101 protein-coding genes (2 of these 101 only partly in view) are annotated in these 115343 nt (G+C 36.3%); 86 read left to right on the top strand and 15 right to left on the bottom strand.

The features are described 5' to 3' along the window. The 6 genes from glpX to prmC form a co-directional block, all read left to right on the top strand. Positions 1–624: the 3' portion of a class II fructose-bisphosphatase gene (gene glpX / locus SLH52_RS00735; RefSeq protein WP_320207394.1), read on the top strand. The gene continues 339 nt to the left of window position 1, outside the view; only the last 624 of its 963 coding nucleotides appear in the window; its start codon lies beyond the left edge, outside the window; its stop codon occupies positions 622–624. Between the two features lie 842 nt (positions 625–1466). Continuing rightward, entirely contained in the window at positions 1467–2750 is a 1284-nt protein-coding gene (gene rho / locus SLH52_RS00740; RefSeq protein WP_214480888.1) for a transcription termination factor Rho, read from the top strand. Positions 2751–2974: 224 nt separating this feature from the next. Then, positions 2975–3175 (top strand): 50S ribosomal protein L31, encoded by a 201-nt coding sequence (rpmE, locus tag SLH52_RS00745; RefSeq protein WP_214480887.1) that lies wholly within the window; start codon positions 2975–2977, stop codon positions 3173–3175. Positions 3176–3290: 115 nt separating this feature from the next. Next, positions 3291–3911 carry a thymidine kinase gene (locus SLH52_RS00750; RefSeq protein WP_320207395.1) on the top strand — a complete coding sequence of 207 codons (621 nt, stop codon included), beginning with the start codon at positions 3291–3293 and terminating at the stop codon, positions 3909–3911. A gap of 397 nt (positions 3912–4308) precedes the next feature. After that, complete coding sequence (gene prfA, locus SLH52_RS00755) at positions 4309–5391, top strand: peptide chain release factor 1 (RefSeq protein WP_320207396.1); 1083 nt, start codon at positions 4309–4311, stop codon at positions 5389–5391. Then, on the top strand, positions 5384–6253 hold the full coding sequence (gene prmC, locus SLH52_RS00760; RefSeq protein WP_320207397.1) for a peptide chain release factor N(5)-glutamine methyltransferase: 870 nt from the start codon (positions 5384–5386) through the stop codon (positions 6251–6253). Before prfA ends, prmC begins: the two co-directional genes overlap by 8 nt. 29 nt (positions 6254–6282) lie before the next feature. Here the strand turns inward: prmC and SLH52_RS00765 are convergent, their stop codons facing one another. Then, entirely contained in the window at positions 6283–6528 is a 246-nt protein-coding gene (locus SLH52_RS00765; protein WP_320207398.1) for a hypothetical protein, read from the bottom strand. A gap of 239 nt (positions 6529–6767) precedes the next feature. Beyond that, on the bottom strand, positions 6768–6902 hold the full coding sequence (locus tag SLH52_RS00770) for a hypothetical protein (RefSeq protein WP_320207399.1): 135 nt from the start codon (positions 6900–6902) through the stop codon (positions 6768–6770). 291 nt (positions 6903–7193) lie between these two features. On the opposite strand from SLH52_RS00770, the gene spoIIR reads away from it, so the two are divergent. The 5 genes from spoIIR (at position 7194) to SLH52_RS00795 (ending at position 12298) form a co-directional block, all read left to right on the top strand. Then, a complete protein-coding gene (gene spoIIR, locus SLH52_RS00775) occupies positions 7194–7811 on the top strand; it encodes a stage II sporulation protein R (protein ID WP_320207400.1) in 618 nt (205 codons plus the stop codon). 432 nt (positions 7812–8243) lie between these two features. Next, on the top strand, positions 8244–9287 hold the full coding sequence (locus tag SLH52_RS00780; protein ID WP_320207401.1) for an L-threonylcarbamoyladenylate synthase: 1044 nt from the start codon (positions 8244–8246) through the stop codon (positions 9285–9287). Positions 9288–9521: 234 nt separating this feature from the next. Beyond that, the gene (locus tag SLH52_RS00785; RefSeq protein ID WP_320207402.1) at positions 9522–10073 is read left to right on the top strand and encodes a manganese efflux pump MntP family protein; all 552 of its coding nucleotides are present in this window, start codon (positions 9522–9524) and stop codon (positions 10071–10073) included. Positions 10074–10350: 277 nt separating this feature from the next. Further along, the gene (locus SLH52_RS00790; RefSeq protein WP_320207403.1) at positions 10351–10785 is read left to right on the top strand and encodes a low molecular weight protein arginine phosphatase; all 435 of its coding nucleotides are present in this window, start codon (positions 10351–10353) and stop codon (positions 10783–10785) included. Positions 10786–10999: 214 nt separating this feature from the next. Beyond that, positions 11000–12298 (top strand): methyl-accepting chemotaxis protein, encoded by a 1299-nt coding sequence (locus SLH52_RS00795; RefSeq protein WP_320207404.1) that lies wholly within the window; start codon positions 11000–11002, stop codon positions 12296–12298. A gap of 517 nt (positions 12299–12815) precedes the next feature. Here the strand turns inward: SLH52_RS00795 and SLH52_RS00800 are convergent. Next, positions 12816–13346: a YfiT family bacillithiol transferase gene (locus SLH52_RS00800; RefSeq protein WP_320207405.1), complete on the bottom strand. Its 531-nt coding sequence runs from the start codon at positions 13344–13346 to the stop codon at positions 12816–12818. 243 nt (positions 13347–13589) lie between these two features. On the opposite strand from SLH52_RS00800, the gene rpiB reads away from it, so the two are divergent. The 48 genes from rpiB (at position 13590) to SLH52_RS01040 (ending at position 56605) form a co-directional block, all read left to right on the top strand. Beyond that, positions 13590–14027, top strand: a complete 438-nt coding sequence (rpiB, locus tag SLH52_RS00805; protein WP_320207406.1) for a ribose 5-phosphate isomerase B — start codon at positions 13590–13592, stop codon at positions 14025–14027. Between the two features lie 21 nt (positions 14028–14048). Further along, the gene (locus SLH52_RS00810; RefSeq protein ID WP_320207407.1) at positions 14049–14621 is read left to right on the top strand and encodes a TIGR01440 family protein; all 573 of its coding nucleotides are present in this window, start codon (positions 14049–14051) and stop codon (positions 14619–14621) included. A gap of 103 nt (positions 14622–14724) precedes the next feature. After that, positions 14725–14973, top strand: coding sequence for a DUF2621 family protein (locus SLH52_RS00815; protein ID WP_320207408.1), 249 nt, complete (start codon positions 14725–14727; stop codon positions 14971–14973). A gap of 203 nt (positions 14974–15176) precedes the next feature. Next, entirely contained in the window at positions 15177–15629 is a 453-nt protein-coding gene (locus SLH52_RS00820; protein ID WP_320207409.1) for a GNAT family N-acetyltransferase, read from the top strand. Between the two features lie 117 nt (positions 15630–15746). Then, positions 15747–16988 carry a serine hydroxymethyltransferase gene (gene glyA / locus SLH52_RS00825; RefSeq protein WP_320207410.1) on the top strand — a complete coding sequence of 414 codons (1242 nt, stop codon included), beginning with the start codon at positions 15747–15749 and terminating at the stop codon, positions 16986–16988. Positions 16989–17301: 313 nt separating this feature from the next. Further along, positions 17302–17931: a uracil phosphoribosyltransferase gene (gene upp / locus SLH52_RS00830; RefSeq protein ID WP_320207411.1), complete on the top strand. Its 630-nt coding sequence runs from the start codon at positions 17302–17304 to the stop codon at positions 17929–17931. Positions 17932–18115: 184 nt separating this feature from the next. Next, positions 18116–19261 (top strand): non-hydrolyzing UDP-N-acetylglucosamine 2-epimerase, encoded by a 1146-nt coding sequence (wecB, locus tag SLH52_RS00835; protein ID WP_320207412.1) that lies wholly within the window; start codon positions 18116–18118, stop codon positions 19259–19261. Between the two features lie 256 nt (positions 19262–19517). Further along, entirely contained in the window at positions 19518–19724 is a 207-nt protein-coding gene (locus SLH52_RS00840) for a hypothetical protein (RefSeq protein ID WP_320207413.1), read from the top strand. 58 nt (positions 19725–19782) lie between these two features. Then, positions 19783–22053 (top strand): S8 family serine peptidase, encoded by a 2271-nt coding sequence (locus SLH52_RS00845; protein ID WP_320207414.1) that lies wholly within the window; start codon positions 19783–19785, stop codon positions 22051–22053. A gap of 195 nt (positions 22054–22248) precedes the next feature. Further along, entirely contained in the window at positions 22249–22473 is a 225-nt protein-coding gene (locus SLH52_RS00850) for an AtpZ/AtpI family protein (protein WP_214480868.1), read from the top strand. Positions 22474–22475: 2 nt separating this feature from the next. After that, positions 22476–22856, top strand: a complete 381-nt coding sequence (locus tag SLH52_RS00855) for an ATP synthase subunit I (RefSeq protein ID WP_320207415.1) — start codon at positions 22476–22478, stop codon at positions 22854–22856. Positions 22857–22863: 7 nt separating this feature from the next. Continuing rightward, a complete protein-coding gene (gene atpB / locus SLH52_RS00860; protein ID WP_320207416.1) occupies positions 22864–23598 on the top strand; it encodes a F0F1 ATP synthase subunit A in 735 nt (244 codons plus the stop codon). An 87-nt stretch (positions 23599–23685) separates the two neighbouring features. After that, positions 23686–23910, top strand: a complete 225-nt coding sequence (atpE, locus tag SLH52_RS00865) for a F0F1 ATP synthase subunit C (protein ID WP_214480865.1) — start codon at positions 23686–23688, stop codon at positions 23908–23910. Between the two features lie 168 nt (positions 23911–24078). Then, positions 24079–24624 (top strand): F0F1 ATP synthase subunit B, encoded by a 546-nt coding sequence (gene atpF / locus SLH52_RS00870; protein WP_413785480.1) that lies wholly within the window; start codon positions 24079–24081, stop codon positions 24622–24624. Then, positions 24621–25166 (top strand): F0F1 ATP synthase subunit delta, encoded by a 546-nt coding sequence (locus tag SLH52_RS00875; RefSeq protein WP_320207417.1) that lies wholly within the window; start codon positions 24621–24623, stop codon positions 25164–25166. The genes atpF and SLH52_RS00875 overlap by 4 nt, the downstream gene beginning before the upstream one ends. Positions 25167–25181: 15 nt before the next feature. After that, positions 25182–26690 carry a F0F1 ATP synthase subunit alpha gene (atpA, locus tag SLH52_RS00880; protein ID WP_320207418.1) on the top strand — a complete coding sequence of 503 codons (1509 nt, stop codon included), beginning with the start codon at positions 25182–25184 and terminating at the stop codon, positions 26688–26690. A gap of 104 nt (positions 26691–26794) precedes the next feature. Then, a complete protein-coding gene (atpG, locus tag SLH52_RS00885; protein ID WP_320207419.1) occupies positions 26795–27652 on the top strand; it encodes an ATP synthase F1 subunit gamma in 858 nt (285 codons plus the stop codon). A gap of 42 nt (positions 27653–27694) precedes the next feature. Further along, on the top strand, positions 27695–29116 hold the full coding sequence (gene atpD, locus SLH52_RS00890; RefSeq protein ID WP_320207420.1) for a F0F1 ATP synthase subunit beta: 1422 nt from the start codon (positions 27695–27697) through the stop codon (positions 29114–29116). 25 nt (positions 29117–29141) lie between these two features. After that, the gene (locus tag SLH52_RS00895; RefSeq protein WP_320207421.1) at positions 29142–29546 is read left to right on the top strand and encodes a F0F1 ATP synthase subunit epsilon; all 405 of its coding nucleotides are present in this window, start codon (positions 29142–29144) and stop codon (positions 29544–29546) included. A 206-nt stretch (positions 29547–29752) separates the two neighbouring features. Continuing rightward, positions 29753–30127, top strand: coding sequence for an NADH-quinone oxidoreductase subunit A (locus tag SLH52_RS00900; protein WP_320207422.1), 375 nt, complete (start codon positions 29753–29755; stop codon positions 30125–30127). After that, positions 30118–30630 carry an NADH-quinone oxidoreductase subunit B family protein gene (locus SLH52_RS00905; protein WP_320207423.1) on the top strand — a complete coding sequence of 171 codons (513 nt, stop codon included), beginning with the start codon at positions 30118–30120 and terminating at the stop codon, positions 30628–30630. Before SLH52_RS00900 ends, SLH52_RS00905 begins: the two co-directional genes overlap by 10 nt. A 3-nt stretch (positions 30631–30633) precedes the next feature. After that, positions 30634–31830: an NADH-quinone oxidoreductase subunit C gene (locus tag SLH52_RS00910; RefSeq protein WP_320207424.1), complete on the top strand. Its 1197-nt coding sequence runs from the start codon at positions 30634–30636 to the stop codon at positions 31828–31830. Between the two features lie 3 nt (positions 31831–31833). Next, on the top strand, positions 31834–32934 hold the full coding sequence (locus SLH52_RS00915) for an NADH-quinone oxidoreductase subunit D (protein ID WP_320207425.1): 1101 nt from the start codon (positions 31834–31836) through the stop codon (positions 32932–32934). After that, positions 32934–33941 carry an NADH-quinone oxidoreductase subunit NuoH gene (gene nuoH / locus SLH52_RS00920; RefSeq protein ID WP_320207426.1) on the top strand — a complete coding sequence of 336 codons (1008 nt, stop codon included), beginning with the start codon at positions 32934–32936 and terminating at the stop codon, positions 33939–33941. Before SLH52_RS00915 ends, nuoH begins: the two co-directional genes overlap by 1 nt. A gap of 50 nt (positions 33942–33991) precedes the next feature. Next, positions 33992–34411, top strand: coding sequence for an NADH-quinone oxidoreductase subunit NuoI (gene nuoI / locus SLH52_RS00925; RefSeq protein WP_214480854.1), 420 nt, complete (start codon positions 33992–33994; stop codon positions 34409–34411). Further along, complete coding sequence (locus tag SLH52_RS00930) at positions 34408–34923, top strand: NADH-quinone oxidoreductase subunit J (protein WP_320207427.1); 516 nt, start codon at positions 34408–34410, stop codon at positions 34921–34923. The genes nuoI and SLH52_RS00930 overlap by 4 nt, the downstream gene beginning before the upstream one ends. Next, positions 34920–35234, top strand: coding sequence for an NADH-quinone oxidoreductase subunit NuoK (gene nuoK, locus SLH52_RS00935; protein WP_214480852.1), 315 nt, complete (start codon positions 34920–34922; stop codon positions 35232–35234). The genes SLH52_RS00930 and nuoK overlap by 4 nt, the downstream gene beginning before the upstream one ends. A 45-nt stretch (positions 35235–35279) precedes the next feature. After that, positions 35280–37148: an NADH-quinone oxidoreductase subunit L gene (gene nuoL, locus SLH52_RS00940; protein ID WP_320207428.1), complete on the top strand. Its 1869-nt coding sequence runs from the start codon at positions 35280–35282 to the stop codon at positions 37146–37148. Further along, positions 37145–38671 (top strand): NADH-quinone oxidoreductase subunit M, encoded by a 1527-nt coding sequence (locus SLH52_RS00945; protein ID WP_320207429.1) that lies wholly within the window; start codon positions 37145–37147, stop codon positions 38669–38671. Before nuoL ends, SLH52_RS00945 begins: the two co-directional genes overlap by 4 nt. A 5-nt stretch (positions 38672–38676) precedes the next feature. Next, positions 38677–40188: an NADH-quinone oxidoreductase subunit NuoN gene (gene nuoN, locus SLH52_RS00950; protein ID WP_320207430.1), complete on the top strand. Its 1512-nt coding sequence runs from the start codon at positions 38677–38679 to the stop codon at positions 40186–40188. 266 nt (positions 40189–40454) lie between these two features. After that, positions 40455–40688: a DUF1146 family protein gene (locus SLH52_RS00955; RefSeq protein ID WP_320207431.1), complete on the top strand. Its 234-nt coding sequence runs from the start codon at positions 40455–40457 to the stop codon at positions 40686–40688. 307 nt (positions 40689–40995) lie between these two features. Beyond that, positions 40996–42003, top strand: a complete 1008-nt coding sequence (locus SLH52_RS00960; RefSeq protein WP_320207432.1) for an NERD domain-containing protein — start codon at positions 40996–40998, stop codon at positions 42001–42003. 191 nt (positions 42004–42194) lie between these two features. Next, positions 42195–42935, top strand: coding sequence for a YwmB family TATA-box binding protein (locus SLH52_RS00965; RefSeq protein ID WP_320207433.1), 741 nt, complete (start codon positions 42195–42197; stop codon positions 42933–42935). Between the two features lie 36 nt (positions 42936–42971). Further along, on the top strand, positions 42972–44273 hold the full coding sequence (gene murA, locus SLH52_RS00970) for a UDP-N-acetylglucosamine 1-carboxyvinyltransferase (RefSeq protein WP_320207434.1): 1302 nt from the start codon (positions 42972–42974) through the stop codon (positions 44271–44273). 468 nt (positions 44274–44741) lie between these two features. Then, the gene (locus SLH52_RS00975; RefSeq protein WP_320207435.1) at positions 44742–46262 is read left to right on the top strand and encodes an aldehyde dehydrogenase family protein; all 1521 of its coding nucleotides are present in this window, start codon (positions 44742–44744) and stop codon (positions 46260–46262) included. A gap of 1 nt (position 46263) precedes the next feature. Next, complete coding sequence (locus tag SLH52_RS00980) at positions 46264–46593, top strand: DUF779 domain-containing protein (RefSeq protein WP_320207436.1); 330 nt, start codon at positions 46264–46266, stop codon at positions 46591–46593. Between the two features lie 234 nt (positions 46594–46827). Further along, positions 46828–47853 (top strand): stage II sporulation protein D, encoded by a 1026-nt coding sequence (gene spoIID, locus SLH52_RS00985; RefSeq protein WP_320207437.1) that lies wholly within the window; start codon positions 46828–46830, stop codon positions 47851–47853. Positions 47854–48057: 204 nt separating this feature from the next. Then, positions 48058–48933, top strand: a complete 876-nt coding sequence (locus SLH52_RS00990; protein ID WP_320207438.1) for a M23 family metallopeptidase — start codon at positions 48058–48060, stop codon at positions 48931–48933. Positions 48934–50079: 1146 nt separating this feature from the next. Beyond that, positions 50080–50355, top strand: a complete 276-nt coding sequence (gene spoIIID / locus SLH52_RS00995; RefSeq protein WP_214480842.1) for a sporulation transcriptional regulator SpoIIID — start codon at positions 50080–50082, stop codon at positions 50353–50355. A gap of 217 nt (positions 50356–50572) precedes the next feature. Next, a complete protein-coding gene (locus tag SLH52_RS01000) occupies positions 50573–51574 on the top strand; it encodes a rod shape-determining protein (RefSeq protein WP_320207439.1) in 1002 nt (333 codons plus the stop codon). A 185-nt stretch (positions 51575–51759) separates the two neighbouring features. Beyond that, complete coding sequence (locus tag SLH52_RS01005) at positions 51760–52581, top strand: flagellar hook-basal body protein (RefSeq protein WP_320207440.1); 822 nt, start codon at positions 51760–51762, stop codon at positions 52579–52581. Positions 52582–52650: 69 nt separating this feature from the next. Next, positions 52651–53496 (top strand): flagellar hook-basal body protein, encoded by an 846-nt coding sequence (locus SLH52_RS01010; RefSeq protein ID WP_320207441.1) that lies wholly within the window; start codon positions 52651–52653, stop codon positions 53494–53496. 172 nt (positions 53497–53668) lie between these two features. Then, positions 53669–53968, top strand: coding sequence for a DNA-directed RNA polymerase subunit beta (locus SLH52_RS01015; RefSeq protein WP_320207442.1), 300 nt, complete (start codon positions 53669–53671; stop codon positions 53966–53968). Between the two features lie 18 nt (positions 53969–53986). After that, entirely contained in the window at positions 53987–54421 is a 435-nt protein-coding gene (gene fabZ, locus SLH52_RS01020; protein ID WP_320207443.1) for a 3-hydroxyacyl-ACP dehydratase FabZ, read from the top strand. A gap of 296 nt (positions 54422–54717) precedes the next feature. Beyond that, positions 54718–54918 (top strand): hypothetical protein, encoded by a 201-nt coding sequence (locus SLH52_RS01025; protein WP_320207444.1) that lies wholly within the window; start codon positions 54718–54720, stop codon positions 54916–54918. A 285-nt stretch (positions 54919–55203) separates the two neighbouring features. Then, positions 55204–55611, top strand: coding sequence for a hypothetical protein (locus SLH52_RS01030; RefSeq protein ID WP_320207445.1), 408 nt, complete (start codon positions 55204–55206; stop codon positions 55609–55611). Between the two features lie 8 nt (positions 55612–55619). After that, positions 55620–55784 carry a hypothetical protein gene (locus tag SLH52_RS01035; RefSeq protein WP_320207446.1) on the top strand — a complete coding sequence of 55 codons (165 nt, stop codon included), beginning with the start codon at positions 55620–55622 and terminating at the stop codon, positions 55782–55784. A gap of 314 nt (positions 55785–56098) precedes the next feature. Then, positions 56099–56605, top strand: a complete 507-nt coding sequence (locus SLH52_RS01040) for a hypothetical protein (RefSeq protein ID WP_320207447.1) — start codon at positions 56099–56101, stop codon at positions 56603–56605. 253 nt (positions 56606–56858) lie between these two features. On the opposite strand, the gene SLH52_RS01045 is transcribed toward SLH52_RS01040, so the two are convergent. Next, positions 56859–57290, bottom strand: coding sequence for a YwpF-like family protein (locus SLH52_RS01045; protein ID WP_320207448.1), 432 nt, complete (start codon positions 57288–57290; stop codon positions 56859–56861). 1015 nt (positions 57291–58305) lie between these two features. Between SLH52_RS01045 and SLH52_RS01050 the strand changes: the two genes are divergently transcribed. The 12 genes from SLH52_RS01050 (at position 58306) to SLH52_RS01105 (ending at position 71734) form a co-directional block, all read left to right on the top strand. Further along, the gene (locus SLH52_RS01050; protein ID WP_320207449.1) at positions 58306–59472 is read left to right on the top strand and encodes a nucleotide sugar dehydrogenase; all 1167 of its coding nucleotides are present in this window, start codon (positions 58306–58308) and stop codon (positions 59470–59472) included. A 36-nt stretch (positions 59473–59508) separates the two neighbouring features. Next, complete coding sequence (locus SLH52_RS01055) at positions 59509–59988, top strand: VanZ family protein (RefSeq protein ID WP_320207450.1); 480 nt, start codon at positions 59509–59511, stop codon at positions 59986–59988. A gap of 621 nt (positions 59989–60609) precedes the next feature. Further along, positions 60610–61542 carry an NAD-dependent epimerase/dehydratase family protein gene (locus SLH52_RS01060; protein WP_320207451.1) on the top strand — a complete coding sequence of 311 codons (933 nt, stop codon included), beginning with the start codon at positions 60610–60612 and terminating at the stop codon, positions 61540–61542. A 374-nt stretch (positions 61543–61916) separates the two neighbouring features. Then, on the top strand, positions 61917–62528 hold the full coding sequence (locus tag SLH52_RS01065) for a sugar transferase (protein WP_320207643.1): 612 nt from the start codon (positions 61917–61919) through the stop codon (positions 62526–62528). A 39-nt stretch (positions 62529–62567) separates the two neighbouring features. Then, complete coding sequence (locus SLH52_RS01070; RefSeq protein ID WP_320207452.1) at positions 62568–63581, top strand: NAD-dependent epimerase; 1014 nt, start codon at positions 62568–62570, stop codon at positions 63579–63581. Positions 63582–63595: 14 nt separating this feature from the next. Continuing rightward, entirely contained in the window at positions 63596–64789 is a 1194-nt protein-coding gene (locus tag SLH52_RS01075) for a glycosyltransferase family 4 protein (RefSeq protein WP_320207453.1), read from the top strand. A 99-nt stretch (positions 64790–64888) separates the two neighbouring features. Continuing rightward, positions 64889–65821, top strand: a complete 933-nt coding sequence (locus SLH52_RS01080) for a glycosyltransferase family 2 protein (RefSeq protein ID WP_320207454.1) — start codon at positions 64889–64891, stop codon at positions 65819–65821. 20 nt (positions 65822–65841) lie between these two features. Beyond that, positions 65842–66648, top strand: a complete 807-nt coding sequence (locus SLH52_RS01085) for a glycosyltransferase family A protein (RefSeq protein ID WP_320207455.1) — start codon at positions 65842–65844, stop codon at positions 66646–66648. Then, the gene (locus SLH52_RS01090; RefSeq protein ID WP_320207456.1) at positions 66649–67824 is read left to right on the top strand and encodes an O-antigen ligase family protein; all 1176 of its coding nucleotides are present in this window, start codon (positions 66649–66651) and stop codon (positions 67822–67824) included. A gap of 113 nt (positions 67825–67937) precedes the next feature. Then, the gene (locus tag SLH52_RS01095; protein ID WP_320207457.1) at positions 67938–69140 is read left to right on the top strand and encodes a glycosyltransferase; all 1203 of its coding nucleotides are present in this window, start codon (positions 67938–67940) and stop codon (positions 69138–69140) included. Between the two features lie 32 nt (positions 69141–69172). Then, complete coding sequence (locus SLH52_RS01100) at positions 69173–70630, top strand: lipopolysaccharide biosynthesis protein (RefSeq protein ID WP_320207458.1); 1458 nt, start codon at positions 69173–69175, stop codon at positions 70628–70630. Positions 70631–70675: 45 nt separating this feature from the next. Then, a complete protein-coding gene (locus SLH52_RS01105; RefSeq protein WP_320207459.1) occupies positions 70676–71734 on the top strand; it encodes a hypothetical protein in 1059 nt (352 codons plus the stop codon). Positions 71735–71765: 31 nt separating this feature from the next. On the opposite strand, the gene SLH52_RS01110 is transcribed toward SLH52_RS01105, so the two are convergent. The 3 genes from SLH52_RS01110 to SLH52_RS01120 form a co-directional block, all read right to left on the bottom strand. Further along, positions 71766–72539, bottom strand: a complete 774-nt coding sequence (locus SLH52_RS01110; protein ID WP_320207460.1) for an AAA family ATPase — start codon at positions 72537–72539, stop codon at positions 71766–71768. Beyond that, positions 72524–73477, bottom strand: a complete 954-nt coding sequence (locus tag SLH52_RS01115) for a hypothetical protein (protein WP_320207461.1) — start codon at positions 73475–73477, stop codon at positions 72524–72526. Before SLH52_RS01115 ends, SLH52_RS01110 begins: the two co-directional genes overlap by 16 nt. Positions 73478–73776: 299 nt before the next feature. Next, on the bottom strand, positions 73777–75318 hold the full coding sequence (locus SLH52_RS01120; protein WP_320207462.1) for a right-handed parallel beta-helix repeat-containing protein: 1542 nt from the start codon (positions 75316–75318) through the stop codon (positions 73777–73779). A 182-nt stretch (positions 75319–75500) separates the two neighbouring features. On the opposite strand from SLH52_RS01120, the gene SLH52_RS01125 reads away from it, so the two are divergent. The 3 genes from SLH52_RS01125 (at position 75501) to SLH52_RS01135 (ending at position 79311) form a co-directional block, all read left to right on the top strand. Further along, the gene (locus SLH52_RS01125; RefSeq protein ID WP_320207463.1) at positions 75501–76865 is read left to right on the top strand and encodes a flippase; all 1365 of its coding nucleotides are present in this window, start codon (positions 75501–75503) and stop codon (positions 76863–76865) included. A 1026-nt stretch (positions 76866–77891) separates the two neighbouring features. Next, positions 77892–78629, top strand: a complete 738-nt coding sequence (locus tag SLH52_RS01130) for a YveK family protein (RefSeq protein ID WP_320207464.1) — start codon at positions 77892–77894, stop codon at positions 78627–78629. Continuing rightward, positions 78619–79311 carry a CpsD/CapB family tyrosine-protein kinase gene (locus SLH52_RS01135; RefSeq protein ID WP_320207465.1) on the top strand — a complete coding sequence of 231 codons (693 nt, stop codon included), beginning with the start codon at positions 78619–78621 and terminating at the stop codon, positions 79309–79311. The genes SLH52_RS01130 and SLH52_RS01135 overlap by 11 nt, the downstream gene beginning before the upstream one ends. A 197-nt stretch (positions 79312–79508) precedes the next feature. Here the strand turns inward: SLH52_RS01135 and SLH52_RS01140 are convergent, their stop codons facing one another. Beyond that, complete coding sequence (locus tag SLH52_RS01140) at positions 79509–79874, bottom strand: carboxymuconolactone decarboxylase family protein (RefSeq protein ID WP_320207466.1); 366 nt, start codon at positions 79872–79874, stop codon at positions 79509–79511. A 218-nt stretch (positions 79875–80092) separates the two neighbouring features. Here SLH52_RS01140 and SLH52_RS01145 point away from each other — a divergent pair, with 218 nt between their 5' ends. Then, a complete protein-coding gene (locus SLH52_RS01145) occupies positions 80093–81103 on the top strand; it encodes an NAD-dependent epimerase (protein ID WP_320207467.1) in 1011 nt (336 codons plus the stop codon). Positions 81104–81288: 185 nt separating this feature from the next. Here the strand turns inward: SLH52_RS01145 and SLH52_RS01150 are convergent, their stop codons facing one another. After that, positions 81289–82554, bottom strand: coding sequence for a methyl-accepting chemotaxis protein (locus SLH52_RS01150; protein ID WP_320207468.1), 1266 nt, complete (start codon positions 82552–82554; stop codon positions 81289–81291). A gap of 312 nt (positions 82555–82866) precedes the next feature. Further along, the gene (locus SLH52_RS01155) at positions 82867–83301 is read right to left on the bottom strand and encodes a GNAT family N-acetyltransferase (protein WP_320207469.1); all 435 of its coding nucleotides are present in this window, start codon (positions 83299–83301) and stop codon (positions 82867–82869) included. An 822-nt stretch (positions 83302–84123) separates the two neighbouring features. On the opposite strand from SLH52_RS01155, the gene SLH52_RS01160 reads away from it, so the two are divergent. The 3 genes from SLH52_RS01160 to SLH52_RS01170 all read left to right on the top strand — a co-directional run bounded on the left by SLH52_RS01160 (position 84124) and on the right by SLH52_RS01170 (position 85789). Further along, positions 84124–84282: a hypothetical protein gene (locus SLH52_RS01160; protein WP_320207470.1), complete on the top strand. Its 159-nt coding sequence runs from the start codon at positions 84124–84126 to the stop codon at positions 84280–84282. A gap of 344 nt (positions 84283–84626) precedes the next feature. Further along, positions 84627–85145, top strand: a complete 519-nt coding sequence (locus tag SLH52_RS01165; protein ID WP_320207471.1) for a VanZ family protein — start codon at positions 84627–84629, stop codon at positions 85143–85145. A 449-nt stretch (positions 85146–85594) separates the two neighbouring features. Further along, on the top strand, positions 85595–85789 hold the full coding sequence (locus SLH52_RS01170; RefSeq protein WP_320207472.1) for a hypothetical protein: 195 nt from the start codon (positions 85595–85597) through the stop codon (positions 85787–85789). Between the two features lie 434 nt (positions 85790–86223). Here the strand turns inward: SLH52_RS01170 and SLH52_RS01175 are convergent, their stop codons facing one another. Both SLH52_RS01175 and SLH52_RS01180 read right to left on the bottom strand, forming a co-directional pair. Continuing rightward, complete coding sequence (locus SLH52_RS01175; protein ID WP_320207473.1) at positions 86224–89064, bottom strand: DEAD/DEAH box helicase; 2841 nt, start codon at positions 89062–89064, stop codon at positions 86224–86226. Next, positions 89057–90685 carry a hypothetical protein gene (locus tag SLH52_RS01180; RefSeq protein WP_320207474.1) on the bottom strand — a complete coding sequence of 543 codons (1629 nt, stop codon included), beginning with the start codon at positions 90683–90685 and terminating at the stop codon, positions 89057–89059. Before SLH52_RS01180 ends, SLH52_RS01175 begins: the two co-directional genes overlap by 8 nt. A gap of 308 nt (positions 90686–90993) precedes the next feature. On the opposite strand from SLH52_RS01180, the gene SLH52_RS01185 reads away from it, so the two are divergent. The 3 genes from SLH52_RS01185 to SLH52_RS01195 all read left to right on the top strand — a co-directional run bounded on the left by SLH52_RS01185 (position 90994) and on the right by SLH52_RS01195 (position 94200). After that, positions 90994–91692 carry a hypothetical protein gene (locus tag SLH52_RS01185; protein ID WP_320207475.1) on the top strand — a complete coding sequence of 233 codons (699 nt, stop codon included), beginning with the start codon at positions 90994–90996 and terminating at the stop codon, positions 91690–91692. Positions 91693–91885: 193 nt separating this feature from the next. Then, entirely contained in the window at positions 91886–93160 is a 1275-nt protein-coding gene (locus tag SLH52_RS01190; RefSeq protein ID WP_320207476.1) for a nucleotide sugar dehydrogenase, read from the top strand. Between the two features lie 332 nt (positions 93161–93492). After that, positions 93493–94200: a WecB/TagA/CpsF family glycosyltransferase gene (locus SLH52_RS01195; RefSeq protein WP_320207477.1), complete on the top strand. Its 708-nt coding sequence runs from the start codon at positions 93493–93495 to the stop codon at positions 94198–94200. A 594-nt stretch (positions 94201–94794) separates the two neighbouring features. On the opposite strand, the gene SLH52_RS01200 is transcribed toward SLH52_RS01195, so the two are convergent. Further along, a complete protein-coding gene (locus SLH52_RS01200; protein WP_320207478.1) occupies positions 94795–95685 on the bottom strand; it encodes an accessory Sec system S-layer assembly protein in 891 nt (296 codons plus the stop codon). A gap of 47 nt (positions 95686–95732) precedes the next feature. Further along, positions 95733–98093 (bottom strand): accessory Sec system translocase SecA2, encoded by a 2361-nt coding sequence (gene secA2, locus SLH52_RS01205; RefSeq protein ID WP_320207479.1) that lies wholly within the window; start codon positions 98091–98093, stop codon positions 95733–95735. 678 nt (positions 98094–98771) lie between these two features. On the opposite strand from secA2, the gene SLH52_RS01210 reads away from it, so the two are divergent. From SLH52_RS01210 to SLH52_RS01225, 4 genes are all read left to right on the top strand, one after another. Then, on the top strand, positions 98772–102299 hold the full coding sequence (locus tag SLH52_RS01210; RefSeq protein WP_320207480.1) for a S8 family serine peptidase: 3528 nt from the start codon (positions 98772–98774) through the stop codon (positions 102297–102299). A 217-nt stretch (positions 102300–102516) separates the two neighbouring features. Next, a complete protein-coding gene (locus tag SLH52_RS01215) occupies positions 102517–106047 on the top strand; it encodes a S8 family serine peptidase (RefSeq protein ID WP_320207481.1) in 3531 nt (1176 codons plus the stop codon). 187 nt (positions 106048–106234) lie between these two features. Continuing rightward, positions 106235–107689: an S-layer homology domain-containing protein gene (locus tag SLH52_RS01220; protein WP_320207482.1), complete on the top strand. Its 1455-nt coding sequence runs from the start codon at positions 106235–106237 to the stop codon at positions 107687–107689. A 630-nt stretch (positions 107690–108319) separates the two neighbouring features. After that, complete coding sequence (locus SLH52_RS01225) at positions 108320–110773, top strand: S-layer homology domain-containing protein (RefSeq protein WP_320207483.1); 2454 nt, start codon at positions 108320–108322, stop codon at positions 110771–110773. Positions 110774–111164: 391 nt separating this feature from the next. Here SLH52_RS01225 and SLH52_RS01230 read toward each other — a convergent pair whose 3' ends face one another. Beyond that, complete coding sequence (locus SLH52_RS01230; protein WP_320207484.1) at positions 111165–112163, bottom strand: S-layer homology domain-containing protein; 999 nt, start codon at positions 112161–112163, stop codon at positions 111165–111167. 623 nt (positions 112164–112786) lie between these two features. Between SLH52_RS01230 and SLH52_RS01235 the strand changes: the two genes are divergently transcribed. Further along, positions 112787–115343 carry the 5' portion of an S-layer homology domain-containing protein gene (locus tag SLH52_RS01235; RefSeq protein ID WP_320207485.1) on the top strand. It continues 1091 nt past the right edge of the window, so the window shows 2557 of its 3648 coding nt (coding positions 1–2557); the start codon lies at positions 112787–112789; its stop codon lies beyond the right edge, outside the window.

Below are 115343 nucleotides of genomic sequence, written 5' to 3' on the forward strand. Positions count from 1 at the left end.
CACGCGCCTGATATGTATATGGATAAAATAGCTGTCGGTCCAGAGGCAGTAGGACATATTGATATCGATGCGCCTGTAATTGATAATTTGAAGGCTGTTGCAAGGGCGAAAAACAAAGATATTCAGGATGTTGTAGCAACAGTATTGAACCGCCCTCGACATGAGCATATTATTGCACAACTACGCGAAGCAGGAGCGAGAATAAAGCTGATCGATGATGGAGATGTAGCAGGAGCTTTTAACACTGCGTTTGATCATACTGGTGTTGATATTTTATTTGGCTCTGGTGGCGCGCCGGAAGGTGTTCTAGCTGCAGTTGCTTTAAAATGCTTAGGGGGAGAGATTCAAGGTAAACTCCTACCACAGGATGATGCAGAGATAGAACGCTGTATATCTATGGGACTTGATGTTAGTCGAGTTTTACGTATGGAAGATTTAGTTCGTGGTGATGATGCTATTTTTGCAGCAACAGGTGTTACAGATGGTGAGCTTCTTAAAGGAGTTCAATTTAAAGGCACCTATGGTTCTACTCATTCGATTGTCATGCGTGCAAAATCTGGAACGGTTCGTTTCGTAGAAGGAAGGCATAGTTTGAAGAAAAAGCCAAACCTTGTCATTAAGTAATATAATTATTAACTAGCTAAAACGAGGGTTTTCTTAACAACCCTCGTTTTCTTTGGATGTTTTCGCACTATTTGTTGCTGCTTTTCGTTCTATGAGCCAAACAAATACACAATTAGAGTTCGTGGCATCTTTTCTACAACAATGAAGAACCATGTTAAACCACTTTATTGGTGCTAATTGGATAACAATAGCAATAAAGTTCACGAAAAGAGCCTTTTCTTAAAAAAATGCTTTACCACGATAGTTAAACTTAACGATGGTGAAATTTTTCTTCTAAGTAAAAGGTGGTTACTGTTGTTTTTTACTACAACAAACATGTATGATACATTGCAATGTTATCTTCCCTCCTTATCTCGAGAACTTATACTAAAACCACATCTAATTGTACAAATTTAGCAAAAAATTTATGGGAAGAGCCTTAAAATTATGCTGAATGGCTTATTTCATATTCCTTACTGTACATTGTTCATTCTCCAATAGTAGTAAGATAAAAAAGTATATACTGTTTTTTATGGAAAATGCACTGGTGAGACGCATAGATTAGATATGTTTTGCTGTTAAGTTTAAAAAATAGTTGAATATGTATACGAAAAAAGGGTAAAATAGAAAGTGCTACGTAAAAGAAAAACTTGTATTCTTCTTTTTTTGCTTCATGTGAAAGCCTTCCAAACCTTCGTTTTTCAATACTGATAAATAAACTAATGAAAAATGAACAAGCAATGCGGAAAAAGAATTATCATTAATTCTACCTCTTTAATAAGATAGCTCACCTAACTATTATTCATTCCATTTTTTACCTACTTATTTAGAGGAAATAATAACATTTAAAGAGTGGTGTTTATATGAGTCTAACAATTGGAAAGTTAGAGGAAATGAAGTTAAAGGAATTGTACGAGCTTGCTCGTGAATTTAAAATAACTTATTATAGTAAGCTTACGAAAAAGGAATTAATCTTTGCCATTTTAAAAGCAAGGGCTGAGAAAGACGGTTTATTATTCATGGAAGGTGTTTTAGAAATCATTCAATCTGAAGGGTTTGGCTTTCTAAGACCAATTAATTATTCTCCAAGCTCAGAGGATATCTATATTTCAGCTTCGCAAATTCGTCGATTTGACCTTCGAAACGGTGATAAAGTTTCTGGGAAAGTAAGGCCTCCTAAGGAAAATGAGCGATATTATGGATTGCTACACGTAGAAGCAGTTAATGGGGACGATCCTGAAACAGCTAAAGAACGTGTACACTTTCCTGCATTAACTCCTTTGTATCCAAATAGACAAATTAAGCTTGAAACAGCTCCACATAAATTATCGACACGTATTATGGACGTTACAGCTCCTGTTGGATTTGGACAACGTGGTTTAATTGTAGCTCCTCCAAAGGCTGGTAAGACAATGCTGTTAAAAGAAATTGCTAACAGTATTACGACAAATCAACCTGATGCTGAGCTTATTGTATTGTTAATTGATGAAAGACCAGAGGAAGTAACAGATATTGAACGTTCTGTTGCAGGAGATGTTGTTAGTTCAACGTTCGATGAAGTACCAGAAAATCATATAAAGGTTGCTGAGCTTGTACTAGAGCGTGCGATGCGACTTGTTGAGCATAAGAGAGATGTAATTATTTTAATGGATAGTATCACACGACTAGCACGTGCGTATAACTTAGTTATCCCACCAAGTGGACGTACATTATCTGGTGGTATTGACCCAGCTGCTTTCCATCGTCCTAAGAGATTTTTTGGAGCTGCTAGAAACATTGAAGAAGGTGGAAGCTTAACGATATTAGCTACTGCATTAGTTGATACCGGTTCAAGAATGGATGATGTCATATATGAGGAGTTCAAAGGAACTGGAAATATGGAACTTCATTTAGATCGTTCATTAGCAGAGAAAAGAATTTTCCCTGCTATTGATATTCGTCGTTCAGGAACACGTAAGGAAGAATTATTAATTCCTAAGGATCACCTTGATAAGTTATGGGCGATCAGAAAATCTATGTCAGATTCACCTGATTTTGCAGAGAAGTTTTTAAGAAAATTAAGGAAATCAAAATCAAATCAAGAATTTTTTCAAATGCTTGAAGAAGAATGGAAAGCGATGGGACATTCGTCATCAAGGCGAGTTTAAATTTTTTATGAAAAATGAATTGTTAGTATCAGGTAGTTGCAAAAGATGAGAACCCTTGTTATAATTTCTCATGTGTGTTTCTAGATGGAATCTGTTAATGGGATCATTTCCTATTTTGCTCCATTCTAGATGAATAAGAAAGTGTTCTAAACATTTCTTTTACACTTTTTAATAACCTCGATAACTCTGTCTCAGATGATTCAGGGCGGAAGGAGATGAAAATAATGAAAGCTGGAATTCATCCAAATTATTCAAAAGTAACGGTTAAATGTGCTTGTGGAAACGAGTTCGAAAGTGGCTCTGTAAAAGAAGAGGTGCGTGTTGAGATTTGCTCAGCTTGTCATCCATTCTATACTGGACGTCAAAAATTCGCTTCTGCAGATGGACGTGTAGATAAATTTAACAAAAAATACGGCCTTAAGTAATCAAGTAAAACAGGCGAGTTATTCCATATCTTGCCTGTTTTTTACTTTGTTTTATACTTAGTTAAACATAAAAATATTTGATATGAAATTATAGAAAAAAGGGAGACGCCGTTTCATGTATGTTATGAAGCAAACTGGCTGGCTTGAACTAATTTGTGGCAGCATGTTTTCTGGAAAATCTGAAGAATTAATTCGACGAGTGAGACGTGCGCAATTTGCAAAGCAAAGTATTCAAGTTTTTAAACCACTTATTGATAATCGCTACAGTGATGAAGCAGTAGTATCTCATAATGGGACATCTATTATTGCTCATTCTGTAAAAGATTCACAAGATATTATTTCGAATGTAACGTCTACAACAGATGTAGTAGCTATTGATGAAGTTCAATTTTTTGATGAAGGCATTATTCAAGTTGTTACGCAATTAGCCAACCAAGGTCATCGTGTCATAGTTGCTGGTCTAGATCAAGATTTTAGAGGAGAACCGTTTGGGCCTGTTCCTGCGCTAATGGCTATAGCTGAATTAGTGACAAAGTTGCAAGCTGTATGTGCGATTTGTGGTTCACCAGCAAGTAGAACTCAGCGATTAATAGATGGTAATCCTGCTTATTATGATGAACCAATTATTTTAGTAGGAGCATCAGAATCATATGAACCTCGGTGTCGTCATCATCATGAAGTGCCAGGTAAACGTAGCATGAATATGGGGATAAATAGTAATAATGTCGGAAAATAATGCGCAGCAAATAGTTGTGCATTTTTTATTGGCTAAATTACATAACTCTTATTTTTAAGTCTCTTTTCGTAAACTTTGTTGCTATTGTTATCATATTAGTACCAAAAAAGTGGTTTTAAATTGTAAGTCATCGTTATACAGAAGAAAAGATGCACCAAATTCTAGTTGTGTACGTGTTTATTCCTTAATACGAAAAACAACAATCAATGTGAATTGTTAAGGTCGCCATATAAAAAACAATCAACAATACAAAAATATCCTTGTTGTTGTTACTATGTTAAGTATCTGCCTTGTTGGATACCTCTGACGCATAACGAAAGCTATCATAAATGGCGACATTTCTTTGACTCCTTTGTTAACGTATAATATAATTATAATGTTATGGACTAAAATTGAGGTGAATGATGTGTTTGATCGTTTGCAAGCTGTAGAAGAGCGTTTTGAAAAATTGAATGAGCTATTAAGTGATCCTGAAATCGTAAATGATCCTAAAAAATTACGTGATTATTCTAAGGAACAATCAGATATACAGGAAACAGTTCAAAAATATAGAGAATATAAATCTGTTAGCGAGCAACTTCAGGATGCAAAAGCAATGCTTGAAGAAAAACTTGATGCAGATATGAGAGATATGGTGAAGGAAGAGATTAGTGAACTTGAAAGTAATGAGTCCGAAATTGTGGAGCAATTGAAAGTTCTTCTTATTCCTAAAGATCCTAATGATGATAAAAATGTAATTATGGAAATACGCGGTGCAGCAGGTGGAGATGAAGCAGCTTTATTTGCAGGTGATTTATACCGAATGTATTCTCGTTATGCGGAGATTCAAGGGTGGAAAACCGAGGTCATAGAAGCTAGCTCAACTGGAATTGGTGGCTTTAAAGAGATTATTTTTATGATTAATGGTAAAGGTGCCTATTCGAAGATGAAATTTGAAAACGGTGCACACCGCGTTCAGCGTGTTCCTGAAACTGAATCTGGTGGTCGTATTCATACGTCAACAGCTACTGTTGCGTGTTTACCTGAAGCAGAAGAAGTCGAAGTAGATATCCATGAAAAGGATATTCGAGTGGATACCTTTGCTTCTAGTGGGCCAGGTGGACAAAGTGTAAATACAACCATGTCAGCTGTTCGTTTAACGCATGTACCAACAGGTACGGTAGTATCTTGTCAGGATGAAAAATCACAAATAAAAAATAAAGAAAAAGCGATGAAAGTATTACGTGCACGTGTATACGATAAGTTTCAACAAGAAGCACAAGCTGAATATGATCAAAATCGTAAACAAGCTGTAGGCTCTGGCGATCGTTCAGAGCGTATACGGACATATAACTTTCCTCAGAATCGTGTAACTGATCATCGAATTGGCCTAACAATTCAGAAGCTAGACCAAATTTTACAAGGTAAGCTTGATGAATTTATTGATGCGCTTATATTGGAAGATCAATCCAAAAAAATGGAACAAGACGATAATGAGTAAGCAAAAGAGAAAAATATATGAAGCCCTGAACTGGGCTTCTTCTTTTTTAAAGGAATCAAATAGGGATGACAATGTAGGGGAATTATTGTTACTTCATCATCTTCAAATGTCGAGAACACAACTGTTTAGCAACATGAGAATGGACATCGATAATGAGATAGATAAAAAGTTTACTGAAGATATACACACTCATTGTAGTGGTGTTCCAGTTCAACACATTATTGGATATGAGCATTTTTACGGAAGAACCTTTCGTGTAAACAAAGAAGTATTAATTCCGCGTCCAGAAACAGAAGAGCTTGTGCAAGGGGTCCTACAACGTATAGATAAGCTATTTCCAAATGGAAATAGAGTTAACGTAGTAGATGTTGGAACTGGGAGTGGCATCATTGCCATTACATTAGCTTCAGAGCGGAAATCATTACAAGTTACTGCAACTGATATTGCAAAAGAATCATTAGAAATTGCCAAGTCGAATGCAGAACACCTCGAGACAGAGGTTACGTTTATTCAAGGGGATTTGCTAACGCCTTTTATGAATAGTGATACAACTTTTGATGTGATCGTCTCCAACCCTCCTTATATTCCAAATAAAGAGATAGATAAATTATCTCCAATTGTAAAAGATTATGATCCTATGCGTGCATTAGCTGGCGGTGAGGATGGGCTCGATTTTTATCGACGTTTTATGACGCAACTACCTTACATATTAAGTAAGAAGGCAATTATTGCTTTTGAAGTAGGGGTTGGACAAGGTAAGAGTGTTCAATCATTACTACAACAAACTTTTAGAAATGCAGTTGTTGAGGTTGTATTTGATATTAACGGCAAAGATAGGATGGTCTTTGCTGAGATTTCATAATATGAAGGCTCTTATTTAGGATATTTTTCTCAGAGTTCACCTTTCCTGCTTATAAATTTTGGGCTCGGATAAAGCCTACTATTCATATCCATTGTTAATAACAATAGACGAAAAGAGCCCTTAATTATCTTCTGGTCTCTTAAGGTCATTTCAAACATAGATACGAAGTGCAAAAGCAGCTTCTTATGAAATGCTTCCAACGCTTGTCGAGGCAGCGCAGTCGGCTCCGCTTTTCTTTGTCCAGCTCCGCCTCCTTGCCTCTCGAGTCGTTTCACCTTTTCACCAGAAGACAAAAAGCGTCTTCGGTTGAAAAGGTTCCAACGCTTGTCGAGGCAGCGCAGTCGGCTCCGCTTTTCTAATGTCCAGCTCCAGTGCCTATCCCCTCGAGGTCACTTGGCCATTTCACAAGAAGGCAAAAAGCGCCTTCATTTGAAATGGCTCCAGTGCTTGTCGGGGATGAGCAAGGCACTTCCGCCTTTCTGTTTGTCCAGCTCCGCCTCCTACTCCCTCGAGGTCACTTCACCATTTCACCTGAAGGCAAAAAGCGCCTTCTTATGAAATGCTTCCAGTGCTTGTCGGGAGTTAGCAGTCGGCTTCGCTTTTCTTTTTGTCCAGCTACAGTGCCTATCCCCTCGAGACGCTTCACCATTTCTCATGAAGTCAAAAAGCGACTTCAAGTGAAATGCTTCCAGCGCTTGTCGGGGATAAACAAGGCACTTTCGCTTTTCTTTGTCCAGCTACAGGCGCAATCGGCTCGAGGTCATAAGTCAATCCGACGAGAAGGTTAAAAAGCACCCTTCTAGCCGGCTCGCCTTATGCTTGTCGCCGATAAGCATGCGCCTTGCGCTTTTCTGTTCCTCTACTAGATTTTTTTCATTTTACTAGTTTAAGATTTTTTTATATTGTCCACACTGTTTTAGTGAAGGGGCGGTGCTAGTAAATGGGGAAGAAAAACATTGCTATTATATATATTTTATTATTAGTTTTTGGAGTAAATATTGTGTTTTACGGGGAGCAAACAAATGTCCAGGCAAATGATACTGTCATTATTCCAGATGAGGCGATACGTTTGCGTATACTTGCTAATAGTGATTCTAGTGAAGATCAGGCTTTGAAAAGGCTCATTCGAGATAAGGTCAATGAACAAATTACACAATGGGTTGAAGAATTGACTTCGATTGAAGAGGCAAGAAAACTAATTAATACCCGTGTTCATATGATAGAGCAAATTGTTGAATCGGTACTAAGTAACCAAGGTAGTAAACAAATTGCTAGTGTAGACTTTGGCGAAGTAAGTTTTCCAACGAAATTATATGGAAACTATTTGTATCCTGCAGGCGAATATGAGGCAATTTTAATTACGTTAGGTGATGGAGCTGGAGCTAATTGGTGGTGTGTTTTATTTCCTCCTTTATGCTTTTTAGATTTCTCTAACGGTGAAGCAGTTGATATGAATGATAACAGTGGGAATGAACTTAAGCAGATGAAAGAAAAGCAAGATGAAAAGGTTAAAGTGAGGTTTTTTCTTATCGAATGGCTTTCAAAGTTGTTTGATTAGGACTCACTTCAGAACTATGTTGCAAAGTTAACTAAATCGGTGAGGAAAGATATTGGTTTTAGCAAATAGCCATTGTTTTTAAAGAAGAGAAAGTACCATGAACGTTAATTGAATAATTGTATTACATTCGTATAATAACAATAATTATTACGAAAAACAGCCTTAATTAATAAAAATGTGTTATTTAGATAAATGAAATAATCTCTCTATTTGATATTCTAGTTTTAGTAATCCACAAGTTATCCACTATATCATGAGCTTTATCCACATTTTGTGGATAAAGCTTGTTTTCTAGTGTTGAATATTTTATAGTTTTAATAGCTTATCAACATGGTGGTTATAAATTAAAATAGTATATTGATGAAGATACTAATGTTGACATAATAATACTTATAAGTAACTACTGCAGCTAAGAAGATAGGAGTGAGAAAGTTGAGTACTAAAGTTTGGGTTGTGGATGACAACATGGTTAATCCACAAAGTTATCCACATATTAAGCAAGCTGCCCAGTTGCTTAATCAAAATGAGGTTGTAGCTTTTCCGACTGAAACTGTATATGGATTAGGGGCAAATGCTTTGTCGGACGAGGCTGTGACTAAAATTTTCACTGCAAAAGGACGACCAAGCGATAATCCACTTATCGTTCATATTGCAGAGAAAAAGCAGTTGTATGATATTGCGAAAAATGTATCGGATGTAGCATTGAAGTTAATAGATTATTTTTGGCCAGGTCCATTAACGATTGTTTTAATGAAAAAAGATGGAATTTCTGACAAAGTTACAACTGGCTTACGTACTGTTGCCGTTCGAATGCCTAACCATGAAATAGCTTTACAGTTAATTAGAACAAGTCAGTTACCAATTGCTGCTCCCAGTGCGAATCTTTCTGGACGACCAAGTCCTACCTCAGCAAAACACGTACACGATGATCTAAACGGCAAAATAGCTGGAATACTAGATGGTGGCCTTACTGGAGTAGGTGTTGAATCAACTGTCTTAGATTGTACAGGACAAATACCAGTAATACTCCGACCTGGTGGTATAACAAAAGAGCAGCTTGAGGAGGTTGTGGGGAAGGTGGACATAGATCATGCTTTAGTTGAAGAAGGTCAAACACCTAAGTCACCTGGAATGAAATATACCCACTATGCCCCACAAGCCCCACTGTTCATTGTGCAGGGACCAAGTGATTTTTTGCAATTAAACATTGATAAACGAAGAGCTAGTGGAAAACGTGTTGGAGTGATAACTACTGATGAAAATAAACATAAATACAATGCAGATGTCGTTTTAAGTTGCGGACAAAGGAACGATTTGTACAGTGTTGCTAGTAATTTATATGGTGTTCTTAGAAAATTTGATGACACACAAGTAGATGTTATTTTAAGTGAGAGTTTTCCTTATGAAGGAATTGGCCATGCAATTATGAATCGTTTAATGAAAGCTGCAGCACATCAGACGATAAAACAAAAATAGTACCCTTTTCTTCTATTTCCAACAGTACAAGCATATGTTTAAGAAAGTCGTTATGTAATTAGATAGGCTATTTTTATTTGCGTTGTTATGTCGTCGGTTTAATAACAAGATAACACGAACGATAACGAAAATTAACAATCAAATCGAAAATAGCCTTTGCATATGTTTATCTAGACTGGTCTTAGGGATGTTTGAACTTCCTTTACTAGATAAAGTGTAGGAGGTAGGAGGACAATGGGAACGCTATTTGGAGAAATAGTTACTTTATTTATCATGGCATTTGCTTTAGGTATGGATGCTTTTTCTGTAGGTCTTGGGATGGGATTAATCCCTCTACGTCTAAAGCAAATTTTTTATATAGGTGTGACGATAGGCTTCTTTCACATTTGGATGCCATTGGTAGGAATGGTTATTGGAAGGTTGTTGTCCGAGCAGTTCGGTGCAGTTACTTCATATGCTGGTGGTGTATTATTATTACTACTCGGTATCCAAATGTTTATATCTTCCTTAAAAGAAGATGAATCATCATTAATAACCCCTGTTGGATTCGGTTTACTTATCTTTGCTTTAAGTGTAAGTTTAGATAGTTTTTCTTTAGGTTTAAGTTTAGGGATGTTTGGAGCGAGAACAGCAATAACCATATGTATGTTTGGTCTAGTGAGTATGGTCTTGACTTGGACAGGGTTGCTATTAGGTAGATCAGCTCAAAGGTGGTTAGGAACATATGGAGAAGCATTAGGGGGAAGTATTTTATTTGCTTTTGGTATTAAACTACTTTTGGCTTGAAGAAATAATTATGTATAGTATAGTTAGAAAAACCTGGTTCATCCGTATTGGATTTTTATACTTGTCCTTCTAGTAACCTTAGCTACCATAAGGTTAATTTTTTTTGCATAAAATAATAATAAATGTATATTATTACCTATATAATGCGACAAATTTCGATTATAATGGTAGTGATGGTATAATTTTTTGTAAAATATGGCGTAAATCAAAGAATATCAAACATCATAGAAGCTAGAACGAAAGTCATATATAGATCTAATAGCATCGGAGGATTAGAATGACAAAGATACTATTTGTATGTACTGGGAATACGTGTCGCAGCCCAATGGCAGAAGCGTTATTAAAACATAAAAACATGGGTAATATTCAAGTTCGATCAGCGGGTATTTATGCAAACAATGGAAGCACTGCATCAGCTAACGCTAATGAAGTACTTGGAGAAAAAGATATTGTCTTAGATCATAATTCTAGTCAGCTTGAAAAAGAACATATTGATTGGTCCACATATATTTTGACGATGACAAGCAACCATAAGCATCTCATTGTGAATGCATTTCCCGAAGCTCTATACAAAACCTATACATTAAAAGAATTTGTTGAAGGTGAAGGTGGAGATATTAGTGATCCGTTTGGTGGCTCGGTACAGACGTATCGTCAAACAATGCTTGAGTTAGAACGGTTAATTGAGAAGTTATATAAAAAACTTATATAAAGGTGCTTTTCTTAAACTTTGTTGTAATTTTTGTAAAACCCGAATAGCTAAATGAGGTTTTACGCGATTGGCATCATTTTATAGAAGAAAAGATGCCACGAAACACTAGTTGTATATGTGCTTATTTCTTAGTACGACAAAAACATCAATGCGCAAACAGCATAAATATACAAGGGGATATATTGTTTTATATTATGGAAAGGGGAATCTTATTATGGGAGAGAAGAAGAAACGGTATAAATTTGGTTTAAGACTTAAGCTAGTATTGTTTATTACCACTGTAGCGTTAATTACATACTCTACTTCAGCGATCTGCATCTATTATTTTTATGATTTCGTTAATGGTTACTTTGCGTTAAGTGAAGAAACTTTTACGATCATTACTTTAGTGTTAGGGATCTTTTGGTCTAGTATATTGGCATATTTAGTTGCAGGGTTGATAACTAAACCATTACAAAAATTAGAAGCGGTTGCAATGAATGCAGCGAATGGCCAAATTAATGAAGATGTTCCTGTGAAAAAAGCGGATGATGAGATTCGATCATTATCTATTGCATTTAATAAGATGCTAAAGAGTTTAAGAGAAATGGTACATAATATTGAAGATAATTTTGCAAATACAAATAACAAAGTGATAGAAATATCAGCTGCTACAAATTCAGCATCGGTACAAGCTGAGAACATTGCTCACACGATCGAGGAGATCTCTAAAGGAGCAGATAGTTCAGCTGTTGCTGTTCAAAGTACAGCAGAATCTGTTGATGATGTGCTGATGTTGGCGAAAGAAGTACAAGATAAAGCAGTAGCATCTGAACACCTTTCTAAAGAGATGGTTAACCGCTTAAATGATAGTAAAGTAGTTATACATTCTCTCGTTTCAGGAATTCAAAGTTTAGCGGAAAATAATCAACAATCTTTAAATGCGGTTGGTAGATTAGAAGAGAATGCAAATAAAGTAGAGAATATTATTTCATTAGTTGGCGATATTGCAGAGCAGACGAATTTGTTAGCGTTGAATGCATCGATAGAAGCTGCTCGTGCAGGGGAGCATGGGAAAGGATTTGCCGTTGTAGCAGAAGAGGTTCGTAAGCTTGCGGATGAGAGTGGAACAGCCGTCCAAGGAATAACTGAGTTAATTAAAAATATTCAGCTTGAGGTTCAGAATGTCGTTCAACAAATTACAGATCAAGTAAATGTAGCAAATAACGAGGCAAATAAAGGATCAGAGACAAACCAAGCCATCGCAGAAATGACTGAATCAGTAAATGAAGTGGTTGAAGCGGTCAAATATATTACTAAATACGTGATGCGTCAGATGGATAGTATTAATCATACTGCTGTACAATCACAAGAAGTCGCTGCAATAGCTGAGCAAACATCAGCAGGAGCAGAAGAAGTAGCAGCCTCTACGAACGAACAGGCATTAGTTATTGAAAATATTGATAAACTTGCAACTGAATTATCTGGACAAGCTGATAACTTGAAAAAAACGATACAACAATTTAATTGTTAATTACGTATTATGGCGAACTAAGTTCGTATTACACACACGAAAGAGATCAGCGTAAAAGATCTTAGTTTGGTGTTATTGTGAGTAGGTCGAATAACGATAAACACTGTCAATAAGTTAACGAGTATAATTAATTGAGAATATGACGCAAAAAAGTTTTAGTTAGCTATAAGAATATTTATAGCAAACTAAAACTTTTTTAATAGGCTATTTTCGCATGGATTGTTGCTTTTCGTATAAGTATGTTCGTATATATTTAGCGTACGTGGCATCTTTTCTACTTTTAAAATGATTGAGCTATCATAAAGCTCACCATACAGTTCTTATTAAATAAAATCAGCAACAAAGTGATCATAAGTCTGTTCATAAACGTTTGTTACTACGGTGTTACTAAAGGAGCTCTAGTCATTTTGTAGGTGCTTACTAAAAAAAGTGCCTGTATTAATGTCAAAGCAACATTATCATAAAGTGTTGTGCGGAAATTCGTTTTACCTATAATCCTCCATTAATTCCTTTCTCGTTATTTATTCCAACCTTTTCTTTCTATTAAACTTGTAATGTGAGCGATATGATGTCGCCCATGCCAAGCATATATACCAATAGCTGTTTTTAATTTAACTACTCCTGAATCTGGATGAATAAACTGCTTTTCTAAATCGCTAGGTTGTAATGAGCGCAATAATACTACCCATTTTTTATGTAGAGCTGTTAATAGATCTAGTGATAAATCAATCGGTGCTGATGAGGAATCGTGTAACTGTGCAAATCCTTGTTGATCATAAGCTTTAATATGTGGCTCATTTTCAGTCAGCGTCCACTTAAATCGTATAAAACCATTGATATGGGCATCTGAAACATGATGTACAACCTGTCTCACCGTCCATCCCTCTGGCCGATACGCGGTATTTAACTGTTCTTCCGATAAACCTTTTGCAGCTTGTTGAAGCATTAAAGGTGTTTTTTCTATTTGACTGATCCATAGGTCTAGTTGTTCTTTGGATAATTTATCGTCTAGCTTAGGTTTACCTATCGGGTATCGTAAATCTTCCATTTGTCTTCCTCCTTACTGCAATTGAATGTTTAACATTATTTTACACGAAAAAAAGTTTATTAAATAGTTAAAGGTTAGATCAAAACTATATAATCTTTTTACTGAATAGATCTCAGCTCGGAAGAGATTTAAAATTTACGTGTAACAATGTGCATAAAGTATTTGCTTGTTCTATTCCAAATAAACTATCATATAGACGGATACCTCTTTGGGACAATATTACGTAAAAATGGAGGCTTAATAATGAAAATAGCAATTGCATCAGATCATGGTGGAGTAAATATTCGTGAAGAAATTAAAGGCTTAATGGAAGAGATGAACATAGATTATGTTGATCTAGGCTGTGAATGTGGCGAATCAGTTGATTACCCTGATTATGCACTTCCAGTTGCGGAGAAAGTAGTGAGTGGAGAGGTTGATAGAGGTATATTAATATGTGGTACTGGGATCGGGATGAGTATTGCGGCTAACAAGGTGAAAGGAATTCGATGTGCTCTTGTTCATGACTTATTCAGCGCTAAAGCAACGCGTGAACATAATAATAGCAATATTTTGGCTATGGGTGAGCGAGTAATAGGCCCTGGACTAGCAAGAGAGATTGCAAAAGTTTGGTTGACTACTGACTTTGAAGGTGGACGACACGAGAATCGAGTTAACAAAATTACTGAATACGAAAAATAAAATGAAGGAGAGCGAGCCGACATGAGTGCTGAAATATTAAAATGGCAGCAGCAATTACATATGATTTTAAGTGAGTTCCAACAAATTGCATCGCTAGGGAATCAACAGCTGTTAGTCGTTGGTTGCAGTACGAGTGAAATCTTAGGTGAACGAATTGGAACATCTGGTACGATGGAAGTTGCAGAGATGGTCGTAAAAGAATGTATGGCGTTAAAAGAGATGTATGGTTTACAAATTGCATTTCAATGCTGCGAACATTTGAACAGGGCGTTAGTTGTGGAAAGGCAAACAGCACTAGAAAAACAGCTCACAGAAGTGACAGTAACACCTATTCGTTCTGCAGGTGGATCGGTACCTACATATGCTTATCACCATTTCGCTGATCCGGTTGTTGTAGAGTTTATAAAAGCAGATGCTGGTATTGATATCGGTGATACTTTTATCGGGATGCATATTAAACATGTGGCTGTTCCAGTTCGGTGCTCCATCAATCAAGTTGGACATGCTCATGTAACCCTTGCTAAATCAAGACCAAAGCTTATCGGTGGTGAACGAGCTGTTTATGCGAGTAACAAAGAAAATAAACAATGTTAATCTTTTTCTGTTTTAACAGCGCTTTTGCCTACCTGTGATTAGTGTGGAATTTATCATACGTGTAAGAATCTTATTAATATTAAATGGAAGGATGATGATGACAATGGAATGGGAAAATGATGCAAAAGAACTATATGAGGAGTTACTTAAGCTAATTCCAGTTTTTGCGCGACCAATGGCTAAAAAGGGAATTGAAAGAAGAATCCTTGAAATATCAGATAATAAAATATCAATGGATGAAGTTATAAGAGGGTATGTTATGGCAGCACCTGGAAACATGAAGGGGCGTGTCATTGATGTGTTAAAAGCCAAAAACATCGACCTTACCCCGTACAAGGATATAATGGGATAGTTTGTTGACTGTTTTTCAATCAGTTAATGCGTGATGACAATAAAAATGTTTCCAATAACGATGTTATTAAAACAGTTAAATCAATTTTTAACATGGCTTTTCATAGATTATCTTAGTTTGTAACAAAGAAATTGTTTTTTAGGTGACAACGTCATACGAAATAAACATAGGGATAGCATCGTTTCTACAAGAAAGGATACATGATGAAAACAAAGCGGATTACAACGGAGAATGAATTAAAAACGGCATTTCATATTAGAACAACAGTGTTTGTAGAGGAACAAGGGGTACCGTTAGAAGATGAATTTGATGAATACGATCAATTAAACGGAAAATGTGATCATGTTCTTGTTTTTATCAACGATGAAGCTGTAGGGTCTGGTAGAATTCGTTTTGTTGATGGACAAGGGAAACTTGAAAGAATATGTGTCTTAGCTCCATACCGTAAATTTGGTGTTGGAAAAGTCATTATTCAAGCACTTGAAGAAATAGCCGAGGATAAACAAATAACAAGAGTGAAGTTACACGGTCAAACGCAAGCAGAAGGCTTTTACAAAAAGTTGGGTTATGATATTTTGTCTGATGTTTTTATGGAAGACGGCATTCCGCATGTATTAATGGGGAAAGGTTTGAATGTTGGTAGTTCCGAACAATAACGCCACAATGAGTGTTGTTTGTTCTTTTTTTCGTAGATTGGGGTATAATCATGTGCTATAATAGAAATTAATTTTCGGAAAAAAACATATGGGCAGAAGCCATCGGAGGGGATTTACATGAAAAACTTATCGCAGCAAGATCAAACCGTTTTTAAAGCAATGAATGAAGAATTGACTAGACAGCGCACAAAAATTGAATTAATTGCATCTGAGAATTTTGTAAGTGAAGCAGTAATGGAAGCACAAGGATCTGTACTAACAAATAAGTATGCAGAAGGTTATCCTGGTCGACGTTATTACGGAGGCTGTGAACATGTTGATGTTGTTGAGGATATTGCGCGTGACCGCGCTAAACAAATCTTTGGTGCTGAGTATGCAAATGTGCAACCACACTCAGGTGCACAAGCGAATATGGCTGTGTATTTTACGGTCCTTGAACAAGGCGATACAGTGCTAGGAATGAATTTATCCCACGGTGGTCATTTAACTCATGGTAGCCCCGTCAATTTTAGTGGAGTCCAATATAATTTCGTTGAATATGGTGTAGATCAAGATACTCATCGTATTAATTATGAGGATGTTTTAGAGAAAGCTAAACTGCACAAACCTAAATTAATTGTTGCCGGAGCAAGTGCATACCCACGAGAAATAGACTTTAAGCGTTTCAGAGAAATTGCTGATGAAGTAGGGGCTTATTTAATGGTTGATATGGCTCATATTGCAGGCTTGGTAGCTGCAGGCTTACATCAAAATCCAGTTCCTTTTGCAGATTTTGTTACAACGACAACTCATAAAACATTACGTGGACCACGTGGTGGTATGATTTTATGTAAGGAAGAGTACGGTAAAAAGATTGATAAATCAATTTTCCCGGGTATACAAGGTGGCCCGCTTATGCATGTCATTGCTGCAAAAGCAGTTTCATTTGGTGAAGCACTTGAAGACAGCTTTAAACAGTATGCAGGAAATGTAATAGCTAACGCTAAGCAACTTGCTGAGAGCTTAAAAGAAGAAGGCATTACACTCGTTTCAGATGGTACTGATAATCACCTTGTTTTACTAGATGTTCGTTCGTTGAATATTACAGGTAAATTGGCTGAAAAAATACTTGATGATGTAGGTATAACAGTGAACAAGAATACAATACCATTTGATCCTGAGAGTCCGTTTGTTACTAGCGGAATTCGTATAGGTACAGCTGCTGTAACAAGCCGTGGCTTTGATATAGAGGCTATGAAAGAAACGGCTGCAATCATTGCATTTACGCTCAATAACCATGATAACGAAGAAAAGCTAGAAGAAGCGAAAGAACGTGTAGCAACTTTAATTAAGAAATTCCCATTATATGAAGAGAAATAATATGACATAAGCTAGACTGCATTTTGCGAGTCTAGCTTTTTGTTCGTAATAAAGTGTTAAATTTAGGTAATTAATCGATTGAAATCGAGACTGCAATCTATAAAGAATACTATCCTCATTTGAAGAGTGTTATTTATAATGCATTTCTCATCGATATGTTTTTTTGTAGAGCATTTTATTATAAGAATTAATATGATGACCCTTTAAATGAGATGGGATTGAGTAGCTGGCGCTTTTCTTAAGTGAAACTTGAACTGTTGGAGGTTTTTCTGTAAAATCAATTGAAGTGAAAACGAAAAGGAGAGATATTAAGATGGCAAAAGTATATGTGTTTGATCACCCCCTCATTCAACATAAACTTACATATATTCGAGATAAACATACAGGTACGAAAGAATTCCGTGAATTAGTTGATGAAGTAGCGACACTCATGGCATTTGAAATTACGCGTGATCTTCCACTTGAAGATGCGGTTATTGAAACACCTGTTAATAAAACAAATTCAAAAATATTAACAGGGAAAAAATTAGGTATTATTCCTATTTTAAGAGCTGGCTTAGGAATGGTAGATGGCATCCTAAAGTTAATTCCTGCTGCAAAAGTTGGACATATTGGACTGTATCGTGACCCAGAAACATTGAAGCCAGTTGAATATTATGTGAAGCTTCCTTCTGATGTTGCTGAACGTGACTTTATTGTAGTGGATCCGATGTTAGCAACTGGAGGTTCAGCAGTTGAAGCAATTCATTCATTAAAAAAACGTGGTGCCAAAAACATTAAATTAATGTGTTTAATCGCTGCTCCTGAAGGCGTTGAGGTAGTTAAAACTGAACATCCTGATGTTGACATATATCTTGCTGCTTTAGATGAAAAACTTAATGACCATGGCTATATTGTTCCAGGCTTAGGTGACGCTGGTGATCGATTGTTCGGAACGAAATAAGTTCATATTTTTTGAAAATCAAGTAGAGCAGACTTTACTTGATTTTCTAGGTTTGTTAAGGGTCTGATTCCTCTCAATCTATTGTATTTACGCTTGAGGGTTAATGAATTTGACCTTTTTCGTTTAATCTTTACGTAGTCAAATGGAATAACTAAGATAACAATGTTAGTGGAGGCGTCTTGTGATGACTAAACGGATAAGAGTGATGACGATTTTTGGAACTCGTCCTGAAGCAATTAAAATGGCACCGCTAGTACTAGAATTACAAAAACAATCTGAGCATTTCGAATCGATTGTAACTGTAACCGCTCAGCACCGAGAAATGCTTGATCAAGTTTTACATATTTTTGGAATTACGCCTGATTATGATTTGAATATTATGAAGGAACGTCAAACATTAACTGATATTACAACGAGAGGACTTCAAGGCTTAGAAGATGTAATGAAAAAAGTACAACCAGATATCGTACTTGTACACGGTGACACTACAACAACTTTTGTGGCGAGTCTTGCTGCGTATTATAACAAAATTGTTGTCGGTCACGTAGAGGCTGGACTTCGTACTTGGAACAAGTTTTCACCGTTTCCAGAGGAAATGAACAGGCAATTAACGGGAGTATTAGCTGATTTACACTTTGCTCCAACTTCTAAAGCACAAACGAACCTTTTAAATGAAAATAAAGAGGAACAAGGAATATTTATTACAGGGAATACTGCGATTGATGCGTTAACAACGACAGTGAAGGATCAGTATACACACCGTATTTTAGATCAACTTGGTCATGATCGACTAATTTTATTAACAGCACACCGTCGTGAAAATGTTGGCGAACCGATGCTGAATATATTCCGTGCGGTGAAAAGTCTTGTTGAAGAACACAGTGATGTTCAAGTTGTGTATCCTGTTCACTTAAATCCAGCTGTAAGAGAGCTGGCAAATGACGTATTAGGAAATGATTCACGCATTCACTTAATTGAACCATTAGATGTGATTGATTTTCATAATTTTGCTTCAAGAGCTCACCTCATCTTGACAGATTCAGGTGGCGTTCAAGAAGAAGCACCTTCCTTAGGAGTCCCTGTCCTTGTCCTTCGTGACACAACCGAACGCCCTGAAGGCATTGATGCAGGTACATTAAAATTAGCAGGAACTGATGAAGATACGATCCATCAGTTAGCAACTGAACTTCTCACAAATAAGGAAGAATATGAGAAAATGGCACAAGCGAGTAATCCATATGGTGATGGTGAAGCATCTAAGCGTATAGCGGAAGCCATAAAGTATTATTTTAAACAATTAGCTAATAGACCAGCAGATTATTTAATATAGTTATTTTTTTAACACGCTCTTTTCGCAAACTTTGTTGCTATTGTTATTCAATTAGCACCAAAAAAGTAGTTTTATATGGTAGTCATTGTCGTCCAGGAGAAAAGATGCGACGAACTCTAGTTGTGTACGTGTTTGGCTCTTAGGACGAAAGTGAAAACAGCAATTAAAAAAGACTGATGATTGTCAGTCTTTTTTAGTTTGGACAATAAAAGTGGTTGCTTGGACATTAACAGGTACAGCTTCGACAGTAAACTAGTTGATTTGGACAGTAAACCCAGAAGTTTGGACAGTAAACCCAGAAGTTTGGACAGTAAACCCATTGATTTGGACAGTAAACCTAGTAGTTTGGACAGTAAACCCGTTGATTTGGACAGTAAACCCAGAAGTTTGGACAGTAAACCTAGAAGTTTCGACAGTAAAGTATAATTTTTGGACAATAACACCGCATTTTACTCGAAATTAACATGTTTTCTCACATAAAATCATTCCATTCGTATAAAACTATAGCCTGAGGTGATGCTATGCGATTATTCAGGCAAATGAACCTAGTAGTTCTTCTTATCTTACTTCTATCATTGAATCCTTATCATCATGATGAGTTTAAAGCAGCAAATCAAGTTATAACTTACCCTGATAGACCTCCTATACCAAAATTTGTTCCGAATAAACAAGAGAAGGCTATTATTGTCGTTGAGGAAGAGCATTTTGAAAGTGCGAAAAAGCAATTATCCAACTCACTTTCTTCAATACGTGTTTATCAAATATATGAAATAGCCTTTAAAGGGTTTGCCGTAGAAGGTAAGTCACAAGATATACATAAACTAATACAGAAATCATGGGTGAAGCACTCTTCTTCAGTTTCCACATATCGTGTAACGCTTGAAAAGAGTGTTCCTTTTATCGGTGGTCACGAAGTAAGGGGGCTGTTTGATCCTGAGAATGTAAGACTAACTGGAAAGGGTATGAGAGTCGGTGTCATTGATACAGGGGTAGATTATACACATCCAGATTTACAAAAAAACTACGGAGGTGGATTTGATGTTATTGACGATGATAATGACCCAATGGAGACGATTGCTGCCCAAGGGTTACCTACACTGCATGGTACTCACGTAGCTGGAATTATTGCAGCGAATGGAAAGGTGAAAGGGGTCGCACCAGAAGCAGAAATTATCGCATATCGTGCATTAGGTCCAGGAGGAGTTGGCACGAGTGATCAGGTCATTGCAGCTATTGAAAAAGCGATTGAAGATCAAGTAGATATTATTAATCTATCTCTTGGAACTACAGTGAATGGGCCGGATTGGCCTACTAGTTTAGCGCTTGATAAAGCTGTTGAACAGGGAATCATTGCTGTCACGTCAAGTGGTAATTCTGGTCCTAGCATATGGACGGTCGGCTCACCTGGTACGTCTGCAAAATCTATTTCTGTGGGTGCTTCTACTCCTCCAATGCATAATCCTTTTATTAAGGTCCCTTTTCATGATGAAGAGATCGAGTTATCTTCCATGCAAGGTTCAAATGCTTGGGACATAAACAAACCGACTTCATTTGTTCTTGGGGGTCTTGGTACAAAAGAAGAACTAGTTGGTGTAAAGGGGAAAATTGTCCTTATTGAGCGCGGAAAGATTACCTTTACAGAAAAAGCATTAAATGCTCAAGAAGAAGGTGCGGTTGGAGTAATTATTTATAATCATAAAGAAGGAGATTTCCTAGGAACTCTTGAGGAGCAGCCAACAATTCCTGTAGTATCAATGTCACAGCAGGATGGCATATGGCTAAAGGCACGGCATGAAGAAGGTAAGAGGCTATTGTATACATCTCAACGACCTAGTAAGGACGTGTTAGCTGACTTTAGTTCAAGAGGACCTGTAACGTATACTTGGGGTATTAAGCCTGATATTGTCGCTCCAGGCGTGGCGATTGATAGTACCGTCCCGAATGGCTATTTACAATTACAAGGCACGAGTATGGCGGCTCCCCATGTGGCAGGGGCATGCGCGTTAATAAAGCAAGCTCATCCTGATTGGACGCCACAGCAAGTAAAGGCAGCTTTAATGAATACAGCTAAAACTCTAACGAAGGATGATGGTAGTTTATATGAGCCGTATGAACAAGGTGCTGGAAGAATTCAACTTGCCGAAGCCATTAGAGCAAGTACTTTAATATATCCTAGTTCAGTTGCCTTCGGGCAATTTCAAACAGAGGATGTTCGACAAACGAAAAAAGTGACACTCACCATTGAAAATCAATCTACAAAGCGTGCTTCTTATTCATTCGAATATCCAAAGCATCAGGCGGGGTTACAATGGGGTTTGCCTATGTCCTTTACTTTACAGCCTAAACAGAAGAAGCGAATTGATGTTAAATTTGATATTACTCCAAATATGTTTGAGGGTGGTTTATATACAGGAACATTTGTCATAAGAGAAAATAACAAACGTATCACATTACCCTATCTCTTTGTAGTAGATGAACCGGATTATCCAAGGGTGATGGGCTTTGAATTTACAATTGGAGATGAACCAGCTACATATCAATATGAGCTATATTTGCCTGGTGGAGCTGAAGAATTAGCTATAGCTTTATATGATCCTGATACATTTCACTTTATTACATATTTAGACTGGCAAGAGGATGTAGAGCGAGGTTTGTTTGAAAAAACATTATCGTTTGATGAAGTTCCAGCTGAAGGTGTTTATAAAGCAATTGTCTTTGCCAAAAAAGAGGGGAGAGAGGATTCGTTTGAAACAATGGTAATAATAGAAGACATCGCTAACAACGAAAAATAGTGTAATCTAATAATATAACATTTTGTCGGCTTATGTAATGTGAACATTTCACAACAAACAGATTGACATTGACTATGTGCTATTGTATGCTTACAAAGGATGTAAAAAATAAGGCTTACAAGCGGGTAAAAACAAGACTTTTCAGACATTTTTCAATGGTGTTTTGAAAAGTATTATTGTGAGGTTTATGTCGGAATGCGTCAAAACCAACGACACCCTTTACGAGCGATGGCACTAATGTCGACCATTCTCTCGCAACTAGTAGGTTCAGTTTTATTTGGCATTTTTTCTGGAAGATGGATCGATAGTAAATTGGAAACGGCACCATTGTTTTTAATTATTGGTCTTCTTATTGGACTAGCAGCTGGTGTATTTGCTATGGTGCGCCTGATCAACCACTATTTTTCGGGAGATTCCTAATTATGCAAGATTTGCAGCAAATGTCTATACGTTATAGAAAATACATATTATTTCTGCTTTCAATCTACGTGTTAGGTTGGGGGTTCACACCATATCAATCGGTTTTTTTAGGGCTGATACTTGGTACAGTAATAAGTTTGTATAATTTATGGATCATGGTTCGTAGGTCAAACCGGTTTACTAAAGCGGTGAAAGAAGGTACTAAAGTTCGTTCGCTAGGAACATTTAATCGGATGGCTTCAGCTGCACTTGTCGTGTATATTGCATTACAATATCCAGACAAGATTCATTTATACTCAGCAATATTGGGATTAATGACGATCTATATCGTCATTATAATAGATTATTTTTTTCAACTCATTCATCGCGGGGAAGAGAGGTGAATAATAAATGAATCATGGAGCTCCAATTGCAGAATTTTTTGGCCTTTATTTTAATTTAAGTAACGTATTAATGATGCTAGTTACTGCTACAATTGTATTTATTATCGCAGTCATCTGCACTCGTTCACTATCTATGAAACCAACAGGTAAGCAGAACTTCATCGAGTGGGTAGTAGACTTTATTAAAGGAATTATAAATAGCTCGATGGATTGGCAAACAGGTGGAAGATTTTTAACGTTAGGATTAACGTTATTCCTATACATCATTGTTGCCAATATGTTAGGTCTACCATTTGCGGTTCAAGTAAATGGTGAGCTATGGTGGAAATCACCGACTGCTGATCCAGTCGTTACGCTAACATTAGCGATAATGGTTGTTGGATTGTCACATTATTATGGTGTGAAAATGAAAGGTGTAAAAGAATATGGAAGAGACTTCATCAAACCATTTCCTTTTATGTTGCCATTTAAGATTATCGAAGAGTTTGCTAACACATTAACACTGGGTCTTCGTCTTTATGGGAATATATTCGCAGGTGAAATCCTTCTAGGGTTACTAGCTGGTTTGGCTACAAGTGGGTACCTTGAAAGTATCGGTTCTGGAATTATTGGAACTATAGCTTCAATTCCGCTTATGTTAGCTTGGCAAGGTTTCAGTATATTCGTTGGTGCAATTCAAGCGTTTATCTTTACAATGTTAACAATGGTTTATTTGGCACACAAAGTGAGCCATGACCATTAAATAAATCTACTCGTTCAAAATTAATTTTTGGACACATCTTTTTAAATCATACTATTACTTTCACAAATTAAAGGAGGACTTTTTATTATGACAGGTTCTGTTGGTTTATTAGCAGCAGCAATTGCAATTGGTTTAGGAGCACTAGGTGCTGGTATTGGTAACGGTCTTATTGTATCTCGTACAGTTGAAGGAATGGCTCGTCAGCCTGAAGCACGTGGTATGTTACAAACAACAATGTTCATTGGGGTTGCACTAGTTGAGGCACTTCCTATCATCGCTGTTGTTATCGCATTTATGGTAATGGGTTCATAATAGTAGATCTTTGATTAGTGGGGTAATGGCGAAGAACATGTTCAAAGAACCTTCGCCATTCCTTTTGTTTAAATAATATAATTATAATTTTCTTACACATACAATCGTTCAAAGACATTAGGTTTTTGGGCGTCTTCATGAAATCTCTTGAAGGGAGTGAACGAAGATATGTTCAAATTGGACATGTTGGTATTAGGAGCAGGAGCTGGTGCAGAAGGCGGTGAGACGCCACTTTTTAATGGTGGAGATATTCTCGCACAATTAGTTATCTTCCTTATCCTATTATTGCTATTGAAGAAGTTTGCATGGGGTCCACTAATGGGCATTATGAAACAACGTGAAGACCATATCGCAAACGAAATTACGACTGCTGAACAAAGTAGCAAAGAAGCGCAGAAGCTTCTTGAAGAGCAACGTCAGTTATTAAAAGATGCACGTAAAGAAGCACAAGAACTTATTGAAGGTGCGAAGAAAATTGGTGAGGAGCAGAAAAACGATATCGTTAATGCTGCCCGCATCGAAGCTGAACGTGTAAAAGAGTCTGCAACTCAAGCAATTGAGCAAGAAAAAGAACAAGCTATTGCTGCATTACGTGAACAAGTAGCATCGTTATCAGTTCTTATTGCATCGAAAGTAATTGAAAAAGAACTAAATGAACAAGATCAAGAAAAACTTATAAATGATTACATTCAAGAAGTAGGAGAAGGGCGATGAGCAAAGAAATCGTAGCAAAACGATATGCGCTGGCTCTTTTCCAATTAGCAAAGGAACAGAATATCCTTGATGAGATTGGTGAGGAACTTCGCGTCGTAAAACAAGTGTTTACAGACAATGAGCAGTTTCTTTCTGTTCTGCATCACCCTAAGGTATCTGTTGCTAAGAAGAAGGCATCGCTACAAGAGGCTTTCAAATCTGCTTCTTCAGTCGTGGTGAACACGCTTTCTCTATTAGTAGAACGCCATCGCTTAAACATCGTTGTTGATGTAGTGAATGAGTTTTTATCACTGTCAAATGATGAGCGCGGTGTTGCAGATGCAAAGGTATTTACTGTTAAGCCTTTATCGGATGTAGAAAAAAATACGTTATCAAATGTATTTGCGACAAAGGTTGGAAAGCAGTCTCTTAATATTGAAAATATAGTTGATCATACACTGATCGGTGGCATTAAAATCCGTATCGGTAATCGTATATATGACGGGAGCGTTAGCAGCAAGCTAGAGCGTATTGAACGTCAGCTCGTAGGAAATAGATCGTAGATAGGGGTGAAATTCATGAGCATCAAAGCTGAAGAAATTAGTTCACTGTTGAAAAAACAAATTGAAGATTATCAGTCAGAAGTTGAAGTTAATGATGTTGGTACAGTTATCCAAGTAGGTGATGGTATCGCACGTGTGCATGGCCTCGATAATGCCATGGCTGGGGAGCTTGTTGAATTTTCTAATGGTGTCATGGGAATGGCACAAAATCTAGAAGAAAATAACGTAGGTATCGTTATTTTAGGACCTTTCAGAGATATCCGTGAAGGAGACGAGGTTCGTCGTACAGGACGTATTATGGAAGTTCCTGTTGGAGAAGAATTAATCGGTCGTGTCGTGAATCCACTTGGTCAACCTGTCGATGGTTTAGGACCAATTGAATCAAACAAAACTCGTCCTATTGAAAGCCCAGCTCCAGGAGTAATGGATCGTAAATCCGTTCATGAACCTTTACAAACAGGAATAAAAGCAATCGACTCACTTATTCCAATTGGTCGTGGTCAACGTGAATTGATCATCGGAGACCGTCAAACAGGTAAAACAGCGGTTGCCATTGATACAATTCTTAACCAGCAAGACCAAGATATGATTTGTATTTATGTAGCCATCGGGCAAAAAGAATCTACTGTTCGTGGTGTTGTTGAAACATTAAGAAAGCACGGTGCATTAGATTACACAATCGTTGTGACTGCATCTGCATCTCAACCTGCACCTTTATTATTCCTAGCGCCATATGCAGGAGTAACGATGGGTGAGGAGTTTATGTATAACGGTAAGCACGTGCTCGTTATTTATGATGATTTAACGAAGCAAGCCTCTGCATATCGTGAGCTTTCACTATTACTTCGCCGTCCTCCAGGTCGTGAAGCTTATCCTGGTGACGTATTCTATTTACACTCTCGTTTATTAGAGCGTGCTGCGAAATTAAGTGATGCAAAAGGTGGCGGCTCAATTACAGCCCTTCCGTTCATTGAGACGCAAGCAGGTGACGTGTCAGCATACATCCCTACAAACGTAATTTCGATTACAGATGGGCAAATATTCTTGCAATCTGATCTATTCTTCTCTGGTGTACGACCTGCCGTGAATGCTGGTTTATCAGTTTCTCGTGTTGGTGGATCTGCACAGGTGAAAGCGATGAGGAAAGTATCAGGTACATTACGCTTAGACTTAGCGTCTTACCGTGAGCTCGAAGCCTTCGCTCAATTCGGATCTGATCTTGATCAGGCAACACAAGCGAAGCTTAATCGTGGTGCACGTACTGTTGAAGTATTAAAACAAGGTTTGCATAAACCTCTAAAAGTAGAAAAACAAGTAGCTATTCTATATGCATTAACTCGTGGATTCTTAGATAATATTCCAGTAGCAGATATTTCACGTTTTGAAGAGGAATATTTCTCTTGGATTGAACATAATCGTAATGAGTTATTTGAGCATATTCGTTCAACAGGAAACCTTCCTGAAGAGGCTGACTTTGATGCAGCTATTGAAGATTTCAAGAAGACGTTTGCTGTTTCTGAATAATTGATGCTAAGCGGCGAGGTCTTACATTTGTAAATATACGATCGCCGCTATTTATACAAAATTTATTTTTATTTTGAACAACCTTAAAAAGGTGGTGAGAACCTTTGGCATCCTTACGTGATATAAAAACGAGAATTACCTCAACGAAGAAAACGAGTCAAATTACGAAAGCGATGGAGATGGTTTCAGCTTCGAAATTAAATAGGGCTGAAAATAATGCAAAATCGTTTGTACCATACATGGAAAAAATTCAAGAGGTTGTAGCTAGTATCGCATTAGGTAGTACCGGTGTTAGCAATCCGATGTTAATGAGCCGACCTGTGAAGAAGACTGGCTATATTGTCATTACTTCTGATCGTGGCCTTGCAGGTGCATACAATAGTAATGTCTTACGTTCTGTATATCAAAAAATCCAAGAACGTCATAGCTCTACTGAAGAGTATGCTGTCATTGCACTAGGTCGTATCGGTCGTGATTTCTTTTTAAAGAGAGGTATACCGGTAAATTCCCATATCGTTGGCCTAGCAGATCAACCTTCTTTTACAGAAATTAAAGATATTGCTAGTCAAACAATTGAATCTTTTGTAGATGGTACGTTTGATGAGTTGTATTTGTACTATAATCACTTTATTAGTGTAATCCAGCACGAAGTAACAGAAAAGAAACTACTACCATTAACGGATATAGCAGCTGAGAGCAAGCTTTCTTCTTATGAATTTGAACCATCACAAGAAGATATTTTAGAAGTGTTGCTTCCTCAATATGCTGAAAGTCTCATCTATGGTGCCTTATTAGATGGTAAGGCAGCGGAACATGCAGCTCGTATGACTGCGATGAAAAATGCAACGGATAATGCAAACGAGCTTATTAAAGGTCTTACTCTATCATTCAACCGTGCTCGTCAAGCTGCAATTACTCAAGAGATTACTGAGATTGTTGCAGGTGCATCTGCACTTGAATAGGAAAGATCATAGATTTTCACAAGCAAGTTAGGAGGGAAAACGATGAATAAAGGACGCATTCTTTCAGTAATGGGACCGGTTGTTGACGTGAAATTTGATAACGGCCATCTTCCTGAAATTTATAATGCCCTTAAAATTGAGCATAAAGCGCGTAATGAAAATGAAGTTGATATTAACTTAACATTAGAAGTTGCTCTTCACCTTGGAGACGATTCTGTACGTACAATTGCAATGTCATCTACAGATGGACTTGTACGTGGATTAGAAGCAATTGATACTGAAGCAGCAATTTCTGTACCTGTTGGTGATGTTACATTAGGACGTGTATTTAACGTTCTAGGTGAAAACATTGATTTAGATGAAGCAATCCCACAAGATGCTCGTCGTGATGCGATTCACAGACAAGCACCGTCTTTTGAGAAGCTGTCTACAGAAGTAGAAATTTTAGAAACGGGAATTAAAGTAGTTGACTTATTAGCACCGTACATTAAAGGTGGAAAAATCGGCCTATTTGGTGGAGCGGGTGTTGGTAAAACCGTTTTAATTCAGGAATTAATCAATAATATCGCACAAGAACATGGTGGTATTTCAGTATTCGCTGGTGTAGGTGAGCGTACACGTGAAGGTAACGATTTATACCATGAAATGACTGATTCAGGCGTTATTAAGAAAACAGCAATGGTTTTCGGTCAGATGAATGAGCCTCCTGGTGCACGTATGCGTGTTGCATTAACAGGCTTAACAATGGCTGAATATTTCCGTGATGACCAAGGACAAGACGTGTTATTCTTTATGGATAACATCTTCCGCTTTACTCAAGCAGGTTCTGAGGTATCAGCATTACTTGGACGTATGCCTTCTGCCGTTGGTTATCAACCAACATTAGCAACAGAAATGGGTCAGCTTCAAGAGCGTATTACATCAACAAGCGTAGGTTCTGTAACTTCGATCCAAGCAATTTACGTTCCTGCCGATGACTATACTGATCCAGCTCCAGCAACGACGTTTGCTCACTTAGACGCAACGACAAACCTTGAGCGTAAACTTTCAGAAATGGGTATTTACCCTGCGGTTGACCCACTTGCATCAACATCACGTGCTTTAGCACCTGAAATTGTTGGAGAAGAGCACTACGAAGTTGCTCGTCAAGTACAGTCAACGCTACAGCGTTATAAAGAATTACAAGATATCATTGCGATCCTTGGAATGGATGAGCTTTCTGATGAAGACAAATTAATCGTTCATCGTGCTCGCCGTATTCAATTCTTCTTATCTCAAAACTTCCACGTGGCCGAGCAATTTACAGGTCAACCTGGTTCTTACGTTCAAGTTAAAGAAACAGTTCGTGGATTTAAAGAGATCCTTGAAGGAAAGTATGATAACCTTCCTGAAGATGCGTTCCGCTTAGTAGGACGTATTGAAGAAGTAGTTGAAAAAGCGAAAGAAATGGGCGTAGAAGTATAATTATTGGGACCTAGGAGGGTATAAAATGAAAGTGGTTAAAGTCCATGTAGTTACTCCCGATGGCCCGGTTTTAGAAGAAGATGTGGAGATGGTAATTGCAAAGGCTCAAAGTGGAGAGCTTGGTATTTTACCTGGTCATATTCCGATGGTTGCTCCATTACAAATTGGGGTAGTTCGTCTAAAAAAGGGAACCGACACTGAACTTGTGGCTGTTAGTGGAGGCTTTCTAGAAGTTAGACCTGAAAAAGTAACGATACTTGCACAAGCTGCGGAAGTTGCATCTGATATTGATGTGTTACGTGCGAAAGCAGCAAAAGAAAGAGCTGAACAACGTCTAAGAGCTCAAAAATCAGATGTTGACTTTAGACGAGCTGAGATGTCTCTTCAACGTGCGATTAACCGTTTGAACGTTACGAATAAACACTTTTAATTAAAAAGGCTTTCTGTATCATACAGAAAGCCTTTTTATTTGTGATTTTTGTCATTGACGAAAGGCTTAAAATTAAGTAATGTTGCTGATGGAAAATTCAATATTTCGTCCATGCTTTATCGACACAAATATTGGTATTTGCTATAATGTTAACGGTTAAATAAAATATTTTTTTCATTACAAGGCACGACAAACGGAGGGGGAACATGGAGCAATTTAACTTATACATCAACAATTATTTAATCGTATTCGTTTTTCTATGTCTAGGAGTCTTGTTACCTGTAGTTGCATTAACAGCAGGACGGTTTTTACGGCCGCATGCACCGAACAGTGAAAAGCAAAAGACTTATGAAAGCGGTATTGAACCATTCCATGATTCACGTGTGCAGTTTAACGTAAGGTATTATATTTTTGGCTTAATGTTTGTAATTTTTGATGTTGAAACAGTTTTCTTATACCCATGGGCAGTTGCATATGACAAACTCGGTATTTTTGCATTAATTGAAATGCTTATTTTTGTCGTTATGTTATTAATCGGGTTAATATATGCATGGAAGAAGAAGGTGTTAAAATGGATTTAAACATAGAAAACATTTCAGCAGAAGAAATGGAAGAATTAAAACGCAATATATTTTTTACAACACTTGAACAATTGAAGGGTTGGGCGAGAAGTAATTCTTTATGGCCATTAACGATGGGACTCGCTTGTTGTGGTATCGAAATGATGGGTGTTGGATCATCACATTATGACTTAGACCGTTTTGGCTCTTTTTTTCGTACCTCTCCACGACAATCTGATGTCATGATTGTTTCGGGGACAGTTACAAAAAAAATGGCGCCAATCGTTAAGAGATTATACGATCAAATGTCTGAACCTAAGTGGGTAATAGCTATGGGGTCTTGTGCAACAGCGGGAGGACCATATGTTAAGTCTTATGCAGTTGTCAAAGGGGTTGACCAAATTGTACCTGTTGACGTATACATTCCTGGGTGTCCGCCAAATCCAGCAGCACTTATTTATGGAATAAATAAATTAAAGGAAAAAATTCGCTACGAAGCTAAGACAGGGAAGAAGGTGATGTAGCAAATGAGCAAAGATCTTGATCAACAAAAGAAGGAAGCTGCAAAAAAAGCTAAAGAGCTAGCATTAAAAAAGCTAGCAGAGAAGAAAGCTAACGATGCTAGTCTTGAAGAAAATGAAAGTGATTCAAATATTGATGTAGCTAAAGCAAAAGCAGGCGCAGCAGCGAAGGCAAAAGCCGCTGCATTAGCCAAACAAAAAGAGATTGCAAAGCAAAAAAATGAGGGCGAAAAATCAGCACAAAAGGAAGCGGTTACAAGTAGTTCTAATGATGTAACAGATCTTGAAAAGCAAAAGGCAGCCGCAGCAGCAAAGGCAAAAGCCGCTGCGTTAGCTAAACAAAAAGCAAAAGAAAAGAACGAAAGAGCTTCTGAAGGTGATGAAGCGAAAGCAAAAGCTGCTGCCGCAGCAAAAGCGAAAGCCGCTGCGTTAGCCAAACAAAAAGCAAAAGAAAAAAATGAAAAAGCTCCTGAAGGTGATGAAGCGAAAGCAAAGGCGGCAGCCGCAGCAAAAGCAAAAGCCGCCGCAGCAGCAAAGGCAAAAGCCGCTGCTTTAGCAAAGCAACAGAGGGATAGTGGCAATGAGAAAGTAGAAAATGATGATGCCGCAGCAGCAAAAGCGAAAGCGATTGCAGCAGCAAAGGCAAAAGCGAAGGCTGCCGCTGCAGCAAAAGCAAAAGCAAGTGGTGCAACAGAGTCAGATCAAACAGTAGAGAAAAAACCATCTCAAAACCAACCTTATCTCGATAAATATGTAAAAGTAATTGAAGAGCATCTTGGAAAGGAAGTTTTGTCAGACTCATATATTAATGAGCTTTCAAAAGATGTTCCAACACTAGTAGCAACACCTGACTCATATTTTAAAATAGCAGAATTCCTAAAATATAATGAACAGTTAAGCTTTGACTATTTATCGAATATACACGGAACAGATTTTGTTTCGCATATGGAAGTTTATGTGCATTTATACTCATATATTAATCGGCAAACTGTTGCCTTAAAGGTCAAAATAGATCGTGAGGAACCAATTATTGATTCGCTGCAACCATTATGGGAAGGAGCGAATTGGCCTGAACGGGAAGCTTATGACTTATTAGGCATCAATTTTAAAGGTCATCCTAACTTAGCGCGCATTTTACTTGCAGAGGATTGGGTTGGATACCCGCTTAGAAAAGACTACGAACCGTATGATGTGGAGGTTTAACTGATGATTCGAACAGAAGAAATGCTCCTTAACGTTGGACCGCAGCATCCAAGTACACATGGTGTATTTCGGCTTGTGGTCAAAATAGATGGTGAAATCATAACGGAAGCGACACCAGTAATTGGTTATCTTCACCGTGGAACAGAAAAACTTGCAGAGGACTTACAATATACGCAAATCATCCCATTTACTGATAGAATGGATTATTTATCAGCAATGACGAATAATTACGTCTTATGTCATTCAGTTGAAACAATGATGGGGCTTGAAGTACCTGAACGAGCTGAATACTTAAGAGTATTGGCGATGGAGCTTGGACGTATCGCTAGTCATCTCGTCTGGTGGGGAACATATTTACTAGATATCGGTGCAGTCAGTCCGTTTCTTTATGCATTTAGAGAACGTGAAATGATTATTAATCTGCTAAACGAGCTTTCAGGTGCTAGACTTACCTTTAATTATATGAGGGTAGGCGGTGTCAAGTGGGATGCACCAGAAGGTTGGATTCAAAAGGTAGAAGAGTTTGTTCCATACATGCGTGAACAGCTTAAAGGGTACCATGACCTCGTCACTGGAAACGAGATCTTTATGACTCGTGTAAAAGGTGTAGGAACTTATACGAAGGAAGATGCACTTGCATATTCTTTAAGCGGAGTAAACTTACGCTGTACGGGCGTTAAATGGGACCTACGAAAAGACGAGCCATATTCAATCTATGATAGGTTTGATTTTGGTGTACCTGTTCGAGAAGAAGGCGATGCATTAGCACGTTATTTCTGCCGCTTAGAAGAAATTGAAGAGTCATTAAAAATAATCGAACAAGCTTGTGAGCAGTTCCCAAATGATGGTCCAATATTGGCGAAAGTACCTAGAATTATCAAAGCTCCGAAAGGTGAAGCGTATGTGAGAATCGAATCACCTCGTGGAGAAATAGGCTGTTACATTGCAAGTGACGGTAAGAAGGAGCCGTATCGTTTAAAATTCCGTCGTCCTTCATTTTATAATTTGCAAATCCTCTCAAAATTATTAAAAGGGGAAAATATGGCGAATTTAATTGTTATTTTAGGAGCAGTTGATATTGTTCTTGGGGAGGTAGATGGGTAATGATGCAAGACTTATTGCATTCCTCACCAACTGTCGGAAACCTGACCATTTTTTTAGGATTGGGTACGCTATTTTTATTTGTAGTACTAGGATTTGTTACATATGGCATCTTAGCAGAGAGGAAAGTAATGGGATTTATGCAGGGACGTATAGGTCCGAACCAAGTAGGGGGCCGTTGGGGCTTACTACAAACTGTTGCAGATGTTCTTAAGCTGTTATTAAAAGAAGATGTCGTAACTAAGAATGCTGATAGACCACTATTTTTAATTGCTCCAATCATTGCTTTTGCTCCTGCATTTATGGTGTTGGCAACGATGCCATTCACGGATGCATTCCAATTTGCAGATATTGGTGTTGGATTATTGTATTACATTGCTATATCTGGCTTAACGACAATTGGGGTTGTGACTGGTGGTTGGGCATCAAACAACAAATATGCATTATTAGGTAGTATGCGTGCCGCTGCACAGATGATTTCTTACGAGATTCCACTTGTGATGTCAGTATTAGGGGTCATCTTCTTAACAGGAAGCTTAAATTTAAATGATATCGTGCAAGGTCAAGAAACTTGGTGGAATATATTTAGGCAACCAATTGGTTTTGTCGTCTTTTTAATTGCTGCTGTTGCAGAGTTGAATCGTGTTCCTTTTGATTTACCAGAGGCAGAGTCGGAAATTATCGCAGGTTACCACGTCGAATATTCAGGGTTTCGCTGGGCATTTTTCATGCTAGCTGAATATGTTTACTTTTTTGCGATGGCTTCACTTATAACTGTATTATTTTTAGGTGGATGGCATCCGATCATGTTCCTTGATTTTATTCCTGGAGCGGTTTGGTTTGCTTTAAAGTTTAGCTTCGTAGTGTTTTTACTTATTTGGTTCCGTGTTGCATTTCCACGTGTACGAGCAGACCATCTAATGGAATTTGGCTGGAAGGTGTTACTACCTGTTGCACTTGCAAATATATTTATTACAGCTGTAATTAAGGAAATTATTAACTACTTTTAGAGGAACATCCTCATTAGTAATATGTCAATAAAAAATAAGGGGTTGGGTACATGCTAGGTTTAGCAAAAGGATTAAAATATACCCTAAATAGTGTAACGAAGAAGAAGGTTACGTATGATTATCCGAATGAATCATTACCACTTCCTGATCGTTTTCGAGGAATACAAAAATTCTATCCTGAAAAATGTATCGTTTGTAACCAGTGTGCAAATATATGCCCGACTGATTGCATTAGGCTGACTGGTAAGAAGCATCCTGATCCAAATAAAAAAGGGAAAATCATCGATACTTATGATATTAATTTTGAAATTTGTATTTTATGCGATTTATGCACGGAAGTTTGTCCGACTGAAGCAATAGTCATGACCAACAACTTTGAGCTTGCTGAGTACAGTCGTGATGAGCTATTTAAAAATCTAGAGTGGTTAGATGAGAATGACCAAAACATTCGAAAGGAGAATAAAGCATGAGCGGTGAATTTATAGCACTAATAGTACTTTCACTAATCGCTATAATTGGCAGTATCCTCATGTTGTCTCTAACAAAGGTAGTACACATGGTCATTTCACTTGTGTTTACGTTTATTAGTATTGCTGGTGTTTATGTCCTGTTGTCTGCAGAATTTGTAGCGGCTGTTCAAATATTAATATACTCTGGTGCAATTACGATTATTATGTTATTTGGTATTATGCTGACACGTCATAATGATGAAACGGGTGACTCTAAGGCAAGCATGCTCCGTAAGCTTCTTACCTTATTGGGTGTCATAGCTTTTGGAATCGTAGTCATGCTAGGAATTGTTAATCTTGATTTCGGTCAACAAGCGACTACGTTACATGTAGAAAACACAAAGCAGATAGGTATAGCCCTTTATTCTAAATTTGTTATACCGTTTGAATTAATGTCTGTTCTTTTGCTTGTAGCACTCATTGGGGCTATTATTTTAGCAAAAAAAGATGATGAGGAGGCGGACAATAAATGAGTTCAACTCCTTTAGCTGGTTATTTATTATTAGCGTTGTTTTTATTCTGCTTAGGCTTGTATGGTGCGCTGACGAAAAAAAATATGGTCATTGTGCTCATTTCGATTGAGCTAATGCTCAATGCTGTAAATATAAATTTAGTAGCATTTAGTAAATTTGGAGTCAATCCAAATATTACTGGTCAAATCTTTTCCCTTTTTACGATAACTATTGCTGCAGCAGAAGCCGCGGTTGGTTTAGCTATATTAATGGCGCTATATCGTAATCGTAAGACAGTTAACATTGACGAAATGGATTCGATGAAGCATTAATGGACAGTTTATCTTCACTGACTAAAAAAAGGGGATCGTGATACGATGATGGAATATGCATGGTTAATACCGCTTTTCCCGTTAGTTTCTTTTGTGATTCTTCTCCTATTTGGTAAGCGTTTAAAGGAGGGGAGTGCATATGTAGGTATTCTCATGACGTTGGTATCTTTCACATTGGCAATTTTCGTATTGGTTGAACGGCTGAGTGAACCAACATTTAAGCAAGAAGGTACATGGCTTACGATTGGGAATATCAACTTAACAGCGGGATTTGAAATCAATCAATTAAATGCACTAATGCTAGTAGTAGTAACGCTTGTCAGTTTTCTTGTACACCTTTATTCAAAGGGATATATGCATGGAGATGAACGGTTTTCAGTATTTTATGCATATCTAGGGTTATTTACATTTTCTATGCTAGGATTAGTGATCTCACCAAACCTACTTCAAACATATGTATTTTGGGAGTTAGTTGGTGTGGGATCTTTCTTATTAATCGGTTTTTATTTTTATAAAGAGGATGCGAAAGCAGCTGCCAAAAAAGCGTTTATCATGACTAGAATCGGTGATGTAGGATTATTCATTGGTATGATTCTATTATTTTGGCAGGTCGGTAGCTTTGAATATGATGAAATTTTCCATGCAGTATCAACAAATGTGATACCTATGGAAATGATTACTTTAACAGCTATTTTAATTTTTATTGGTGCAATGGGTAAGTCAGGTCAGTTTCCATTACATTCATGGCTCCCTGATGCAATGGAAGGTCCGACACCTGTATCCGCACTTATACATGCGGCAACGATGGTAGCTGCAGGGGTATATTTAGTTGCTTCGATGTTTCCTTTGTTTACTGCAAGTGAAACAGCATTGACAACAGTTGCAATAGTTGGTGGCTTTACAGCGATATTTGCGGCATCGATCGGACTAGTTCAAACGGATATTAAACGAGTGTTAGCTTATTCAACGGTTAGTCAGTTAGGATATATGATGCTTGCGCTAGGCACTGCGGGCTATGTCGCTGGGGTATTTCACCTGACGACACATGCATTTTTTAAGGCATTGCTATTCTTAGCAGCTGGTAGTGTCATTCACGCAGTTCATACGCAGAACATCAATGAGATGGGCGGTTTATGGAAAAAGCTGCGTCTTACAGGTCCGTTATTTTTAATTGGTACGTTAGCAATTAGCGGTGTACCGTTATTTTCTGGTTTTTTCAGTAAAGAAGAAATTTTAGTTTCAGCATGGACTCATGGCAATTATGTATTGTTTTGGATCGCTGTCATTGCAGCATTCTTCACAGCATTTTATATGTTCCGGTTATTCTTTTTAGTATTTACAGGAAAACAAAATGGAACTACGAAAGAGGTACACGAGTCACCATTATCGATGACGTTTCCGATGATTGTGTTAGCTATTTTAGCGATTGTAGCTGGATATATAAATACACCTTGGTTTGGAACGTTCTTAGGTGATTGGTTGGCAGAAGGAAATGAATACTTGGAAGCTGCACATGTTAAAGCCCCATCATGGATTATGATTGTGGCAACGGTCGTTTCATTTGCCGGTATTTTTCTAGCATATTTAATGTATGGGAAAAAATCACTTGCAAGGGATACCTTCTCTTCACGTGAATCGATTGTATATAACATTTTGTTAAATAAATATTACGTAGATGAGTTTTATCAAGCAACGGTTGTTTACACAACTAAAGTGATTAGCTTATTTATGAAATATATTGAGAAATTTATCATTGAAGGTATAGTGAATGGAATTGCATTATTTACACAAAGCATAGGTAGAATAGGGTCCAAGCTACAAAATGGTCAGATTCAAATGTATGGTGCAGTGACTATTATTGGTTTAGCAATCTTATTAGTGATCTTTGCTTTGACAGGGGGGTATATCGGATGAACGCATCTTTCTATTTATCACTATTAATATTCTCCCCATTACTAGGAATTATTCTTCTCATGATGATTCCTAAAACGCAAGAGAAGCAAATAAAGCTTGTAGGTTTTTTAGCAACATTACCTGCACTATGCTTATCACTCATTGTTTTTGTGAAATATGTAACTGGTGAAGCTTTAAGTCAATATGCAGAAAAATATGAATGGATTCATTTAGGTCAGTTTCCAGGGTTACCTGAATTTGCTTGGAGAATTGATTATGAGCTGAGTCTCGACGGTCTAGCACTCGTCATGATCGTACTTACAACAGTCCTTTCGACACTAGCAGCGATTGCGTCTATTCATATTAAAAAAGAATGGAAAGGCTATTTCATGCTTTTCCTGTTACTAGAAATTGGAATGCTCGGCGTTTTTGCTGCTGGGAACCTTATCTTATTCTTTATTTTCTTCGAAGTAACGCTTATACCAATGTTTTTCCTTATTGGAAAGTGGGGCTATTTTGCCAAAGAAAAAGCTGCGTTCAGCTTCTTAATCTATAATGGGATTGGTTCAGCTATCCTATTAATCGTTATCGTTATCTTATTTGCGAAAACCGGAACAGCCAATTTTGATGATCTTAAGGTTGCCTTAAGCTACCCTGTCGATCAAATTCAATTTTTCTTTCCAGTTTCTGAACAACTTCGTTATGGGTTACTCATTGCACTTATTGTTGCATTTGGCGTGAAGCTACCTATATTTCCGTTACATAGTTGGATGCTACGTGTACACGTCCAAGCACCACCAGCCATTGTAATGCTTCACTCAGGCGTCCTATTAAAAATAGGTGCTTTCGGTCTCATTCGGTTTGGTATGGGGTTATTCCCGAACGAGTTTGAATCAATAGCAATATGGTTAGCGATATTAGGTGTCATTAACCTGTTATATGGTGCATTTTTAGCACTTATTCAAACTGACTTAAAAATGGTACTCGCTTATTCAAGTATTTCACATATGGGAATTGTGTTAATCGGACTAGCTGCATTAAATGAGGCTGGCGTTCAAGGTGCGATTTTTCAAGTCGTATCACACGGCTTAATTTCAGCATTGTTGTTCTTCCTCATAGGTGTCATGTATGAACGTGTCAACACTTCATCGATTGACAAGCTTGGTGGTTTAGCGAAGGCGATGCCATTAACAGCTGGGTTCTTACTTGCAGGAGCAATGGCATCATTAGGATTACCTGGCATGTCAGGGTTCGTTAGTGAATTCATGGCATTTGCTGGTTTATTTAAAGAAATGCCTGTCATTGCAGCAATAGGGGCACTTGGTATTATTTTGACAGCAGCTTATTTACTACGAGCAGTGTTGCAAGTAACATTTGGAACTGCAAAGCAATCATATGGGAAACTAGCTGATTTCAAAGCAGTAGAAATGGTTCCTGCGCTTGTATTACTCGGTTTTATTATCTTAATAGGTGTATACCCAACTGTTCTATCAGAGCCGTTAAAATCAACTATTGAGACTATTATGTTAGGAATAGGAGGGTGAGCGGGATGGATCTCGATACTTTGCTTAGTTACGAATGGGGAATTATGGCACCAGAGTTCGTCATCCTCGGTGTTGCAACCCTTCTTTCACTAATAGATTTGTTTATGGGACAAAATAAAAGTCGTAAGCCACTCGCGTGGTTAGGCATTGCTGGGATTGTCGTTGCTATTATCTTTTTAGTAGGGTCATTTGATAAAGAAGTGACATCCATTTTATATGATACGTATCGACTTGATTCTTTCGGTAAAGCATTTAAGCTATTATTGCTAGTAGGTGCCGGCTTAGTGTTGTTGCTTTCAATGAGCTATCAGCCAAAAGATAAGCTAGAATACCGTGGTGAATTCTATTATTTATTTTTAACTGCACTACTAGGTGCTATGATTATGACTTCAAGTGGAGATATGATTACACTATTTGTCGGCCTTGAATTACTCTCTATTTCATCATATATTTTAGCAGGAGTACGCAAAAAGAATCAGCAATCAAATGAATCAGCGATGAAATATGTAGTGAATGGTGGAATTGCTACAGCGTTAACGTTGTTTGGAATGAGTTATATTTATGGATTAACAGGTACTACAAATGTAATTGAAATTGCATACCAGCTTTCAACAATTTATGATACGAACATGCAATACATGTTATCATTGGCATTTTTAATTATGTTCGTTGGCTTGGCGTTTAAACTAGCAGCTGCACCTTTTCATATGTGGGCACCAGATGTCTATCAAGGGGCACCTACACCAGTTACTGCATTTTTAAGTGTAGTATCAAAAACTGCTGGCTTTGTTATTATTATGCGCTTGTTCTTGTCCATTTTTCCACAAACACCAGCAGGAGGAACAAGTGGGAATTGGATGTTTTTCGAAATGCAAGATTACATTGCATTCTTAGCAGGAGCATCGATGATTATTGGTAATACCATTGCGTTAAAACAAAGAAATGTTAAACGTATGCTTGCCTACTCTAGTATCGCTCATGCTGGGTACGTATTAGTAGCTTTTGTCACGCTCTCACCATTTATGATTGACACCATTTGGTTTTACTTAGCTGCGTATTTACTAATGAATTTAGGGGCATTTGCAGTATTGCAACTTATCACTGATAAATCTGGTTCTGAGGATATAAGCCAGTTTGCTGGGCTATATAAACGTTCACCGCTGTTAGCAGTGACGATGACCATCTTTATATTATCGCTTGCAGGTATTCCTGGAACAGCAGGATTTATTGGGAAGCTAAATATATTTATAAGCGCATTTGCTTCTGTTCCTAGCCATTACGTACTCGCATCGATTTTAATCGTGACAACTGTCATATCTTATTTCTATTACTTCGGCATATTGACGCAAATGTTCTTTCGCCCTGCGCCATCGCAAGGTGCATTTAACGTCTCTTTCGGTGTCATAGCTGTTATCGTCATTTGTGCAATTGGTACAATCCTTCTAGGGATACTGCCTGGCATTGCATTTGACTTTTTATACGATACTTTTAATTATTTTAATGATTTTGTACGCTAGTTGAGAGTTTTATAGCTCTTATATAGGAATGAGACATTGAAAGCATGTGGGGTAATAGTAAACACAGCGCAGTTACTGGCGTAGCTTTCATTGGTCATTTGAATTCACAAATATAGAGGTTTATTGATAAGATAGAAGGAGAGGTGGACAATGCTACCTCTCCTTTTTGTGGGAAGACTCAGTGACTCTAAAGGAAATGCGATGAACGGAATAGCTTTTCAAGTAAAGGAGATTTATTGGCAATCTATGATGGGAGGTATATAATTATGACAAATTATGGTATAGATGCACTTGTTAGCATCCTATCACATTTGATATTTATTACGATTACATGGTGGGCACTACAATCGCTAAATTATGAAAAGATTTTTAAAAAAAATCGGGTAATCCAAGCTCGGACATTATTTATTTTAATTACTATTGCAATCGGTTCAACCATTAGCAACTTCTTTTTAGACTACCTTTTCTGGTCGAAGCAAATTACCACCTTATTTAGCTAAATTTGTGCTTAAAACTGCCTAGAGTGAACTTTGCATAGTATCACGTACGGTTTTGACAGAAAAGAACACAGTTAGGACAGAAAAACCAAGTTAGGATAGTAAAACACATAATTTGGACAGTAAAAGGCTAAGATTGGACAGTAAAAGACTTAGTTTGGACAGTAAAACACCAAGATTGGACAGTAAAACACAAATTTGGACAATACAGCTTCTATTGTTGTTAAGTTAATTAAAAGAATGTAAGAAAATTAAAGGAGAACGAGTAAAAGGTGGAGAATTCTTCAAAAAAATAATATGAGGTGATGGAATGATCAGAAAAGAAAGGCAAATCCCACCTAAGATAGAACTATTAGAGGCTTTATTAAGACGGTTGCCACCTACACACTCTAAAAAAGAGCTGCTTAGTGAAGAATTAGCAAAAGCTTATGCTGGATATCGAGGAGAGAAGTCGCTTGATTATCATTTTGACTTTCTCCCAAATGATAAGTATTTCATAATTCATGATTTAAGAATTCCTGATAGTGAAAACCGTTATTTTCAGCTAGATACACTCATCATATCGGCATGTTTTATTTTAATTATTGAAGTGAAGAACATCTCTGGCACACTCACATTCGACCGAACCTTTCACCAGTTGATTCGAGAATTAGATGGAAACGAAGAGGCATTTCCTGACCCCTTTTTACAAACTAGTAGGCAAGAAAGTCAACTGAAAAATTTGTTAACGAAGTATAAATATACATCTATACCAGTTCTATCACTCATCGTCATAAGCAAACCTTCAACAATTATAAAAAACACTTCCCATTTTAAGGAAACCTCTCTCAAAGTGATCCACGCTGCATCACTCCCAACCAAACTAAACGATCTAGCTTCCATATATAAAGAAGAAATATTAACTAAGAGTGAACTTAACAAAATCATCCAACTGCTCGTACAACATCATTCTCCAGCATATCCAGGTGTGTTACAAAAATTTCAAATTCATTCCTCTGAGATTATTACAGGAGCCCATTGTCCAATATGCTCTACCCTTCCGTTACATCGACAACGAGGTGCTTGGTATTGTCCCGTATGTAAATCGAACATTCAAAATGCTCATATTTATTCTTTAAAAGATTTTTATCTCCTCATTAGCCCAATAATTTCTAACAAACAATTACGTGAATTTCTTCAGCTACCTTCCATATCGATTGCCTCAAAAATATTGGTATCCCTCAACCTACAACATTCTGGGAATTTTAAAAAGAGACAGTATGAGCTCTCACTCACGAAATTAAATGAATTAGTTAAGGCTCATTCCGCAAAACTATGACTAAGTTGTGATCAATGTTATAAAAATGCTACTTATTGCTTATGCGTTTGACTTATTAGTAACCAATATGCTGAGTATAGTATTTGCATTCTTTCCTTCACTTATTTTCTTGTCTAAAGATGACGAGTTTTTCCAAGTATGAACTGCGTTGATGTGGCAACAATGAAAATAAGGAGAGGAAGTGGCGAGAGATGAAAAATAAGCTTCATAAAATATGTATGTTACTTATTGTAGTGATTTTACTAAGTATTTATGGAAATTCGATGACTAGTGCAGATGAGTACGTAAATAAACTAGAGGAAATTGCAAATGTATACGAAAATAATCATATTACGATTGAAGAATGGAGCCTCTATAGTAGACAGGCATTAGAAATCAGTGATCAGGTGGAATTTGAACAACGGATAGAGGAGCTTAAGGAGAAGACTGACAGCTTTAATTGGAATATTTCTAAAAGTTCAAATAAATGGGAAGCTGTTGGTACATTCGAGCATTTTGATAAAAACCAAACAGAAGTTGTAAAGCTCATCTCATCATATGACAATGGACATCGGTATTCATACCTATTTTATGAAGTGAAAGGAAATCACACCGATTGGACTAGTGTAAATGGCACAACAAAAAACAGGATAGCTGACATTTTTACTGATGATGTCACAATTTTTACTTGTATCAAGGGCTATTTAAATGATAAGATTGAAGAGGTTTTGTATAAACGAGCGGACAAATTACTACAACAATTTAATGCTAGAGCAATTGAGGCATTGAACGAAGAGACATTTGTCTCAATTTCTGCATATACTGATGATTGGAAAGATATTATTCCAACAAAAACTGAACCGATCAATATACAAATAGCCTTGCGTAGTACAGGGTTAGGTGGGAGGACTAACGTTGTAGTTGGAACACCTATCATAACATCTGAATATTAATATTATATAGAAAATGGACGCGGAGGGGAATATACCTTGGAAAAAATCATCGTCCGTGGCGGAAAAAGGTTAAGTGGTACGGTTAAAGTAGAAGGTGCAAAAAATGCCGTTTTACCTGTAATCGCTGCATCTTTATTAGCGAGTGAAGGAAAAAGTATAATAAGTGATGTACCTGAGCTCTCCGATGTATACACGGTGAATGAAGTGTTACGTTATTTAAATGCTGACGTAACATTTAATAATAATCAAATTATAGTTGATGCATCTAGAGAGTTAACGATAGAAGCACCATTTGAATATGTTCGAAAAATGAGGGCTTCTGTATTAGTAATGGGATCGTTATTAGCGAGAAACGGTCAAGCGAAAATTGCTTTACCAGGTGGTTGTGCAATTGGATCAAGACCAATTGATCAACATTTAAAAGGCTTCGAAGCGATGGGAGCAACTGTAAAGGTTGGTAATGGATATATTGATGCAAAGGTAGATGGAAAACTACAAGGTGCAAAAATATACCTAGATTTCCCTAGTGTAGGTGCTACAGAAAATATTTTGATGGCAGCTACGTTAGCTGAAGGAACAACGATTATAGAGAATTGTGCAAAAGAACCAGAAATTGTTGATTTAGCAAACTTTTTAAATAAAATGGGTGCAAAAGTACGTGGTGCTGGAACTGGTACGATTCGTGTCGAAGGTGTAAAAACGTTATATGGAACAACACATCAAGTGATTCCAGATAGAATTGAAGCGGGTACTTTTATGGTAGCAGCTGCAATTACTGGCGGTGATGTATACGTACAAGGAGCAGTACCGGAACATTTAAGCTCATTAATAGCAAAGATGGAAGAAATGGGCGTAACGATTACTGAGGAGCATGATGGCATACGAGTAGTTGGTCCTCAAACGTTAAAAGCTGTAGATCTAAAAACGATGCCTCATCCCGGATTTCCAACAGATATGCAGTCACAGATGATGTCATTACTGTTATGTGCAGAAGGCACTAGTATGATCACTGAAACTGTTTTTGAAAACCGTTTTATGCATGTAGAGGAATTTCGTCGGATGAATGGTAATATTAAGATTGAAGGACGTTCAGTTATTATTAACGGTCGTTCTGATTTACAAGGGGCAGAAGTAGCTGCTACAGATCTTCGTGCAGCAGCGGCTCTCATTTTAGCTGGATTAGCTGCTAAAGGGCATACAAGGGTTACTGAGCTTAAACACTTAGATCGTGGCTATGTAAGCTTTCATGAGAAATTAACAGGCCTTGGAGCTGATATTGAACGTGTAACAGTTCAAACAGACCAATTCACAGCAGAATATAACCAACAAGCAACTTAACAACATAAAGGGGCCTGACCTCCACCGCTATACAAGATTAAAGCGGTGGAGATCAGGCCTCTTTGCTTTAAACTTACGTTTCCTAGGGCCTCAATAACTCCAAAGTAATTTCTTAAAAAAAATAATATTTATAAATACCGTAATATTAATGCATTAAAAAATACCAGGAAATTTTCTAACGTTAATTAACCCTCGCTTTCTTCATTCAATTTAGAACTTTGAAAGAAACAAAGCAATCACTCATATCCCTTTTACTTCATTCAATATATATTGAACTCTAACTTACTTATATGTATGAAATTAATTCCATAACAAAATTTTTTATTCTTGGAAATTTTTTTTGAAAAACATGCTTGTAATACCTCCAAAAAAATAATATGATAGTTCTTCAAGGCTAAATTTGTCAAAATTGTGACAAATACCGTAAATAAAGAATAAATAGACAACAATTTTGGGGGGAATTACACAATGATTTATTCAAATCCAAACAATGAAAGCGCTTTAGTGAATTTTAAAGCACAATATCAAAATTTCATCGGAGGGGAATGGGTTGCTCCAGTTAAAGGTCAATACCTAGACGTAATCTCTCCAGTAACCGGAAAGATATTTACAGCTGTTCCACGTTCTTCATCAGAAGATGTTGAATTAGCACTTGATGCCGCTCACGCTGCAAAAGACGCTTGGGGTAAAACATCTGTTGCTGAACGTGCTGTTATTTTAAATAAAGTTGCTGATCGAATTGAAGAAAACTTAGAAATGTTAGCTGTAGCCGAAACTTGGGATAATGGTAAAGCGGTTCGTGAAACATTAAATGCTGACCTTCCTTTAGTTATTGATCACTTCCGTTATTTTGCTGGCGTTATTCGTGCACAAGAAGGCGGTATTAGTGAACTTAACGAAGATACAGTTGCATATCACTTCCATGAGCCAATTGGTGTAGTTGGTCAAATTATTCCTTGGAACTTTCCGCTTCTAATGGCGTCTTGGAAAATAGCACCTGCACTTGCAGCTGGAAACACTATCGTGCTAAAACCAGCAGAGCAAACACCAGCTTCTATTTGTGTGTTACTTGAACTAATTCAAGATATACTACCAAAAGGTGTATTAAACGTTGTCCAAGGTACTGGTTTAGAAGTAGGAAAGCCACTAGCAACAAATCCACGTATTGCTAAAATTGCTTTCACTGGTTCAACAGCAGTAGGACGTTCTATAATGCAATACGCAACAGAGAATATTATTCCTGTAACATTAGAGCTAGGTGGTAAATCACCTAATATCTTCTTCGCTGATGTAATGGATGCAGATGATGATTATTTAGACAAAACAATTGAAGGTTTTGTATTATTCGCTTTAAACCAAGGTGAAGTTTGTACTTGTCCTTCGCGTGCATTAATTCATGAATCTATTTATGATAAATTTATGGAGCGAGCTTTAGAACGTGTTAAAGCTATCAAAGTAGGTAATCCACTAGATACTGAAACAATGATGGGTGCACAAGCTTCTCAACAACAGTTAGATAAAATCCTTTCTTACCTTGAGATTGGTAATAAAGAAGGTGCAGAACTCTTAATTGGTGGTCACCAAAACAAATTTGAAGGCGATCTTAAAGAAGGTTACTATGTAGAACCAACTGTGTTTAAAGGTCATAACAAAATGCGCATCTTCCAAGAAGAAATTTTTGGCCCTGTGTTATCAGTAACAACGTTCAAAGATTTTGATGAAGCAATTGAAATTGCTAACGATACATTATACGGCCTTGGTGCGGGTGTTTGGTCTCGTAACGGTGAAACTGCTTATCGTGCAGGTCGTGCAATTGAAGCGGGGCGTGTTTGGACAAATACATATCACCAATATCCAGCTCACGCTGCTTTCGGTGGTTACAAGCAATCAGGTATTGGACGCGAAAATCACTTGATGATGTTAAATCACTATCAACAAACAAAAAATATTTTAGTTGGTTATAACAAAGGTTCAATGGGCTTTTTCTAAAATGGAAAAAGTTATTGCAACTGAACCTGCTAAAGCATTAATTAAACAATTACAAGAACAACACGGTAAACTTATATTTGTTCATTCAGAAGGTTGTTGTGATGGAACTTCGCCAATTTGTATGAAATCGGATGATTTTTATCTCGGGAGCAGAGATATACAAGTAGGTGAAATATTAGGTGTTCCCTATTATATGCATAGGTCCAACTTCTCTTATTGGGAACATTTACAAATAGTAATTGATGTGATTGATGGTATTGGTAATTCATTTTCTTTAGAAAGTATAGAAAATAAAACATTTATTATCCGTGCAAGCCAAACGGCCACTTAACAGTAAATATACTTTTTTTCTTAATCAAGTAACTAAAACCCATTCGCTATATTAGTAGTTAAAGCGAATGGGTTTTAATATTTTCGAAAAAAAGCTGTTTTCCAGAGATAAGCTACAGTAGTTAGGTCTCACATTCTTATCATAAAAGGTTGTCCACCTCCATAAGCATATATAGAAGTGTGGTTTTGAGAATCTTATGAACTACACAAAAAATCTATTTGGAGGCTTGAAGCGATGAAACAAGTAAAACCACTAGTTATACTAATTTCTGTACTATTTGCCATGATTATTGTAATCCCCTCATTGTTAGTTTTCCCTTTCTCAGCTAAGGAAGGTGGGAAACTCATTGAAGAATCGAAGCCGGAATCCTCTCCCAACTTAACTACGAACACATTAAATTCCGAAGTGGAAGTGGCTGTCTATCGTAGTCAAGCTAAAACGATCGAGCATGTCCCTCTTGAAGAATATGTTGTTGGAGTTCTAGCATCAGAAATGCCTGCAGATTTTGAACTAGAGGCTTTAAAAGCACAGAGTTTAAGTGCGAGAACTTATATAGTTAAAAAGATGATAGGTGGGCAAGCGGTTGGAGTACCAGAGGGTGCCGATGTTACAGATATGGTACTTCATCAAGTATATAAAAGCAAAGATGAGTTGAAGAAATTATGGGGTGTAGATTATGAACGGAAGATGGAAAAGTTTCAAGAGGCTGTACGTTCAACTGCCGGCCAAATATTAACTTATGATAGTACCCCAATAGAAGCATCCTTTTTCTCAACGAGTAATGGGTATACAGAAAACTCGGAGGATTATTGGGAAAATCCATTTCCCTATTTAACAAGTGTAGCAAGTCCTTGGGATGAAGCTTCTCCAAAATTTCATAATCAAGTAACGATGACGGTGGCTGAGTTTGAACAGAAACTTAACATAAAATTACCGAGCGATGGTACAGTAGGAAAAATTATTGCAAGAACTCCTGGTAAACGTGTTGATACCGTAGAAATAAGTGGTAAAACGTTTAAAGGGAGAGAGGTTCGTGATCAATTAGGGTTATCTTCATCAGATTTCACATGGGTACGTAAAAATGATCAAATTGTCATCTCAACAAAAGGCTATGGGCATGGTGTTGGTATGAGTCAATATGGCGCAAACGGAATGGCTGAAGAAGGGAAAACTTATCAGGAAATTCTTACACACTACTACAAAGGAACACAAATTAGTGATGCAACGCCTTATTTAACTAATTTTATCGTAAAAAATTAGTTATTTAATCCTGAACAATTACTAAACGAGAGTGCGTAAAATCAGATAAGACAGCTTTCTTGCATAAAAAAAGCCCAATTTAGGGCTTTTTTTAATTATTATGGATAATTTTTTACTTAATGGGGATATTAAAACAAAAAAAAATAAAAAGATTGTATAAAAATATGAAAATGTGCCCAAAATGGTTGCTGAGGTGATGAATTCATGAGAGAAGAAAAGAAATTCTCAAAAGTGAAACGATTTTTTAAACGTCGTTGGGTTCTTCCAGCAATTTATATTGCTAGTGCAGCAATCATTCTAACAGCTATCCTTTGGTATCAAAACAGCAAAAATGTTGCAGATTCTGATCAATATGATCTTGATAATGTATCATTGCAATCCGATTACTTTGTGGATGATGATTCTGTACCAGTAACTCAATCGCTTGAAAGTTTTATGTATCCAGTGACGAATGTTGAAGAAATGGAAATTCAAAAGCAATTTTATGATGCCGATGCATCTGACGCAGATCAAGAAGCAGCGCTGTTATACTACGACAATCAATATATTCCAAACAAGGGTATTGATATTGTAACGAAGGATAATAGTGTCTTTGATGTAGTTGCTTCTGCTAGTGGAACTGTTACAAGAACTAGCGTTGATTCAACGCTTGGTAATGTTGTAGAGATTGATCATGGAAATGGGATTGTAACTGTATATCAATCACTTGCTGATATCCAAGTCCAAGAAAATGATATGGTGGAACAAGGGCAAGTTATTGCACAGTCTGGTAGAAGTCTCTTAAATAGTGAGGCAGAAAATCACGTGCATTTTGAGATCCGTAAAAATGACGAAGCCATTAATCCAATTAGTTTAATTGGAAGTCCAATCACTTCATTGTTAGATGAAGATGAAAATATGGATCTAGAGGCTTCTGAAGGAAAGAAAGAAGAAACATTGCCTGAAGAAGAGCAGGAAGAAGCTGAAGAAGAAGTAGAGGAAGAAGAAGAGGAAGCACCAGCTGAAGAAAAAGAAAAAGAAGAGGAAGCTCCTGCTGAAGAAGAAAAGCCAGGAAAAGAAAAAGAAGATAAAGATTCATAATCATTTGCTTTAGTTTAAAGTGAATAGCTTGATACAATTATGACCATTCTCATTAGAGAATGGTTTTTCGTTTGTCGTTATTTAAAGTTAACCATCATTATAACTAGAGGCTCTTTTCGTAAACTTAGTTGCTGTCGCTATTAAAAAATGAACAGTTTGGTGTTAAGAGAGCTCAAAGATTGTAAAAAGTAGAAAAGATGCCACGAAGTCTATAGGTTTGATACGTGCTTATCACTTAGAGCGATAAGCAATATTTAATACGAAGACAGCATTTACTAAGGCTCTTTTCGTAAACTTAGTTGCTAGCGCTATTAAAAAATGAACAGTTTGGTGTTAAGAGAGCTCAAAAATTGTAAAAAGTAGAAAAGATGCCACGAAGTCTAGAGGTATGATACGTGCTTATCACTTAGAGCGAAATGCAATATTTAATACGAAGACAGCATTTACTAAGGCTCTTTTCGTAAACTTAGTTGCTGTCGCTATTAAAAAATGAACAGTTTGGTGTTAAGAGAGCTCAAAGATTGTAAAAAGTAGAAAAGATGCCACGAAGTCTATAGGTTTGATACGTGCTTATAACTTATAAAGATAAGCAATAATCAATTCGAAAACACCGAAAACAAAAGTGCTACAAACGTTAGTATATTAGGATTTTTTATTGTTGCTGTTTGGACAGTAAGATGAGGTTTTATTTGAGTCTGAAATTTACCAAGAACGTTAACGTGTTTATATCTTAGTCCCTAAAATATCAATTGATGCGAAATTACTTGAAACTGTTATGTGAACAACCTTGTTTGGATATACGAAAATACATTTGTTAATATCCTCAAAGAAGTTATATTCTGTTTGCAGGATTGCTAATCTTTTGTCGGAAATTTAGTTTTGAAATGGCTTATGGGTGTGATTTGAACAAAAAATTAACAAATCCCTTGTCCCTCTTGACTTTTATGGAATATATAATCACCCAAGCTAATAAAATGTTACAAACCTGATAAAAGAGAGTGTTTGAGGTGAGGGGCTTGGGTTTTATGATAACGATATAATTTATTCAAACTTATTACTGTCATAACAAATTAGAGCATTTTAATCGTGAAAGAAAACGAGTCTCTTTTGACACTTCTCACATCCAATTTAGGGAGGGCGAGTGGTGTGCACGATTACATCAAAGAGCGTACTATCAAGATTGGTAAGTATATCGTGGAGACGAGAAAAACCGTTCGTGTAATAGCGAAAGAATTTGGCGTTTCCAAAAGTACTGTTCATAAGGATTTAACAGAAAGATTACCTGAGATTAATGCAGAACTTGCAAATGAAGTGAAGGAAATATTAGATTATCATAAATCAATACGACATCTACGTGGTGGAGAAGCAACAAAATTAAAATATAAGAAAGAAGGTGAACGAGAAGAAGAGACTGTCCGATAAAAAGAAAGAGGATGAATCATCAAAGGTAGAGTCCGGTTTTATAACCTGTAAAAATGATTAATAAAATCAGACTCATTTGAGTCATCCTCTTTTTGTGTATTTGACCAAACTTTTAAAATTCGACTATTTTTTTACATCATTGCCTTCTAGGCGGAAATTTGTGATAAAATATAAAATTAGAGAAAGTATCGGGAATTTTGCAAGGAGGCTTATAATAATGTTTGCTAGAGATATCGGAATCGACTTAGGAACAGCGAATGTACTCATTCACGTAAAAGGAAAAGGAATTATTTTGAACGAACCATCTGTTGTTGCAATTGACCGCCAATTAGAAAAAGTTTTAGCAGTTGGTGAAGAAGCAAGACGTATGGTAGGTCGAACACCTGGAAATATTTCAGCCATTCGCCCATTAAAAGATGGAGTAATTGCGAATTTTGAAATCACCGAAGCAATGCTTAAGCATTTTATTAATAAACTAGATGTAAAAGGTTTTCTTTCTAAGCCACGCATACTTATATGCTGTCCGACGAATATTACATCGGTCGAGCAAAAGGCGATAAGAGAAGCGGCGATGAAAAGCGGAGGAAAAAAAGTCATTTTAGAGGAAGAGCCGAAAATAGCTGCAATTGGTGCAGGGATGGATATTTTTCAACCGAGTGGAAATATGGTTGTTGATATTGGCGGTGGTACGACTGACGTCGCTGTTTTATCGATGGGTGAAATCGTAACATCTTCTTCGTTAAAAATGGCTGGGGACAAGCTTGATATGGAAATTCTTCAATACATAAAACGTGAATATAAATTATTAATAGGTGAGCGTACAGCAGAGGATATAAAGATAAGTGTAGGGACGGTTTTTCCAGGAGCACGTAATGAGGAAATAGACATTCGAGGTCGCGATATGGTATCGGGATTACCTCGTACTATTACGGTAAGATCAGAAGAAATAGAAAAGGCTTTACATGAATCTGTAGCACTTATTGTACAAGCTTCAAAAAGTGTACTAGAACGCACACCACCAGAATTATCAGCAGACATTATCGATCGTGGAGTGATTTTAACGGGTGGGGGAGCGTTATTACATGGAATCGATCAGCTTTTATCAGATGAATTAAAGGTTCCAGTTCTCATCGCAGAAAACCCGATGGAATGTGTGGCAATAGGTACTGGTATTATGCTTGAAAATCTGGACAAGCTTCCAGTACGTAATTATAGCTAAGCCGTTTTCGTATTAATTGTTGGTTATTGTACTAAGAAATACGCATGTTCACAACTAGAAGGATTTCTTACATAATATGGTGACCGCTGTATAATCACTTGTAGTAGTTTCAATCAACAATGTTTAAGGCAAGAGCCTATGGATAAGAAGATGATACATATCGATTCAAGGATGAGGTGATAACAATGTTACGTGGATTTTACACAGCAGCATCAGGAATGATTTCACAGCAGAGAAAAACGGATATGTTAACAAATAATATGGCAAATGCAAATACACCAGGTTATAAAGCAGAACAAGGGTCCTTACGAGCATTCCCAGAAATGCTATTGCAGCAACTTGGCACGTCTTCTATTCCTGGACAAGAGTTGAAGGAGCTTCCTTATGCAAAAACAATTGGTACGATTAACACAGGTGTCTATTTACAGGAAACCATACCAAACTTCACTCAAGGTTACTTGAGAGAAACGGGATTACATACTGATTTAGCGCTACTTGATGTAGCTGTACCAAATAATGAGGGACTATTTTTTACGGTGCAAAGCGCAAATGGTGACACTTTGTACACAAGAAATGGTAATTTCACTATTGATGGACAAGGGTATTTAACGACTAGTAGTGGTCATTATGTCCTTGATGAAAATAATGCACCAATACAAGTGGGCAGTGGTCAATTTACAGTTAACAGTGATGGGACAGTGCTAGAAAACAATGAGATTGTTGGTCGAATAAATATCGCCTATGCAACGGACACCAATACCCTCATTAAGGACGAGACGGGTATGTTAAGAACGGAAAACAACCAAGCTTTGCCAAGTGCAAATACGAACCAAGGGATCATATTTAAAATTGAGCAAGGTTTTATCGAAGGGTCAAATGTTGACACAACACAAACAATGACAGATTTAATGACTTCCTATCGCGCGTTTGAAGCAAATCAAAAAATATTACAAGCATATGATAAAAGTATGGATAAAGCAGTAAATGAAATTGGTAGATTACGTTAAAATTAATTAAACCGTGTTTCAAATAAGCATACATTTTATTTATTGCTGATTATTGGGAGGGAATATGTAGTGAATAGGTCAATTTTGGCAGCTGCAAATACGATGGGTCAATTACAACAGAAGCTTGACATGATTGGTCATAACCTTGCAAACGTTGATACGGTTGGCTACAAACGTCGTGAAGCAAGTTTTACTGAATTATTGTATCAAGAGTTTAATAATCAACCTAAGGATGATCAAGAGGTGGGTCGCTTAACACCAGATGGTATCAGACTGGGTACTGGGTCAAAATTAGGCCAAACAAGTATTGTTCTTTCTCAAGGGAGCCTTAAAGAAACTAACCGATCGCTTGATATTGCTTTTACTAAGGAAGGGCAATTTCTTCGCGTATCCGTAGAAGAAAATGGCAATGAAACAATAAATTATACGAGAAATGGTGCGCTCTATCTTTCACCTCTAAGTGAAGGGTCTAATGAATCAGTGCTAGTAACGAGTGATGGGTACCCTGTACTTGACAGCTTAGGTAATGCTATTAATATTGAAAATGATTTCCAAGACATATCTATTAACGAAAATGGTACAATGAACGTAACGAAGAATGATGGTGAAGAACAAGTTTACAATCTTTCTGTTGTTGAAATACATCGACCACAGCTATTACAGTCTATCGGCGATAATTTGCTTGGATTACCAAATCTCCAACAATTAAACTTAGGTGAAGATGAGGTATTAACATATTTAACAGACGGGCTTCAGGAAACAGTAAGTCTAAAACAAGGGGCTTTAGAGCAATCTAATGTTAACTTGTCAAAAGAAATGACAGATATGCTCACAACGCAACGAACGTACCAATTTAATGCAAAATCAATTTCTATCGCAGATCAAATGATGGGTCTCGTAAATGGAATTCGATAATAAAGATAGATCAATTAGTTCGGGAATAAGATGACCGAAAGCTTGAAGGAAATGCTAATCCTACGTTAGCTTAAAACGTTTCAGACTTAAGTTTAGCCATTTCTTTCACGTAAGCAAGAAATATCTTCCTATTCTTTTTGAACAGATCTATATTTAAAAGGAGTAAAGATAAGTGACAACGAATGTAAACCAGTCTGAAACAAAGACGCGTTCTCAACTGAGACAAGAACGACAACAAGGGGAAGATCATACACAAGACACGAAAAGTAAGAGTAAAACAAAAGTGAAAGCTCGTGTACGCTTAATCCCCATTTGGTTAAAACTAATAATTGTTGCAGTACTACTTGTCACCAGTTTATTATTAGGTGCTATAGTTGGTTATGGTGTCATTGGAAATGGAGATCCATCCGATGCGCTCAAAAAATCTACTTGGCAACATATTTTTGATTTAGTTGATAAAGATACCCAGTAAGAAGGAGATTTGCATATTATGTTAGATGTAACAGCAATTAAAGATATTATACCTCATCGTTATCCATTCTTATTAGTTGATAAAATTATAGAAGTAGATGAAGGCAAGCGAGCTGTAGGCATTAAAAATGTAACAGCTAATGAAGAATTCTTTAATGGACACTTCCCTGATTTCCCTGTTATGCCAGGTGTTTTAATTGTAGAAGCATTAGCACAGGTCGGTGCTGTAGCTATGTTAAAGAAAGATGAAAATCGAGGCAGGTTAGCGTTTTTTGGTGGAATTGATAACTGTAGGTTTAAAAAGCAAGTGAAACCTGGTGACCAATTGCGCTTAGAGGTAGAAATGACTCGTGTACGAGGTTCCATTGGCAAGGGAAAAGCTGTTGCAACTGTAGATGGAGAAATTGCGTGTGAAACGGAAATTATGTTTGCTCTTGGTGATAAAACAGAGTAAATCTACACTTTAATTATGACATAATACGATTACCCTAGTGGTAATCTTTTTTTATGGCCTTTTTCGTATAGATTCCGTAGCATTTTTTCTTCTAAAAACAATAACTGATGAGCAAGACGATGTAGTTATGAATGCTAAATCAGCTTATATGTGATGATCGCTAATTTAACTAACAATGAATAAATACTTTCCTAAAAATAACAATTATTTAATGAAAAATTTCAATGAAATTTGGGAAACATATTCAAAGACACACCTTTGGATGTCTAAGAAAGGATAAATAAGGAGTGAGTTTCATGAACAAAAAATGGTCATTAACACTAATGAATTCATTATTATTTGCGTTACTATTTACAGGTTGTAATACGAATCCAGAAAATCCTCCACCACCTGAGACTGAAACACCGATGGAAGAAGAACTGCCAGAGGAAGATTTAAATAATAACACTTATGAGGAAGATATGATGGAAGAAGAGGAAGAAAATCAAGAGGGATAACAATACGTTATTATTTCTACTGCCCACTTTTTGTGGGCTCATTTTAATTAGACTGTTTCACATTGATTGTTGCTTCTCGTACTAAGAAATAAACACGTATAAACTAATCGTTCGTAGCATCTTTTCTCACTTAAAATGAGATCAATGCTTAAATTTCTTCCAAATTCTATCCACTTCGAAATAATTCTTCACGATGTAACAAATTTCCTCAATAATTGTCATTTTGAATAACTATATGGTATTATTAATAATTAGTCAGATTAATTTTGGAGGTACGGATAGTAAATGTTCAAAAATCTTCCACACGGTATAAAAATTAGTATTTCTCGCTCAATATCTGCAGCATTCGAACAGTATATGAACAAAATTGAGTGGAATGAAGAAAAATATGATACCAATGATTTTATTCAGCATTGGAGACACTATGCAGACAAAAATGCATCATGGTTTGATAAAATAGAAGATGAAATTAAAGAAAATCCTTTATTTCATGAACAGCTTGCGGATAAAATTAATGAAACAATTGAGAAGCTTTTATCAGAACAACCAACAAACGATCAAATACAACAAATCGAATCTCTAGTTAATGAACTGCAAATAGAAGATATTGATTATGCGTGTAAATCAGAAGCGAAATACCATATTGACCAATTAACAAAGGCTGTAAAAAAAAACAGCAACGACAAAAATTAACTGAAATCTTGTATTTTCAGGCATTCGAAGAAGAATTACCAGAACAGGCATATAGTCTTGATGAGCTCACGAAAATTGGGAAGCAAGCACAGGAGAAGCTTAATTCGGCAGAAGAACTAACTGAAGAGCTTGATGATGTGACACAAAATAAAGAATTTAAATTGTACCATTAAACAATATAAAGTATAGAGGGACAGGTTCCATAACCTATATGGGCCTGTCCTTAGTTAAGAGCAATTACACCCCACCAACCCACTTTAAAAACTCATTATGTGACCTGGCTTCATCTACTATTCCTCTGAAAAGCTATGCAACTTCCGTATTTCTGCGCATTATACATTTATACTCTATTAGAACAGACTTAAAGAAGGTAATTTCGTTTAGTAGTGATAAAAATAGTAATATATAGACAAAATTTCTATTTTTTCATAAATATGAGACGATTATACTATATAATAAATATTATCCTTTTTAAGGGGGTTTTTATGTGAGCATTTACTTTTACCTTACAAAGGTGTCGGTATCAGAAGTGCGGAGCGACACAGAGGAAAATGGTCTATTCTACAAAATTCTCATTAATGAAAATCCAGCGATGTATAACTATAAAGATACACAGTTGAAGCATTTAGATGATGTCATTACTAGCCAAATTATTTATCACTTTGATGACGTGCAAATACCTTTATCAGCTCTACCAAAACCACACTCGCATTCCACGGCGTTTTATTGTAAATCTAATTCCATTATTGAACTATACTTTTTATCTAATGATAAAAAACAATTAGTAGTTGCATCGATTTTCCTACAACATAATAAAATAAGCTTATTAACCTATAAGTGGAATAAACGAATGAAAGAGTATATCTTACAACCATTGCATGTAGAAGATAGTTTTATGGAAACCTCAATTCAAAGAGTATTAAAACGATTTAGTATTATGAGGGGAAATATTTGTGCATTTATGCTTTTTCCGAATGAAAGAAAGAATAATTAGTAGATCAACGATGTGATGGTCGAGTAAGCTGAAATATAGAAAAGGGTCAATCTTACATCGTTGATAGCTTGGTTAACATTCACCATAACTGGTGAATATATAGTGTAAGGTCACAGACCCTAAGAGTACCTCAAAATAATATAATTAGGGCTTCAAATAAAGCTAAAGCGTGTATGCCACCATGCATGAGAGGCTTTGTTGCATGGGGAGTATGTAACAAAGTGATAGATAGCATACATGCACATTTCATCACTTATCGACTATTGTTATTAAGCTGTTGTTTAAATTCTTGTAATAGCTGTTCACCGTGTAAACCTCTTTGGAGTAAATCAGTTAATAATATTTCGGCACGTTTCGTTCTTCGGTTGATTAAGACACCGTCCATTAAAACGCTCACACTATCCCCCATGGTTGTAATCTTCTTTACTTTTACAGACATTGTTGCAGGGTCATTGTCTTTTTTGGAGATGACCGTTTGAATCGGAATGCTCTTTGTCTGACTCTGTTTATGTAGTTCATTGAATAGGTGTAAATAGTCTGGAACAATTAAAATATCAAGTAACCACCTGTTTTCGCCGTCCTCTTTATTAATGATTAACCCATCAAGTAATGATATGCCTTGTTTACTAACCTGTAATTCGTCATCATTTAATATAGTGAGGGCAACTAATCTGAAGGTTTTCATGTACACACCTCCCACATTTAATAAGAAACAACTTCATTTCTTACAGTATATCATAATCATTGAGGTATATTTTTAAAAGAAATAATGACAGTCTTAGTTCAGCGAGGTTTTTAATGTAGGCTCTTTTCATAAACTTTGCTGTTTTTTTAATTTATATTTTAAAAACTGATGTGTATGATTTGCTACGAACTCTAGTTGTGTGCACGAGGTTACTTCCTCATAGGAAATACAGCCTGAATGTAATAGGATTTTCGCTTACAAGCGACAGTTCAGCTAGTTAATATGTTAAACGAATATATTTAAGCTACTGGAAAATAGTATATGAATAATTTATCAGCACCAATAGGTCCTTTCATACATATCGTGTCCCCCATTGATTACGGGAAGTGCTATCAAATGCCAAATCATTTGTTTACTGAATCTTATATGCTTATGATATTCTATATGTGTTCATATATAGGCGCTTGTATGTATAACTGTGCTAATCTTGTCAAGAGTTGACGATTATTATTGAGATGGATATGCTTGAAATCTATGAATACAGAACAACGTCTTGTTTTGATCGTTAGAAACTTCAGCAGCAATTGATGGTAGTTGGCAAGGTGTTACCTATTCTAGTGAAATTGTTACATTCATTCAGCAGTTCGAAGAAAGTGCGGGGATCGTATAACGTGTAAGTTGTTTATTTTCAACTCTAACAAAGCCTTCACGCAACTATTAGCTTCATGTTCCAATACCTCTTCTGTTAACTCGAATCCTAAATTCCACTAAAATCTAGTTAGACCAATCACTGTAATCCTATTATTCCTCTTGAATGTCTTCCCTATGTATAAATGATAATGATATATACAATAGGACTAGATAGTATGAAATTCGCTTTACGTTTTAGTCATGAGAAAAAATGGGTATAATAAACACAAAAAAATCATAGTTTATGAAGAAGGTTATTAATTCAATTAAAATCTATATACAGCTTGAATTTATATTAGTAGATTGGGGAGGCGATTCTTAAATAATGAAAATAACAGTAGCGGGAGCAGGTTATGTAGGTTTATCAAATGCGATACTATTAGCGCAACATAATGAGGTAGTAGCGATAGATATTCATCAGGAGAAGGTAGATTTGATTAACAATAGACAGTCTCCAATTGTAGATACAGAGATTGAAGAGTTTCTTACAACGAGGGACTTAAATTTATCAGCAACAACAGATGTATATAAAGCTTATGAGCATGCGGAATATGTTATTATTTCTACACCAACGAACTATGACCCTGACAAGAATTATTTTAATACTAGAACAGTTGAAGCTGTGATCGCGAATGTCCTTGCAGTGAACCCAAAGGCTACTATGATTATAAAATCGACTGTTCCTGTAGGATATACTAGCAGAGTGAAGGAAATGTTTGAGACGGATAATATCATCTTCTCACCGGAATTTTTAAGAGAGGGTAGAGCACTTCATGATAATTTATATCCTTCAAGAATTATCATTGGAGAAAAATCTGAAAGAGCAGAAAGGTTTGCAAGCTTATTAGCAGAAGGGGCCATTAAAAAAGACATCTCTATTTTATATACAGACTCTGCTGAAGCTGAAGCAGTTAAGCTTTTTTCCAATACCTATTTAGCGATGAGAGTAGCTTATTTTAACGAACTAGATACGTATGCTGAAATACGAGGACTAAATACAAAAGAAATTATTGATGGTGTTGGACTTGATCCTAGAATCGGCAATCATTATAATAACCCTTCATTTGGGTATGGTGGATATTGTTTGCCTAAGGATACGAAGCAACTGTTAGCAAATTACGAGGATGTGCCTAATCATATCATTGGTGCTATCGTAGATTCTAATCGAACACGAAAAGATCATATAGCGGATCAAATTATAGCAAAAAAGCCCAAAGTTGTAGGGATATATAGATTGACAATGAAAACAAACTCAGATAATTTTAGAGATTCATCTATTCAAGGTATTATGAAAAGAATTAAAGCTAAAGGAATAGAGGTTGTAGTGTACGAGCCAGCTTTAAATGAAGAACTTTTCTTTCACTCAAAAGTTATTAAGGATTTATCTCAATTTAAAATGTTAGCAGATGTCATTGTTTCAAATAGGCTTAGTGCCGAAATTGAAGATGTTGAAGAGAAAGTATACACAAGAGATTTGTATAATACAGACTAGCTACAATAAGAAGTAAGCTGAAAGGGTAGAGTTTATATGGTGAAAGGCCGCAAGAAGCCGAGTTATATCATTTTATGGATTACAGTCATTACATGGATGATGCTTATTTTTTATTTATCCTCACAAGTGGAGGAACAATCCGATAATCTAAGTACAAACATCACCAAAGTTATTATAGAATCAGCTGAAAAGGTTTCACCTCAATCTGAATTTAGTTTATATAAAATGAATCGTTTAGTAAGAAAAAATGCCCATTTTATCGCTTACTTAGTATTAGGAATGCTAGTTGTGTTTGCATTGAGGAGCAGTGGGAAGTCCGGTTTGAAATCCTTTGGTGTTGCGCTCATGATTTGTGTATTATACGCCATCTCGGATGAACTCCATCAGCTATTTGTACCTGGCAGAGGTGCTCAAATGAGAGATGTTATCATTGATAGTGCTGGTGCTATCGTTGGTATTAGTATGTCCTTCCTGCCAAAACTTTTTCTGTTGAATAGTAAATACGAAACCTCTTAATCTACTTTCTGTTGATTGAGAGGTTTTTTAATAGCTAAGAAGTTTTATGTAAATCTAAGTCAAGTTCTATCACTCTGATTCCACTATATATCTTCCCTAGTATCTTTCTTTTAAAACTTGCACTATTGGCTATATTCATACTTAACGTGTGTGTATATTAACCTCATAAATTATTAATATTCATCTTGTGAAAATAGTAACAATATCTTATGAAAAGCACTTTTTAAAAGGCAGTTTTCTCATAAATTGTTTTTCGTATTACGAATTAAACACGTATACAACTAGATTTCATATCATCTTTTCTTCTTTAAAGCCGAGGACTGTTGATTAAAACGATATTTTTATAGTTTAGGAACGATAGCAACAAAATTTGAAAATATCCTTAACAAAAAATGACATATTGATAAATGAAGATGCATAGTATTTTTTATCTATAAATTATTGAAAGATGCGAGAAGGAGTGAGAATACTATGCCAAAAGAAGTAGTCATACATACATAACGTGGAAAAGGAATAAGGATGAAGCAAATTAAGGTAACTTGAAAGTATTGATTGGTAGATTCATATGATAACTAATGAAAAAATGGCGCAAATCAGTTAATAAAATGAGGGGGAGCAATAATGGGTACGAAAATAATGGTAACTGGCGGTTGTGGTTTTATTGGATCTCATATAGTAGATCAACTACTGGAACAACAATATGAAGTTGTAGTAGTGGATAATCTCAGCTCTGGTCGTTTAGATAACATTCCTTCAAATAAGGTTGAGTTGTATGTATGTGATGTGACAAGTGATGAATTCCATGAGGTTGTGCAAAAAACAAAACCAGATTACATCATACATCAAGCAGCACATGTATCAGTTGTCAATTCTACAATGAACATGATGCACGATGCTGAAATTAATATTAAGGGTTCTTTAAATGTAATTGAAGCAGCCAAACGGTTTAAAGTACAAAAGATTATTTTTGCATCATCAGCTGCTGTGTACGGTGAAACGCAATACCTACCGATTGATATCTATCATCCTACAAAGCCCCAATCACCATATGGTTTATCCAAATGGACAACAGAGGAATATTTGAAAATGGCTTCAAAGTATTATGGTGTGAAGTTCAGTATTTTAAGGTATAGCAATGTTTATGGACCACGTCAAAACTATTTAGGGGAAGGTGGAGTAGTAGCCATCTTTGCCACTCAAATGAGTAATCATGAGGAAATTAGCATTTTTGGTGACGGTGAGCAAACGAGAGATTTTATTTATGTGAAGGATGTAGCTGCTGCTAATATTCGAGCCTTGAAGAATGGTGATGGATTAGTCTTAAATGTTTCTTCAACAATGCCAGTAACAATAAATTATTTATTTAAGACAATGACAGCATTGCTGGATTATAAGCAAGAAGCAAGCTATCACAATTCTCGAAAAGGAGAAATAGCGAATAGCGTATTATGTAACAAATCTACAAAGGAACATTTAAATTGGAATTTGTCCTACTCATTTCAAGAAGGTTTAAAAGAAACGATAGATTATTATAAAAACTATTCTTTAGTATAAAGTAGATTTCACAAAGATTGCCTATCACTTCACTAAAAAGCTGTTGGTTGGCGATCTTATTTTTAATATTTTTCTACTCTTTATGATAGAAACTCTCTTAATTTTTTAATAATGATAAAAACAGTATTAATAAGTAATCAAGTGCATATAATGAATCAAGGTTTTGGTTAAACACGTTTCAGCGTTCATATTCCAACCATGAAGCGTATAAAAAAGTAGAGTTGTATCTTTATAGCACTAGTTAGAGGAGGGATACTTGTTCCCCATAGAGAGTGAGGATAGGAAGTAGGATAAATTGTTAAACAAAACAGGAGGGAAGCAGCGTATTGAAAACAACAAATAACTTTTTCGACACTTATGTTTCTGCTACTTACATAGAAAAAGATAGTTTTAAAGTACAAAAGAATATTGTATTTCCAGTAATGAAAAGGTGGGCAGATATACTCCTTTCGCTAATCGGATTGTTAATGACATCTCTTATTATTATCGTATTTGCTATTTTGATAAAACTGGAGACACCAGGGCCTGCATTTTTTATTCAAAAAAGAGTAGGTAAAAATGGTAAATATTTTAATTTAATCAAATTGCGCTCTATGTGTGTAGATGCTGAAAAGAATGGAGCTCAATGGGCCCAAAAAAATGATCCAAGAGTGACGAAGGTTGGAAGCTTTATGCGAAAAACAAGGATAGATGAACTACCCCAATTTATTAACGTATTAAGAGGTAACATGAGTATTGTAGGTCCAAGACCTGAACGTCCGATGTTTACAGCTCAATTTAACGAAGAAATACCTGGCTTCATAAATCGCTTATCAGTAAAACCAGGATTAACTGGATGGGCTCAAATTAATGGCGGATATGAGATTACTCCATATGAGAAATTAAAGCTGGATCTTTATTATATAGACAATCAATCATTTTTGATGGAGCTGAAGATTATGGTAAAAACAGTTCGCATCGTATTAACAGGAAATGGAGCAAGGTAATTATAGACGATTGAATTTAAATATGAGGAGATAAAAAATATGATTTTAGTAACGGGTGCTGCAGGTTTTATTGGCTATCATTTATCACAGTATCTATTAAAAGAAGGACATGAAGTTTTAGGCATAGACAACTTAAATGATTACTATGATGTCACATTAAAAGAAGATAGATTGAAATTACTTGAGGTAAACAAGAGGTTTACATTTGAAAAGGTAGATTTGAAAGACCAAGATCAAGTTTTGCATATTTTTAAAAGTTACCCTATATGTAAAGTGATTAACTTAGCAGCACAGGCGGGTGTTCGATATAGCTTAGAAAATCCTTTATCTTATATTCATTCTAACGTTCTAGGCTTTACAAATATATTGGAGGCGTGTAGACATCATGGCATTAAACATCTCATTTATGCATCATCAAGTTCGGTTTATGGTGCTAATAAAAAAATGCCGTACGCTGTTCAAGATAATGTAGATCATCCTATAAGTCTTTATGCAGCTACAAAAAAGTCAAATGAGTTACTCGCACATACGTATAGTCATTTGTATGGTTTGCCTACTACTGGATTAAGGTTTTTTACAGTTTACGGCCCAATGGGAAGACCTGATATGGCTTACTTTAAATTTACGAAATCAATTATTGAAGGGAAACCTATACAAGTATTTAATCATGGAAAGATGAAGAGGGATTTTACTTATATAGATGATATCGTAGAGGGAATTGTTAATTTAATAGATAAGATTCCTCAATCGAATGACAGCTGGAATAGAGAGCATCCTGTGCCAGATTCAAGCTATGCACCGTATAAAGTATACAATATTGGTAATAACCGTCCAGTCGAATTAATGACCTTTATCCATACAATTGAAAAGGCCGTTGGAAAAAAAGCAATCATCGAATACCTGCCGATGCAACCAGGGGATGTAAAAGAAACGTATGCAGATATAGATTCATTAACAAATGATATCGGCTTTACACCATCAACTAGCATTGAGCAAGGAATACATCAATTTGTAGATTGGTACAAAAAATACTACACTCCAATAACGAAATAGGGGAAGTTGGTTATATGAATCATAAGAATGTGAAGGTTCTTCATATGTCAACAATTGATTTAACGATAAAAGATATGTTATTAGATAAAATGGATGAACTAAGGGAGTTAAATTATACGATTGAGTTTCTTTCTGATGATACTGGCTTAGTTACAGACATAGAGAGCAGAGGTTATCGTCACATTACAGTAAGTATGTCTCGTAAAATAAAACCACTGAAGGATCTTGCTAGTATTATGAAGATTGTTAAAATCTTGAAAAATGAGAAATATGATATTGTGCATACACATGCAGCTAAAGCGGGTGTCATAGGTCGAATAGCAGCGAGGATAGCAGGAGTAAAAATAATTATCCATACAAGTCATGGCTTACCTTTTTATCAGGGCCAATCGAACATAAAAAACTTTGTCTATAAAGGTTTAGAGAGGGTGGCTAGTTTTTTTAGTCATGCTTACTTTTCTCAAAACAAAGAAGATTTGAATGTTATAAGGAAGATAGTACCGAAAAGAATTATAACCGCTTATGAAGGAAATGGTATTCCTTTAACTAAAATTGATAATTATGAGAAGCTAACGGTTTCCAGAAAAACAGAGCTGCAACAAAGCATAGGTATTAACAATAATGAATTTGTATTTTTAATGGGTGCAAGGTTTGAAGGTGTAAAAAATTATCAAATGCTATTGAGGTCCATTGCCAATTTAAAAGCTGATCGTCCTTGTAAGTTTCTTCTTGCCGGTACAGGAGAAGAATTAGAAAGTATGAAGTTATTGGCTGAGAACCTTCGTATTAAAGATAAAGTTTTATTTTTAGGATATAGGAAAGATATATATGACTTAATCCAACTATGTGATGCTGTTATTCTAACTTCGGAAAAAGAAGGGATACCGAGAATTTTAATGGAAGCTATGGCGTTTAATAAACCAGTGTTAGCTACAAACGTGTTAGGAACGAAAGAATTAGTTGTGCATAATCAAACGGGTGAATTAGTAGAATTAAATGACATAGAAGGTTTAACAGAAACAATGTCCAAGTGGATTTCAGAGAATTATAGATTAGAATTGGAACAATATGCAAAAAACTCACGAGAAAGAATAATGAGTGAATTTACCGAAGCTAAAGTGGCAGTTAGACTAGATAGTCTTTATAAAGATTTAATAAGCAAAGTATATGATATTAATTCAATGAATGAGAGGTTAAGGAGCTATTAAACTATTAATGAATCGTATGTTAGCAAGCATGTCCCCATGATTTGTTTTTATAGTCACAATAGTTACTTATAATTGATTTCATATGAGGTGAATTTAAGAATGCAAGATGAATTTGTGAGCATAATTATACCAACATATAAAAGGGCAGATTTGTTAGAAAGAGCCATTGCAAGTGTGCTAAATCAATCATATACAAATACTGAGGTTATCGTTGTAGACGATAATGATCCTCATACAGAGTTTAGAAAAAAAACTGAAGAAATTATGGAAAAATTTATAAATGCAACAAATGTTATTTATTTTAAACATGAGAGAAACAAAAATGGCGCTTCTGCAAGAAATACAGGTATTAAAATAGCAAGAGGTCAATATATCGGCTTTTTAGATGATGATGATGAGTTTCACAAGGATAAAATTTGGTATCAAGTGAAGGAATTACGAAAAACTGACGGCAAGATTGGTGCGGTATATTGTGATTTTGTAGTGAAGGATAACAACCAAATAATTAGAAAGAATAGGTATAACAAAGAAGGAAATTTACAATTTGATGTATTGTGCAACAGATTGAATATTTCAGGTTCTAACTTCCTTTTTAAGAAAAGTGCAGTTGAAAACACAGGGTTTTACGATGAAAGATTTAACAGACATCAGGACTTAGAGTTTCTGGTGAGGTTTTTTAATGACTATAAGACTAAATATATTAATAAGTCTTTATTAAGTATTTATAAAGATGACAGGGCTAATATATTGGATACAACCTCTATGGAAAAAACAAAAAAACAGTTTTTATCGAAATATGAAGGCATTATACACACCTATCAAAAACAAGGACATATGATTTATTTTTATAACTATTTAGAGATCTATAAGCAGCATCTTCTTAATAAAGATTTCTTAGCGGCCCTTAAATGCTGGAAAAAGTATAAACTCGGGCTAAGGGTTATACCAAGCTTGTTGAATCGCCAATTGTATAAGCTGATGGATAAGGTGATGGTGAAACTCTATTTATTAAAGAAGGAGAGGTTATTATAAAAAAATATATTTCCATTGTAATGAGTTGTTATAATGCAGCTGAAATAATTGGGAGAACGATAGAATCAATTAAAACCCAACATTTTCAAGACTATGAGCTTATTATTGTTGATGATTATTCAACCGACAATACAGTAGAAGTGATAGAAAAGGAAATTACATTAGATCCTCGAATGACTTTAATAAAAAATACAGAGAATATAGGTTTGACAAAATCACTTATTAAAGCAGTTCGTTTATCTCATGGGGAATATATTGCGAGAATTGATGCTGGAGATTTAATGTACCCTGAACGACTTAGAAAACAAAAGGATATTTTGGATGAACATGATGACGTTGGCTTAGTTACTTCATATTGTAACATTATTAAAATGAAAGATGGAATAATGATAGAGCAATACGACAAAGTACTAGAAGCTGAAAATATTAAGAAATCGATGGCACTAGGTAATAGAATTGAGCATTGTACTACAATGTTTAGAAAATCTATATATGATGAAGTTGGTGGGTATAACAAAGAATACTATACTTCGCAAGATTACGAACTGTGGGTGAAAATGCTCCATGTTTCTAGTCTATATGTTATTCCAGAGGTATTATCAACAAGTATTTATGATATAGGTAATTCTATCACCTACAATAAAAATAAAGTTCAATTAAGGAATGGAATAAAAATAAGAGTAAATGCAATGAAAAATAGTTATCTTCCTAAAAAGGCTTGTATGTCAGGAATTATTAAAGCACTGCTGATGTATATTTTACCTGGCAAGGTGAATATCATGCTAAGAAATTATTTTAGCCCTGTAAAATCAAGGAGTTTGGAATAAATGGTTATGATAAGTATCAATAATAGTAAGCCTGCTGTGGCTTTATTATTTGGCTATGTAATGTATTTTACCTTAAAACCTTTTTACCTTTTTAGTAGTGGATCTTTACAAATTGCAGATTTTATTTTGTTGGCCACCTTCGGTATACTTCTTATTGCTGTAAATGGAAAGTTTCTCGCTCCTGAACCCGTTATGTTAATTTTGAAAGTTGCTCTGTTTTTTTGTTTGTATGTAGCTTTTATAAATATTATTTGGGGTATTATCAATCAAGAATGGAGTGCTTACTTTAAAAATACGTTGTTTTATATATTTAATTTCTTTTCAATGTTAATGGTCGTTGGATTATATAAAGTATACAATGTAGCCTTTTTAAAAGCATCAGCTTTAGCCGTCCAATTATCCATTATTACTCAATTTTTGCTTTTCATCATATATGGTGGTTTTTCTTCTTCAAGAATGGTGTTGTTTTTTAATAACCCTAATCAGTTAGGTTATTATGCAATCTTAATCGCAGCTCTGCTCCTTGCTTTGAAAGATTACGTTATATATAAACCTTTGTATATTATAGCTATATTTTCTAGTTTAGTCATATGTTTAATATCTTTGTCAAAAGCCGCAATGTTAGCATATCTTATTATTTTTATTCCGACGATTGTCAAACGATTTTCTGTCAAGAATGGTAAGTGGATCAAAACACTGTTTATACTACTCTTAATTATTATTCCTGTTGGAGTTGTTTTTCAGGATGAAATTGTGAACAATCCTTTAACGACTAATGTAGTTGAAAGAATTAATAAAATTGGACAAGATAAAGATGATTCATTAGGTGGAAGAGGGTACGATAGGATTTTTAACCATATAAATTATTTAATATTTGGAGCAGGAGAAGGTTTATACGAGCGTTTTGAAAGTCAAATTACAAAAGAAGTCCATTCAACGATTGGGAACCTTGTTTTTTCATATGGATTAGTAGGTCTATTTATCTTTATATTTATTATCTATTATATTGAAAAGGTAGAGGGATTTAAAAATGTCAGTTCAATTATTGGATTAATGTTTTATGGCCTGTTTCATAACGGAATTAGGAATACGATGCTATGGATATTTCTAATGATTTTAATAATTATTGCTGTAGATTTAAAAAAAAGAAAAGCGAATAATGTAACCCTCAAATAGTTTTGTAAACTAAGGTAATTGAATACTTAGTAAATAATAAATTTGTCAATTTCGACTTCGTAGTGAGCTTTTGAATGATCGTCAAAATTGTTTGTTATACCAGGAGGCTTCTCATGAAACATAAAATTGCATTTTTCATAGGAACACTCTCAACAGGTGGAGCTGAAAGAGCGGTATCAAATTTAACATTAAATTTATCGAGTGAATTTGATAACAATATAATTTTATTTGAAAATAAAGCAAAAGTTGAATACCCCTATACTGGAGAAATAATTAAAGTGAGGAATGTAAAAGCAAGCAATGTCATTTATAAATGTTTAGCTCTTTATTATAGGATGAATATCATTAAGAAGATGAAGAAAAGAAATGAAATTAAAACAATGATCAGTTTTTTAGAATATCCGAATCTAATAAATTTATTAACGAGAAAATATGGTAAAACGGTTATTTCTGTTAGAAATCACATGTCAACGAAACACAAAAAAGGGCTTAAATCTTTCTTTTGGAAAAAAACTATCAAAATCTTGTATAAAAAAGCTGATAAAATTGTGGCAGTTTCACACGAAATTAAAAATGATTTAGTTACTAATTATGGCATCGATGAAGATAAAATAACAATTATTTATAATTCATACCCAATTCAAAGAATTAACGAATTATCAAAAGAACCCATTGAAGAGCAGTATAGAAATATATTCGAACATCCAGTGATTATCACAGCTGGAAGGTTAAATAAACAAAAAGGACAATGCCACCTCATTAGAGCATTTAGTAGAGTGAAAGCTTTAAATCCAAATGCGAAACTAGTTATTCTTGGGGAAGGTGAATTAAAGGAAGAACTAGAACAATTAGCCGATGAGTTAAAAATTAAACAAGATGTCCACTTTTTAGGCTTCCAACAAAATCCTTTTAAATACATCAATAAGGCAAAAGTATTTGTTCTCTCTTCTTTATACGAAGGCTTTCCGAATGCATTAGCAGAAGCAATGGCTTGCGGTATTCCTACCATTTCAACAGACTGTTTATCTGGTCCTAGAGAAATATTAGCCCCAACTCATATTGGTGTCAAGAATATGTCATATGAAATTAATAGAGAGATGTTCGGAGTGTTAACACCAGTTTGTAGAAGTAATCATTTAAGGGAAAAAGATAGCTTACTAGAAGAGGAATTAACTTTAGCTAATCACATTCATCACTTATTAAATAATGAAGATTTGCGAAAATACTATGCAAATAGAAGCGTTGAAAGGATAAGTGATTTTAATATAAATCATATTATTAAGGAATGGGAAAACATGATTTCTAAATTCTGTTAAGTATGACTATATTATTTAAGAGGTATATAACTTTGGATAATAAAGAATTAACAGGGAAAATGATAAACGCTACTAAATGGGCAACGTTAACTGAGATCGCTGCAAAATTAGTTACTCCTATTACGAATATGATTTTAGCTAGAATCTTAGCTCCGGAAGCGTTCGGAGTTGTTGCAACCATCACAATGATAATTAGCTTTGCAGATATGTTTACAGATGCAGGGTTTCAAAAATACTTGGTTCAGCGTGAGTTTAAGGATAAGGAAGAAAAGCTTAAAAATACGAATGTTGCTTTTTGGACAAACCTTGGCATTTCTTTGGTCCTTTGGGGAATTATCATTATATTTAGTGATTTAATTGCTGCTTTAGTAGGAAATCCAGGCTTAGGAGTAGTTGTTGCTATTTCTTGTATGGTATTACCTTTAACATCCTTTTCAAGTATTCAAATGGCACTATACAGACGAAGCTTTGATTTTAGGACTTTATTTACAGTAAGAGTAGGGACTGTATGTATCCCATTTTTTATTACGATCCCTTTAGCTTTATTCGGTTTAGGTTATTGGTCGTTAATTATTGGTATGATTGCAGGACAATTGTTTAGTGCAATTGTATTAACTGTAAAGTCAGAATGGAAACCTTCACTGTTTTATAAATTCAAAATATTAAGACAAATGCTATCATTTAGCATATGGTCGTTAATTGAAGGGATAATGATCTGGTTTACCATTTGGGTAGACGTTCTTATTATTAGTGGTGCCTTAAGTGTCTATTATTTAGGAATATATAAAACATCTATTATGATGGTCGATGCTTTATTCGGACTTATTATTGCGTCAACTGCACCTGTTTTATTTTCTGCTTTGTCACGTTTACAACATGATAATGAGAAGTTTAATCTTTTCTTCTTTAAAATCCAAAGATACGTTTCCTTGATCGTATTTCCACTGGGTATTGGTGTATACCTATATAGTGATTTAGCGACCCAAATATTTCTAGGTGATGATTGGTATGAAGCTAGTGATGTCATTGGTTATTGGGCGTTAACTAGTGCAATTATGGTAGGTGTCGGACGATATTGTAGTGAAGTATATCGGGCTAAAGGCCGTCCTAAATTATCTATATTAGCACAAATATTGCATTTAGTCGTCTTAATTCCTGTTTGTATCATTAGCGTTAAGTATGGCTTCTGGGTGTTAGTCATTGCTCGTTCATGGATCAGGTTGCAAGGTGTTATTGTTAATTTATTAATAATGAAGTTTGCAATCGGGATATCTATAATTAAAATGCTTAAAAATGTGCTCCCTTCAGCTTTATTTGCAACTTTGATGGGTTTTTTAGGATATTTATTGCAGCGAATGAATGAGGGGCTCGCTTGGGATTTTATATCGATTTTATTATGTATGATTTTTTATTTCTCGCTAAATATACTTTTTCGAGATACACGGCTAGATTTAATCGGTTTAGTTCAACAAATAAAAAAGAAATCATAATAAGAAATTGTTGTCTGGATGAAAAATAGTACAGGTGGTGGGTAAATGAAAATTGGAGTTTTTTCCGATCCACAGGGACACGAGAAGGCTATTGTAGATGCTTGTATTGATAGAAATGTAGATTATGTCATTATTGATATATTTGCACCTAATTGGATAGAGCAGTTTGAGAAGGCTGAGTGTGATGGTTATATTGTACGACCTCCTACTAAAACAAGATTGTGGAGGAACGTGTTCCTTAATAGAATATGGTTAATCAAAGATAGAATAGAAGGTAAATGCGTTCCTGAGCTTGAAAGCATTTTATATTATGAATCTAAAATTATGATGTCTGACTTCTATAAGTTAAATGAGCTGCCACATGTCTCGTCAAACACCTTTTTTAATATAAAAGAAGCGCTACATTTCACCAAACAAACAAAATCATTTCCTAAAATCATTAAAAGTGATGGAGGAAATTCAGGTCTTGGCGTCAAAAAAATAAATTCTAAAGTCAAATTAATGTTTCAAATATACAAATCTTTTTTTACAAAAAATATATTTAGAGGATACCATACAATAAGTGATCTACCAAAGTTTGTGAAAAGCTATTTAAAGCCTATAAAAATGTATGAAAATATGAATAGAGAGTATTTTCCATACACTGAAAGGGGGCAGGGGTACATCCACATTCAAGAGCATGTGGATATGAAAACAGAGTGGAGGGTCATTAAAATTGGTAATTCTTATTTTGGATTTAGGAAACCAAAAGGGAAAAATGGGCTGAGAAGTGGGTCTGGTTTTCTTGGTGACTGGGTCGACCCTCCAAAAGAATTGTTAAATTTGGTTAAAGTATGGTGTGAAAAGTTAAAAATATCCTCAATGTCCTTTGATATCTTTGAAGATTTAGAAGGTAATTACTTGATTAATGAAATGCAAGTATTTTTCGGATCAATTTCTCCTAGTCAAATGTACATTGATGGTGTTCCAGGAAGATATATGTGGATAAATGGTAACTGGGTTTTTGAGGAGGGGGAATTTTGTAGATTTAATTGCAATTTGTTAAGGATAGAGATGTTAAATGAAATGATTTATAAGAAAGAACTAGCAGCTAGTTTTAACTAGAATATATGGCTCGCCAATCGGCGAGCCTTTATCATTTTCCATAGCAGCGATAACGATAAAGGCACAGCTCTTGAATATACTGGTCAATGACTACTGTGTTTTTATCCAATTGTTCGTTATTATCATTGTTTAATGATATTACTTTTAATTTTTCCTCATCAATATTTGTAAGAGAAATATTATGCTTTAATTGGTTTAAAATTTCATTTGATATTTGTATATGATTTGGTAACGCTTCCAAAAAATATTTTTCAATTCTACTATAGTCTGTTTTTCTTTGATGTAGTCTTTTAAGAACTTCTGTGTGTTTGACGTGAAGGTCTATAATTAACAGCGGTTTTGAGTGAACCATCTCTAATAATTGTTTTAAATCGAGAGGTTTAATGAGATGATGGGCACTATACTCAATGGACCATAGTGCTTGAAAAAAACCTTGGTCTAAAATATGAATCCCTTTTTTAGTAGAATTAGATTTAATAATGGCAATTACAAATAATAGGTTAGAAGCAGTTTTGATAAAGTCTTTATAACTTTTTTGGTGTGTTTTAAGAATGATTTGAATGGCATAGATGCATATATTCGGAGCTGTAATTAATATTTTCATAATATATAATAATTTTGTTATTTTTTTGAAAAATTCTTTCTTGGAATTTATTTTATAAGTTGGCTCATTAACATGAAAGCCTTTAACTGATAATGATTTAGCCAACATATGTGACAGTGTTGTTTTTCCTACTCCTGGAATACCGATAAATTCTACCATGATGTCGTTATGGTTATGAAAGTTTTTTATATGTGACCCCATATCTTTGTTTTCACCTCTGAAAGAACCTCATTTAATGATCGATTTGCATCTATTTCTATAACTGTTGCTTTTTCATTAAATTTTAATGAACTAATGTCTTTGACCCTCTTTTGAAACTCCTCAAACTTCATATCTTTTTTTCTTTGAAATGCGATATCAGCTGAGACATTTAATCTAACAATGAGGTCTGGCGGCTTCATATGTGCCTCTTTATAAGTTCTACTTTCCCACCTAGCCAAATAATGAATGATTTTATTCTTATGTTGTATCCAATCATGTAAGAGCGGCCCATCATTACGACCCATGATTTGATATTGAGGATACCGGTCTGTAATGATAACGTAGCCAAGGCTCCTTAGCTTTCGAATTTTTTTTAACTTTTTTCTTTTTTCGAATGAAAGTGTTAAAGCCCATGTAAACTTTGCAAGGGCGATTAGTTTGCTGCGAAATTTTCTTACATGTTGGTGTTCTTGTGTTAGTGGTTGTCCTTTTTTTGCATGTCGTTTATCTGTCCATTGCTTTAGTACCTTTAATGGATATCTAATGAGAGAGCTTGTACCATCCCCACTACCTAAATACATGTTATAAGTGTCTAGTTTGCTAGATAAAAAAGAGGTTAATTCTGAAGTAATAGTAGATTTTCCAGATCCATCACAGCCAATAAAGGAGATAATTAAACCATCAGCTGGCAGTGTTATGCTACTAGGAGTAGTTAATACCCTTGAAGTTGAGCTAGTGACAGAGTTATAAGGTGTACCAACGTGTAAAGGCTGGTCTAGCGTTTTCTTGTTTTTTAAGCTTGTTAATAACTCATGCGTACGGAGAAGTGAACTATCGTTGTATAATTCGTCAAAGAAGATATTGTCCACTACTAATGAATTGTGGATAGGGGGTAATAGCTTATATTCTCGATGTGTAAACAGCCCTTTTATTTTCAAAGAATCATTGCTCCTAGTTAGTTTATGTATTAGCTGTGCCCTAGTCAGATTCTTTATCCTATACCCATTGCTTTGAAGTTTACCGTATTTAATGTTTTCATGGTCGTATATTTTGAGACACCCCTTTCTGCAGTATTTTTACAATCTTAATGAGCAAAAGTTCTACCTTAATCAAACTCCCCAACTTTATCTACTAGATTACTTATAAATATGCTGACCTTTCATACTATGATAGAATTGTACAAGTTATTACTTTTGAATCAAAATGATAAGTTTGGGGAGTTAAATTGAACTAGAGATTATATGCCGGTAATGATTAATTGCCCGTTATTATCAACACTTATTGTGAATCTACTGCCGTTAGGTGATTTAAGGATGTAAGCATTCTCTCCTAAATCATGCTCGCTCGGCATTGGAAATGAACTCATGTCGAATGCACCCTCAACTACTTTTACACCCCCAACCCAAAAGGTTCCAGACCCTTCTCTTGATCTGATTCGTATTGAACCTGTTGGATTACCTCCAGTCGTAAATTGAAAAGCTAAAAACCTCATATAAGGACTAGGATAAATATCTTGATCTGCTATTCTGTTGTTATCCGGATCTTGAAGAAATACTCTAATTTCATTTTTTAAAAATATCCCTATTGTATAGGTAGTGTTTGGTTTAAATGTAGCAGTGCTATTAATTCCCTGATAGGTTGAAGTCATGGTGATTTCCTGAACATATTCTCCTATTGCTTCGGTATTAGAAGGTAATAGTTGTGCTTCACCGACTCCTTTATCGACATCAGGAATCCAATTTTCTGCAATGCCTGGATAACTTCCTTCCTCGTTGAAAAAACCATATCCATCAAGTACATCTTGATCAGGTTTACGGTCTCTTAGAAAATAAACTTTAGATAGATCCTCAATGACCATAGGTACTGACTCAATGGCACCAACAACAATATCTTCACAGTCTTCGGTAATCCATACTCCAACATTTCCATACTTATCCCAACCATATGACCCTAATGCTCCACCTGCTTGTCTTCCAGTTAACCCACTCAGCTGTATGTTTCTTGAGCTTCTAATCATCAGCCCAATATCTATATTTTTCAGTGCATCTTGACCACTTATATGAACTCCATTCGTATCTTCAACTAAAATATGATAAACATTTCCAGCTGAAGGGTCGCTATAATTACCTTTTCCTTCAAAATAATTGCCAGCAACATTTACTCCTGCACTGCCAACATATATACCACAATACTCATTAGATTCAAGTGTACAACCATGTACAAATGATTCTACAGCTGCTACTACACCACAGTTTCCATTGGAGAGTGCCCAACAATTCAACACATTGGTAGTTTGAGATTCAGAGCCTGCATGAAATCCGTTTTGATCATTTTGATTTGACATACATGCAATGAAAATTCCCTTCCATGATTTTTCATGATAAAAACCATGTCTCCCACATTGGTCAGCAATAATATTTTGAATCACCCATTGATGCACGTCTACGATATGGATACCGTCTCTTGGTGCATTTTGAACACGAAAATCGGACCAGGTAAAATTGTCAGTTCTTGATCCATTAGACAAATATATTAAATCCTCATTACCTGTGTTTGATGTTTCCTTCCATATTAATTTTGAATATTCTTTTCCATCCCCGACTATATTAATTGATCCCTCAACTAGTAACGAATCATAGATGGAATAATTTCCATTTGGAATATATACTGTTTTAACATCTCCGCTTACAGCAGCGTCAAAAGCAGACTGTATTGCTCCAGTTGAATCGCTGTTTCCAGTAGGATCAGCACCATAATCTAAAATGTTAACAACATTCATTTTTTATCATCCTTTTTTTGTTATTTATATATTCTGTGTAACACTTACTTAAAATGATTGGACAAAATTACTATTTTTAATAAATATCAACGTCTATTCAGCTCTAAAAAAAATGGAATACAAGATTCATATAAACATAGGATGTAATAGTGTAGGTAGATTAATCAAAAGGGAAGGAATCTATGAGAGTATTTCAAATCAAGTTTGGATCAAAAATCAGTCATTACACAAAGAACAGGGATTATTTAGAGTTAATAAAGGGTTCTAGTATGACATTTATATTACGCCTTTTGTCATTTATTCTGTTATATGTATTAAACTTTATGATTGCAAAAGTATATGGCGCTGAAGCATTAGGTATATACACGTTGTCATTTACCTTATTAACGATCTGTCTTACGCTCGTTTTACTTGGAACAGATACAGCAATCATTAGATTAATCACAGAATATCGTAGTCAATATTCTATGAAGCAAGCAAACATCGTTTTTACTAAAGTTATGAAATTGCTAATACCACTCTCTGTTTTATTTAGTGTTTTACTTTTTATCTTAGCTGAGCCAATTGCTATCCTATTATTTCAAGAACAACTGCTTATACAACCATTTAGAGTAGTCTCCATCGTCCTACCCTTTATGGTTATGACAAGGATGTATTCAAAAGCATTTAGAGCGATCAAATCTATTACAAAATCTATATATTTTGAAATTATTGGAATTCGTTTTGGGAACCTTTTAATACTAGTTTTTTTCCTGCTTTTATTGACAAAAGACTTCATGCACATCATTTATGCGCTTTCAATCGCTATTACGATCACCGCATTTATGAGTATGTATTCTTGGCATAAGTACATTCAAAAAGATGAGGAAAATCAAAAACTTTTATTTAATCAAATAGAAACGAAAGGTTTAAAGGAAATACTTCAAATTTCAATTCCAATGTATTTAACGTCAGCTATGTCACTCATCTTAAATTGGACAGATGTCGTTATGCTTGGTATTTTTCAAAGTACTAGTGCTGTAGGAGTTTATAGTATCGTTCTTAAACTATCACTGTTAATTAGCTTTTCACTGTCTTCTATTAATATGATTATTTTGCCTAAATTTTCTGAGCTTTATTGGGAAGGGCGAAAGGATGATTTAATAAAGATTTTTCATTTTTCATCTAGACTCATCGTTTGGACTTCAATTCCACTGTTATTTATAATTATTCTTTTCGCACCGGTTCTTTTGGCTATTTTTGGAGAGGTCTATATCGAAGGGGTAATTCCACTCATCATTTTATGTATTGGTCAGTGTATAAATGCATGTGCTGGTAGTGTAATGCAGCTGCTGAATATGACAGGGAATGAAAAATTGGCTAGAAATGCAATTGTTATTTCTGCAGCTACGAATGTATTGGGAAACTTAATTTTAATACCTATCTTTGGAATGATCGGTGCAGCTGTTGCTACATCATTAAGTATCATTATTCGAGAAACGATGGCATCCATTTATGCTTATAAAAAATTTAGCTTTCGTACATGGTACATTCCATTCGTAAAATAAAATGAACACGTCGTTGAAAAGCCTTTAATGTCCAACATAGGAGCCAATTATTGATTTCTTTTAGATGGCGGTTTTCGCATTAATTGTTGCTTCCCGTTCAAAGATATAAGCACGTATACATCTAGCGTTCGTGGCATCTTTTCTACTTATATAATACTCGTCAAATTGTTCATTTTTAATAAAATAGCTTAGATAGAAGAGTTTATGTGGAAGGTTACTAATAAGAGGATTTATTCTAAACGTATTTTCTAGTATTAATGTGTAGGTTAAAATACTTGTAATTCCATTAATTTCTATTTTACTAATCGATATAGTAGAGAAGGTTTTATGTGAATTCTATTGTAAAGTAGCAAAAGTGCCCACGCACTCTAGTTAAATCGATAAATATATATGTAGTATAAAAACAATCAAAGTGAAAATAGAGATAGTAGGAATATTTATTAGTTATGAACATAGAATCTAATATTAACAAATACATGGAAAACAACAGTGCTTTTGTAAAAAATACAGTTCATAAGTTTTTGGCTTTGGCTACTTCATTAGAACTAAAAGGTATGTAAGTAATAGTTTTAAAGAGGACAAGGTGTCATGAACATTCATTGTAAATGTGTTATGCCAGTACGAAAAAATATGATAACAGTAAAAAAGTAATAGTTTCTTTAGTACGTACATGTACAAGGTTTCACCGAGGTAGAGACAGACTGTTAATTGTTGGAGATTTTCGATTGTTACAAGTAAAGTGATGTGTAATTAATTAAGGTTTGGAGATGTATTTTTTAACAAAGGCTGTTTTTGCATAGATGGGTGAATAAAACGATAGCTATACCTTCTAGTTTAGGGAAGATAGCAACATAGTTTTAAAAAAAGAGCAATTAGCATAGCTAGCTAAGGTACGGTCATGAGTGGTAGAGTACGAGATCATTTATTCGAGAAAGGATTTTTAATAGTTTACTAGTTTATAAATTGTACAAGTTATTAGCAATAGTGATGAAAAAAATTCAAGTAAATATATTATTGGAGGAAGAGATGGAAGCAGAAATCGATTTTAAACAAATACTTTATATCGTTATTAAAAAAATATGGATTGTAATCTTCATGATGATAGTAGCCATTGTTATTAGTGGATTAATCAGTTTTTATGTTCTCACTCCTACCTATAAATCATCTGCACAAATACTAGTTTCACCAACTAATTCTCAAGTACAGCCATTCAGTTCAAATGACATACGACTCAGCATAGAGTTAATAAATACTTATAGCGAAATTATAAAAAGTCCGTTTATTTTAGAACAAGTAGTGGAGGAACTAGAATTAAGTGACTCTATTTCAAGTTTAAATAAGTCGATTACAATTCAAACAGAAAGTCAATCACAAGTCTTTTCAATAGAAGTGACTAATGAGGATAATGAAATGGCTGCTCAAATTACAAATACCATTGTACAAGTTTTCAAAGAAGATATTTACGAGTTAATGAATGTAAACAATGTAACAATCTTAGCTGAAGCAAAGACTTCAAGCAATCCCATTAAACCTAAACCATATCTTATTATTGCACTCTCCGCTGTAGCTTCTATTTTAGTTTCACTAGTACTCATTTTTTTAATAGAGTTTCTTGATAACTCTGTTAAATCTGAACAAGATATTGATAATTTAAACATGAATATATTAGGTACTGTGAATAAAATAAAAAAGGTAAAAGTCAAGAAAGCTCTAGTAAAACTGGAAGTTCAACAAGAAAGGGGAGTTAATAACCTTGAGGTCTGAAAAAGGAAAAGCAAAAAGTAGATTGCGAGGTATGGAGGCTTATTTGAAGCCAAAAACAATCGTATCCGAACAGTATCGATCTATACGGACAAACATACAATTTAGTATGAATACTCACGCTAAGCAATCGATCGTTGTTACATCTTCGATACCTAATGAAGGAAAGTCTACTACTATTACTAATTTATCAATCTCATTTGCACAACAAGGAAAACGTATATTAATTGTTGATGCTGATCTTCGAAAACCAACATTGCACAATATATTTAGAATCTCTCAAGTGAATGGACTAACAAATTATTTAGCTGGATTTTATTCTTCTATAGAGGACATCATCTACAATACTGACATTGATCATTTATCTATCGTTCCGTGTGGCCCAGTCCCAAATAATCCTGCTGAACTACTTAGCTCAAAGCGGATGAATGATTTTATGGAAGAAGCAATCCAAAAATTTGATCTGGTTTTGTTAGATACTCCTCCTGTTTTAGCAGTTACCGATGCACAAATTGTTTCTAATTTATGTGGTGGTGTTCTTCTTGTAGTAAAAAGCGGGAAAACAGATAAAAAACAAGTGAAAAAAGCTAAAGAATTACTGGAGCAAACGAATGCAAATATTTTAGGAGCAGTACTAAATCAAAAGGTAGCATCTAAAAATAAGGACTTTCATTATGTTAAATAACATCGAATTCCTCATGGGTGTATAAATAAAATTGTTTCTGTTTTTATAAAAAATGGACAAGATATATCCGAGCTCCATCTTTTACCTATTTAATTGAAAGTAGTCTAAGTTAAAAAGGGAAAATATAGCAAATAAATGATTATTTCATATAATTTGAAAAAGGCACAATCTATTAACTGTGCCTTTTTTAGTGTATATTAATGTTCCAATTGATTTAACTCCTGTATACACTCTTGGACAAGGGTGACAGCCTGACTCATTGAAGCTCCTCCTCCAAACGCTGCAGTTACTCCACAAGCTTCTAGTATTTCTTGTTCAGAGCACCCTTGATCCAAACACCCTTTTATATGGTATATAATGCAATATTCATCTTGAGCATATAAACTAATACCTAATGCAATCAATTGCTTTTCCTTCTGTGATAAGCTGCCTTCCTTAAAACATTCTTCAGTAAAAGAAATATACTCTTTAGCTAAATTGGGCATCTTTTCACTAAATAAACCGAGTCCAGCCTTATAATGATGAAGTGATGCTTCCGTTGAATTTCTAGCTTCAAACTCCATTCCTTATCAACTCCATTTCTAATTTGCAAAGGTCAAAAGTTATTATAAGCTAATTGATAAGTAATTAAACGAAAGAAGATGACAATTTTCTTTTTAGTTAAGGTTGGTTTAAAATAGAATATCTAATATAAAGAGCTTAGACCTTTGAACGAACTAGGTTTTATTGTACATCCATTTACGATCCTTATGGTGAGTGGTATGAAAGGAGGGTGAGATGATTGAAAACTATTCTAGTAACTGGAGCTGCTGGCTTTATAGGAGCACATGTATCAAGAAGGTTATTACAAGAAGGCTATGATGTTGTTGGGGTAGATAATTTAAACGATTACTACAATGTTTCGTTAAAAAAAGATAGATTAAAATTTTTGGAACATAAAAATTTCATGTTTAAGAAGTGCAGCATTACTGACGAACATGCGATTATGAATGTGTTTCATGAATATCAGCCAACTGTAGTCATTCATCTAGCTGCTCAACCAGGTGTGCGGTATAGCTTAGAAAACCCTCATGCCTATATTAACTCTAACGTCGTTGGATTCGTTAATATCCTAGAAGCATGCCGCCATCATGGTATAGAACAGCTAATTTATGCTTCGTCAAGCTCAGTTTATGGCGCAAATACGAAGCAACCATTTTCTGTGCACGATAATGTCGATCACCCTGTAAGTTTATATGCAGCAACAAAAAAAGCTAATGAGTTAATGGCACATACGTATAGCCACCTATACAACCTTCCGACAACAGGTTTACGATTCTTCACTGTTTATGGTCCGTGGGGTCGTCCTGATATGGCACCATTTTTATTTACTGAAGCAATTTTGAATGGTGAACCTATTGATGTTTATAATAAAGGGAACATGAAGCGAGACTTTACATATATTGATGATATTGTTGAAAGCATAAGTAAATTATTACATAAAATACCCGAGCCAAATGAACATTGGTCTGGAAACAATCCTGATCCTGGAACGAGCTACGTACCATACAAAGTATTTAATATTGGCAATAATAACCCGATCAAATTGACTGATTTTATTCAAGCTATTGAACAAAAGTTAGGTATGACAGCAAAAAAGAATTTTTTGCCTCTTCAATCAGGGGATGTTGTAGAAACATATGCGGATGTAGAGGATTTAATAAATGAGATCGACTTTAAACCACAAACATCGCTTAAAGATGGAGTAAGTAAGTTCATTGATTGGTATTTAACATATACAAATAAAGATTAAGGCATTTGGACATCAGGTGAAGCATATACTCCACCTGATTGCTCATTTCTTGCATGTCCATTTGATTGTTGCTTTTCGTTTTAGGCACGTATATCTAACGTTCATTGCATCTTTGCTACTTTTACAATGGTTGAGCTCTCATAAAACCCATCAAACTGTCCATTTTTAGTGAAACCGAATAGAAATTACACTTTAAAACGCCCAACCATCCCCTGTAATTCTGCTGCGGTATTTGCAAGAACTACTGTCGCATGAGAGATGTCTTCCATCGTTGCGCTTTGTTCCTCTGTAAGTGCAGCGACGTTTTGTGTATTTGCTGAAGATTGCTCCGTGATGTTAACAATTTCTTCCGAAGCTATCACAATATTGTTAGCGCTTGCATTTACATGCTCAACGGTTGTTGATACCTCTTTTGATTGTGTAGCTATTTCTTCAATCATTTTGGTGATCTCTTTGAAAGCTTGTCCAGTTTGGTTAATTAAGGAAAGACCGTCCGTAACATCTGTCTTGCCTACAATCATAGATTGCACTGCTTTATCTGCTTCTGATTGAATTTCTTCAATAAGCTTTCGAATGTCTTCTGTAGCACTTCCAGATTGTTCAGCTAACTTTCTCACCTCATCTGCTACAACAGCAAATCCTTTCCCATGCTCACCAGCCCTTGCTGCTTCTATAGCTGCATTTAATGCTAATAAGTTTGTTTGTTCAGCAATTTCAGTAATGAGTGTAACGATCTTGCCAATCGCTTTTGATTTTTCCCCGAATTTGTTAACAATTTCTGAAGCGAAAACTGCTTGCTGTTGGATTTGAGTCATTTGTGCTGCTGTTTTTGTGACAGCATCAGTTCCTATGTTTGCTTGTTTGCTAGTAGTTTCTGTTAAACTCGCTACTGACTGGATAGATGAAGCAACTTGGTTAATGCCTGATGAAACGTCTGACATGAATTGTGATGTAGAGGCTGTTTTTGATAGTTGATTTTCTGTTCCTGATGCGACGCCTTGAAGAGCGAGAGCGAGTTGTTCAGTTGCTTTGTTATTCATTTCGGTGCTTGAAGACAGTTCATTTGAACGCTCTGATACTTGAATTGATACATCATAGACTTTTTTAATAAGCTGGTGCCATTCATCACTCATTTCGTTTATAGATAGGGCGATTGGCTTTAAGCTTCCGGTTCGGCTTTCATCTAGACGTGATGTTAAGTCACCTTCTGCAAGCCGATTCGTATGTTTAATGATCATTGTCATTGGACGGAAAAACTTTTGGTAATTTAAAAAGCTAATGAGTGAACCGATGATTGCACCTCCAATGATAACACCAACTACATTAGTAACAAAAAGGGTACGTTCTAAGCCCATCATGTAACTTAATGATATACCTAATATTGAAGTACCGATTGCAGCAAACAAAATGGTCCGAATTAAGTACCTTGCAAGTGAAACAGGACTGGACATACGCTGTTCTCCTCTCAAAAATATATATATTTTTTACATATTATACTAATATTTGTTTGTTTTGTCATGAATTGATTGAATATTTGAACAGATAGATCAAGGAGGATAGTCGTATGCTCATTGATATATTTAGCACGTAAAACATCAATTCAATACATAGAAAGGAGGCGGTTTTCTATAGGAGTATAAGACTTCTGTATAAAGAATGTTTTCACATTATTTGTTGCTTTCGTAAAAAGGGCTAAACACCAATATTGCCAATGTCTGAGGCATCTAAAATATCATATTTTATACTTAAAGTTAGAACCTTTATCAAAGCTTGATTTGCATTGTGTGAACGAGATCTTCAAAACCAAACTCCTCATAAAGGTTTTTAGCGGGGTTATTAGCAAAAACATTTAGTTGAACGTATTTATAACCATGTTGTTTACATTTATTTAAGCCAGCTTGTAATAATTTATTACCGATACCTTTTTTGCGATGTTCTTCAAGCACATATAAGTCTGCAATATAGCCTATATACGTATTTTTAATCGAATCTATCGTCCCTGTAACGAGTACCCAGCCTAATAGTTTTTGATCTTCCTTTGCAACTAAATAATAGCCATTACTTAGGGCCATTTTGATGCCATTCACTGCATGCTGTTCATGCCCTTTTGCGTAGCCCATCGTGCTTTCGACAGCTACTTTCTTCGCATACCGAAATATTGTTTGCACATCACTATTTGACGCTTTCACTATTTTCATTTTGACTCTCCTCGCACCTTAAGTTATTTACTGTATATTCACCGTAAATTTGAAAGTGCATGTCAGGGCCCTAAAAACGCCAGAAATCATGTTAGTATAAAAATGGTATTTTTTGTGAATACACTGGTTATTATTTGAATTTGATAGAGTAATAGTATATAAAGATAGAAAGGGTTAAGAGGGACAATGTGGCTATCACGACAACAATGACAGCAAGATAAGTAGGGTTTAGTTTATGAAGCTGTCATAATTCTATTGAAGAAGGGGTGTCACGAATACTAGTTGTATACGTATTCTTCCTTCGTTCGAAAAATAACAATCACCCTTAATGAATGGGGCAGTTAGTGAAGATTTCTTGTGATTGTCATCGCTGTTAACATTAGATAGCTCGAAAGCTAATTTGTATTCAACTATATTTTTTGGCAAGGGCTATTTTCATAAACTTTGTTGCCATAGTTCCTAAATTAAGGCTCTTTTCGTAAACTCTGTTGCTATTATTATCAAATTAGTACCATAAAAAGTGATTTTATATGTTAGCCATCTTTGTACAGAAGAAAAGATGCCACGAATGTTACATATATACGTACTTATACCTTAGAACGAAAAGCAACAATCAATGCGAAAACAGCCATTAATTATATAGTTGTCAGTTTTACTCAACAGTCAGCATTTTAAAGAAGCAATGGTGGCTTCCCTATTAGTTGTTGAATACACTAGAAAGAAAAGGCTTCGCATTGGCTAGCCATCCATGGAGAGCTGCTCTGCTAACTGTAATCAATGCTTAAATGATGATTTGGAAATAAGACTTATGGAAGGTGTATCATGTTGAAAACAGAAGGAATAAAACCGATCATTTCTACACAACAATTTCTAGACATATTAAAGTATGCACACCAACAAGGTAACAGCTCTGAAACGATAACAGCGAAAGAATTAGTAAGTAAATTATCAGCAAAAATAACAGGAGAAGGTGTAAAATAAGAACTCCCATCGAATTTAAAGGCGGGAATAGCTTATCTCGCTCGTTAAACTGTCAAGAACACGTTATGACTATACGGTGTCATAGGACCTAGTGAAATGAGTATAATGAAGAAAGATATAATTTTTCAATATTTTGGCTATAAATGGTATTTGAATAACTATTAATGAAGGATGGGAAAGTTCAGGGGAAGGAAGTTCAATGAACTAAGGTAAGGGCAACTGTAAATAGCAAAGGTGGATGGTGGAAATCCCACGCATGTATGGGGTCAGCAATTCCTCTGTCGGTTGTTTCCAACACTTGTTACCAACCTTTTTTAGGATATGCATATAGAAGGGGATTATGAATGAAACAAAAAGCTGTACTTATACTCATTTGGCTGTCTGTTATTAGTTGTGCCGCTGTCATTTTTTACTTTTCATCACAACCATATTCACAGCAAGACTTAAGACCACAACTAGCAAAATATATCGACAAGCAATGGATTATCGATCATTTTTCACATATACAATTTACTTATAGTGGGTCAGAAATCAGTGTTGCAAATAAGGGACCTTATTCATTTCTTGAGTTTTTCATCCGTAAAGGTGCTCACTTTTTTATTTATTTTTTATTAGGCTTTTTAACATTCAATGCTCTAGCGATGATTTTCCGAAATAAATGGAAATGCATGGTCTATGCAATGTCATTTATCATTATTTATGCTGCAAGCGATGAAATTCACCAAATGTTTACAGGCAGTCGTTCCGCGCTTATAGCTGATGTCCTTTTAGATAGCTTTGGTGGTTTAGTAGGAATCGTCATAGCTGCAGTATTTTTCAGAAAATCTGTGAAAATAACTGGCTTCTATGTCTTCAAGAAATAATTATCGTTCTGTTCTAGGCTTTTTAGATGATGTACAAAGGGAAAGTAGCAAACGATTCATCATTTGATTGAATCGTTTTAATTATGCGGTTCATTAAAGATGTCATGTTAAAATGGTACTATTAAGTCTCTATGGTTATATTTTACGGTGTAAGAAGTTGTCTTTTCCTTATGCTCTTTTCGTAAACTATGTTGATATGACAATAACTTATAAAAACAAAGCGAGATAATTCGGATTGATGGGCGCACACCATTCAGGAAGGTAAGATAGGGGACATGGGCTATAGAAAATCCAATATAGAAAAAAGAGTTACTATTTTTGAAAGCCCTTTGCAATATAAAGTTATGCATCAAACGGTTGGTCAATGGATAGATCCATAATTGTAGGGACATAACCATGAAAAATCTAGCATTGTATTAATAATTCGTTAACAGAAAGAGGGTGAGTGCTTGGACAAGCATATGCCACCAGCATTTTATCTATTTACTGGAATTTCATTATTGTTTATTGGTATCGGGAATACAAGCCGTTTTTTTCAACCTCAAGGAATACTTGATTATATTGTGGGGTTCTTCGGGATAGTAGCAATATGTTGTTCAATATTCTTGTTAATGCAATTCAAAAAGGTGAATGGTCGTCATTGAATAAGTTTAAGAAATAGAAACGAATAAAAGATAGACTTGTAGATTGTCAATTAACTCTCGTACCGATGATAAGGTTTATGTAAGGCAAATATTTAGTCATCGCTTTTCTTTCCTATCAGATTTCACTTCTTTAGTTTCTTCTCCACTAATTGTAATAATTGCTGCCACTGTTCAGCTTTTCCCTCGTGTTTTGGGTTTACTTTAGTTTTCTTTCTTCCTCTTGTTCGTTTGGGCTTTTCCAATCTTCCTACCTCCTTGATTAATGTTTAAGTCAGCTATCAGATGAGGTCCCCTATACCTTAGTAGGGGAGCTATTTATAAGGAGCAGCCAATGGTAAACTGGTCGCCCCTATATCTACAATAGCTCATTAGGTGAAGCAACTTTATAGCTGGTTAACAAATATTAGATGGTTGAGTGAATACAGTTCACTAACTTACAGCAGCAAATTTTGCAGCTCCTCTGTAGATAGTTCTGTAATCCATGCTTCAGTTTGAATAATTTGATCGTTTAGTGCTTGCTTTTGTTCAAGCATTTGGTCAATTTTTTCTTCAAGCGTGCCAGTCGATATAAATTTATGGACGTGCACGAAACGTTTTTGCCCTATTCGGTGTGCCCGATCAGTTGCTTGATTTTCTACCGCAGGATTCCACCAACGGTCAAAATGAATGACGTGATTAGCAGCAGTTAAGTTTAAGCCGGTTCCACCAGCTTTTAATGATAAAATCATAATGTTTACTTCTTTGTTTTGAAAGCGTGCGATCATTTGATCACGCTTCGTTTTAGCTAAGCTACCGTTCAAGAATAATATTTCTTCGCCGAGCTCATCTTCTAACAATTTTTTGATCATATTACCCATACCAATATATTGTGTGAAAATGAGACAACTTTCATCACTTTCACGAATATTGTCGATAAGCTCTCGTAGCTTACCAAGCTTTGTAGATCGATTCAGTACATCAAGCGGTTGCTCCTCTTTTAAATAGAGAGCAGGGTGATTACATAGCTGTTTCAATTTACTGAGCATCGTTAATATTAAGCCTTTGCGTTTGATCCCTGTTTCTTGCTCAATCTTTGTAAGTGTGTCTTGAACGAGCTGTTCATATAATGATGCTTGCTCAACAGTAAGCGGGCAATATTCCTTCTGCTCCTGTTTATCAGGTAAATTCAGTGCTACATCTTTATCGGTTTTTGTGCGGCGTAATAAGAAGGGCCGAATTAATTTTTGCAGCTTATTGATTCGTTGCTCAGATTGATCCTTTTCAATCGGGTTCACATAGTCTTTTTGGAACTTACCTAGGCTCCCTAAATAACCTGGGTTACTAAAATCAAATATTGACCATAATTCCGATAGTCGATTTTCCATCGGTGTACCCGTTAACGCAATATGGTGTTCACCTACTAATTGGCGTATCGCTTTAGACTGTTTCGTGTCCGCATTTTTAATATTTTGTGCTTCATCAATGCAAACCGTTCCCCACTGTACACTTGAAAGATCTTCGAAATCAAGGTGTGACAATCCATATGAAGTGATCACAACATCGGCATTGTGAACAGTAGGCTCAAACTTGTCACCTTTTGCACGGTGAGAACCATAATGCAAATGAATACGTAACGAAGGTGCGAACTTTTCAAGTTCTTTTTGCCAGTTTCCTAAAACGGAAGTTGGACAAATTAATAAAGATGGCCTATGGTTGTTTTCTTCCTCTTTAACCTTTAACAAATAGGCAATCATTTGAATCGTTTTGCCGAGTCCCATATCATCAGCTAAACATGCACCAAAGCCAAATTTACGTAAAAATAACAGCCAATCAACACCTTGCTGCTGATAAGGACGCAGCTCACCACAAAATGTAGCTGGAATTGTTGCTGAAGGAATTTCTTTAATTTCATTTAGCTGCTTTAACATACTTTTTAAATGACGATTCAATTCAATTTGGATCATTGCGAATGGTCTGTCATCTGCGGATTGACCGTCCGTTAACTCATCTCGTAATAGCTCTTGTTCAAGAATGTCACGAAAATGCAAGCCTTCTTCGTTTGCTTTCTCAAGAACGCTTTGTACTCTCCTAATAAATTCTGGATCAAGCTTTACCCATTTCCCCCGTATGTTGACAAGGCGTCGTTTCTGGTCGACGAGTGTCAAAAATTCGTCTTCCGATAAATCGATACCATTTGTCGAAAATCGCCAATCAAAATCTATCAGCTGTGTTAAGCCGACAAAAGATTTTCTACCGTTGGATGATGTCGATTTAACCTTCGCTTTCATCGATAGGTTCGTATCCTTTAATGCTTGCCACCATGATGGCAGCAAAATTTCTACACCTGCTGAGAGCAATGTTTCACTGGCTTCGGTTAAAAATTCCCATGCGTGCTGCTCTGTTAGCTTTTCCAACAATCCTCTTTCTGTTTGTAGCCAAGGAATAAGTTTCCCCCACAATGTTTGTTCTCTTTCTATGCGATCAATATTTGGCTTCCATTCGGTTGGCAGTTGATCTTCATTCAAAATTACGAGCTCGTCTTTATTGTCCTTTGAGCGCAAAAACGTTTCTAACTGCCAGATTCCATCATCATGTTCTGGTTCATCAAGCCGTAACCCAACAGTAAAGGGCGTTGTATCTAATTTCCAACCGATTTTTTCTAACCAGTCATCTTCACTAAAGATGATCGTCTGAGGGTGATTTTGATCATGCTTAGGGTCGATCCCATTAGGCTGAAGGCTTTGATGTTCTGATTGTGTGTAGAGGCTAATGAGTGGGAATGTTTGTTCAATTTCATTCCATACACTTTTTAGTTCATCATCTGATTGTAGCCAATTTGCTAAAGCACTAGAGAACCATGCTATAGCTATCCTTTCGTGCTCTTCATTATGATTGACAGCTTCCTTGATCTTTGTATGCCAATCATCAGTTAGTTTCCACCTAAATTGTTGATGAAGCTTCCACGTATGATAGTCTGGTAAAAAGTCCGTATCCGTAAGAGCTTCTTTTAGCAGAGGTGCAATTTTTCTATATAGTTGGCTTTCCTCACTCCAGCCGACATGTATAAATGAGTTATGAACATCCTTAGCAAAAAAGTCGAGTGCTTCCCAAGGAGAAAGAATAACTCCCTTCACGTCTTTTACAGTTTGCATTTTAAGAAATGATCCATAATAAGAGGCTTCATGCCAGAGAAATAGCTTCTCATAATCGTTGTCCTCAGCGACGGAACGATCGTATATAAAAAACTGATCTTCAACTATTAACGTGTCGATGTGCAACGCTAATGAACTATTCATGAAGCAACTTTCCTTTCCTTAACTCTTCCTGAAAGGCACGCAGTCTTTTATTCGACGTGGCGAGCTTGTTTATATATATATTCCAATCATTTTCCCGCTTTAGCTTACGATAATGTGCACGTAGCTTTTTTAAAAATTTAATAGCTTGCTTGTAGCTTTGACGATTTTTTAGCTTCACCAATTTCATGATGGAATAGTGATAATAGGGGAGTAACACTTCGCGATCCTTTTCCTCAATTTCCTTTAATGTATATCTGTCATGCTCATCAACAGCGAAACCTACTAAAATTTGTAGATCTACCCATTTCTTATATTGTTCATGTGTGTACAAATAATCATCATATTCATAGTAGCTATAAGGTAACAGCTTTTCCATCGCTTCTACATATTTATCGTCTTTATTAGATTCTGAGCTGTACTCAGTAAGTAAATGTAATATTTTTCTTGTCATCGTTCGACTTTGATCATATGAGTGGGAGGAGGCTATATACTTATCTAGCTTCGTTAACATATCGTTAACCCAGGGATCCATTCTTGCCCATGCTTTTTTGTCGGCTAACTGTATGAGCCATGTAAAGCTGTATGGTAAGGCAGCAGGGTCATCAAGCTGTGAATATAAGCTAATTGCATCCTTATCGTTTTTATCTAGAAATTCCATATGTGCAAGGGCTATCACATATAAATCAGCTTTCGCATCCGCATTTTCTCGCTCGTCTAGTCGTGTTTGTAGCCATGATCTTTCTATGTCAACCCATTGTTTTTTCTGCAATAACTTAGACCAAATGACACGATAAACAGTCATTCGATCATACTTAAAATGATTTATTGGAATAAAGAGCGTATGAACCTTTTCAATGCTCTCTTGTAATAAAGAATCAAAAATAAATGGTAAAGTAACGTTACCAAGTAGTTCAGCTTGTTCTATGATGTCATCAACGAGGTGGTGTATATATGGAGTAACATAGTTATCCATGCCATAACTTGACATACTTATGTCGATTAAATGTTCGTTCATCTTTGCCATCGTTGTTAAGCCGGCATGCATGGTGAATAAGCGCTTTAATTCTAGTTGTGTCGGTGCTTCGCTTTTTAAGTTAGCGTAATAACGATGATAAAGGCTAGCAAAAAAGTAATTGTCGTCATGTGTACGCTGCTGTAGAAACGAAGTATATTCTTTTTCAAAGAAGTCAATCCAACTAGCAATAGATTTTTCTTCATATTTCGCAATGATTTTGGTATTTGGCGTGCGTATAGCTATATTTTCGACACTCTTTGTTCTACTTCTCTTCCATTCCTCTAAGAAGCTACCTACGCGATCGACTGCAGCATAAACAGAAAAAAAGACAGCAAGCTGATGTCTACAAAACCGTTCAGCTGTACAAGTACATTCACTGAATTGAATAAAATCCATATCAAGGCTGACGTCAAATGGTGTGACATCTTGCACTCGTGCATTGACTACGTCCTCTTCGACGTTGACGTTATATACGTTTCCTTGGCGATAAAGTAGAAGACCTTTATTCACTAAAATTCTGTCCTTCTCGTTGTCAGGGGCAAGTAAATCTTTAATTTTTTCTGCACAATTTACAACCTGCTCCTTAGCAAGCACATCCTGAAGCATACAAACCCTCCATTATGACAAATTCACACCGTAAAACACCATATCCTATCATTGTAAACCACCTTATAGAGCACTGTCGACCACTTTTAGTAAAGCAAAAGTATTTGGGCTTATATTCGCCACATAACGCATCGGGATTGTTTTTCGTTACGTTAATGTGGTGAGGAAGGTAAATTTCATATGTACAATGTTAGTACTTCAGAAGCTCAATTTTTATTATGACCGAGTGGGCTAATATAACACAATTTCGACTAGCAAAGGGTGTGAAACTAAAGGAACACCTTCCCATCATGATGAGAGGAATTGTTATGTTATTAATGACATTCTTGTATAAAATAATTATCCGAACACGACTATTACGGGATTTCCAAACTAAGTCTGTTACTGTCCAAAGAACTTGGTTTACTGTCCAAACTACATGTTTTACTGTCCAAATTCCGTGTTTTACTGTCCATAAAACTTGGTTTACTATCCAAAGTACGCGGCTTACTGTCCAAACTCCGTCATTTACTGTCCAAAGTAAGTGTTTTACTGTCCAAACTCCGTCATTTACTGTCCAAACTCCGTGGTTTACTATCCAAAGTACGCGGTACTGTCCAAACTCCGTGGTTTACTATCCAAAGTACGCGGTACTGTCCAAACTCCGTGGTTCACTATCCAAAGTACGCGGTACTGTCCAAACTCCGTGGTTTACTATCCAAAGTACGCGGTACTGTCCAAACTCCGTGGTTCACTATCCAAAGTACGCGGTACTGTCCAAACTCCGTGGTTTACTATCCAAAGTACGCGGTACTGTCCAAACTCCGTGGTTCACTATCCAAAGTACGCGGTTTATTGTCCAAACTCCGTGGTTCACTATCCAAAGTACGCGGTTTATTGTCCAAACTCCGTGGTTTACTATCCAAACTCCGTTGTTTACTGTCCGAAATACGTGTTTTACTATCCAAACTCCGTCATTTACTGTCCAAAGAACTTGTTTTACTATCCAAACTACATCATTTCTATAAATAAAGGTCTAACTAAACAGCTTGTAAGAAAATTGTCTAATCTTCATTTTGTGATTTACTAATTTTGGCTTTATTAGCAAAATATTATTGTTACAATTTCATTATTGATTTGTTTCAAGCTATCATCATTTTACATTTTTCGATATAATAAATGTTAACGTGTTATTGATTATGTAAAGGAGCAATTTTTGACATGACGAAAAAGCTATGTGTAGTAGGCTTAGGATATATTGGATTACCAACAGCTGTGATGTTTGCCAATCATGGCGTTCGTGTTCATGGTGTAGATATAAATGAAACAGCTATATCCATGATACAAAATAAACAGTTACATATTGAAGAAGAAGGGTTACAAGAACGTTTAAATGTGGCGGTTGACAGTGGGAACTTTACTGCTTCAACAACACCAGAAGAAGCAGATATATTTATTATTGCAGTTCCTTCCCCAATAAATGACGATAAGACAGCGAATTTAGATTATGTAAGGGCTGCAACGAAGTCAATCGCTCCTTACGTGAAAAAGGGTAACTTAGTTATTTTAGAATCGACAGTGCCTCCTAGAACTGTTGAGGATGTGATGATTCCCGTATTAGAAGAAACGAATTTACATATCGGTAATGAACTATATATCTCACATTCTCCTGAAAGAGTTATTCCAGGAAGAGTATTTGAAGAGTTAACGAATAACGATCGTATCGTCGGTGGTATTAACGACGAATCAAGTCGCTTGACCGTTGAGCTATACGAGATTTTTGTAAAAGGGACACTTCATGTAACAGATGCAACGACTGCGGAATTGGTTAAGGTCATTGAAAATACTTACCGTGATGTAAATATTGCATTTGCGAACGAATTAGCGAAAATCAGTGAAAATCTAGGGGTAAATGCGTGGGAAGCCATTAAGCTAGCGAACTACCATCCGCGTGTAAATATCCACTTCCCAGGACCAGGTGTAGGAGGGCATTGTATCGCTGTTGATCCTTGGTTTTTAGCTGAGTTAGAGCCAGATCTTGCGAAACTAATTACACTTGCTCGTCAAACGAATGATGGCATGCCACAGCATACAGCCAAAAGAGTAAAAGATATCATCAGCCAACAAGGAATCCAACACGGTCGCGTAGCAGTGTTTGGTCTTGCTTTCAAAGGGAATATTGATGATATGAGAGAAAGTCCGTCATTGGAAGTCATCCATCATTTACGTGAATTAGGACTCGATTGTTCAGCGTATGATCCTCATATTAAAGAGAATAAACTGGACATTCAAACGCAAAGCATTGAAGAAGCAGTTGAACATGCTGATATCATTCTTATTTTAACAGATCATAATGAATTTAAAGCTATCCAACCAGACTTGTTTGCAGAGCGACTACGTACGAAAATAATACTCGACACAAAAAACTGTATTCAAGAACAAGCATGGAAAGACCAAGGCTTTGATGTATACCGTTTAGGTGATTCAAAAAACTAATTCATTTTTTGTTAGGCTCTTTTCGGCAACTTGTTGCTAGAACTTCGTACGAAGTGCAATAATCGATGTAAAAACAGTACTAAAGCGTCTTTCATCGTTGTACAGAAGAAAAGATGCCAACGTATTGTACGAAATACAACAATCCATCTAAAAGCTGGCTAGTTAAAATAACTAAAGAAGCTCAAAGATTATGCTTGTCCATTGTGCGTTGTAAACGAATGTCGGTAATAGCATGAATTAGTATGTTGGACGTATTGCCATCTTGTTTTATTAATATATAGATTGATAGGGGAGAGCATTTCTTTCCGAACTTCATATATAAAGGTGATAACATGAAAGAAACCATTTTAGGTATAGACGTATGTACGCACACGTACGAACAGCTTATTAATGAATTAATGTACAACATAGATCAAAATAAAAAATCGTTTATCGTTGCGATTAACCCTGAGAAAATTATGAAAGCTCAAAGCGACCAATCTTTACAAGAATTATTGAATCATGCCACTTATCAAATTCCTGATGGCATTGGTGTTGTTCTTGCTTCGAAAATTAGAGGTGGCCGCATTAAGGATCGAGTAACAGGTATAGATATGATGCTGAAGCTGTGTCAGGAAGCAACTGAGCAACGTAAAAACATATTTTTATATGGTGCGAAGCCAGGGGTTGCTGATCAAGCAAAGGAGAAGCTAGAGGCTAAATTTCCTGGAATCCAAATTGCGGGTACACTTCATGGTTATGAAAAGGATGAAGAGGTCATTATTAAAGCAATTAATGATTCAAAGGCAGATATCGTATTTGTTGCACTAGGCAGCCCAGCGCAAGAAAACTGGATCGTTAAACATATGAATGATCTTCATCCAACAGTGTTTCAAGGAGTAGGTGGTTCTTATGATGTCATATCAGGTAACATCAAACGTGCCCCTAGCACTTTTCAGAAACTTGGGTTAGAATGGTTTTATCGTCTATTGAAGGAGCCATGGAGAATAAGGCGTCAATTATTGTTGCCAATGTTTTTATTAAAGGCGGTAAAAAAGTAATTTTTTGTAGAATTTTTTTGATTCTTGACTACTTAAATTATTTCATAAAAAAAGCGTGAAACTAGGACAAAAATCATTTGTTATTGAAGCGTTCGAGTGGTAATATATACTTGTAGGATCTATTTGTTCCTTTTGCTTTTGAGAATATAATATCTCGGTTGGTAGCCCAGTGAGAAAAGCGCCTATCCTCGGATGGGCGTTTTTCTTTTCAGCAAGTAATTGAACCCTTAATTTGTTAAGCTGGTGAGAAATGAGCTTGCATGGGTCATACCATCCGGGAATGCTTCACCCCAAATGACTTTAACATGGCTTAGCTCGTTGTTATTGTTACTAAGTACGCTCATTGTAAGCGTGATTAAGTAATAGTAGGAAAAACAACAATCATACGCGAGCAGCCTTTATCATTTGGGGTTTTATATTTATAGAAGGTTATCCATACTGACAGTTTGATGAGTTTTAGTTTTATGTTAGTTAAATTTTAAATGCACGAACGTTCGGTGTATACGTGCTTATATGTATGAACGAGAAGCAGCAATCCAACATGATAGAAAAAGTTCACCGTCGCTTTTAATAGGCGACGGTGAATGCTATTTGTTATTTATTTTGTTGAGGGATGTATGCCTTCCATGAACTTAAATCGATGTCTTCTTTTAATAATAGTGATGATGGGAAGATAAATGTCCACGGCTTACTCGTATTCGCTTTAACTTGAAACGAATCTAGTTCAAAGCCTCCTTTGGCAATAACTTCGCCTGAAGCGTCTTCAACGATCAATGGCATCTTTTGAAAGGTAACGTCCTTGTTGCTACCATTTCGGATCAGCATCGTCACGTGCAAGCTATTGTCCTCTGTCTGTCTTCCTTGTAATGACATGAAATTAACTTCGCCTTCTTTTAGAGCAGGCGTTTTTTTAATTAGTTGTTGAAGCTTCTCTTTATCTTCATCTGCTAAGCTTTTTTCCCAGCTTTCTTCTAAATCTAGTGTATGTGGCTTTTTGATTTCAAATGCTAGCTTCCAACCAACACTAGGTAACTCTGAAGCTGTAACAAAACTATCTTCGAAGATAAATGTCCACGGTCTACTACTCTTTGCAGGGATTGCTCCTAATGCGCTTAGGTCAAACACTTTGCGAGCAAGGTTTTCACCATTTGGTCCAAGTAATAATAAAGGCATGTCCTTCAAATCGATCGGTCTGTTTAAGCTATTGCGGACAAATGCAGTAACAGCAGTACCTTTCTCTTCTTTTTTTAACTCTATCCCTGATATTGATACTTGGTTTTCCTTTAAAGGTGGCAGCTCATTGTTAAGGAACTGAAAATAGTATTTTTCTTCTACACCGATATTTGATAAAGGATGAAAGCTTAGTGCCGTTTTCACTGCAACTCCTGATTGAGAAGTGACGTTACCACCAAGCACATCACCTGCATTAACCGTACTGTCTTTACCTTTTTTCTCTGGTTTACCTTTCTTCTTAAAAAAAGCCATATTATTTATTCCTCCTAATTGCTTTATCACTTAAAGCGATAAGGGGGTCAGACCCCCTTAGCTACTTCGATGATGAGCTGGCCAAATTGGTGGCTCATGTTACGTTCTAGTTTGTGGAACATGATCGTAAATAGTTCAAGACCTTCACGTTGGTATTGGCGCATTGGGTCTTCTTGACTATAATGTCGTAACCCGACACCTTCCTTCAAGCGTTCCATCGTGTCGATATGTTCTAGCCAAAAATGGTCTGTGACAGAAAGAAGCGTTCTTTGGACAACAAATCTTAGCTTTATGTTGTCTTTATGATCTTCAAGTGACTGCACAAAGGCTTCATACGCTTCGTTAACGATGTCACTTACTTCACTACGGTCAGAGATGTCCTGTGGGAATGATACGACATTTTCACCAAACACGACGTTTAAGTCAGCTGCAAGCTTAGATAACTCCCATTCCTCAGGCACTATATCTTCTATACATGTTTGCTCAATTTCATGCTCAATATAAGAAGAGATCATTGGAAGTGTGAGCGATATTGGATCATCGGTATTAAGAATCTGATCTCGCAAGTCATACACTGTATTACGCTGCTCATTCATAATGTTATCTAGCTTTAAATTATATTCTCTAATTGAAAAGTTACTACCTTCGCATATGCGTTGAACACGCTCAACGAACTCATCAACCTTTTTATTCGTGAGTAAGCCGTCCTGATCAGCATCCACAGCTTTTTGTAATTTCTCTAGCTCTTCCTTGGCAAAGCGATTGAACATATCATCCTCTAATGATAGGAAGAACTGTGAACAGCCTGGGTCACCTTGGCGCCCAGAACGACCTTTGAGCTGATTATCTATGCGGCGTGCTTCATGCTTCTCCGTACCAAGTACATATAATCCACCTAGCTCTTCAACACCTTCGCCGAGCATGATGTCTGTACCACGTCCAGCCATGTTCGTTGCAATCGTAATTTGATCTTTTTGCCCTGCTAACGAGATGAGTTGAATTTCTTGCTCAATACTCTTAGCATTCAATAGCTGGAAGTCTAAGCCTTCCTCTTTCAAATAGTCAGCAACCTTTTCTGATTGTAAAATTGATGTCGTACCTACTAAGACTGGTTGCCCTGTTTGATGGATGCGTTTCACTTCGTTTGCAACAGCTCTGTATTTATCATTAATTGTTGCATACACTTTATCTAATAAGTCTTGACGTTGAATCGGTTTGTTCGTTGGAATTTGGACAACGTCCATACCATATAAATCTTGAAATTCCTTTTCTTCTGTTTTTGCTGTACCCGTCATGCCTGACATTGTTGGGTAGAGCCTGAAATAGTTTTGGATCGTTACAGAGGCTTGGGTTTTGTTCTCTTCAGTGACCTCTAACCCTTCCTTCGCCTCAATAGCTTGATGAAGTCCGTTGCTCAAAGAGCGTCCTTCCATTGGGCGACCTGTAAACATATCAACTAATAAAATTTTGCCTTCTTTGACGATGTAGTCAGCATCTCGCGTAAACATTACAGAAGCACGTAATGCTTGGATGACATAATGATAAAGTGTTTGATGCTCAAGATCATACAAATTGTCAATGCCGAAGCCTTGTTCAATTTTTGAGATGCCATCATCTGATAAGTTGGCTGTATTCGTTTCTTCATCAAATACAAAATCAACATCTCGTACAAATGTTTTGACGATGCGAGCGCACAAATAACTAAGGTCTGAGCTCACACCAGTTTTCCCTGCGATGATTAGTGGGGTTTTCGCTTCATCAATTAACACGCTATCTACTTCATCGATAATGGCATAATGGTGTGGTCGCTGCACACGTTGAACAATATCAAAAACCATATTATCACGGAGGCTATCGAAACCAAATTCGCTACCAACACCGTAAGTGATATCTGCTTCATAAGCCGATAGCTTTTGATCAGGAGTGATCATCGGTACATTTAAACCAACTGTAAGGCCGAGAAACTCATGAATTTTTCCTATTTGATTTTGGTCACGTCTAGCTAAATATTCATTTACAGTGATGACGTGAACACCTTTGCCTTCTAGTGCGCGAAGATAACTAGGAAGTGAGGCAACTAACGTTTTACCCTCACCTGTAGCCATTTCAGCAATGTTTCCTTCAGTAAGAACAAGTCCACCGATTAATTGGACATCGTAGTGGCGAAAACCAAGTACGCGCTTGGCAGCCTCTCTTACAGTAGCAAATGCTTCAACCTGAATGTCATAAATCGTTTTGCCATCAGCAAGCTGGGCTTTAAATTCAGCTGTTTTTGCCTTTAGCTCTTCGTCTGTTAAAGCTTCAAAATCGCTTTCTAACGCATTTATTTGTTCAACTAATTGATAGTATTTTTTCAACTGCTTTTCTTGTTTATTATTTCCTAGTACTTTTTTTAAGTACGTTAACATGTAATCTCTCCTTAACCTCTAGCTCAATATTTATGAAGGGTATAAGACTACCAACATTATGAGTGGATTTCTGAGGAATCTTCTAATGCTTAACTATATTTTGTTAGAGTTGAATTTTCACATTAAATGTTTGAGAAAATTTTCACTAGAAACAGTATATCATTGTTTTCTTATACTTTCATCTCATGAATTATACATGTTTTAACAATGTTTTCCTTATAGTGGCTGTTCGAAAAGTCCATGAAAAATGACTATATGCATAAGCTTGACACGGTATTCAGATCCCGCGTTGACGATTGGACGCGTCACTAGCTAACAATATTTCCTTGCATAGAAGTGCTGAATTAATATGCGTATGTATATACAAGACTATTCAGAAATGTATCAAGATTACTCAGGTCACTTTGTGAATATCTAACCGACTTGATTTGAACTTTTTCCATCTAAAACTTCTATTTAAGGGAAAAGCTTAATAGTTTAGTAGTGTTGATAAAAAAATATGGCTGTTTTCGCATTAATTGTTGTTTTGCGTACTAAGATATGAGCACGTATACCTCTAGCGTTCTTAGCATCTTTTCTACTTTCATAATGATTAAGTTCTCATAAAATATTTTTAGTAAAAATAGCAACAAAGTTTACGAAAAGAGCCAAAAATATTTACAAGGGGGAAGAGAAACAATGAAAAAATGGCAACAAAAAGCGTTGTCACTTGGGCTGGCATCTACCTTGCTCATGCCAAGTCTAGCTTCCGCTTCTACGACGGTCGATAGCGGACAAGCAATGACAGCTAAACAGCCGGTAGACGTATTTAGTCACTTAAATGGTACAGAGAAAGAACAGCGTATGCTGGCATATGAGCAGCAACAGGCACAAGAGCAAATGAGTGATGATACATTAGTTATCAAATATAAGAATAAGCTATCTGACAAGGTACATAGTCGTGCGGGAACGAGGGTGACACGATCGATTCCTTCTCTTGGCTATGATGTAGTAAAGTTGAAAAAGGGACAACTTCTTGAGGATGCGATGAATTTCTATGCCTCTCAACAAGGGGTAGTAAGTGTATCGCCAAGTTATAAATATGAAACACTTAGCAATGATGTTGATCCGAAAGTGAGCAATATGTATCATCTCTCACTGCTACAAATGGACAAAGCATTAAGCCTAGCTGGTGAACACGATGTAACTGTAGCAGTTGTAGATGCTGGAATTGATGTGAATCACCCAGAGCTACGAGGACAAATATTAGCACCATACAATGCTGTCGATCCAGCTAATCAAGGTGTGACAGACATACATGGCACACATGTATCAGGCATTATTGCAGCTGAAAAAAATAATGGCATTGGAGGCTACGGTATAAACCCTCATGCCACGCTTATGCCTATTGATGTGTTCGGTGGAGAGTTTTTTGGCAGTGATTACATTATTGCTGAAGGTATCTTGTATGCAGTGGAAAACGGAGCAGATGTTATTAATATGAGTTTAGGTGGCTATATGCCAAGCCCAATTATGGAGGAAGCTATCGAGAAGGCAATTGATGCAGGGATCGTAGTCGTTGCAGCAGCTGGTAACAGTGCGACTGACGAGTATCATTATCCTTCAGCAATCGATGGTGTCATTAGTGTTGGAGCAACAAATAGCGCAAATGAGCTCGCTGATTTTTCAAATTATGGGCCATCTGTAGATATTGTTGCGCCAGGGGAAGGTATTTATAACTCAATTTATGATGCAGCTAAGAGCGGTTCTTCCTTTGCCGCATTAGATGGTACATCGATGGCATCACCGATTGTGGCTGGAGTTGCTTCACTTATTTTGTCAAAGCATCCAGACTTAAAGCCATACGAGGTTGAAGCAATTCTTGAGCGCACAGCGATTGACCTAGGGACGGAAGGATATGATGCAACGTTTGCTCATGGCTTGGTCAACCCTGTAGCAGCATTGCAATACGATATAAGCCACTTACCATCCTTAAGTGAATGGGATGACGCCAAAGTATTAGCGGAAGGTGAAGCGCTAGCAGTTACTGAAGAAGGGGTGACGATAAATGGTGCGCTCACTTCACCTGAGGAAATAGATTGGTTCAAGCTAGACGTTCAAGCAGGACAATCAGTACAAACGACGCTAACTATTCAAGAAGACTATGATTACGAGCTTCAATTACGCTTCTATCCAGTAAATAGCACAGAGTCTACTAACATGATTGAAGTGAATGACGTATTAGCAGGTGGAGCAGAGGGAGAGTTATTTACGGCAAGTGAGAATGGTACGCTGGCTATAGGAATTACAGATGTAAACGGGAATTACAGCCTACAAGGTAAATCCGCATACGAAGTGACAGTTCAGCGCTACAATGAATTACATGAAGATGGCGTGACACAAGATCAACCAATCAATATAGCATCGCTTCCTTTTAATAGTAGTGAAGAGGAAGTTGCGCCATTTACGTTCTTACCAGAACTAGATGCTGACGGTGACATGACGGCTGATCAAGACTATTTTGCATTTTCCGTTACAGAACCACAAATTATAAATGTAGAACTGTCAGCTTTAGCAGGAATAGATTCTTCTATTAGTGTATACTTTGCAGATGATTTTAACCGAGAAATTCCAGCAGGTGTTCCGGAAGAAGAGTATGGTTATTATGAGCCATGGCCATTTGAGACAGCAAACGAAGGACGTACAGGCGATGGAGAAATCCTTACATTTGAAGCGATGCCGAATATAGCATATATAATAGAAGCTTCTAGTGAAGCGAGGTTTAATTATTTCTACTTTGACCCATTCTTCTTTGAACAAACGAGTGAGGACGTTCCTGCCTCTGCGCTGCCTTATAACATTACAGTCGAAACGCTTGAACTACCAGCTGACGAAGATCAATATCCGATCATGTATGACATAGAATTTTTCGGAATAGAAGCGACGACTTCTGAAGAAATGATTGAAATGAAGAAAAATGAAATAGAAAAAGATCTCATTATAGTGTACGAGGATGAATGGCGAGAATTTGCTGAGGAAGATGTTGATTATTTATTGGCGTCTGCACTTCCTTACAATATGAATGATATTACAGCAGGATATTTCCAATCTAGCTTTGATCAAGATTTCTACTCATTTACAGCTGAAAAAGATGCTGTATATCAATTTGCGGTTAATCAAACAAAGTCGATGATGCCTCGCACGATCATTTATGAATATGATGAAGAAGATCACGACCTTTTTCGCGTAGGATCATCGATGTACACGAATAATGGTATGCCTGAAACGAAAACGACGATTGCACTAGAAGGTGGTAAGAAATATTTCATCAGTGTACAAAATAGAATGTATCGCCCAGCGAAGGATGCATATGAATTGTCAGCAAAAGTGTTAGTCGAAGTTCCGTTTGATGCAAATGAAAAAAATGATGAAACGATACAAGCAACAGTATTACAACAAAATGAGCCAGTTCGTGGACATTTCATTTTGCCGAATGATATTGACACTTATTATTATAAGCATCGTAGCCCAGATGAAATACTAGGCTTTACATTGGAAGCAAACCCATTATCTATGGAAGAAAAAAAGAACTTACCGATGGAATTACAAAATCCATTAATGGTATATGCTGAAATTGTTGAAGATACGAATGGAAATATGTTCATTGATGAAGAAGAAATAAGAAAGTCACGCTCCTATTGGCCTTATTTCCTTGCAGATACAAACCTAACAGGTTCATTCAAAGCTCGAGAAAATGTAGGCTATTTTATCCTTACTATGAATGATAGCTGGCTCGGCTTATCAGTGAAATCATATGATGTGTCAATTAACAACTTAAATAGTCAAGATGAAGATGCGCATTCTGTTGTCACGAATAACATCCCATCACAGCCGCTTGCTTTAACGAAGCATGAACAAGCATATGAAGCAACAGGCTATTTTAACACAGGTGTCGACTTCGGTGATAAGGACTTCTACGAATTTAACGTAGCAAACGACGCAAATTTTGAAATGTCACTCAAAATACCAAAAGGCATTGATGGTGTTATGACGATTTACAACAGTAACGGAGCCACTGTTGCGGAATTTGATCATTACGGTGATGGTGACGAAGAACTGTCAACTGTTTCGTTGCAACAAGGAACATACTATGTTGAAGTGAAGGATGTACACTCAAGGTATAGCAACGAACCATATACACTACGTATAGTAGAAGCAAAAAACTAACGACAAAAGAGCTGGCTCGTTAACTTAGGGTCAGCTCTTTTTTTTGTGAATAAAGTGGAAAATCATGCAAATTCATAGAGTCATATGTTATAGTAATATATGTATAATAATGGTACTATATATAATTCATAGATTTATTACTAGATTTATGAAACTTTTCTATTGTATTTGTCGTAGTATTTAAAGAAGGAACACTTCAAAAGGAGGAAAAATCTATATGAAAAAATGGAAAAAGTCAGCATTGTCAATAGGGTTGGCTTCAACGTTAGTCATGCCTAGCTTTGCAGCAGCCTCGACGACTGTTGATCATGTACAAGCTTTCAAAGATAGAGAGCCGATTAATGTCCTTAGTCAATTGAATCTTACTGACAAAGAGCAGCGCTTACTAGCTTTAGAGCAACAAAAGGATGCTAATGATCTAGTAAGTGAGGATACACTCATCATTAAATATAGCGAAAAGCTATCTAGTAAACTACATAATCGAGCGGGGATGCAAGTTGTACGTTCATTCCCATCACTAGGCTATGATGTAGTGAAGCTAAAAAAAGGTCGCAGCATGGAGGGAGCATTACGTTCCTATTCATCTGAAGCTGCTGTAGTCGGTGTGACGCCAAGTGTTTCATTCGAATACCAAGGAATAGCAACTACTGACCCGAAAAAAGATAGTATGTATCATTTATCATTGCTTGAAATTGATGAAGCGTTAAGTCTTGCTGGAGAGCACGAAGTGACGGTTGCGGTAGTAGATTCAGCTATTGATGTCGATCACCCAGAATTAAAATCGAAAATATTACCTCCATACACTGTTGGTGATCCTGCTACTATAGCAACACCATATGTTCATGCTACACATGTTGGTGGAATCGTTGCAGGTGAAGCGAACAATGGTGTTGGTGGCCATGGAGTTAATCCAAATGCAACGATTATGCCTGTAGATGTATCTCAGTTAACTGATTATGCGATTGCTGAAGGTATTTTATATGCGGTTGATAATGGAGCCGATGTCATTAATTTAAGCTTAGGGTTCTTTTATCCAAGTCCAATCGTAAAGGATGCGGTTGAGCGAGCAATTGAGGCAGATGTTGTTGTCGTTGCTGCGGCTGGTAATTACAGTTCAGATGAGTACTTTTATCCGGCAGCATTCGAAGGGGTAATTGGAGTAGGTGCAACAAATGATCAAAATAAACTTGCAAGCTTTTCGAACTATGGCCCATCAGTTGATATTGTTGCTCCAGGGGAAGATGTTTATAACTCAACATTTGACCTTATCAAAGGTTCTTCTTTTGATAATTTAAGTGGTACATCCATGTCATCACCTGTTGTAGCTGGTGTCGCGTCACTTATCTTATCTAAATATCCAGATTTGAAGCCTTACGAAGTAGAGGCAATCTTAGAAAGAACAGCGCTAGACTTAGGTGATGTAGGCTATGATACAAAGTTTGCACATGGCTTAGTGAACCCAGTAGCAGCATTGAAATATGATATTAGTCAATTGCCAGAGCTTAATGAATGGAACGATGAAAAGATCTTAGCAGAAGGTGAAGTTGTTGCCTTAGTTGAAGAAGCCTTTATGAAAAAAGGGAAGCTGACATCTCCTGAGCAAATTGATTGGCTGAAGGTAGATTTAGAAGCCGGTCAATCATTGCAAACAGTACTGGATATTTCAGCGGATTATGATTATAAAATGGAGCTTCGATTCTATCCAGAAGGAGCTATGGAAGCTAGCGAAACGCTAGATGTAAATGCACAATTAGCTGGTGGTGCAGAAGCGAAGCTATTTACAGCAAGGGAAAAAGGGACACTTGCAATTGGAATTTCGGATGTTAATGACAATTATAGCTTAGGAGGAAAATCCTCTTACGAGTTAACAATGCAACATTTTAATGAACTTTATGAGGATGGTGTGACAAAATACAGTCCAGTAGCCATCACATCACTTCCGTTTAATAGTAATAAAGTTGATGTAGCGCCGTTAACATTTTTACATGTTGATGAAAATGGTGAACAAGTAGCTGACAAAGATTATTTCTCTTTTTCAGTTGAAGAGCCACAAATGATCAATATTGCATTGTCTGGTGTAGCGGGCATAAATTCTTCATTAAATGTTTATTTTGCTGAAAGTCTTTATATGGAGATTCCGCCAGATGTGCCAGTGGAAGATTATTTCATGTATGAGCCGTATCCAGTGGAAACTGCAAATGAAGGACTTGCAGGAGAGGGTGAATCATTAACGTTTGAAGCAATGCCAGGTATGGAATATGTAATTGAAGTATCAAGTGAACCACACACAATGTTTTCTATCTTTGACATCTTGTTTGGATTTGGGGCAATGGTAAATGAAAGCACAGGCGTACCAGCGTCGGCACTTCCATATGAAGTGACGATGAAAACTGTCGAGATACCTGCAGATGAGGACGGCTTTCCGATGATCCCGCAGTTTGACGAAACGTTAGCAGTTGCTATCTCAGAGGGTACGGAAGACATCGACCTCAATCAATATTTAGAAAATAAACAAGCAGCTATTGAAGATGAGTTATTCTTTATGTTCGGAGGCTCGTTTAGCTATTTTTCTGAAGAAGAGGTAGACCAAATTTTAGCATCAGCATTACCATTTAGCATTGGCGATAAAGCATCAGGCTATTTCCAATCAAGCTTTGACCAAGATTTCTATACGATAACACCTGAAAAAGACGCGATATATCAATTTTCATTTGATGATGCGAATACAATAAGACCTATGTTAGAAATCTTCGAATATGATGAAGAAGCGCATGCGCTATTCCCATTAAATAATTTTGGTTTTGGTATGGAAGAATCAGGTACCACGATTGCACTAGAAAGTGGTAACACATATTATGTTAGTGCGCGAAATGGCATGTATCGTCCTAGTGAAGAAGCATATAAGCTTATGTCAAAAGAAATATTAGAAGTACCTTATGATGAAAATGAAAAGAACGATGAATTAATTCAAGCAACAGTGTTACAGCCAAACAGCCCTGTAAGAGGCCAATTTATTCTGTCTGGTGATGTTGATATGTATTATTACAAGCATCGTAGTGCAGATGTGAATTTAGGGTTTGATTTAACAATCAATCCACTATCTAACGAATTAGAGAGCACATTACCTACTTCTGTGAAGAATCCGTTAATTGTATTAGCTCAAATTGTTGAAGATACAAATGGAAATATGTCTATAGATGATGAAGAAATTAGTAAATCTATTCCGTATTATCCGTATGCACTTGAGGGATTATCGGGTTCCTTCGAAGCAAAAGAAGATGTTGGCTATTTTATCATAACGATGAATGATAGCTGGATGGGTTTATCAGCTCAATCATACGATATTTCGATCAATCAATTGAACAGTCAAGATGAAGACGTAGCAACAGTTGTAACGAACAATATTCCGTCAGAGCCACTTCAATTGATGAAAAAAGAACAAGGTTACGAAGCGACAGGTTACTTTAATGCGAATGTTGACTTCGGTGATAAAGACTACTATGAATTGAATGTTGAAAGTGATGCAACATTTGATGTAACACTAGACATGCCTGAAGGAATAGATGGAGTCGTAACTATCTATAATAGTGATGGCTTAGTTGTCAAAACGCTTGATAACTACGGTGCTGGTGACCAAGAGATGGCTACCGTTTCACTACCAACTGGCAAATATTATTTTGAAGTGAAGGAATTTAGCTTCAAATATAGCAATGAACCATATACGCTACGCGTAGCGATGGGTGAATAATACTGTATAACGAGGAAAGCCTAGTTTACTAGGCTTTCTTTCAATATTAACCATATGTATTCTTCATAACGGTTGGATGATCATTTTCAAATCTAGAGCACATACATAGTTTTAAAGATAAAGAGATTAGTACATATTGATTGAACACATTAATGCGATGGGGGTTAGACCTCAGGAGGTATAAGGAATGAAAAAATTAGTGTCGGCTGTTTGTGTTTCTTCATTAATATTAGGTGCATGCTCGCAAGTGACTACGTCTGCACAGACGATGCCGTCGGAGGCGAATAACACAGGTGTTGAGGAAGTAGCTGAAGTGAATGGACCATCGATTGTTGAAGTGAAGAAGCTTCTATGGGAGGTAGCTGTTGAGAAAGGCATTCCTCCTGAAATATTGAAGGCAGTTGCCCAAACTGAATCTGCGATGAAGCAGTTTAATGCTGATGGTAGTCCTTTTATTTCACCAGATGGTGGCATTGGGCTTATGCAAATTACGTTAACAGCAGCTCAAATAGAGCAAGGACTTTATGATATAGAACGGTTAAAGACTGATACGCGCTACAATATTGAAGTAGGTGCGGATATCCTATTAGAGAAAAAGAGCTTTGATTTACCTCTTATTAATGAGAACGATCCAACAACAATTGAAAGCTGGTATTTTGCAGTAATGGCATATAACGGCTTATCGAAGCGCAATGATCCACAAGAGGGCAAGAGCGCCTATCAAGAAAGAGTGTTTGATGAGATTCGAAATCGTAGTGGGCTTTATCTGCTAGAAACGCCTGCTGTAGAAATTAATTATCCAGACCCTGATCGCCCTGAGCTGATGAGCTTTCCAGATAAATCTTATCAATGGGATGAAATGTCAACACAATCCACTCAGCTTTTAAGCAAAGGTGATACAGCTTATACATATAATCATGTATATACGTATTCGAATATGCGTGATGCTGCTGATGGTGAGGTAAGTGGCAAAGCTCTTCACTACACACCGTTACAAATTGTTGATGGACCGTTTGAAAGTACAAATGAAGCAAATCATTACGTGTTTTATCAAGTAAAGGGCAACGGCATTGAAGGGTTTATTTCTTCTGGTAACCTTATAAAAGGTGATGTCATGATTTTCCCAGATATCGAAGACCCTGATACGGCAGCTGCAGTAGCGTTTTTACAACAGCGACAAATTATTAATGGCTATCCTGATGGCACGTTTAAGCCAACGAATCAATTAACGCGTGGGCAAGCTGCAGCGATGTTAACGAGAGCACTTGATCTTCCACTACCAGACGGCTATGTGATGAAGGCGACAGATATGAGCCCAGATAGTGACTATTACGATGAAATGTTACTTATGGAAGCACATGGCTTAATGGGTAAGGGTGGAGAGCTTCGACCGCACGAGTCATTAAAACGAGCACAAATCGCTTCCATCCTTGCACGTGCGTATGACCATGTTTACGGTGAAGCAGCCACAAATATAGAATTCTCAGATGTGAACGAAGCTGAAGAAGCATATGCTTCTATTAATCTCTTAGCGAATAACGACATTGTTGATGCAGGAGCGTTTCGTCCGTGGGAGAATGTTACACGAGCTGAGTTTTCGTTATTTGTCAAACTTACAATTGAAAAAGAGGAGCGTAAATAGTTAAGCTATAAGTAAAAACATAAGTACCATAGTACATCACAAAGTCTAGTAGAAATATACTAGGCTTTTTCTATTATTTTCGTATCATGTGAAAGTGTAGTAGAATAATAGCAACTACATATGAATGTTCAAAAGGTCTAGGAAAAATGATTGTGGAATAAACTTGAACAGATTGTTCGGATTTGGACGTTTACTATTGACGTTGCAACTATTAGTTGGACTACTTGCACACGCCGTGCTGATCCCGTGTTAGCATTAATCTAGCGGAATTTAGTTGGACTTCCTCAATACGTCGTACTCGAATGTATGCATCTTTTCAAGTTTAGACATAGGAGTAAATTCCTCAATACATAGTAGCGATTTTACTTCGCTGTGCAGTCATCTGACTCCAATGGTCAAATAACTACGCCGCTTTTTTGTCCTCCTTGTTGAACAAAAATTAACAAAGGCTGTTTCTCGCATACGTTGTTGTTTTCAAACTAAGACATAAATACATATATATACAGTACGTGGCATCTTTGCGTATGTAGAACGATAAGCATGTTATAAAACTATGTATATATGATCTGATATCGTAAAGATTGCAACTAAGTATGAAAGAGCCTTTTAAAAAAAGAGGGTGTAATGAAGTTGAAGAAGCTACTAAGAATCATGTTCGTGTCATCACTATTAATGATCTTCATGACAGTACATGCGGAAGCAAAAGTATTTGATGAGACGACGACTACAACAGCAGCACAATTTCAATATGAAGACTACTATACGATCATCCAAAGGTATGAAGGAGCTAGCGGGGTTACAATTGAGAGCTACAGTCCGAAATGGAAATCTGTCGATCAGTTACGTCAAGTCGAACAAGAGCTACTTCGTAATAAGCACGGGGAAGAGTTTGAGCTATTAGAAAAGATCGTTATTTATCCAGATTATCCTGCTGGTGTAGATGTAGTCGGCCAATATTACGCGCAGTATCAATGGGGTACTGAATGGAAGCTACTACCAGAGCGTAAAATCGAATTGTATGGTGGAGATGATTTCACAACGATTGGTGACATCGCCCATACGTTATCACATGAATACGGGCATCATTTCAGCTTTTATCATTTAATAGAAGGAGAAAATGAAAAACCTGCAAATTGGAAAAATAGTTCGTATGCAGAAGCACGTCAGTTATCCAAAAATTCAAATGCCCATTCTGATGGGGTTGGAGAATACATTTGGAGCTTAGCCGAAATTTTTGCTGAAGATTATGTGCAGCTGTTTGGTTCTGAGCTTGCGATTAAAAACCATGCGCAAATGAATGGACTTATTGACACACCATTTGACCAAATTTCAGCACAACAATATTGGGTCGATAGGCTAGATGAAAGCGAGTATAATGTCCGTGAACCTATTCAACTAGATTTATTAAACTATGAAGAAAATACATTTGACTCTGCCTATTACAATATGGAAATGCTCGTATCGTCACAAGGAGAGCAAAATATTTATTTAATAGGTCAAGATGGAAACGGGGAGTACATCCCTGTCACTGTTGATGAGATCAGAAATGATTCACAACTGCCTACATGGTATGACCCTTTTGAGCTAGAACCAGAGCAGTCATGGATATTTGATAGCTATACATTTGATGAAGTGAAATTTTTCGCACGTCAGCATGAGCAACAAGGATTTAATCGTGGCTCAGCTACACTGTATATAACGTATAATAATATAGAAGAAAGTAGAACGACACCAGAGCAGCTTAATATACAAAAAGTGTTATCGACAGCAAAAATTAAAGAGTTACTTACTGAATCTGCAACGAAACATGGCATTCCTCCAGAAATTTTAAAGGCGATGGCATATGTTGATACAGGCATGAAGCAATTTGATGATGAAGGCAATCCGCTTGTCGGTGAAGAAGGTGGTATTGGTCTCATGCAAGTGGTGCTTTCTGAGGATGAGATGATGGCAAAAGGTATTGATCGTTCAAAGCTAGAAACAGATACGCAATACAATATCGATATCGCTGCACAGCTACTGAAGGAAAAATGGGAGTCAGCAAATATACCGACCATTAACGATCATGTTCCAGCGGTCATCGAACATTGGTATTTTGCGTTAATGGCTTATAACGGCTTGTCACAACAGAATGATCCGAGCATTAAACATCAACAAGCACCTTATCAAGAACGTGTATTTGATGTCATTCGTCAAAACAGTTTAGTAAACGTCCAGGATATCCCTTCATTTGAAGTAGAATATGAAAATCCAGCTGAACCAGATGAACTCAGTTTCCTAGCGCAGCATTATGAGTGGGAAGGGTTGGAGACAAAATCAAGGCAGCTATATGAGGTATATGATTTTGTGTATACGTACGAGGACAATTTAACTAACACAGCTATTTTCGATGAAGTAGATGGAGAAGCTATTGCCGAGCTTACGAACTATTTCCCGCTACAAATTATTGAAGGTCCTTTTGAAAATAGTGATCCATCCGACCATACTACCTATTATGCGGTATACGGTAATATCATTTATGGATACGTTTCATCATCGCATATCAAACAAGGCGAAGTGTCTGTATACCCAGATATCTTTGACATGGAAATTGCATCAGCTGTTGGACATCTGCAGCTAAATAACATCATTAATGGTTATACAGATGGAACGTATAAACCAGATGAATCATTACTACGTAGGCATGCAGCAGCTATCTTTGTCAGAGCGCTAGGCTTGACGCTGCCAGAAGGCTACGAAATGCAAGCGACTGATATGGAACAAGGAGATATCGGTTATGAGGACATGGCAATAGCTGAAGCACATGGTCTAATGGGTATAGGTGGAGCACTTCGTCCAAATGAACTATTAACGAGGTCACAAATTGCATCCATGCTCGTACGCGCATACCATGAATTATATATACCTGCTACGGACAAAATGCCGTTTGCTGATATTGATGAAGCTTATTGGAACTATGAAGATATTAATCTGTTAGCATTTAACGGTATTATTAACGAACCGACATTCAGACCAACCGACTTTGTGACACGTGCTGAGTTTGCACTGTTGTTAAGTAGGACATTATTAATAGAAGAAAAGTAACTGACTTATCATAAATCTCCGCTCTAGCCGAGTGAGGATTTATTTTTTGCATAATTGAAGACGAGACTCATATACTAGTACAAATTGTACAACCATATGTGAAATAGTTACATAGACTGAAAGATTTGTTTGTGTTGTGACAACAAAGGCTGTTTTCGTACTAAGATATAAACATATACGCAACTAGAGTTCGTAGCATCTTTTCTAAAAAGATGACCAACGTATAAAACTGTTTCAAATTTGGTAACAAACAATAGCTACATAGTTTACGAAAAGAGCTATAACAAAAAAGCGATACTCTCGGTCAAGTATCGCTTACAAGCTTTTAAAAATATGTAGTAGTTAACTAAATGGTAGCATGTTGAGTTATTTTTATGTCTGAACACTTGAATTAGTATAATGCTCGATATAGAAATGCCGCAAACTGTGCACGGTCAATTTCTTCAGTTGGACGGAAGTTATTATCCTCGTCTCCTGTTGAGATACCTGCAGCAGCTAGACGTTGAATTTGATCATATGCCCAGTACGAGCTATCTACATCTGCAAATTCAACAGGAGTTGATGCTTCCTCAAGTGAGAAGGCTTTTGTAAACCAAACGGCTAATTGCTCTCTCGTAAGTGCAGCATTAGGTTGAAAGTTATTTGCGTCATCGCCAGTAATATAGCCTTTGTCCTTAAGGGCATTAATTGCACCTAGTGCCCAATGCTCTGTAGACACATCATCAAAGCCCTTTTTACGGTTATTCATATCAAGCTTCAATGAAACTGCTAATAATCCTGCAACCTCTGCTTTAGTAATGAGTTGGTCTGGATGAAAATAACTATCTTCCATGCCTAACAATAAATTATCATCTGCTAATGTTTTAATTTCTTCATACGCCCAAAATGATGAAGGGATGTCTTGGAAGATGCCAACTTCCTTCTCATAAGAAAGCATACGTTTTGCACCTAAATATCGTGGACCCCAGTAATATGGATCTTCTAATGAAGAAACTGAAATACCGTTTGTGGAATCAGCGTGGATAAATTTGCTGTTTCCTATGTATATACCAGAATGAGAAGCACCAGGCTTATATGTTTCAAAAAAGACCATGTCACCTATACGAAGGTTTTCCTTTGCAACTGCTGTACCTGTATTATATTGCTCAGCAGTCGTTCGTGGTAATGAAACATTGACTTGGTTGAATACGTGTCGTACAAATCCAGAGCAATCAAAGCCACTTGCATCTGTGCCACCGAACTTATACGGGACGCCGATATATTTCTTTGCTGCTGGCATGAGTACATCGTAGTTTTGCTTATCTGCTGCAAAAGAAGTTAAAGAATTTGCAAAAAATACGAAAATAAATGTAACTATTACGAAAAAGGAACGTCTAATAATATAAATCACCTCATTAATGGTAAATTCTTGTCCGATTGATAAATTTCTACACTAAATTCAGATTATCATATATATCTACTGATTTACTTTACAGTTTTGTAACAAAATAAGAGAATATGTCCGGCAATTGTTACATATAGTAAGAGACCAATAGAGAAACCCACAAATTACTAGTATACGTGAATTGGAGGAAATCATACTACAAACTGCCATTTTCTATATAATAGAATAAAACTCCCTTTTTAAACTCTCTTTCCTCTAATATAATTAAACCAACCACATACCTTAAGAAGTGGTGATAAGAAAATCTTAATAAAGCTATATTATAGAACATAGAAGTACATCGTAGTAAAAATTGGTAGTGAATTTACATTTTATTTTCAAAAAACGCTAAAAACTGTTGCAAAATGTGACAAGTCTTGTAAAATAGTAGTTGGGAGATTGTTATCCCAAACAGGAAAAAAATGTTGGCAGGAATTCGTTGACATTTGTTCCTGAAATAATTATACTAGTAGTTGTTTATGATTAAGTTTAAGAGGATTACATATTAATAGCTTACTATTGTACATATTCTCTTGGATTTAATTACTATCAATTAGAACTTTAAGTAGCAAAAGGGAGGAAATTATTCAATGGCTTACCAACCAAAATCTTATCGTAAGTTTTTAGCCGGTTCTGTTTCAGCTGCATTAGTAGCAACTGCAATCGGACCAGTAGCAGCTAGCGCTGCAAATGATTTCTCTGATGTTAGCTCTAGTTATTGGGCTCATGATGAGATTTCTGCATTAGCAAATGAAGGTATTATTAACGGGTTCCCTAACGGAACTTTCGGACCAGACTTAACATTAACTCGCGGTCAAGCTGCGAAATTATTCCAACGTGCTTTAGGCCTTGAAGTACCTGCAGATCTTAACTCTTTCTCTGACTTAGAAGGACATTCAGATCAAGAGCTTTTAGCAGCAGCTGCAGCAGTTAAAGCTGCTGGCATCTTCAAAGGTAGCAACGGTGAGTTCGGAGCTGAGGACGTATTAACTCGTGCTCAAATGGCTTCAGTTATCGTTCGTGCTTTCGGTTTAGAAGCTAACGACGTTGACGTTACATTAACTGACCTTGACACAATTGACGTTTCTCACAGAGATAACGTATCAGTATTATTCCAAAACGGAATTACAACTGGAAGAGATAACGGTACTATCTTTGATGGCGCTGACAGCGTAACTCGCGCTCAATTCGCTACATTCTTATACCGTGCATTAGGATACGATGTTGACCTAAGCGCTTCAGTAAAAGCAATCAACACTACAACTGTTGAAGTAATGTTTGAAGATGCTATTGAAGACGTTGACGCTTTAAACTTCGCTATCGAAGGTTTAGAAGTTGAAAACGCAGCAGTTAAACAAACTAACAGCAAAGTAGCTGTATTAACTACATCACCTCAAGAGGGTGGAGAAGTTTACACAGTAACAGTTGATGGCGAAGAAGTAGGAAGCTTCGAAGGTGTATCTGCAGTTGTTCCAACTGACATCGAAGTAGTATCTCACTCTTTACAAGGTATCGTAGGTAAAGAAGTAACAGTTCAAGCTGAAGTAACAGTTGCTGATGGTGAGTCTAAAGCTGGTATCCCAGTTACATTCAACATTGCAGCTAATGCTGATTTCAACAATGCTCAAGTAGTGGAAGTATTCACTAACGAAGATGGTATTGCTGAGTACTCTTACACTCAATATGCTGGTGGAGAAGATTACGTAACTGCTTATGCAACTGGTAACGCTGACCTACGTTCTACAAGCGGTATGGTTTACTGGGGTGTAACAGATCGTTTAACTATCACTGAAGTTGACGAAGAAGAAGGCAACACTATCGATAACGGTGAGAGCAAGGTTTATAAAGTAAAAGCAACTACACCTAAAGGTGGAGCAGAATCAGGCTATGTAAATGTTACATTTGCTGAAAACGTTAATGTTGACCCTGATCAATCAATTAGATCTGTAGTAGTTACAGATGTTGTTGAAGGAGAAGGCGAATACCCATATCAATATACAAATGGTAGAGCAAATCAAATACTTGTTAAACTTGATAAAGACGGTGAAGCTACATTCACTGTAACTGGTGAAGATGCTTCAGTAACTCCAGTTGTATTCTTTAACGGTGAGTTCGATGAAGATGAAAAGCATGATTGGGACGGTGTATCTCATTTATCAGCTACTGACCTTCAAGCTCAAGCAGAAACAGTTACATTTGAAGATGTAGAATATATTGATTTAGAAGTTGAATCTGTAGGTACTAAGTATGCTGCAGCGATCACTAACTACGGTTTAGGTGGACGTGAGTATAAAGTAACAGTTACAGATGAAGATGGTGAACTAGCTCCTAAGGGAACTAAAGTTTACGTTACTCTTGAAGGCGGAGACTTCGATGGTGATGTATACTTTGAAGATGAGTCTAATCAATTTACTGGAGACCTAGATGAAGGATTCTACGCTAAGACTGATGCTGACGGTGTAGCTACATTTAGAATCATTGGTGAATTTGATGATGATGACGAAGCTTACGCTACTCCAACATTCTTCCTTAACAATGGAAGTGATGATGATGAGTTAGATTCTAAAGATACATCTGCTAAAGGTGAAATTGTATACTTTGGAGACGCAGAAATCGAAGGTGCAGGCTTAACTGTACTTGATGAAGATGGTAACCCTGGAATCGAAGAAACTACAGTTGGTGAAGCAATTACTTTCGTTTATTCATCTGTAGACCAAAACGGTTTTGCTTATTATGATAAGGACGAAGACTTTGATGCTACATTTACAGTTGATGCAAAAATTGCTGATGTAGATGTATATTATGGTGATAAAGTTGTTGGTTCTCCTGACGAGACAGTTCGTGCTGGTCATGACGAGTCATTCAAATTAGAAGCACATGAAGGTCAAGCTGCAATCACAATCGTTACTGAAGATGCTACTAAAGTAGTTGTAGATGCACATGCTTCAGGAGATTCTTTACCAAAAGATTCAGCTACAGTGGAATTCAACAAGTATTCTACTTCAGAAGTGTATGGCTTCTTAGGAGCTTATGATACTAGTGAAGATGAATTAACGATTATTGATCGTAATGGTGAAGCGCACAATTACAGCTATGCTGGTGAAGAGTATGAAGAAAAAGGTTATGGAATTGAAAAAAGCGAGTTCG

This window comes from Cytobacillus sp. IB215665 (genome assembly GCF_033963835.1).
Classification (GTDB): Bacteria; Bacillota; Bacilli; order Bacillales; family SM2101; genus Nanhaiella.

Bases quoted from the DNA above. Each gene is read 5' to 3' on its own strand.
- rho (WP_214480888.1), top strand. From the start codon at position 1,467: ATGAGTCTAACAATTGGAAAGTTAGAGGAAATGAAGTTAAAGGAATTG.
- rpmE (WP_214480887.1), top strand. From the start codon at position 2,975: ATGAAAGCTGGAATTCATCCAAATTATTCAAAAGTAACGGTTAAATGT.
- SLH52_RS00750 (WP_320207395.1), top strand. From the start codon at position 3,291: ATGTATGTTATGAAGCAAACTGGCTGGCTTGAACTAATTTGTGGCAGC.
- prmC (WP_320207397.1), top strand. From the start codon at position 5,384: ATGAGTAAGCAAAAGAGAAAAATATATGAAGCCCTGAACTGGGCTTCT.
- SLH52_RS00770 (WP_320207399.1), bottom strand. From the start codon at position 6,902: ATGGTGAAGCGTCTCGAGGGGATAGGCACTGTAGCTGGACAAAAAGAA.
- spoIIR (WP_320207400.1), top strand. From the start codon at position 7,194: ATGGGGAAGAAAAACATTGCTATTATATATATTTTATTATTAGTTTTT.
- SLH52_RS00785 (WP_320207402.1), top strand. From the start codon at position 9,522: ATGGGAACGCTATTTGGAGAAATAGTTACTTTATTTATCATGGCATTT.
- SLH52_RS00790 (WP_320207403.1), top strand. From the start codon at position 10,351: ATGACAAAGATACTATTTGTATGTACTGGGAATACGTGTCGCAGCCCA.
- SLH52_RS00795 (WP_320207404.1), top strand. From the start codon at position 11,000: ATGGGAGAGAAGAAGAAACGGTATAAATTTGGTTTAAGACTTAAGCTA.
- SLH52_RS00800 (WP_320207405.1), bottom strand. From the start codon at position 13,346: ATGGAAGATTTACGATACCCGATAGGTAAACCTAAGCTAGACGATAAA.
- rpiB (WP_320207406.1), top strand. From the start codon at position 13,590: ATGAAAATAGCAATTGCATCAGATCATGGTGGAGTAAATATTCGTGAA.
- SLH52_RS00810 (WP_320207407.1), top strand. From the start codon at position 14,049: ATGAGTGCTGAAATATTAAAATGGCAGCAGCAATTACATATGATTTTA.
- SLH52_RS00815 (WP_320207408.1), top strand. From the start codon at position 14,725: ATGGAATGGGAAAATGATGCAAAAGAACTATATGAGGAGTTACTTAAG.
- SLH52_RS00820 (WP_320207409.1), top strand. From the start codon at position 15,177: ATGAAAACAAAGCGGATTACAACGGAGAATGAATTAAAAACGGCATTT.
- glyA (WP_320207410.1), top strand. From the start codon at position 15,747: ATGAAAAACTTATCGCAGCAAGATCAAACCGTTTTTAAAGCAATGAAT.
- upp (WP_320207411.1), top strand. From the start codon at position 17,302: ATGGCAAAAGTATATGTGTTTGATCACCCCCTCATTCAACATAAACTT.
- wecB (WP_320207412.1), top strand. From the start codon at position 18,116: ATGACTAAACGGATAAGAGTGATGACGATTTTTGGAACTCGTCCTGAA.
- SLH52_RS00845 (WP_320207414.1), top strand. From the start codon at position 19,783: ATGCGATTATTCAGGCAAATGAACCTAGTAGTTCTTCTTATCTTACTT.
- SLH52_RS00850 (WP_214480868.1), top strand. From the start codon at position 22,249: ATGCGTCAAAACCAACGACACCCTTTACGAGCGATGGCACTAATGTCG.
- SLH52_RS00855 (WP_320207415.1), top strand. From the start codon at position 22,476: ATGCAAGATTTGCAGCAAATGTCTATACGTTATAGAAAATACATATTA.
- atpB (WP_320207416.1), top strand. From the start codon at position 22,864: ATGAATCATGGAGCTCCAATTGCAGAATTTTTTGGCCTTTATTTTAAT.
- atpE (WP_214480865.1), top strand. From the start codon at position 23,686: ATGACAGGTTCTGTTGGTTTATTAGCAGCAGCAATTGCAATTGGTTTA.
- atpF (WP_413785480.1), top strand. From the start codon at position 24,079: ATGTTCAAATTGGACATGTTGGTATTAGGAGCAGGAGCTGGTGCAGAA.
- SLH52_RS00875 (WP_320207417.1), top strand. From the start codon at position 24,621: ATGAGCAAAGAAATCGTAGCAAAACGATATGCGCTGGCTCTTTTCCAA.
- atpA (WP_320207418.1), top strand. From the start codon at position 25,182: ATGAGCATCAAAGCTGAAGAAATTAGTTCACTGTTGAAAAAACAAATT.
- atpD (WP_320207420.1), top strand. From the start codon at position 27,695: ATGAATAAAGGACGCATTCTTTCAGTAATGGGACCGGTTGTTGACGTG.
- SLH52_RS00895 (WP_320207421.1), top strand. From the start codon at position 29,142: ATGAAAGTGGTTAAAGTCCATGTAGTTACTCCCGATGGCCCGGTTTTA.
- SLH52_RS00900 (WP_320207422.1), top strand. From the start codon at position 29,753: ATGGAGCAATTTAACTTATACATCAACAATTATTTAATCGTATTCGTT.
- SLH52_RS00905 (WP_320207423.1), top strand. From the start codon at position 30,118: ATGGATTTAAACATAGAAAACATTTCAGCAGAAGAAATGGAAGAATTA.
- SLH52_RS00910 (WP_320207424.1), top strand. From the start codon at position 30,634: ATGAGCAAAGATCTTGATCAACAAAAGAAGGAAGCTGCAAAAAAAGCT.
- SLH52_RS00915 (WP_320207425.1), top strand. From the start codon at position 31,834: ATGATTCGAACAGAAGAAATGCTCCTTAACGTTGGACCGCAGCATCCA.
- nuoH (WP_320207426.1), top strand. From the start codon at position 32,934: ATGATGCAAGACTTATTGCATTCCTCACCAACTGTCGGAAACCTGACC.
- nuoI (WP_214480854.1), top strand. From the start codon at position 33,992: ATGCTAGGTTTAGCAAAAGGATTAAAATATACCCTAAATAGTGTAACG.
- SLH52_RS00930 (WP_320207427.1), top strand. From the start codon at position 34,408: ATGAGCGGTGAATTTATAGCACTAATAGTACTTTCACTAATCGCTATA.
- nuoK (WP_214480852.1), top strand. From the start codon at position 34,920: ATGAGTTCAACTCCTTTAGCTGGTTATTTATTATTAGCGTTGTTTTTA.
- nuoL (WP_320207428.1), top strand. From the start codon at position 35,280: ATGATGGAATATGCATGGTTAATACCGCTTTTCCCGTTAGTTTCTTTT.
- SLH52_RS00945 (WP_320207429.1), top strand. From the start codon at position 37,145: ATGAACGCATCTTTCTATTTATCACTATTAATATTCTCCCCATTACTA.
- nuoN (WP_320207430.1), top strand. From the start codon at position 38,677: ATGGATCTCGATACTTTGCTTAGTTACGAATGGGGAATTATGGCACCA.
- SLH52_RS00955 (WP_320207431.1), top strand. From the start codon at position 40,455: ATGACAAATTATGGTATAGATGCACTTGTTAGCATCCTATCACATTTG.
- SLH52_RS00960 (WP_320207432.1), top strand. From the start codon at position 40,996: ATGATCAGAAAAGAAAGGCAAATCCCACCTAAGATAGAACTATTAGAG.
- SLH52_RS00965 (WP_320207433.1), top strand. From the start codon at position 42,195: ATGAAAAATAAGCTTCATAAAATATGTATGTTACTTATTGTAGTGATT.
- SLH52_RS00975 (WP_320207435.1), top strand. From the start codon at position 44,742: ATGATTTATTCAAATCCAAACAATGAAAGCGCTTTAGTGAATTTTAAA.
- SLH52_RS00980 (WP_320207436.1), top strand. From the start codon at position 46,264: ATGGAAAAAGTTATTGCAACTGAACCTGCTAAAGCATTAATTAAACAA.
- spoIID (WP_320207437.1), top strand. From the start codon at position 46,828: ATGAAACAAGTAAAACCACTAGTTATACTAATTTCTGTACTATTTGCC.
- SLH52_RS00990 (WP_320207438.1), top strand. From the start codon at position 48,058: ATGAGAGAAGAAAAGAAATTCTCAAAAGTGAAACGATTTTTTAAACGT.
- SLH52_RS01000 (WP_320207439.1), top strand. From the start codon at position 50,573: ATGTTTGCTAGAGATATCGGAATCGACTTAGGAACAGCGAATGTACTC.
- SLH52_RS01005 (WP_320207440.1), top strand. From the start codon at position 51,760: ATGTTACGTGGATTTTACACAGCAGCATCAGGAATGATTTCACAGCAG.
- fabZ (WP_320207443.1), top strand. From the start codon at position 53,987: ATGTTAGATGTAACAGCAATTAAAGATATTATACCTCATCGTTATCCA.
- SLH52_RS01025 (WP_320207444.1), top strand. From the start codon at position 54,718: ATGAACAAAAAATGGTCATTAACACTAATGAATTCATTATTATTTGCG.
- SLH52_RS01030 (WP_320207445.1), top strand. From the start codon at position 55,204: ATGTTCAAAAATCTTCCACACGGTATAAAAATTAGTATTTCTCGCTCA.
- SLH52_RS01045 (WP_320207448.1), bottom strand. From the start codon at position 57,290: ATGAAAACCTTCAGATTAGTTGCCCTCACTATATTAAATGATGACGAA.
- SLH52_RS01050 (WP_320207449.1), top strand. From the start codon at position 58,306: ATGAAAATAACAGTAGCGGGAGCAGGTTATGTAGGTTTATCAAATGCG.
- SLH52_RS01055 (WP_320207450.1), top strand. From the start codon at position 59,509: ATGGTGAAAGGCCGCAAGAAGCCGAGTTATATCATTTTATGGATTACA.
- SLH52_RS01060 (WP_320207451.1), top strand. From the start codon at position 60,610: ATGGGTACGAAAATAATGGTAACTGGCGGTTGTGGTTTTATTGGATCT.
- SLH52_RS01070 (WP_320207452.1), top strand. From the start codon at position 62,568: ATGATTTTAGTAACGGGTGCTGCAGGTTTTATTGGCTATCATTTATCA.
- SLH52_RS01075 (WP_320207453.1), top strand. From the start codon at position 63,596: ATGAATCATAAGAATGTGAAGGTTCTTCATATGTCAACAATTGATTTA.
- SLH52_RS01080 (WP_320207454.1), top strand. From the start codon at position 64,889: ATGCAAGATGAATTTGTGAGCATAATTATACCAACATATAAAAGGGCA.
- SLH52_RS01085 (WP_320207455.1), top strand. From the start codon at position 65,842: ATGAGTTGTTATAATGCAGCTGAAATAATTGGGAGAACGATAGAATCA.
- SLH52_RS01090 (WP_320207456.1), top strand. From the start codon at position 66,649: ATGGTTATGATAAGTATCAATAATAGTAAGCCTGCTGTGGCTTTATTA.
- SLH52_RS01095 (WP_320207457.1), top strand. From the start codon at position 67,938: ATGAAACATAAAATTGCATTTTTCATAGGAACACTCTCAACAGGTGGA.
- SLH52_RS01105 (WP_320207459.1), top strand. From the start codon at position 70,676: ATGAAAATTGGAGTTTTTTCCGATCCACAGGGACACGAGAAGGCTATT.
- SLH52_RS01110 (WP_320207460.1), bottom strand. From the start codon at position 72,539: ATGGGGTCACATATAAAAAACTTTCATAACCATAACGACATCATGGTA.
- SLH52_RS01120 (WP_320207462.1), bottom strand. From the start codon at position 75,318: ATGAATGTTGTTAACATTTTAGATTATGGTGCTGATCCTACTGGAAAC.
- SLH52_RS01125 (WP_320207463.1), top strand. From the start codon at position 75,501: ATGAGAGTATTTCAAATCAAGTTTGGATCAAAAATCAGTCATTACACA.
- SLH52_RS01130 (WP_320207464.1), top strand. From the start codon at position 77,892: ATGGAAGCAGAAATCGATTTTAAACAAATACTTTATATCGTTATTAAA.
- SLH52_RS01140 (WP_320207466.1), bottom strand. From the start codon at position 79,874: ATGGAGTTTGAAGCTAGAAATTCAACGGAAGCATCACTTCATCATTAT.
- SLH52_RS01150 (WP_320207468.1), bottom strand. From the start codon at position 82,554: ATGTCCAGTCCTGTTTCACTTGCAAGGTACTTAATTCGGACCATTTTG.
- SLH52_RS01155 (WP_320207469.1), bottom strand. From the start codon at position 83,301: ATGAAAATAGTGAAAGCGTCAAATAGTGATGTGCAAACAATATTTCGG.
- SLH52_RS01160 (WP_320207470.1), top strand. From the start codon at position 84,124: ATGTTGAAAACAGAAGGAATAAAACCGATCATTTCTACACAACAATTT.
- SLH52_RS01165 (WP_320207471.1), top strand. From the start codon at position 84,627: ATGAAACAAAAAGCTGTACTTATACTCATTTGGCTGTCTGTTATTAGT.
- SLH52_RS01175 (WP_320207473.1), bottom strand. From the start codon at position 89,064: ATGAATAGTTCATTAGCGTTGCACATCGACACGTTAATAGTTGAAGAT.
- SLH52_RS01180 (WP_320207474.1), bottom strand. From the start codon at position 90,685: ATGCTTCAGGATGTGCTTGCTAAGGAGCAGGTTGTAAATTGTGCAGAA.
- SLH52_RS01185 (WP_320207475.1), top strand. From the start codon at position 90,994: ATGTTATTAATGACATTCTTGTATAAAATAATTATCCGAACACGACTA.
- SLH52_RS01190 (WP_320207476.1), top strand. From the start codon at position 91,886: ATGACGAAAAAGCTATGTGTAGTAGGCTTAGGATATATTGGATTACCA.
- SLH52_RS01195 (WP_320207477.1), top strand. From the start codon at position 93,493: ATGAAAGAAACCATTTTAGGTATAGACGTATGTACGCACACGTACGAA.
- SLH52_RS01200 (WP_320207478.1), bottom strand. From the start codon at position 95,685: ATGGCTTTTTTTAAGAAGAAAGGTAAACCAGAGAAAAAAGGTAAAGAC.
- secA2 (WP_320207479.1), bottom strand. From the start codon at position 98,093: ATGTTAACGTACTTAAAAAAAGTACTAGGAAATAATAAACAAGAAAAG.
- SLH52_RS01210 (WP_320207480.1), top strand. From the start codon at position 98,772: ATGAAAAAATGGCAACAAAAAGCGTTGTCACTTGGGCTGGCATCTACC.
- SLH52_RS01215 (WP_320207481.1), top strand. From the start codon at position 102,517: ATGAAAAAATGGAAAAAGTCAGCATTGTCAATAGGGTTGGCTTCAACG.
- SLH52_RS01220 (WP_320207482.1), top strand. From the start codon at position 106,235: ATGAAAAAATTAGTGTCGGCTGTTTGTGTTTCTTCATTAATATTAGGT.